This is a genomic window from Pseudoalteromonas sp. ASV78, assembly GCF_047806705.1.
In the GTDB taxonomy this organism is placed as follows: Bacteria; Pseudomonadota; Gammaproteobacteria; order Enterobacterales; family Alteromonadaceae; genus Pseudoalteromonas; species Pseudoalteromonas prydzensis_A.
In genome coordinates this window covers 1,676,913-1,792,255 of record NZ_JBLOPA010000001.1, presented here as the reverse complement: position 1 = coordinate 1,792,255, position 115,343 = coordinate 1,676,913, and the positions used below count along the sequence as shown (strand labels likewise).

Annotated in this window: 82 protein-coding genes, 5 tRNA genes and 1 other RNA gene (2 of these 88 cut by a window edge); 62 read left to right on the top strand and 26 right to left on the bottom strand. The window is 42.1% G+C overall.

Translation table 11 applies throughout. The features are described from left to right. The 12 genes from ileS to ACMVDV_RS08165 form a co-directional block, all read left to right on the top strand. Nucleotides 1-2,357 carry the 3' portion of an isoleucine--tRNA ligase gene (gene ileS, locus ACMVDV_RS08220; protein ID WP_416157784.1) on the top strand. The gene continues 472 nt to the left of window position 1, outside the view, so 2,357 of the gene's 2,829 nt are visible here — the last part of the coding sequence; its start codon lies beyond the left edge, outside the window; it ends in the stop codon at nt 2,355-2,357. Nucleotides 2,358-2,366: 9 nt separating this feature from the next. Further along, a complete protein-coding gene (gene lspA, locus ACMVDV_RS08215; RefSeq protein ID WP_304185692.1) occupies nt 2,367-2,867 on the top strand; it encodes a signal peptidase II in 501 nt (166 codons plus the stop codon). After that, complete coding sequence (gene fkpB, locus ACMVDV_RS08210; RefSeq protein WP_304185691.1) at nt 2,864-3,304, top strand: FKBP-type peptidyl-prolyl cis-trans isomerase; 441 nt, start codon at nt 2,864-2,866, stop codon at nt 3,302-3,304. The genes lspA and fkpB overlap by 4 nt, the downstream gene beginning before the upstream one ends. Further along, nucleotides 3,304-4,233, top strand: a complete 930-nt coding sequence (gene ispH, locus ACMVDV_RS08205; RefSeq protein WP_304185689.1) for a 4-hydroxy-3-methylbut-2-enyl diphosphate reductase — start codon at nt 3,304-3,306, stop codon at nt 4,231-4,233. The genes fkpB and ispH overlap by 1 nt, the downstream gene beginning before the upstream one ends. A 37-nt stretch (nt 4,234-4,270) precedes the next feature. Beyond that, on the top strand, nt 4,271-5,311 hold the full coding sequence (locus ACMVDV_RS08200; protein WP_416157783.1) for a sensor histidine kinase: 1,041 nt from the start codon (nt 4,271-4,273) through the stop codon (nt 5,309-5,311). Further along, complete coding sequence (locus tag ACMVDV_RS08195) at nt 5,308-6,009, top strand: LytR/AlgR family response regulator transcription factor (protein ID WP_304185685.1); 702 nt, start codon at nt 5,308-5,310, stop codon at nt 6,007-6,009. Before ACMVDV_RS08200 ends, ACMVDV_RS08195 begins: the two co-directional genes overlap by 4 nt. 108 nt (nt 6,010-6,117) lie before the next feature. Continuing rightward, nucleotides 6,118-6,678 (top strand): type IV pilus modification protein PilV, encoded by a 561-nt coding sequence (gene pilV, locus ACMVDV_RS08190; protein ID WP_304185683.1) that lies wholly within the window; start codon nt 6,118-6,120, stop codon nt 6,676-6,678. Nucleotide 6,679: 1 nt separating this feature from the next. Then, entirely contained in the window at nt 6,680-7,666 is a 987-nt protein-coding gene (locus ACMVDV_RS08185; RefSeq protein ID WP_416157782.1) for a PilW family protein, read from the top strand. Then, nucleotides 7,654-8,136 carry a pilus assembly PilX family protein gene (locus ACMVDV_RS08180; RefSeq protein ID WP_304185680.1) on the top strand — a complete coding sequence of 161 codons (483 nt, stop codon included), beginning with the start codon at nt 7,654-7,656 and terminating at the stop codon, nt 8,134-8,136. The genes ACMVDV_RS08185 and ACMVDV_RS08180 overlap by 13 nt, the downstream gene beginning before the upstream one ends. 13 nt (nt 8,137-8,149) lie before the next feature. Beyond that, nucleotides 8,150-11,335 (top strand): PilC/PilY family type IV pilus protein, encoded by a 3,186-nt coding sequence (locus ACMVDV_RS08175; protein WP_416157781.1) that lies wholly within the window; start codon nt 8,150-8,152, stop codon nt 11,333-11,335. Nucleotides 11,336-11,854: 519 nt separating this feature from the next. After that, a complete protein-coding gene (locus tag ACMVDV_RS08170; protein WP_416157780.1) occupies nt 11,855-15,004 on the top strand; it encodes a pilus assembly protein in 3,150 nt (1,049 codons plus the stop codon). A gap of 89 nt (nt 15,005-15,093) precedes the next feature. Then, on the top strand, nt 15,094-15,519 hold the full coding sequence (locus ACMVDV_RS08165; protein WP_304185672.1) for a type IV pilin protein: 426 nt from the start codon (nt 15,094-15,096) through the stop codon (nt 15,517-15,519). 16 nt (nt 15,520-15,535) lie between these two features. Here the strand turns inward: ACMVDV_RS08165 and ACMVDV_RS08160 are convergent, their stop codons facing one another. Both ACMVDV_RS08160 and ACMVDV_RS08155 read right to left on the bottom strand, forming a co-directional pair. Then, on the bottom strand, nt 15,536-16,072 hold the full coding sequence (locus tag ACMVDV_RS08160) for a GspH/FimT family pseudopilin (RefSeq protein ID WP_416157779.1): 537 nt from the start codon (nt 16,070-16,072) through the stop codon (nt 15,536-15,538). A 74-nt stretch (nt 16,073-16,146) separates the two neighbouring features. Then, on the bottom strand, nt 16,147-16,692 hold the full coding sequence (locus ACMVDV_RS08155; protein WP_416157778.1) for a GspH/FimT family pseudopilin: 546 nt from the start codon (nt 16,690-16,692) through the stop codon (nt 16,147-16,149). 194 nt (nt 16,693-16,886) lie between these two features. Between ACMVDV_RS08155 and ACMVDV_RS08150 the strand changes: the two genes are divergently transcribed. Next, a complete protein-coding gene (locus ACMVDV_RS08150) occupies nt 16,887-17,225 on the top strand; it encodes a P-II family nitrogen regulator (protein ID WP_192540404.1) in 339 nt (112 codons plus the stop codon). A gap of 69 nt (nt 17,226-17,294) precedes the next feature. On the opposite strand, the gene ACMVDV_RS08145 is transcribed toward ACMVDV_RS08150, so the two are convergent. After that, nucleotides 17,295-18,056, bottom strand: a complete 762-nt coding sequence (locus tag ACMVDV_RS08145; RefSeq protein WP_192540402.1) for an outer membrane protein assembly factor BamD — start codon at nt 18,054-18,056, stop codon at nt 17,295-17,297. Nucleotides 18,057-18,197: 141 nt separating this feature from the next. Here ACMVDV_RS08145 and rluD point away from each other — a divergent pair, with 141 nt between their 5' ends. The 3 genes from rluD (at nt 18,198) to clpB (ending at nt 22,587) form a co-directional block, all read left to right on the top strand. Further along, complete coding sequence (gene rluD, locus ACMVDV_RS08140) at nt 18,198-19,175, top strand: 23S rRNA pseudouridine(1911/1915/1917) synthase RluD (protein WP_416157777.1); 978 nt, start codon at nt 18,198-18,200, stop codon at nt 19,173-19,175. A gap of 12 nt (nt 19,176-19,187) precedes the next feature. Next, nucleotides 19,188-19,913: a peptidoglycan editing factor PgeF gene (gene pgeF / locus ACMVDV_RS08135; protein WP_416157776.1), complete on the top strand. Its 726-nt coding sequence runs from the start codon at nt 19,188-19,190 to the stop codon at nt 19,911-19,913. 97 nt (nt 19,914-20,010) lie between these two features. Beyond that, on the top strand, nt 20,011-22,587 hold the full coding sequence (clpB, locus tag ACMVDV_RS08130) for an ATP-dependent chaperone ClpB (RefSeq protein WP_304185662.1): 2,577 nt from the start codon (nt 20,011-20,013) through the stop codon (nt 22,585-22,587). Between the two features lie 69 nt (nt 22,588-22,656). On the opposite strand, the gene ACMVDV_RS08125 is transcribed toward clpB, so the two are convergent. Continuing rightward, nucleotides 22,657-24,204 (bottom strand): methyl-accepting chemotaxis protein, encoded by a 1,548-nt coding sequence (locus ACMVDV_RS08125; RefSeq protein WP_416157775.1) that lies wholly within the window; start codon nt 24,202-24,204, stop codon nt 22,657-22,659. Between the two features lie 467 nt (nt 24,205-24,671). Between ACMVDV_RS08125 and gshA the strand changes: the two genes are divergently transcribed. After that, a complete protein-coding gene (gshA, locus tag ACMVDV_RS08120; RefSeq protein WP_416157774.1) occupies nt 24,672-26,249 on the top strand; it encodes a glutamate--cysteine ligase in 1,578 nt (525 codons plus the stop codon). Nucleotides 26,250-26,378: 129 nt separating this feature from the next. Next, the gene (locus tag ACMVDV_RS08115; protein WP_416157773.1) at nt 26,379-26,987 is read left to right on the top strand and encodes a hypothetical protein; all 609 of its coding nucleotides are present in this window, start codon (nt 26,379-26,381) and stop codon (nt 26,985-26,987) included. Between the two features lie 161 nt (nt 26,988-27,148). On the opposite strand, the gene ACMVDV_RS08110 is transcribed toward ACMVDV_RS08115, so the two are convergent. Next, nucleotides 27,149-28,417: an HlyC/CorC family transporter gene (locus ACMVDV_RS08110; RefSeq protein WP_416157772.1), complete on the bottom strand. Its 1,269-nt coding sequence runs from the start codon at nt 28,415-28,417 to the stop codon at nt 27,149-27,151. Nucleotides 28,418-28,478: 61 nt separating this feature from the next. After that, nucleotides 28,479-29,285 (bottom strand): cytochrome C assembly family protein, encoded by an 807-nt coding sequence (locus ACMVDV_RS08105; protein ID WP_416157771.1) that lies wholly within the window; start codon nt 29,283-29,285, stop codon nt 28,479-28,481. Nucleotides 29,286-29,558: 273 nt separating this feature from the next. Here ACMVDV_RS08105 and ffh point away from each other — a divergent pair, with 273 nt between their 5' ends. The 6 genes from ffh to tyrA all read left to right on the top strand — a co-directional run bounded on the left by ffh (nt 29,559) and on the right by tyrA (nt 34,665). Then, nucleotides 29,559-30,938 carry a signal recognition particle protein gene (gene ffh / locus ACMVDV_RS08100; protein ID WP_416157770.1) on the top strand — a complete coding sequence of 460 codons (1,380 nt, stop codon included), beginning with the start codon at nt 29,559-29,561 and terminating at the stop codon, nt 30,936-30,938. Nucleotides 30,939-31,197: 259 nt separating this feature from the next. Further along, on the top strand, nt 31,198-31,446 hold the full coding sequence (gene rpsP / locus ACMVDV_RS08095) for a 30S ribosomal protein S16 (protein WP_016708927.1): 249 nt from the start codon (nt 31,198-31,200) through the stop codon (nt 31,444-31,446). A 17-nt stretch (nt 31,447-31,463) separates the two neighbouring features. Then, a complete protein-coding gene (gene rimM, locus ACMVDV_RS08090) occupies nt 31,464-32,000 on the top strand; it encodes a ribosome maturation factor RimM (RefSeq protein ID WP_416157769.1) in 537 nt (178 codons plus the stop codon). Then, a complete protein-coding gene (gene trmD / locus ACMVDV_RS08085) occupies nt 32,000-32,767 on the top strand; it encodes a tRNA (guanosine(37)-N1)-methyltransferase TrmD (protein WP_335678613.1) in 768 nt (255 codons plus the stop codon). The genes rimM and trmD overlap by 1 nt, the downstream gene beginning before the upstream one ends. Before the next feature lie 33 nt (nt 32,768-32,800). Next, nucleotides 32,801-33,160: a 50S ribosomal protein L19 gene (gene rplS, locus ACMVDV_RS08080; RefSeq protein WP_002962189.1), complete on the top strand. Its 360-nt coding sequence runs from the start codon at nt 32,801-32,803 to the stop codon at nt 33,158-33,160. A 371-nt stretch (nt 33,161-33,531) separates the two neighbouring features. Beyond that, nucleotides 33,532-34,665 carry a bifunctional chorismate mutase/prephenate dehydrogenase gene (tyrA, locus tag ACMVDV_RS08075; RefSeq protein WP_304180385.1) on the top strand — a complete coding sequence of 378 codons (1,134 nt, stop codon included), beginning with the start codon at nt 33,532-33,534 and terminating at the stop codon, nt 34,663-34,665. 60 nt (nt 34,666-34,725) lie between these two features. On the opposite strand, the gene ACMVDV_RS08070 is transcribed toward tyrA, so the two are convergent. Then, entirely contained in the window at nt 34,726-35,883 is a 1,158-nt protein-coding gene (locus ACMVDV_RS08070) for a chorismate mutase (protein ID WP_304180383.1), read from the bottom strand. Nucleotides 35,884-36,243: 360 nt separating this feature from the next. On the opposite strand from ACMVDV_RS08070, the gene ACMVDV_RS08065 reads away from it, so the two are divergent. Further along, nucleotides 36,244-39,252, top strand: coding sequence for an EAL domain-containing protein (locus tag ACMVDV_RS08065; protein ID WP_416157768.1), 3,009 nt, complete (start codon nt 36,244-36,246; stop codon nt 39,250-39,252). A 63-nt stretch (nt 39,253-39,315) separates the two neighbouring features. On the opposite strand, the gene ACMVDV_RS08060 is transcribed toward ACMVDV_RS08065, so the two are convergent. Beyond that, on the bottom strand, nt 39,316-40,518 hold the full coding sequence (locus tag ACMVDV_RS08060) for an aromatic amino acid transport family protein (RefSeq protein WP_416157767.1): 1,203 nt from the start codon (nt 40,516-40,518) through the stop codon (nt 39,316-39,318). A gap of 385 nt (nt 40,519-40,903) precedes the next feature. Between ACMVDV_RS08060 and ACMVDV_RS08055 the strand changes: the two genes are divergently transcribed. After that, on the top strand, nt 40,904-41,806 hold the full coding sequence (locus tag ACMVDV_RS08055; RefSeq protein ID WP_416157766.1) for a DMT family transporter: 903 nt from the start codon (nt 40,904-40,906) through the stop codon (nt 41,804-41,806). 30 nt (nt 41,807-41,836) lie between these two features. Here the strand turns inward: ACMVDV_RS08055 and ACMVDV_RS08050 are convergent, their stop codons facing one another. Beyond that, on the bottom strand, nt 41,837-42,712 hold the full coding sequence (locus tag ACMVDV_RS08050; protein WP_416159067.1) for a flagellar protein MotY: 876 nt from the start codon (nt 42,710-42,712) through the stop codon (nt 41,837-41,839). A gap of 223 nt (nt 42,713-42,935) precedes the next feature. Between ACMVDV_RS08050 and rnt the strand changes: the two genes are divergently transcribed. The 4 genes from rnt (at nt 42,936) to ACMVDV_RS08030 (ending at nt 45,305) form a co-directional block, all read left to right on the top strand. Then, a complete protein-coding gene (gene rnt / locus ACMVDV_RS08045) occupies nt 42,936-43,604 on the top strand; it encodes a ribonuclease T (protein ID WP_304180378.1) in 669 nt (222 codons plus the stop codon). Nucleotides 43,605-43,744: 140 nt separating this feature from the next. Beyond that, nucleotides 43,745-44,101, top strand: a transfer-messenger RNA (tmRNA) gene (ssrA, locus tag ACMVDV_RS08040). A 186-nt stretch (nt 44,102-44,287) separates the two neighbouring features. Then, nucleotides 44,288-44,686: a hypothetical protein gene (locus tag ACMVDV_RS08035; protein ID WP_416157765.1), complete on the top strand. Its 399-nt coding sequence runs from the start codon at nt 44,288-44,290 to the stop codon at nt 44,684-44,686. Then, nucleotides 44,649-45,305 carry a Fic family protein gene (locus ACMVDV_RS08030; protein ID WP_416157764.1) on the top strand — a complete coding sequence of 219 codons (657 nt, stop codon included), beginning with the start codon at nt 44,649-44,651 and terminating at the stop codon, nt 45,303-45,305. The genes ACMVDV_RS08035 and ACMVDV_RS08030 overlap by 38 nt, the downstream gene beginning before the upstream one ends. A gap of 267 nt (nt 45,306-45,572) precedes the next feature. Here ACMVDV_RS08030 and ACMVDV_RS08025 read toward each other — a convergent pair whose 3' ends face one another. The 3 genes from ACMVDV_RS08025 to ACMVDV_RS08015 are packed head-to-tail and all read right to left on the bottom strand — an operon-like array spanning nt 45,573 to nt 47,729. Then, nucleotides 45,573-46,352 carry a hypothetical protein gene (locus ACMVDV_RS08025; RefSeq protein WP_416157763.1) on the bottom strand — a complete coding sequence of 260 codons (780 nt, stop codon included), beginning with the start codon at nt 46,350-46,352 and terminating at the stop codon, nt 45,573-45,575. Then, on the bottom strand, nt 46,352-46,756 hold the full coding sequence (locus ACMVDV_RS08020) for a hypothetical protein (RefSeq protein ID WP_416157762.1): 405 nt from the start codon (nt 46,754-46,756) through the stop codon (nt 46,352-46,354). Before ACMVDV_RS08020 ends, ACMVDV_RS08025 begins: the two co-directional genes overlap by 1 nt. Next, on the bottom strand, nt 46,734-47,729 hold the full coding sequence (locus ACMVDV_RS08015; RefSeq protein ID WP_416157761.1) for a hypothetical protein: 996 nt from the start codon (nt 47,727-47,729) through the stop codon (nt 46,734-46,736). Before ACMVDV_RS08015 ends, ACMVDV_RS08020 begins: the two co-directional genes overlap by 23 nt. A gap of 432 nt (nt 47,730-48,161) precedes the next feature. On the opposite strand from ACMVDV_RS08015, the gene ACMVDV_RS08010 reads away from it, so the two are divergent. Further along, complete coding sequence (locus ACMVDV_RS08010; RefSeq protein WP_416157760.1) at nt 48,162-48,914, top strand: sulfite exporter TauE/SafE family protein; 753 nt, start codon at nt 48,162-48,164, stop codon at nt 48,912-48,914. Nucleotides 48,915-48,975: 61 nt separating this feature from the next. Here ACMVDV_RS08010 and ACMVDV_RS08005 read toward each other — a convergent pair whose 3' ends face one another. Beyond that, nucleotides 48,976-49,320 (bottom strand): mannan-binding lectin, encoded by a 345-nt coding sequence (locus ACMVDV_RS08005; RefSeq protein WP_304180341.1) that lies wholly within the window; start codon nt 49,318-49,320, stop codon nt 48,976-48,978. A gap of 131 nt (nt 49,321-49,451) precedes the next feature. Beyond that, nucleotides 49,452-50,249 carry a hypothetical protein gene (locus ACMVDV_RS08000; RefSeq protein WP_416157759.1) on the bottom strand — a complete coding sequence of 266 codons (798 nt, stop codon included), beginning with the start codon at nt 50,247-50,249 and terminating at the stop codon, nt 49,452-49,454. A 166-nt stretch (nt 50,250-50,415) separates the two neighbouring features. Between ACMVDV_RS08000 and ACMVDV_RS07995 the strand changes: the two genes are divergently transcribed. The 6 genes from ACMVDV_RS07995 to ACMVDV_RS07970 all read left to right on the top strand — a co-directional run bounded on the left by ACMVDV_RS07995 (nt 50,416) and on the right by ACMVDV_RS07970 (nt 74,092). Next, the gene (locus ACMVDV_RS07995; protein WP_416157758.1) at nt 50,416-51,021 is read left to right on the top strand and encodes an aspartyl/asparaginyl beta-hydroxylase domain-containing protein; all 606 of its coding nucleotides are present in this window, start codon (nt 50,416-50,418) and stop codon (nt 51,019-51,021) included. Nucleotides 51,022-51,035: 14 nt separating this feature from the next. Beyond that, nucleotides 51,036-52,289, top strand: a complete 1,254-nt coding sequence (locus ACMVDV_RS07990) for a hypothetical protein (protein ID WP_416157757.1) — start codon at nt 51,036-51,038, stop codon at nt 52,287-52,289. After that, complete coding sequence (locus tag ACMVDV_RS07985; RefSeq protein ID WP_416157756.1) at nt 52,276-53,199, top strand: hypothetical protein; 924 nt, start codon at nt 52,276-52,278, stop codon at nt 53,197-53,199. Before ACMVDV_RS07990 ends, ACMVDV_RS07985 begins: the two co-directional genes overlap by 14 nt. A gap of 28 nt (nt 53,200-53,227) precedes the next feature. After that, complete coding sequence (locus ACMVDV_RS07980; protein ID WP_416157755.1) at nt 53,228-53,926, top strand: phage tail protein; 699 nt, start codon at nt 53,228-53,230, stop codon at nt 53,924-53,926. Between the two features lie 6 nt (nt 53,927-53,932). Beyond that, nucleotides 53,933-54,757 (top strand): sulfotransferase, encoded by an 825-nt coding sequence (locus ACMVDV_RS07975; protein ID WP_416157754.1) that lies wholly within the window; start codon nt 53,933-53,935, stop codon nt 54,755-54,757. Nucleotides 54,758-54,820: 63 nt separating this feature from the next. Beyond that, nucleotides 54,821-74,092, top strand: coding sequence for a tandem-95 repeat protein (locus ACMVDV_RS07970; protein WP_416157753.1), 19,272 nt, complete (start codon nt 54,821-54,823; stop codon nt 74,090-74,092). Between the two features lie 105 nt (nt 74,093-74,197). Here ACMVDV_RS07970 and ACMVDV_RS07965 read toward each other — a convergent pair whose 3' ends face one another. The 3 genes from ACMVDV_RS07965 to mnmC form a co-directional block, all read right to left on the bottom strand. Further along, nucleotides 74,198-75,682: a methyl-accepting chemotaxis protein gene (locus tag ACMVDV_RS07965; RefSeq protein WP_416157752.1), complete on the bottom strand. Its 1,485-nt coding sequence runs from the start codon at nt 75,680-75,682 to the stop codon at nt 74,198-74,200. Further along, nucleotides 75,679-76,533 carry a hypothetical protein gene (locus ACMVDV_RS07960; RefSeq protein ID WP_416157751.1) on the bottom strand — a complete coding sequence of 285 codons (855 nt, stop codon included), beginning with the start codon at nt 76,531-76,533 and terminating at the stop codon, nt 75,679-75,681. The genes ACMVDV_RS07965 and ACMVDV_RS07960 overlap by 4 nt, the downstream gene beginning before the upstream one ends. A 146-nt stretch (nt 76,534-76,679) precedes the next feature. Beyond that, complete coding sequence (gene mnmC, locus ACMVDV_RS07955) at nt 76,680-78,704, bottom strand: bifunctional tRNA (5-methylaminomethyl-2-thiouridine)(34)-methyltransferase MnmD/FAD-dependent 5-carboxymethylaminomethyl-2-thiouridine(34) oxidoreductase MnmC (protein WP_416159066.1); 2,025 nt, start codon at nt 78,702-78,704, stop codon at nt 76,680-76,682. 177 nt (nt 78,705-78,881) lie between these two features. Here mnmC and fabB point away from each other — a divergent pair, with 177 nt between their 5' ends. From fabB to purF, 10 genes are all read left to right on the top strand, one after another. Beyond that, nucleotides 78,882-80,093: a beta-ketoacyl-ACP synthase I gene (gene fabB / locus ACMVDV_RS07950; RefSeq protein ID WP_304183500.1), complete on the top strand. Its 1,212-nt coding sequence runs from the start codon at nt 78,882-78,884 to the stop codon at nt 80,091-80,093. 110 nt (nt 80,094-80,203) lie between these two features. Continuing rightward, the gene (locus tag ACMVDV_RS07945; RefSeq protein WP_416157750.1) at nt 80,204-81,322 is read left to right on the top strand and encodes a 4-phosphoerythronate dehydrogenase; all 1,119 of its coding nucleotides are present in this window, start codon (nt 80,204-80,206) and stop codon (nt 81,320-81,322) included. Nucleotides 81,323-81,372: 50 nt separating this feature from the next. Continuing rightward, nucleotides 81,373-82,389 (top strand): aspartate-semialdehyde dehydrogenase, encoded by a 1,017-nt coding sequence (locus ACMVDV_RS07940; protein ID WP_304183496.1) that lies wholly within the window; start codon nt 81,373-81,375, stop codon nt 82,387-82,389. A gap of 319 nt (nt 82,390-82,708) precedes the next feature. Beyond that, entirely contained in the window at nt 82,709-87,022 is a 4,314-nt protein-coding gene (locus tag ACMVDV_RS07935) for a FimV/HubP family polar landmark protein (protein ID WP_416157749.1), read from the top strand. Between the two features lie 166 nt (nt 87,023-87,188). Beyond that, nucleotides 87,189-87,983, top strand: coding sequence for a tRNA pseudouridine(38-40) synthase TruA (gene truA, locus ACMVDV_RS07930; protein WP_416157748.1), 795 nt, complete (start codon nt 87,189-87,191; stop codon nt 87,981-87,983). A 160-nt stretch (nt 87,984-88,143) separates the two neighbouring features. Next, nucleotides 88,144-89,019, top strand: coding sequence for an acetyl-CoA carboxylase, carboxyltransferase subunit beta (accD, locus tag ACMVDV_RS07925; protein ID WP_145241496.1), 876 nt, complete (start codon nt 88,144-88,146; stop codon nt 89,017-89,019). 25 nt (nt 89,020-89,044) lie between these two features. After that, a complete protein-coding gene (gene folC / locus ACMVDV_RS07920) occupies nt 89,045-90,310 on the top strand; it encodes a bifunctional tetrahydrofolate synthase/dihydrofolate synthase (protein ID WP_304184076.1) in 1,266 nt (421 codons plus the stop codon). A gap of 11 nt (nt 90,311-90,321) precedes the next feature. Next, a complete protein-coding gene (locus tag ACMVDV_RS07915; RefSeq protein WP_304184077.1) occupies nt 90,322-90,957 on the top strand; it encodes an SPOR domain-containing protein in 636 nt (211 codons plus the stop codon). 61 nt (nt 90,958-91,018) lie between these two features. After that, nucleotides 91,019-91,513, top strand: a complete 495-nt coding sequence (locus tag ACMVDV_RS07910; RefSeq protein ID WP_016710222.1) for a CvpA family protein — start codon at nt 91,019-91,021, stop codon at nt 91,511-91,513. An 18-nt stretch (nt 91,514-91,531) separates the two neighbouring features. Next, the gene (purF, locus tag ACMVDV_RS07905) at nt 91,532-93,058 is read left to right on the top strand and encodes an amidophosphoribosyltransferase (protein WP_304184079.1); all 1,527 of its coding nucleotides are present in this window, start codon (nt 91,532-91,534) and stop codon (nt 93,056-93,058) included. Nucleotides 93,059-93,181: 123 nt separating this feature from the next. Here the strand turns inward: purF and ACMVDV_RS07900 are convergent, their stop codons facing one another. Continuing rightward, the gene (locus tag ACMVDV_RS07900) at nt 93,182-93,781 is read right to left on the bottom strand and encodes a Yip1 family protein (RefSeq protein ID WP_416157747.1); all 600 of its coding nucleotides are present in this window, start codon (nt 93,779-93,781) and stop codon (nt 93,182-93,184) included. Nucleotides 93,782-93,993: 212 nt separating this feature from the next. On the opposite strand from ACMVDV_RS07900, the gene miaE reads away from it, so the two are divergent. Both miaE and ACMVDV_RS07890 read left to right on the top strand, forming a co-directional pair. Continuing rightward, nucleotides 93,994-94,764: a tRNA isopentenyl-2-thiomethyl-A-37 hydroxylase MiaE gene (miaE, locus tag ACMVDV_RS07895; protein ID WP_416157746.1), complete on the top strand. Its 771-nt coding sequence runs from the start codon at nt 93,994-93,996 to the stop codon at nt 94,762-94,764. Between the two features lie 280 nt (nt 94,765-95,044). Then, nucleotides 95,045-97,270, top strand: a complete 2,226-nt coding sequence (locus ACMVDV_RS07890; protein WP_416157745.1) for an EAL domain-containing protein — start codon at nt 95,045-95,047, stop codon at nt 97,268-97,270. 53 nt (nt 97,271-97,323) lie between these two features. Here ACMVDV_RS07890 and ACMVDV_RS07885 read toward each other — a convergent pair whose 3' ends face one another. The 3 genes from ACMVDV_RS07885 to ACMVDV_RS07875 form a co-directional block, all read right to left on the bottom strand. Then, a complete protein-coding gene (locus tag ACMVDV_RS07885; protein WP_416157744.1) occupies nt 97,324-98,103 on the bottom strand; it encodes a substrate-binding periplasmic protein in 780 nt (259 codons plus the stop codon). A gap of 48 nt (nt 98,104-98,151) precedes the next feature. Then, nucleotides 98,152-98,895 carry a UDP-2,3-diacylglucosamine diphosphatase gene (locus tag ACMVDV_RS07880; RefSeq protein ID WP_416157743.1) on the bottom strand — a complete coding sequence of 248 codons (744 nt, stop codon included), beginning with the start codon at nt 98,893-98,895 and terminating at the stop codon, nt 98,152-98,154. 89 nt (nt 98,896-98,984) lie between these two features. Then, the gene (locus ACMVDV_RS07875; protein ID WP_304184093.1) at nt 98,985-99,476 is read right to left on the bottom strand and encodes a peptidylprolyl isomerase; all 492 of its coding nucleotides are present in this window, start codon (nt 99,474-99,476) and stop codon (nt 98,985-98,987) included. Between the two features lie 150 nt (nt 99,477-99,626). Here ACMVDV_RS07875 and cysS point away from each other — a divergent pair, with 150 nt between their 5' ends. Next, a complete protein-coding gene (gene cysS / locus ACMVDV_RS07870; RefSeq protein WP_416157742.1) occupies nt 99,627-101,006 on the top strand; it encodes a cysteine--tRNA ligase in 1,380 nt (459 codons plus the stop codon). A 134-nt stretch (nt 101,007-101,140) separates the two neighbouring features. Further along, a complete protein-coding gene (locus ACMVDV_RS07865) occupies nt 101,141-102,031 on the top strand; it encodes a DMT family transporter (RefSeq protein ID WP_416157741.1) in 891 nt (296 codons plus the stop codon). A 71-nt stretch (nt 102,032-102,102) separates the two neighbouring features. Here ACMVDV_RS07865 and folD read toward each other — a convergent pair whose 3' ends face one another. After that, nucleotides 102,103-102,957, bottom strand: a complete 855-nt coding sequence (gene folD / locus ACMVDV_RS07860) for a bifunctional methylenetetrahydrofolate dehydrogenase/methenyltetrahydrofolate cyclohydrolase FolD (RefSeq protein ID WP_416157740.1) — start codon at nt 102,955-102,957, stop codon at nt 102,103-102,105. 347 nt (nt 102,958-103,304) lie between these two features. On the opposite strand from folD, the gene ACMVDV_RS07855 reads away from it, so the two are divergent. The 5 genes from ACMVDV_RS07855 (at nt 103,305) to ACMVDV_RS07835 (ending at nt 103,921) form a co-directional block, all read left to right on the top strand. Further along, nucleotides 103,305-103,381, top strand: a tRNA-Pro gene (locus tag ACMVDV_RS07855). A 121-nt stretch (nt 103,382-103,502) separates the two neighbouring features. Next, nucleotides 103,503-103,579 (top strand) — tRNA-Arg (locus tag ACMVDV_RS07850). Nucleotides 103,580-103,603: 24 nt separating this feature from the next. Then, nucleotides 103,604-103,679: transfer RNA gene (locus ACMVDV_RS07845), tRNA-His, on the top strand. 18 nt (nt 103,680-103,697) lie between these two features. Next, nucleotides 103,698-103,774 (top strand) — tRNA-Pro (locus ACMVDV_RS07840). 70 nt (nt 103,775-103,844) lie between these two features. Continuing rightward, a tRNA-Pro gene (locus tag ACMVDV_RS07835) sits at nt 103,845-103,921 on the top strand. A gap of 184 nt (nt 103,922-104,105) precedes the next feature. On the opposite strand, the gene ACMVDV_RS07830 is transcribed toward ACMVDV_RS07835, so the two are convergent. Next, nucleotides 104,106-104,318: a hypothetical protein gene (locus ACMVDV_RS07830; RefSeq protein ID WP_416157739.1), complete on the bottom strand. Its 213-nt coding sequence runs from the start codon at nt 104,316-104,318 to the stop codon at nt 104,106-104,108. 217 nt (nt 104,319-104,535) lie between these two features. Between ACMVDV_RS07830 and tig the strand changes: the two genes are divergently transcribed. The 6 genes from tig (at nt 104,536) to ppiD (ending at nt 113,115) form a co-directional block, all read left to right on the top strand. Further along, nucleotides 104,536-105,840 carry a trigger factor gene (tig, locus tag ACMVDV_RS07825; protein ID WP_416157738.1) on the top strand — a complete coding sequence of 435 codons (1,305 nt, stop codon included), beginning with the start codon at nt 104,536-104,538 and terminating at the stop codon, nt 105,838-105,840. 165 nt (nt 105,841-106,005) lie between these two features. Further along, entirely contained in the window at nt 106,006-106,623 is a 618-nt protein-coding gene (clpP, locus tag ACMVDV_RS07820; RefSeq protein ID WP_416157737.1) for an ATP-dependent Clp endopeptidase proteolytic subunit ClpP, read from the top strand. A gap of 134 nt (nt 106,624-106,757) precedes the next feature. Then, nucleotides 106,758-108,041, top strand: coding sequence for an ATP-dependent protease ATP-binding subunit ClpX (gene clpX, locus ACMVDV_RS07815; RefSeq protein ID WP_416157736.1), 1,284 nt, complete (start codon nt 106,758-106,760; stop codon nt 108,039-108,041). Between the two features lie 150 nt (nt 108,042-108,191). Continuing rightward, the gene (gene lon / locus ACMVDV_RS07810) at nt 108,192-110,552 is read left to right on the top strand and encodes an endopeptidase La (protein ID WP_416157735.1); all 2,361 of its coding nucleotides are present in this window, start codon (nt 108,192-108,194) and stop codon (nt 110,550-110,552) included. 211 nt (nt 110,553-110,763) lie between these two features. Further along, nucleotides 110,764-111,039 carry an HU family DNA-binding protein gene (locus ACMVDV_RS07805; protein ID WP_029216268.1) on the top strand — a complete coding sequence of 92 codons (276 nt, stop codon included), beginning with the start codon at nt 110,764-110,766 and terminating at the stop codon, nt 111,037-111,039. 171 nt (nt 111,040-111,210) lie between these two features. Further along, entirely contained in the window at nt 111,211-113,115 is a 1,905-nt protein-coding gene (gene ppiD, locus ACMVDV_RS07800; protein WP_416157734.1) for a peptidylprolyl isomerase, read from the top strand. 157 nt (nt 113,116-113,272) lie between these two features. On the opposite strand, the gene ACMVDV_RS07795 is transcribed toward ppiD, so the two are convergent. From ACMVDV_RS07795 to ACMVDV_RS07785, 3 genes are all read right to left on the bottom strand, one after another. Beyond that, entirely contained in the window at nt 113,273-113,533 is a 261-nt protein-coding gene (locus tag ACMVDV_RS07795) for a Txe/YoeB family addiction module toxin (RefSeq protein ID WP_304184901.1), read from the bottom strand. Then, nucleotides 113,530-113,781: a type II toxin-antitoxin system Phd/YefM family antitoxin gene (locus tag ACMVDV_RS07790; RefSeq protein ID WP_304184898.1), complete on the bottom strand. Its 252-nt coding sequence runs from the start codon at nt 113,779-113,781 to the stop codon at nt 113,530-113,532. The genes ACMVDV_RS07795 and ACMVDV_RS07790 overlap by 4 nt, the downstream gene beginning before the upstream one ends. Nucleotides 113,782-114,270: 489 nt before the next feature. Further along, a protein-coding gene (locus tag ACMVDV_RS07785) for a restriction endonuclease (RefSeq protein WP_416157733.1) crosses the window boundary here: on the bottom strand, nt 114,271-115,343 show its 3' portion. 886 nt of this gene lie beyond the right edge of the window; 1,073 of the gene's 1,959 nt are visible here — the last part of the coding sequence; its start codon lies beyond the right edge, outside the window — the gene reads right to left on this strand; the stop codon is at nt 114,271-114,273.

The window sequence follows — 115,343 nt, the reverse complement described above, 5'->3', positions numbered from 1 at the left end:
ACTTTGATTTTGAAGCCAATGCAATTCGTGTACTTGGTCGCATCATCGAAAAAGGTCATTTACACAAAGGCGCAAAACCTGTGCATTGGTGTACAGATTGTGGCTCAGCATTGGCAGAAGCCGAAGTTGAATACCAAGATAAACAATCGCCAGCGATTGATGTACGTTTTCAGTTTGTTGATCAAGCGGCTGTTGTAAGCGCGTTTGATTTAAAAGCGGATCATGAAGGTAAAGGCACAGTAAGCACTGTGATCTGGACCACTACGCCGTGGACACTGCCAGCTAACCGCGCAGTTGCCGTGCATGCTGATTTAGAATATGCCTTAGTACAAGTTGATGATGAAGGCGCGCAACAGCGTTTGATTTTAGGTTCAGAGCTGGTTAAAGATGCGATGGATCGTTATGGTTTTAATCATTATCACGTATTAGGTTATGTAACAGGTTCAGCACTTGAGAATTTACAAGTCGCGCACCCGTTTTATGACTTTAACGTACCAGTGATTGTGGCTGAGCATGTAACGACTGACTCAGGTACCGGCATCGTGCATACGGCACCAGGACACGGCCAAGAAGATTTCGTGGCTGGTTTACAATATGGTTTAGAAGTGGCTAACCCAGTTGGCGCAAATGGTGTTTATTTACCTGACACTGAGCTTTTTGCAGGTCAGCATGTATTTAAAGCTAATGCCAGTGTAGTTGATGTGCTGACTGAGCGTAATGCGCTTATGCATCACCATGCCTTAACGCACAGTTACCCGCATTGCTGGCGTCATAAAACGCCAATTATTTTCCGTGCAACGCCGCAGTGGTTCATCAGTATGGATCAAGCTAATTTGCGTCAAGATTCATTACAAGAGATTAAAAACACGCAGTGGTTACCAGAATGGGGTGAAAGCCGCATTGCTAACATGGTTGAAGGTCGCCCGGATTGGTGTATTTCGCGCCAACGTACTTGGGGTGTGCCAATTGCTTTATTTGTTGATAAAGACACCGGTGCTCTTCATCCAAATACCCAAGCATTGATTGAGCAAGCAGCACAATTAGTTGAGAAATCAGGTATTCAAGCATGGTATGACCTAGAACCTGCGACTTTACTTGGTGAAGCTGACGCACAGCAATACATGAAAGTACAAGATACCCTTGATGTATGGTTTGATTCGGGTGTAACACACGCCTGTGTGGTTGATGCTCGCGAAGATTTAGTTGGTCCGGCTGATTTATACCTTGAAGGCTCAGATCAACACCGCGGTTGGTTTATGTCATCAATGATGACTTCTGTGGCGATTAATGGTCATGCACCTTATCGTCAAGTGTTGACCCATGGTTTCACTGTGGATGAAAACGGCCGTAAGATGTCAAAATCGTTAGGTAACGTTATTTCGCCACAAAATGTGATGAATAAACTCGGTGCAGATATCTTACGTTTGTGGGTTGCTTCAACTGATTACACCGCAGAAATGACCGTGTCAGATGAAATCTTCAACCGTTCAGCGGATCGCTACCGTCGTATTCGTAACACCAGCCGTTACTTGCTAGCTAACTTAAGTGGTTTTGAGCCGAAAACTGACCAAGTAGCTATTGATGACATGGTTGAATTGGATCGTTGGATTGTTGGCCGTGCTGCGCAATTACAAGATGAAATTTTAGCGGCTTATGACAGCTATCAAATGCTGCAAGTAACGCAAAAGCTAATGAATTTCTGTACTGGTGAGTTAGGTTCATTCTACTTAGACGTTATTAAAGATCGCCAATACACAGCGAAAAGTGATAGTCATGCCCGTCGTTCATGTCAAACAGCGCTATATCATATTGCCGAAGCGATGACGCGTTGGATGGCACCAATCATGAGCTTTACAGCACAAGAAATTTGGCAAGCACTACCTGGTGAGCGTGACCAATATGTATTTACCTCGGTTTGGTATGACGGCTTAAAAGCAGTTGGCGAAGGCCAATTTAGCAATGATGATTGGTTAACGATTCTTACTGTGCGTGATGAAGTAAACCGTGTCCTTGAAGGCGCACGTAAAGAAGATGTGATTGGTGCAACATTGCAAGCCAATGTAGACCTGTACGCAAATGCAGAGCTTGCTGCAAAATTAGCTGCATTGGGGGATGAATTACGCTTTGTATTGTTAACTTCTAAAGTCACTGTTACAGCGGTTGATACACAGCCAGAAGGCACAAAAACAACTGAGGTTGATGGCTTGTATATCGCAGTATCAGCAACCGACGCAGAAAAATGTGAACGTTGTTGGCATTACTGTGATGATGTAGGTGCAAATCCTGCGCATCCAGAAATTTGTGGCCGCTGTGTAAGCAATGTTGATGGCGAAGGCGAGACACGTCAGTTCGCATAGGAGTATTAAGTGAGTAAACTAGCCCAAAAAAGTGGTTTAGTGTGGCTATGGTTAAGTCTACTACTTTTAGTAGTAGACTTTGCTACAAAAACACTGGTTGTTAAGACCATGAATTTACGTGATTCAATTGATATTTTGCCGTTTTTTAATCTTACTTACGTACACAACTACGGAGCCGCTTTTAGTTTTTTAAGTGAAGCGGGTGGTTGGCAGCGTTGGTTTTTAAGTATTATCGCAATATCAATCAGCGTATTGTTGATCTGGTGGTTAAAACGCTTACCAGCTACCAACAAAGTGCTTTGTGGCGCATATTCGTTAGTACTTGCTGGTGCGTTAGGTAACTTATATGACCGTATGGCATATGGTTATGTGGTTGACTTTTTGCATTTTTACTATCAAAACTGGAATTTCCCTGCATTTAATATTGCCGACAGTGCAATTTGTATTGGTGCCGCGTTATTATTATTTGATGCCTTTACAGGCGAAAGTCCTAAGGAACAAAAAGCATGAGCCAACTCGTTATTGGTGAAAAGTCAGAAGTTATTTTTCATTTCTCAATTAAGCTATCGGATGGCTCTGCGGCAGATTCAACCAAAGTGCATAATAAGCCAGCCAAATTAACTATGGGTGATGGCAGTTTAACGGCAAACTTTGAAAAATGCTTATTTGGCTTAGCAGCAGGTGACAGCAAGTCATTTGAACTTGAGCCTGAAGATGCGTTTGGGCAACCAAATCCGGATAATATTTATTATGTTGAGCGTAGTAAGTTTGGCCCAGAAACGCCGGCAAAAATTGGTTCTATTATTGCGTTTACGCAACCAGATGGCACCGAATTACCGGGTGTTGTGCGTGAAGTACAAGGGGAATCTGTGACAATTGATTTTAATCACCCGCTGGCAGGGCAACGCTTAACCTTTGAAGTTGATATTTTAGAGGTGAATGGCTAATGGATATTTTACTAGCAAATCCACGTGGATTTTGTGCGGGCGTCGACCGTGCGATCAGCATTGTTGAACGTGCATTAGATATCTTCGAAAAGCCGATTTATGTGCGCCATGAAGTCGTACATAACCGCTACGTGGTTGATGGTTTAAAAAATCGTGGTGCGGTGTTTGTTGAAGAGCTAGACCAAGTGCCAGATGACAGCATTGTGATCTTCAGTGCCCATGGCGTGTCACAAGCGGTACGCAGCGAAGCTAAGCGTCGAGATTTAAAAGTCTTTGATGCAACCTGCCCGTTAGTGACTAAAGTGCATATGGAAGTGACTCGCGCGAGTCGTAAAGGTATCGAGTGTATTTTAATTGGTCATCATGGTCACCCTGAAGTTGAAGGCACCATGGGGCAATACGATAACGCTAAGGGTGGTATCTATTTAGTAGAAACCCCTGAAGATGTTGCCAAACTAAACGTGAAAAACCCTAATAACTTATTTTATTGCAGTCAAACTACCTTGTCGGTTGATGATACCGCTGATGTAATTGATGCGCTTAGAGTGAAGTTTCCATCAATAGATGGTCCGCGCAAAGATGATATTTGCTACGCGACCCAAAATCGTCAAGATGCAGTACGTGATTTAGCTGATAAAGTAGATGTGTTATTGGTAGTTGGTGCTAAAAATAGCTCTAACTCTAATCGTTTACGTGAACTGGCAGATAAAATGGGCACTGTGGCTTATTTAATTGATGATGCCAGCAATGTAGAAGATAACTGGTTTACTAATGCCAAAGCGGTTGGTGTTACGGCGGGTGCATCGGCACCAGAAGTGTTAGTACAACAAGTGATCAATCGTCTTAAGGAACTAGGCGGTAAGCAGGTAATTGAAAACCCTGGCGAAGAAGAAAATATCGTATTTGCCGTACCTGTTGAGCTACGCTAACCTTAGCGTACTTACTGGGTAATTGAAGGAGAGCGCAATGAGCAAGTCGGTGCAAACCAATACTTTGCTTTTTGCTGCTCTGTTTAAAGAGCGCGGTGTACTTGCTACTTTAGTGGTTGCGCAAGTTATTGCTACCGTACTTGCATTTGCACCTACCACTGCAGGCGATATCTGGCTCCGCCTTGGCACGATCAGCCTGTTTTTACACCTCACTTTTTTATCTAGCCTAACATGGCTTTATTTACTGCGAAAGCAACTCGAACAGATAAGCCAAGCTCTGCAATTGAGCGCTTTAATGCTCTCATTACTCCTTACTACGGCTATTTTTAGTGGTTTGTTAGTTGAGTTTGCAAGTGATTTTATTGCCCAACAAAACAGCTATGCGTTTATTTTAAGAAACCTATTAGTGGTGTTTTTAGTCACTGCATTATTTATTCAATTTTTAACGATTCATTTTGAAAAAGAACAACAAACTAACGCCTTAGCTCGCGCAGAGCTGGATGCCTTACAAGCGCGTATTCGGCCACATTTTTTATACAATAGCCTTAATACCGCCGCCGAGCTTACCCATTATGATCCGCAAGCGGCAGAGCAAGCGATTTTAGCGCTTGCGGCATTATCGCAAGCAGCCATGCGGGTTGGTAAAGAAACCGCATTAGCAGATGAAATCACACTCACTCAGCAATATATAAAGTTAGAAAGCTGGCGCTTTGCTGAGCGTTTACAGGTTAATTGGCAACTACCTGAGCAGTTGCCAGCTATCACTATCCCATGTTTAACATTACAACCATTGCTAGAGAATGCCGTTTGTCACGGTGTTGAGCCTGCATTGACTGGCGCTATAATTTATGTCGAGTTACATATTAGTAAACGCTCGTTAGTTATTTTAGTAGAGAACCCAATCTCTTCGCAGCAGCAAAAACGCCCAGGTAATGGCATGGCACTGGATAATATTCGCCAGCGGTTAGATCTTTATTATCAAGGTCGTGCAAAGCTAACAGTAACAACCCGTGGAAATGTGTTTCGGGTCAAGTTAGTACTGCCTTTGGCTCTTAATAATGCCAAGGAGCAAGCATGAAAGTTCTCATAGTTGATGATGAACCATTAGCGCGCGCTCGCCTACAGCGATTACTCGCTGATTACCCAGACTATAACCATGCGGCACAAGCAAGTAATGGCAATGAGGCTTTACAACAAGTGAAGTTGCAGGCCCCAGATATTGTATTTTTAGATGTTGATATGCCAGCGATGAGCGGTTTAGAAGTTGCAACACAATTGAATAAGTTGCCTGTACCACCCGCTATTATATTCGTCACCGCTCACCCGGAGCATGCCTTAGATGCATTGCAACTCAGTGCAGCGGGTTATTTAGTAAAACCGGTGACAGAGCAAAATTTGGCAAACACCATAGAGCAACTAGGGCGTTTAACGAGAGCGCATGTGCACAAGCAACGACCTGCGATGATCAGTTATCAACTTGCAGGCGTGACCAGAAGTGTGGCGTTAGCAGAGGTGTGTTATGTCATGGCGGAAGATAAATACACGCGTTTGATATTTACTAACGGCGAAGCACTGCTTGATCAAAGCTTAAAGCAACTTGAGCAAGACTATCCCACCCAGTTATTACGCATCCATCGTAAAATATTAATTAATAAATCGCGATTAGTTGCGTTAAAAAAAGCGGGTGATGGCAGCCATGTGGTTGCACTAAGCGACTGTAGCTGCTTATTACCGGTAAGCCGACGAGCTTATAAAACCGTGAAAGATCATCTCTAAAGCTAGTTAACCATTCATCAACAAATATAACCGTTCATCCTTAGCATTGTTGTATATACACAGTGTTCGCATATGCTTATAGTCAGATAGTTTTATATAGGATGTGCGATGAGAGTTATCAATCCACCATCACAACGAGGCTTTACCTTAGTTGAGGTATTAATCGCGTTTGTGATCCTAAGCTTTGGCTTACTCGGTGCAGTAGCATTACAAGCAAAAGCAAAACAGGCCAGCTTTGATTCTATGCAGCGCGCTGCTGCTGTGGCGCTGGGTAACGATATGATCCAGCGAATGCGTGCGAATGACAGAGTAGGAGTGATCACTCAATACAATGGCACATTTAACAGTGACACGGCACTTGAACAGTCACGTACCTGTTATACCGGTTCATGTAGTTCAGCGCAAATTGCCGCACTTGATCGCCAGCAATGGATCAGAGCTATTCAAGCTCGTGAAAATACCGGCGCGCTCGATGATGCAACTGTGTGTATTGAAAATACCGTTGCTCCAGGCGGTGATGGTAAAGCGTTTAATATTCAAGTGGTGGTTAGTTGGCAAGGGCGTCAGGAGATAACCGCTAATGCTGAGACAAAAACAATAACCTGTGGTGAAGAAAGTAACACTCGGCGTGTAATGGTATTGAAAAGTTATATTTACTTAAGGAGCTAATATGAAGCAGCAAGGTTTCACTTTAGTTGAAATGATGGTGGCATTGTTTATCGGTGGTTTAGTGCTTGGCGGGGTAATGTTCACTTATATCAGTATGAAAGTCACGACCAGAGATACCATGACGATTGGCGAGTTACAAGAAACGGGCCGTTTAGCACTGAATATAATGCAGCGTGATATTGAGCAAATAGGTTTTTGGGGCACGTTTTACGAAGACTCATTTTCACAACAAAACACGGATACTTTAGCAAATCCTGCAGCAGATTGTTCTGCGGGTCTTAATAATGGCAGCTTTCCAGTTTTTAACGCAAACAGTAATTTTCGTTCCGTCTTTGCCGTTGAATCTACAGGGGGCGCCCAGCTTAATTGCATTCCCAATGCACAAGAAAATACCGATATTCTACAGGTAAAATTTCTAGAGGGGTTGCAAATTGACCCTGATGATAGTAATTCAAATAATTACTATTTTATAGCTGAACAAGAACAAGCTGAATTTCGTAAAGGTCCATTTACAGCCGCTTCAATCAGCGGCAATGCTACAGTGTGGCGTTATCGCCATCATGTTTATTATATTGACGAGAGAACTTATCAATTTAACGAGCGAAACATTAGCGTGCCGGTACTGATGCGCCGTCGACTAACAGCAAATGGTAACATGATCGCTGAAACGATTATGGAAGGGGTCGAAAATATGCGGTTTTTATTTGGCCTAGATACTAATAATGACAGCCGAGTGGATACCTATCGAAGTGTTAGCAATATGACAGCAACAGATTGGGAAAACCGTCGGGGAATATTAACCGTACAAGTGTTCATTTTAGTGCGGGCATTGCAAGAAGATGCTGATTTAAATCAGCTAAACCAAACATATACGCTAGGCGAAGATGCTGAGCAACGGATCCTTAAGTTTGATGACCGGTTCCGTCGGGCTTTATTTACCACCACTATCCGCTTAAATAATGTAGGGGCAAACTTATGGCGCATTTAAAACGGGTCTCAAAACAGCAAGGCATTGTATTGGTCGTTGCGCTGATCATGGTTGTTGCCGTGACAGGAATAGCGGTGACACTCATGAGTAGCAGTAGTGTGGATATGAAAATTACCAATGCAGCATTTGAGCGAGAAGAAGCTGAAAACTTATTAATGGGCAATGTGCAACAAGTGATTGCAGATGAAGCTACTAAAGGTGGCACAAGCCATTTTTTGTACACTCAAGCTCAAATACCAAATGGCACCATAGCGTTAAATAAAATTGGCGAAACAACGAGTACGATGAGTAACTTAAATAGTGGCGCGTTAGATCTGCCTTGTCCTCGAAAATTTAATTTTACGGCGGGTATTTCATGCAACATGGTGCAAGTGAACAGTACTATAACGTACGGCTCAAAAAGCAAACATACCATTACCGTAACGTCAGGCATAGCCCAAGAAATGGCAAGCCTGAATACGGGCGGGTAAGCGAGTAAAGACGATGAAATTTAAAAATTTAGTTATAAGTATCTTACTCGGTAGTACCGCGTTTTTGAGTATGCGCAGTGATGCTGAAGATATCGAACTTTATGTAAATCATAATGTAGAGATAGATGAAAGGCCGCGGGTGTTAATTATTTTTGATACTTCCGGGAGTATGGCTTTTTCAACGAGTAATGGACGTGATTGCGGATTTAGAAATGGCCTCTATGAGCTATGTAGTGATAGTCGTCTAGGGGTGGCGAAAGATGCAATGGGTCAGCTAATTGATGAAAATGATGATATTGACTTTGGTCTAATGCGTTATAACAGCACTGATGGCGGTTATATATTAAATGGGATCGGTAGCTCTCATGCCGCTATAAAAACATCTATAAATAATCTTCCTGCTGACGGTGGAACCCCTTTAGCTGAAACACTTTGGGAAGCTTATTTATATATAACAGGACAAAGCTTGCACTATGCGCTAAATGTCAGCGAGAGTAGTCGAGATACAAATGTTGAAAATAAAATTTTTATTCGTGAAGAGTGCCGACGGTGGCGATGGGGCCGTTGTCGGGAATGGGAAAATGTATATAGTTACACTTATATTTCCCCTTTTGCTGATAGTGTCGCCGAAGCTAAGCGGTGTGATAACTCAGTTAATATAATTTATATGACTGATGGTGATCCATCTCCAGGCAATGATAACGACAGTGATAATGATATAAGTGCTGCATACAAAAAATATTTTGGTCGTTCACTTTCAAGTGGCGATTATCTATATAGTAATTATCTTCATAAACTCGCTAAAGTAATTCATGGTGTAGAAGCCAACAAGAAAGCAGATATCGAAGAAGTTGTTGTGGATTTATACCCGCAAACTCCTGATATCCATGAAACCGGTCGTGTTTATACAATCGGCTTTGGTTCAGGGATGAGTAGTGCTGGTAAAGGGCTGCTAGAAGAAGCGGCTAAACTTGGTGGTGGTCAATATCAACATGCTGATACCGCAGAGCAGTTATCCGCTGCATTTAAAAAGTTCATCACAAATATTCGGGAAGTGAATGATACGTTTACCTCACCTTCTATAGCGAGCAATAATGTCGATCAAACACGTAGTCGTGAATCAATTTACTATGCCATGTTCTATCCTGAAACGGGTGCTCGTTGGCGAGGAAATTTAAAAAAATTAAAAGTGTCTGGTACAGAGATTGTTGACGCAAAAAGTAATCCTGCACTCAACGATGATGGGTTGATTAAATCAACAGCACATACCTTTTGGTTACCCGCCAACACAGCTGCAGATGGTAACTCGGTGGAAAATGGGGGGGTTAATTTACACCTTACCCATTTAGCTGAACGAACAGTTTACACGGATTCCCCTAAAGGGGGATTGATTGAATTTAAAAGCTCAATTTTGCAGACTGCATTAGGGAGTCTTACTAATCTAGCTACTAGCTTCGGCACTGATAAAGACAGTGTCGGTTCAACAATTGACTGGGCCAGAGGGGTTGATGTAGATGATGAAAACGGCAATGGTTCTCGTCGTGATCAACGTACAGACATATTCGGTGACCCATTACACTCAAAACCAGTCACTGTTGATTATGGGAATGATGACGTACGCATCTTAATTGGCACTAATGCTGGATTTTTGCATATGTTTCGAGATAAAGGTGATGCTGTCAGTGAAACTTGGTCATTTATTCCAAGCAGCTTATATAAAATTTTAACACCTTTGCGTGAAAACCAGGCTGATAGCAAAGTGTATGGTGTTGATGGCCCAATAACGGTGTTTTTTGATGATGCAGACCGAGATGGGATTGTTGAAGCGGGTGATCGAGTATGGGCATTCTTTGGTATGCGCCGTGGTGGTAATCAGTATTACGCTTTAGATATTACTAACCCTGATGCGCCGAAATTAATGTGGACAATACAAGGTGGTAGCGGAGTTTATAAAGAGTTAGCGCAAACTTGGTCTGCTCCTACAGTGTCATACATTAAGGGAAGAGAAGATCCTGTGCTGATTTTTGGTGCTGGCTTTGACACCAATAAAGACAATGTTTCGCTTAGTAATGATAGTAAAGGACGCGGTTTATACATTGTAAATGCGTCAAATGCTGAATTGGTGTGGGAATTAACACCTAACACAGGTTTTAAAGGAAAACACAGTATTGCGGCAACTGTTTCGATACTTGATTCAGATTATGATGGTTATATAGACCGCTTATACGCGACAGATACTGCAGGCAGTGTGTGGCGAATAGACATGCCTGGTTCAAGCCCTACAGATGGTAAAAATCCCTGGACTCACTTTGAATTAGCAAAGTTGGGTGGCACTTTAGCTAGCCAAGATAGACGCTTTTTTTATAAGCCTATAGTAGCACGTACAATGTTTAGTAAAGTAACCAGTACTACAGCCAATAACCAAACAACGATAACTCGTCAAGACACTCCTTTTGATGCGGTATTAATAGGAAGTGGTAACAGGCCAAAACCAACATTGACGGGCGTACAAGATCAACTTTATATGATCCGTGATATCAATACTGTGACTAAGTCATTTCAAGGCACTGACATACCAGCGGCAATTACATCAAGTGATTTAATGAATGTTAATAATGATCCTTTTGCAAATGCACTTGATGATATAGATGAGTTTACCAAAGCTGAGGTGACGCTGAGTAAAGCCAATGGTTGGTATTATGATCTACCCGGTAGTGGAGAGAAGTCACTCGCAGCTGCAACTGTAGTGGGTGGGGTTGCTTACTATACTAGTTTTACACCTGCTTCAGAAGATGCCACGATTAATCAATGCTCTTTAAGTGGCGGAAGTGGTGGGTTATATGCGTTTCATCTACATTACGGCAGCAAAGTGTATAATCAATTACGCTATGTGACGAGCAATGATGTGCCGGATACACCACAACTTTATTTTGGCAGTACCGAAGCCTGTGATGGGGATGAATGTGATGAGCAAAGCCAGTTTTTATTACTCGGGCCCGGTATTAAGAAAACTAAAGAGACGGAAAAAGAGTTGAGCGCGAAAAACCCATTTGTACCAAAAGAGATCCTTGGGCCAGGTATTGCGTTTGACAAGGATGGCAAAATTAAACTTGTTAGTGATGCCGTACCAATTGGCTTTGGTTTTAAAACCCAACAAACGTTTATTTATAAGCGTGAAGTGAATGATAATCGAAAATGATGGTTAGCTGATCCGTCTAGAAACGTTTGACTCTTACCTGCATGGATGTAGGTAAGGAGCGAAAGCATGCTGCGGTGGTTTTACTCGGTCTTTTAACTTAGTCCACTAGGTTACAAACCTCAAACTGCGATTAAATCACCCCTAGATGGCCAAGTTTTAACCCTGAAAGGCCAACATACCCTCGTTATAGAGCGCAGCTTCTCTATAAAAAGCTGTGCCCTTCGTGTTACTTTTGCTCAATGGATGGCATGGCACAGATCATATCTATTACTACTTTATTAGTAAAAATTTTAATATAAAAACATTGCTTCAGGTGCCGCCCTAATACTTTAATCCAATCAATTAGATGTAGTTAAAAAGCATGGTTTTGATTGTTTTTTATACAGTATGGTCACTATTTTATCTTGTTAAAGCTAGAATTTATGCTGTACTAAAGTAGTACTCATTAAGAATATTAGGCCGTCTTCTGTATGGGTTTTTATATCTAACAGATTCTCACATGGATAGGGGGTGGTCGCTATGTCTCAGTTCACTCATGGAGTTACAAGGCTTCTATTAGGCACTTTACTGTTTTTTATCAGTCAATTTTGTATTGCCGATGATATCGAACTTTATCAGTTAGAGAGTAATGATAAACCACGGGTGTTATTAGTGTTTGATAACTCACTCAGTATGGCTTTATCTATTAATAGTAACAAGCAATGTAAAGGGCTCTTAGGTTTAATTAAGTTATGCCCTGAGACACGACTCTCCGCGGCAAAAAAAGCGATGAAGAAGCTGATCAGTGAAAATCCAGATGTTGATTTTGCACTTATAAAATCCAACGGACCGCTAAATTTAGATTTAAGTAACATACTTAATTTAGGGGAGCTATTAGGCTCTACAGGCGGTTATGTCGCTCATGGGTTTGGCTCGGATCATAATGACATTATCGCTACTATCGATGATTGGGGATTACTGTCCTTAGTTAACCTAAGTCCGGCTACAGAAATGCTACATGAAGCCTTGCTTTACTTGCGTGGCCAACAAGTAGGGTATGATCATCTAAATTTGTTAAATCTAATCGATATTCGAATTCAAAAGCAAGGGCAATATATTTCGCCTTTTAAATTACTGAGCGATTCAGCAATACGCTGCGAAAGTCGGGTTAATGTTGTCTTGATCACTGATGGAATGTCACTGACAGAAAGCCTTCCGTTATTAGAAAATAGCCGTGAAAATGATATCAAACAGCTGCACCAAACCATGTATGGTTATTCTGCTGTAAAATTTAACAATACCTACTTACCTACAGTGGCTAAACTTCTACATGGTCAAGGAATTGATAATTACGATGCGTATCCAGAAACAACCGCGATAGATACAGTCAATGTACATATTGTAGGGTTTGGGTTTGGTATGCCAGTTTATGCGCAGCAAGTATTAATTGAAACTGCAAGACAAGGAGGTGGGCAATATTTTTTAGCGGAATCTATTGATGATCTAAACGGTGCTTTAGTAGCGACTATGAAAACAGTTCGCAACGTGGATGCTAGTTTTACTTCTCCTGCGCTTGTCGCAAATAGCGCGGATAGAACTCGCCATCTAGATAGTATTTATTTAACCATGTTTAAACCCGATCTTGGGCCTCGTTGGCAAGGTAATCTTAAAAAGTTGCAAGTGTCTGGCGCACAAATTATCGATGCCACAGGGAAGAGTGCTTTGAATGCCGAGGGGAAAATAAGCCAAGCTAGCCGCACTTTTTGGCTGCCAACGTCACAACCCAATGATGGTGCCCAGCTACAAGCTGGCGGAGTCAACTATTGGTTGTCACAATTTACACAAAGAGCTATTTATACAGATTCTCCTGCAGGTTTACTGCCTTTTACATATTCAACATTACAAGGTCAATTAGATGATCTTGATGAGCTATTTAGTGAATCACCAGCGCAAGTTGAGGCGACAATTAACTGGGCGAGGGGAATTGACGTGGATGATGAAAATAATAACGATAATCGAGAGGAGCCCCGGGCTAATATTTTTGGTGATCCTCTCCATTCAAAACCAGTCGCTGTTGATTATGGCAATGGTGATGTAAGGATCCTGATTGGTACAAATGCCGGCTTTTTGCATATGTTTCAAGATAAAGACGGTACTCTATCAGAAAGTTGGGCATTCATTCCTCGTAGCCTCTATCACATTCTTAAGCCTCTGAAGGAGAATCAAGCGAACAGCAAAATTTATGGCGTTGATGGCCCTATTAGCTTATTTATTGATGACAAAAACAGCAATGGCATTATTAATGAGGGAGACAGAGTTTGGGCATTCTTTGGACTGCGTCGAGGTGGGCGAAATTATTATGGGCTTGATATCTCCAAACCTAATTCACCAAAACTACTTTGGAGTAACCCGGTCCAAGGCGGTAGTGCTACTTTTAAAGAATTAGGCCAAACATGGTCAAAGCCGATTGTAACTTATATTAAGTTAGCCGGATTTGAAAATAAACCAGTACTGATTTTTGCAGCCGGTTACGACACAAATAAAGATAAAGAATATTCAAACTCAGATAGCCAAGGGCGAGGGGTCTATATTGTTGATGCGAGCACGGGTGAAAAAGTGTGGTCATTAACACCTGAGAATGGCTTTAAAGGTGTTGATAGCATTGCCGGCGATGTGGCTATTTTTGATGCAAACTACGATGGTTATATTGACCGCCTTTATGTTGCCGATACCGGAGGGAATGTGTGGCGTGTAGATATGCCTGAAGCGGCTTCTTGGACACATTTTAAACTAGCAGAGCTAGGTGGCAATGGGGTGAACCAAGATCGACGCTTTTTAACTCAAGCTATGATTGCCAGAACCTCATTTAGCCGACTTAGCAGTGTGTTTTATAATGGAAAAATGCTTAACGTACGTGAAAGTACGCCCTTCGATGCAATATTAATAGGCAGTGGTGACCGTGCTGCAGCAACAGCTACAAGCACCCAAGACCAACTTTATATGATCCGAGATATAAATACTGTAACGGGTAAATTTATCAATGGTTTACCTGATCCTATCAAAGTTGATGATTTAATGGATATCAGCTCTGATCCTTTTTCGACTAAACTCAATGATGTTGATGCGTTTAATCAACTTGAGATGGAACTGGGCAGTTTTAAAGGCTGGTATTATAACTTACCTGGTTTAGGCGAGAAGTCTTTAGCTGCGGCAACGGTGGTAGGCGGGATTGCGTATTTCACCAGCTATACACCCGCTGCTAGCACTGCTCAACAATGTGTAAATAGCAGCGGCCAAGGGGCTATGTACGCGTTTCATTTACATTACGGTACTAAAGTTTATGAGCAGTTGGCTTACTTAACTCACCAGGAAATACCTGATACACCGCAGCTCTACTTTGGTTCGATTGAGCAATGTGTAGATGAAAATAATGATCAACTCTGTGACGACACCATGGAACCAACAGTCAAGAAAAGTCAGTTCTTGCTCCTCGGGCCATGGCTAAATACCAGCCAAGGGCAAAGTGAATCACAGCCGAGCAAAGCGTTTATACCTCAAGAGCTATTAGGGCCTGAACTTAGTGTTGATGAGAATGGGCAAATAAAATTAGTAAATAACGCAGCAGGACAAGTTTTTGGCCTTAAAGTGCAGCAAACTTATGTTTATAGGCAAGATATAATTTCTCAATAATTGCATTCAATAGCGTACGGACCTATGATAGTGAATAAACGTGATAGCGGCCATTGCTATGACCAACCTAGATATAAAGTGAGATGTAGATGGCGCGTATGATAAAAGCAGATAAAAATGGTTTCACCCTGATAGAGTTAATGATCACGGTAGCAATATTAGGCATCATTGCTTCAATCGCTTTGCCAAGCTATTTTGAGCATGTGAAACGGACAGCTCGTACAGAAGCCATTACAGCTTTACTTGATGCGGCTAATAGACAAGAACAGTTTTTTGTTGATAATCGTGTTTATACAAGTGATTTAGCGAACCTAAATGTAGTATCACCAACCGAGCATGGTTTTTACACGCTTGCAGTCATTGTTGATAATGATGCGGGTACATTTGAAATAACAGCCACGCCGGTCGCAGGTCCTGTTTTACAAGACGATGACTGTACTTCATTTACTATTGATGATGCTGGACTTAAAACCGCTAAAGGTAATGCTGATGCAAGTAAATGTTGGGGTAAATAGTTAATCAGAACTCAAACTAGTTAGTTTGACACTCATCTGTGTCTTTTAAAGTTGTTTTTCCTGTCGTACTGACTGAAATTGCAATACCAGCTAGTTCAGCTGATTTATATTCAGCGCAATACACAAACGTGCCATTATCAAATCCCCTTGGCGTACCGTCAGGTCGATATGTCACTGCGTCACGTGGGTAAGTAAGCATATCAGATTCATTGATTGCTTCTGTAACTAAAATGACAGTGTCATTATCACCAAATACACCTACTTCATCCTTATCAACAAAGACAGTAAGGCCTTGATGCCAATGACTGCTATCACAAACCGATGACGCTAAAGCACATACTGTAATCTGGCTATTTAAAGAAATGGCGTTATTACGAGCTAAGCTCAGTGTTCTTTTTATTAGGTGACTATAATTTTCTAGCCGAGTTTGGGCAAAAAATGGCTGCACATGAAAAAGAGCAAGGTTAGCTAAGATAGCGAGGATGCTCAATACCACCATTATTTCGATAAGTGTCGTACCAGAGTGCGGGTTAGATAGGGTTGTTTTTCTCATCCGTGAGAGCTCGTTGGTGGTATTTCTTTTAATGGTAGTTGAGCTAGGTGTAGTTGCAAGTTGTTAACTGGGATTTAGTCACAGGTATTTGTGGTATCTCCGTAGTATAAAGCCGTGCCAGAGACACTTACTTCCATTGCTTTATTGTTTTCATTATCTTTATTAGGGCAATAGGTAAATGTGCCCGGGTTTGTGGTGACACGGCCGCTGGCATCAAATATTAATGAATTATCACCGGTAAACGTAAATTGACTATTGTCGGGTATTTCTGACATTACCCTGAGTATTTTGTCATCATTATCTGGGTTGTAATCACCATTACCGTTACTATCATAAAATACGAAAACAATGCCGTCATTCCAATCATTTAGGCAAGCTGTTTCTTGCTTATTTTCAATTTTAGACGTTTCGCCACTGCACACCACGATGAGTGAATCGGTACTGGTTGCTTTGGCGCGCGCAAAGTTGATGTTTCGTTTTAATTCCAGTAAATAATTTTCAGCGCGATTATTTTCGAGCATGTCGCTGCTATTCCAAAAAGCAATAGCGGCTATAATCCCAACGATGGCAATGGTGACCATCAACTCAAGTAGTGTAAAGCCATGTTGCTGTTTTTTCATGTTCACCTCTAATACTGGATGGCACTGAGTAAACAGTGCACTTTGAGCAACTTACCCTGAGTGTAGTTGCTCCTATTGGAGCAATCATACCATTGCTGGCGATTAAATCACCGTAATTCAATTGCTTTGTTTGCTATGAAGTGCAGGATTGTCTAAAATCGACCCAATTGGCAATATAAGAGTAGCGACTAATAATGAAAAAAATTGAAGCAATAATTAAACCATTTAAACTTGATGATGTCCGTGAAGCATTGTCTGATGTAGGTATCACCGGGATGACCGTTAGTGAAGTGAAAGGTTTTGGCCGTCAAAAAGGCCATACCGAGCTTTATCGTGGTGCTGAATACATGGTTGATTTCTTACCGAAAGTGAAACTTGATATCGTGCTTGGTGATGATGATGTTGAACGTGCTATTGAAGTGATTGTTAAAACAGCACAAACCGGTAAAATTGGTGATGGTAAGATTTTTGTCACTGACGTTGAGCGTGTTGTACGTATTCGTACTGCAGAAGAGGACGAAGACGCGATTTAATTTAAAAGTCAGACATTAAAAAAGCGCTACTTATAAATCATAAGTAGCGCTTTTTTTTGTATTTGGAATTTACTTGCGTTTATTCTGCTCGCGGGTCAGCTTAGCGTGTTCACTTAATTCAGGTAAACCAAGCTTGTTGTAGCTTTTTTCCATCATTTCGAGTGCTTGATCTAAATAACTACTTTGCGAATAATGTTCAACAACGTATTTACCGCGATTTGCAGCTGCTAAATAAGCTTCACGCTCATAGTAATAATCAGCAACTTTTAATTCGTAACGGGCCATTTTATTGAGCAACCAAACTAACCGTCTTTTTGCTTCAGGGGCATAGCCACTGTCAGGGAAGCGATTAACTAAGGTTGATAAATCAGTAAAGGCAACACGGGTACGATTAGCATCGCGATCGGCGCGGTCAACGCCAAAGTATTCCTGAAAGGCGTTTTTATCGGCTTTAATATTTACCAAACCACGCATGTAGTACATATAGTCTAAATCTTTGTGATTTGGGTTTAAACGGATAAAGCGATCAATGGTTGCCAGTGCTTGCTCAGTATTACCTGCTTGGTAATGGGCATAAACTAAGTCCATTTGCACTTGTTTTGACATAGGGCCAAATGGATAGCGCGAATCAATCGCACTCAACAGCTCTATTGCTCGCGCATATAAGCCTGAATCAAGCGTTTGTTTAGCATCTTCATACAATGCCTGCGCTGACTTATTAGGAACGCGTTGGATATCTTCTTCATCAGGTGCTGACGAACATGCACCTAAACCAAGTAATGAAACTGTAAAAACAATGGCAAATGCACGTTTCCCTATTCTATTTATCATTTTATTTGTTACCTTCGATGTCTTCGGCTAGGCCAAGTGGGTAAAACCGAGTAAACTATGCTTATTATATAATGCTTTTATTAAAAGCGATTCTAACCCAGTCGAGCACAGCTTGCACTGGTAAATTGGGTAAAGTTACTAATGACAGAGCAAATTTCTCTTCAAGCCGATGTGCCAACTGAGTTAGGCGGTAAACGTCTAGACCAAGTATTAGCACAATTGTTCCCGGATTATTCGCGTTCACGTATAAAAACGTGGATTTTAGATGATAAAATCACCGTAGATGGTGAAATTTTCAACACCCCAAGAGAAAAACTCTTTGGTGGTGAGGTTGTAAATGTTGAAACAAGTATTGAAGCACCACGTGAATACTTAGCGCAAGATATCAAATTAAACATTGTTTATGAAGATGATGATATTTTAGTGATCAACAAACCAATGGGATTAGTTGTACACCCTGGTGCCGGTAATCCAGATGGCACAGTGCTCAATGCATTGTTGCATCACTATCCTGACATCATTAACGTGCCGCGCGCAGGTATTGTTCACCGTTTAGATAAAGATACTACTGGTTTAATGGTGGTAGCTAAAACGATTCAGGCACAAACACATTTAGTTAAAGCCTTGCAAAAACGCGAAAACTTCACCCGTGAATACGAAGCAATTTGTAATGGCACCATGACTGCCGGTGGTATGGTTGAAAAGCCGATTGGTCGTCATCCTACACAGCGTACGCATATGGCAGTGCATGAGCAGGGTAAACCCGCGATTACGCATTACCGTGTTGCTGAAAAATTTCGCTCACATACGCGATTACGCCTGCGTTTAGAAACAGGTCGTACGCACCAAATTCGTGTGCATATGGCATTTATCAATCATCCATTGATTGGTGATAAAGCATATGGCGGTCGTCCACGTCCACCAAAAGGTGCAACACCTGAATTATTCCAGATGTTACGTGAATTTAATCGTCAAGCATTACACGCTGTTAAGTTAAGTATTGCGCATCCTATCACCGGTGAAATGATGACCTGGCAAGCGCCTATTCCAGATGATATGGTCGCCATGACTCACGTACTGCGTGAAGATACTAAAGCTAACCCAAATATCGATTTTTAAGCTGCCTTAATAATGCTTTATCCTAATTGGACAGCGCCACCCAATGTAGGGGCTCTCAGTACAACTCGTCAGGGCGGTGTATCTGATGCGCCTTTTGCGAGTTTAAACTTAGGCCTACATGTGGGCGATGATCAGCACGCGGTATTAACGAATCGCGCGCTTTTAGCTGCTCAGCTTCCTCAAGCACCGGTGTGGCTTAACCAAGTCCATAGCAGTGAAGTTGTTGTTGTGGATGAGTATTTTGACCCACATGCTAATTATGATGCAGATTCACTCTATACCCGATTAAAAAATCAACCGCTGGCAATTATGACAGCAGATTGCTTGCCGATTTTGCTTACCAGTGAAAGTGGTGAAGAGGTGGCTGCTATTCATGGTGGCTGGCGCGGTTTGCATGCGGGTATTATCGCCAATACTTTGCGTCACTTTAGCTGCCCTCCAGCACAGATCAGAGCGTGGTTAGGTCCTGCCATAGGTGCTGCAAAGTTTGAGGTCGGCAGTGAAGTAAAAGCACTTTTCTGTGAGCAATCAGCAACTCATCACACTGCATTTGTGGCACAAGCGAATGGTAAATATTTAGCCGATATTTATCTGCTTGCAACCACAGAGCTTATTAACCTAGGCATAAGAAATATTAGTGGTGGTGAGTACTGTACAGTTAGCAATAGTGAACAATTCTTTTCATATCGTCGCGATGGTCAAACAGGACGGATGGCTTCTTTGATCTGGCGCAAATAAGTGTCTATTCAGTGAGTATATTTTCTCCTAAGCCTTGATCAAAGTGCCGAGCATACCCATTAATTAAGTAATTAGTTTTTTTAATAGGTAACCCCTTATGCGTTTAGATCGATTTACCAGTAAATTTCAATCTGCGCTCTCTGACGCTCAGTCATTAGCGCTTGGTCGTGATCATCAATTTATTGAACCGGTACATTTAATGTATTCACTCTTGCAGCAAAGTGGATCAAGTGTGCGTGCGTTATTGGCCCAAGCCAGTGTGAGTGCCGATGAACTTAATACCAAGTTATCGCAAGAGATAGAAAAGCTATTTAAAGTGGAAGGTGTTGGTGGCGACGTACAGTTGTCAAACAATATGGTTTCACTGATTAATTTATGTGATAAATACGCACAAAAACGTAAAGATAAATATATCTCCAGCGAACTGTTTGTATTAGCTGCCTGTGAAGATAAAGGCCCGCTAGGTGATATTTTCCGTGCGCTAAATATGACCAGCACAAAGATAGAAGCCGCTATCAAAGCCATTCGTGGTGGTCAAAAGGTGGATGACCCAAATGCGGAGGATACTCGTCAAGCGCTTAAAAAATTCACCATCGATTTAACGGAACGTGCAGAGCAAGGCAAACTTGATCCAGTTATCGGTCGGGATGACGAAATTCGCCGTACAATTCAAGTTCTGCAGCGACGCACCAAAAATAACCCAGTATTAATTGGCGAACCTGGTGTGGGTAAAACCGCGATTGCGGAAGGGCTCGCGCAGCGTATTATTAATGGTGAAGTGCCAGAAGGCTTGAAAAACAAACGTGTGTTATCGCTTGATTTAGGTGCCTTGGTAGCCGGTGCTAAATACCGTGGTGAGTTTGAAGAGCGGTTAAAATCGGTGCTTAATGAGCTGGCCAAAGAAGAAGGCCAAGTGATTTTATTTATTGATGAAATTCATACTATGGTTGGCGCTGGTAAGAGCGATGGTGCGATGGATGCGGGCAATATGCTCAAACCCGCATTAGCACGTGGTGAGCTGCATTGTGTCGGCGCAACCACCTTAGATGAGTACCGTAAATACATTGAAAAAGATGCCGCTTTAGAGCGTCGTTTCCAAAAAGTGCTGGTGGAAGAGCCGTCGGTTGAAGACACCATTGCTATTTTACGTGGCTTAAAAGAGCGTTATGAGCTACATCACAGTGTTGAAATTACCGATCCGGCAATTGTAGCAGCTGCGCACTTGTCACATCGTTATATTAGCGACCGGCAGCTGCCAGACAAAGCCATTGATCTAATTGATGAAGCGGGGTCGTCTATTCGCCTGCAAATTGATTCAAAGCCAGAGTCTTTAGATAAATTAGAGCGCCGTATTATTCAGCTAAAACTTGAAGATAATGCGCTAGCTAAAGAAAAAGACGACGCCAGTCAAAAGCGCCGCAGCGAAATGCAAGAGCTGATCACTGAACTTGAAGCACAATATCGTGAGCTTGATGAAGTATGGACTGCTGAAAAAGCATCTTTACAAGGCACGCAAGTGATCAAAGCGGAGCTTGAGCAAGCGCGCTTAGATTTAGATGTTGCCCGTCGCGCCACTGACTTACAGCGTATGTCAGAATTGCAATATGGTCGTATTCCTGATTTGGAGCGTAAACTTGATTTGGCCTCACAAGCCGAAATGCAAGAAATGAGTTTATTGAAAAACCAAGTCGGTGAAGACGAAATCGCCGAGATACTTTCTCGTTGGACCGGTATTCCGGTATCGCGGATGCTCCAAGGTGAGCGAGAAAAACTGCTGCAAATGGAAGAACAACTACATCATAAAGTCATTGGTCAAGACGAAGCTGTAGTGGCAGTGGCCAATGCGATCCGTCGCTCGCGCGCAGGACTTGCAGATCCTAACCGTCCAATTGGCTCGTTTTTATTTTTAGGCCCAACTGGGGTGGGTAAAACTGAGCTGACGAAAGCGCTCGCGGGCTATATGTTTGACACTGAAAGCGCGATGGTGCGCATTGATATGTCTGAGTTTATGGAGAAACACTCAGTTGCGCGCTTAGTCGGCGCACCGCCTGGCTATGTTGGCTACGAAGAAGGTGGCTATTTAACCGAAGCCGTACGTCGTCGTCCTTATTCAGTCATTTTACTTGATGAAATTGAAAAAGCGCACCCTGATGTGTTTAATATTCTACTGCAAGTATTGGATGATGGCCGCTTAACCGATGGCCAAGGTCGCACCGTTGATTTTAAAAATACGGTGATCATTATGACCTCAAATTTAGGCTCGGATATTATTCAAGAGCAAACAGGTAATAACGATTACGCAGCGTTAAAAGAAAAAGTGATGGGCGTTTTGGTTAATGAGTTTAGACCTGAATTTATTAACCGGATTGATGAAACCGTGGTATTTCATCCGCTTGCTAACGAACACATTAAAGAAATTGCTGATATTCAACTCAGCAAGCTACGTGAGCGTTTAACGGCAATGGGATACTTACTGCAAATAAGTGATGCAGCACTTGAGCGTATTGCTGCCAGCGGTTTTGATCCCGTTTATGGTGCGCGGCCACTCAAGCGTGCAATTCAGCACACGATTGAAAATCCGCTATCTCAGAAATTACTTGCTGGTGAATATCAAAGTGGTGACATGATAGTCATCGATGCTGATGAAAGTGGCTTAATATTTAGCTGTCGCTAATCAATTTATGCCTATAAAAAAACCGCTAGAGTGATAACTTAGCGGTTTTTTTTATGGAAAATAAAGTCGTTATACTTTAAAAGTAAACAGGATATCGTTTACTTTTCGCGAGCCTTCAACAAGCTGTGCTGCGCCACTAGCTACATTAAAACTCAATGTTAAGTTCTCGTCACTGTAACCTTTTATTTGCGTAATGTTGTCGCTAATATCAAGGCTGACCGTTTGTTGCTGCTCGGCAGCAGCAGATATTTGTGTGGCGAGTTGTGATATTTCACTGATCTGCGCGAAAATACTATCCAGTTCAATTTGCGTATGCCCGGTGGTATTAACGCACTCATCGGCTTGCGCTTTGGTGTTTTTCATCACTGTAGACCAGCTAAACAGGGTATCTTGAATTTCTTTTATTGAACTGTGAATTTGTGCCGTAGCACGTTGTGTACGAGATGATAACGCACGCACTTCATCGGCCACTACCGCAAAGCCTCTGCCATGTTCACCAGCACGCGCGGCTTCAATCGCCGCATTTAAAGCTAGCAAATTGGTTTGTTCAGCAATGCCTTCGATTTCAGTCATTACTTGGCCAATCTTATCCGCCTCGGTTGCAAGTGAGTTAGCGGTACTTGCAGCTTGCTCAACTTGCAGAGCAAGATCAGATACCATCGCGCTATTATCAGCAATATGCAGTTTTATGTCGGAACAACTTTGGTAAGTAAGATTTACTTTCTCAGCGGTATGATGAGTATTGCCAGATATTTCACCTATGGTTGCGCTCATCTGCGACATAGCAGTGGCTATTTGACTAAGGCGTTGTCCCTGTGCGGCAATGCCTTTTTCAGTGAGCGCTGATTGTTCATCTAAATTAGCGGCAATACCCGTAAAAGTACCTGTGGTGTCTTTTACTCGTCCTAATACGGTACGTAATTTAGCATTGAGCATCTGTATACTATATTCACTTGTGCTAAATGGATGATGGCCTACATAAATATAACGAGACACCGAGTCATGTCGTAACTTTTGTTGTTTTAATGCGCTTGGCGTTACAACCAATTCATCGTAATTTAATGCGATAACAACTAAGCAAAACAACGTTGCTATCAGTGCAACAGCAATAGATACAAATATGGCCAATAGTCCTAAACCAAGTAGAGCTATCAGTAGTGCCGCAGTTTGGCGTAGAGCCACCCATTCGCGCCAAGACGACAAGGATTTTCCTGTATTGATTTTAGCGTATAGCTGTTGTGCTTGGCGTTTTTGTTGTTCGCTGGGCTTTGTACGTACAGATTGATAACCAACCAGTTGGCCGTGTTCAAAAATAGGGGTGACAAATGCATCAACCCAATAATAACGGCCATCTTTACAACGGTTCTTCACCATGCCGCGCCAAGAGTGACCTTGCTTGAGTTTCTCCCACAATTCTTTAAATGCGGCTTTAGGCATGTCAGGGTGGCGAACAATATTATGATTTTTGCCAAGCAGCTCTTCTAAATTGTAACCTGCTATGGCGCAAAAATCCTTATTTGCATAGGTGATCACCCCACGCAAATCAGTTGTGGAGACAAGTTCCTGCTGCTGTGAAAAAGTAACTTCTTCATTTACTAATTGCTGACCCCGACGCATAGGTAGTCCTTAAACATACTTTATTATTAGCAGCAATTATAAAGTTCATACCAATGTAAAGATAGCTGCTTCAGTACTATTGGATACAAAACTATTGTTAATTAGCTTTTTTATGATCTAAAACAAATAAATGTGAAAATGTCTGTAGGCATTCTTGTAATAACTGAGTATATAAATAGATATCATCACTGTAGTGCCATGCATTGATAATTGCTAACTGCTGTCGTATACAATTAAATCGCATCACTGTTGTGCAATTAAAGCAATTGTATCTTAGCCCTTACAATGGCAAGATTAGTAAACATTGGGGTGTGGGCTAAGCTGCCCGCAGCTAGTGTGCTTTATAAATACACGGTGACCTTCATGGCAAATAGTGGTAATTACAGTTATGCCATTATTAAACCTTGAGTATTATCAATTTGCCCCCATTGACTTAGGATTAGGCCACGTGGCTCGAGGAAGCATTTTTGACAACACATGATTTAACTAAAGCGCTAACAGCGCTCGCCCCGGAACAGCATAAATACGCAATTAAAGGCATTCAACGTGGTATTGAAAGAGAAGCGTTGAGGATCCAACCCAATGGTACGATTTCGCAACAGGCTCATCCAAAAGGGGTGGGTTGTGCATTAACCAATGGGCATATCACCACGGATTTTTCAGAGTCATTATTAGAGTTTATTACGCCTGTTAGCGGATCTGCTGAAGAAACGTTAAATCAGCTACACGATTTGCAAAAGTTTACCTTATCGCAAATGGGTGATGAACTATTATGGCCTATCAGTATGCCGTGTTTTATTGAGCATCAAGATGACATCGCATTAGCCCAATTTGGCGATTCTAATATTGGCCGAATGAAAACCCTGTACCGTGAAGGCCTTAAAAATCGTTACGGTAGTATGATGCAAGCTATTGCGGGCGTACATTTTAATATTTCGTTTCCAACCTCATTTTGGCAAAGTCTGCAAACGATTAAAGGCGATACGGGTTCATTACAAGATTTTATTTCATCAGGCTATTTAGGCTTGATCCGTAACTTTAAGCGTGAACTGTGGCTGATCAGCTATTTATTTGGTGCCTCACCGGCATTATGTAATTCCTTTTTGCAAGGTCGCAGTACCGATCTTCCTTTTAAAAAGCTTGGTAAAGGCACACTTTATCTAGAAACTGGCACCGCATTACGCTTAGGTAATTTAGGCTACACCAATAGTGCGCAATCTTCATTAAAAGTAATGTACAACTCATTAGAAGAATACGTAGCTGGGTTAAAAGCGGCGATCAACTCACCGTCTGATATTTATGATCAGCTTGCCGATTATAAAGATGCTCAACCAAAGCAACTGAATAAGAATGTGCTGCAGATTGAAAATGAATTTTACTCGCCAATTCGCCCGAAACGTAATGCTAACAGTGGCGAAACGCCAACCGATGCATTACTACGTGGTGGTATTGAATACATAGAAATTCGGGCTCTTGATGTAAATCCATTTGCAGCCACAGGAATTGATATTGAGCAAATTCACTTTTTAGATGTGTTTTTGACTTATTGCTTATTAAAAGATTCACCAACAATGGATTGGGATTCGCAACAACGTAGTACTGCAAATTTAGATACCGTAGTCAGTGAAGGTCGAGCTGCCCAGGTAATGTTAAATCGTTCAGGCGAAGCATGTAGTTTAGCCACTTGGGGCACGGAAATTTTTACTCAGCTCCAGCATGTTGCTGCGTATATGGATGAAGCGTATGGGGTCAGTTACTACAGTGCAACCATCACGCGATTAAGCCAATGGGTCGCTGATCCTGAGTTAACGTACTCTGGACGTTACGTAAAGCAACTGAAAGAGTCGGGTGTTGATAATGGCCATTTTGCATTAGCACTTGCAAGAAATTACCAGCAAAGTCATGAAAATACACCGTATTATGTGTACTCAGATAGTTACTTAAAACAGCAGGCGGAGCAATCAATCGTTGCTGAGAAAGCGTTGAAAGCAGCTAATAACGTGACATTTAATGCTTTTTTAGATGCTTATTTTAACGCTAACTAAAAAGTAGCAAAAAAAAACGCAGCCCAAGTTGGCTGCGTAAAGATTCTTCAGGGATAAACAATGCTAAACTGCGCATTCATAAAATAGGACTTACGCTTTTATAAAAAGTTCAGCGAGAATCAAAAAAAAATGAAAAAAAGTTTAATTATTTTATCGCTGGGAGCTGCGTTAACAGGTTGCGCAACAGCCCCTCCAAAGCAACCTAATGATATATGTAAAATTTTTGAAGAGAAAAGCGATTGGTATTATGACGCAAAAGATGCCCAAGAAAAGTGGGGATCACCGAAACATGTACTAATGAGCATGATGTACCAAGAAAGTTCCTTTAGACATGATGCTGCACCGCCAATGGAATATTTTTTATGGATCATTCCCACTGGCAGAGCAAGTTCAGCCTATGGCTACTCACAAGCTAAAACTCCCACTTGGGCTGATTACATTCGTGAGACGGGCAATAGTGGGGCCAATCGAGATGATTTTGATGATGCAATCGACTTTATGGCTTGGTTTGTCTATAAAACCCATAAAGTAAATGGTGTGTCGAAGTGGGATGCTTATGCGCAATACCTTAATTATCATGAGGGTTGGGGCGGCTACAAACGTGGCACCTATAAAAAGAAACAATGGCTAATGGCGGTGGCAAATAAAGTTAAAAACCGCGCCAGTCGCTATGGTGCACAACTTAAAAAATGCGAAGCAGATCTCGATAAAAGTTGGCTAGAACGGTTGTTTAGTTAACTTTATCGTCAATACCTACATAAGAGCGCATAGCGGGCTTTTTAGTGTCGCTTTATTTAGCGCGCTAGAATGGTTAAGTATTTAAGTCGATTTATAATATGCACAAAAAAGCGGGGCTAGTTGGGGAAGTAGAGTAGCTTGTTGCTACTCTACTTAAAGACTTATACTTTGCGTTTATTTGCTTGGATACGTACCAGCTTGATCATGTTTTCTTTCACTTCAACCACTTCTATAGGGTAGCCTGCAATACGTAAACTTAAATTAGCATCTGGAATATCTTCTAAGTATTCGACAATCAAACCACTTAAAGTTTTTGGACCATCAAGGGGAAATTCCCAATCCATTTCTTTATTGAGATCACGCACGTTAGCACCGCCATCCACTAAGAATGAACCATCATCCTGTGACACGACTTCTTCGCTTGGTGTACGAGTTTGTGTGGTAGTAAAATCACCAACCACTTCTTCTAGGATATCTTCTAAGGTTACTAGGCCTTGTATGTCACCGTATTCATCAACCACCAAACCGATACGTTCTTTCGATTGTTGGAATTTGAACAGTTGTGTATTTAACGATGTGCCTTCAGGAATAAAATAAATCTCACGTACAGCACGTAGCAATGACGGCTTATCAAATTGTTCTTTCGTTAATAGGCGCAGCGCATCACGCGAATGAATAAAGCCAACCGCATCATCAATTTGGTCACGGTATAGCAGTACACGTGTATGTTGTGCGTGGGTAAGTTGTTTACTGATCAGCTTCCAGTCATCATTAATATCAATCGCCACGATTTCGTTACGCGGGATCATAATATCCTCAACAGTGACTTGCTCTAAATCTAAAATAGAGGTCAACATACTTTGGTGACGCGCGGGGAGCAGCGCACCAGATTCATTCAGCACCGTTTTTAATTCTTCTTTACTCATGCTGTGTTCCTCTATTTGTGCGGCACTAATACCAAATAACCGTAATATACCGTTGGTCATCCAGTTAACAATGACTACAAATGGAAAGAGAATTTTTAGTAACCCTTTGAGTATCACTGAACTTGGAAAGGCGACTCGCTCAGGGTAAAGGGCGGCTAAGGTTTTTGGCGTTACTTCAGCAAAAATTAATACCACTAGGGTTAATACACCCGTAGCAATGGCGATACCTAAATCACCATATAGGCGAATACCTATAATGGTCGCAACCTGCGCTGCGGCAATGTTTACTAAGTTATTACCGATTAGGATAAGGCCTATCAGTCTATCAGGACGGCTCAACAGTTTGTTGACACGCTTTGCTGCGCGATGGTTTTCTTTAGCAAGGTGACGTAAGCGGATTCTGTTAATTGACATAATGCCTGTTTCAGAACCAGAAAAATATGCAGAACAAAGTATGAGTATTCCAAGTATTATAAACAAAACACTTGTAGAGATGTCGTTCAAAGAAGGATCCTTTTTTATTTAACCAATGCGTATTAAGCGGGAGTGAGCTGTCTGAGTCAAGTTAAAACTTATTCAGGATCACTTCTTGCACAAAGCGGCTGCCAAAATAAGCCAACGTTAAAACAAAAGCCGCGGCCATAATGGCTAATACCACTGGTTTACCACGCCATCCTTGTTTTAAGTGACCTACAGTCACCGTTGTAAACATAGCCCACGCAATTAATGATAAAACGGTTTTATGAATAAATTCTGTTGCAAACATGCCGTCAAGGAAAACAAACCCAGATAACAGCGCCATCGTTAATAAAACGGTGCCTAACGTTAATAAATGATAAAGCTGACGCTCAACCACCATTAAAGGGGGGAGGTGGCTGTGCACTATAGCTAAGTCTTTGCGTTTTAAGCGTTTGTCGATAAAGTAAAATTGCACGCCGTACAAGGTCGCAATAATCAATACGCAGTAGGCAAGTAATGACAGTGAAATATGGGTCACTAACCCGATCTCAACATCAATACTTTGCAATAAAATATGATGTGGAATGAATAAACTGGCAATAGTAAGTAATGCCGCAAAGCCATACACCACCGGCAGGAGTAATGTAGCAGGAAACTTTAATGACACTGTGGTGACAGAGACCACAATCACCCAGCAGGTTAACAGTGATACATTAACAATACTTAAATCTTGGCCATCGACGCGAAACACCGAATTCACTAGTAACAACATGTGCGCTAAAATCGCCACGGTGCTGAGAATAATCGTCAACTTTTGGCTCGGACCTTGTTGATGAAATAACCGAGACAGCACGTGAGACGTCGCTAAGATATAAAATAAACTGGCAATAATAGTTAAACTAATAATCAGCATAGTGCTTGGGCCACTCAATTTGAGTCAAATATTCCTTGTTAGAGTAAGGGCATTGTATTTTATAGCAAGGCAAATGCATAGAGTTTGTAAAAAGAAACTCAAACAGCGCACTTGAACACTGTATTGTGCGCCACCATTTACGGTATACTGTTTTTAATTAAAATTTTAATAATACTGATTATATGAAATCAGCGCTATTAATAGTAAGTGCTAAACTTGCGGTAATAACGTTGTTTGGGAAATTGGTATATCACGTTTGATCGGAACCTTTACATGTTTGAGAACCTCCAAGAACGATTAGGTAAAACCTTAAAAAATATTAGCGGCCGTGGGCGCCTCACTGAAGACAATATAAAAGACACGCTGCGCGAAGTGCGTATGGCTTTTTTAGAAGCCGATGTTGCTTTACCCGTTGTTCGTGAGTTTGTTAAACAAGTTAAAGAGCGCGCAGTAGGTATTGAAGTAACTAAAAGCCTAAGCCCAGGCCAAGTGTTCATAAAAATCGTTCGCGAAGAACTAGAAAAAGCGATGGGTGAAGCAAACGAAGAGCTGAGCCTAAACGCGCAACCGCCAGCCGTGGTGATGATGGCGGGTCTACAAGGTGCGGGTAAAACCACCAGCGTGGCTAAACTTGCTAAATTCTTAAAAGAACGCAAAAAGAAATCAGTGTTAGTGGTCAGTGCCGACGTTTATCGCCCAGCGGCGATTAAACAGTTAGAAACGTTGGCCAATGAAGTAGGGGTTGAGTTTTTCCCAAGTGATATTTCGCAAAAACCTGTCGATATAGCAACAGCCGCAATTTCGCATGCGAAAAAGAAATTTATCGACGTTGTATTAGTTGATACCGCGGGTCGTTTACATGTTGATAATGACATGATGGACGAAATTAAGAACTTGCATCATGCAATCAACCCAATCGAAACCTTATTTGTAGTAGATGCAATGACAGGTCAAGATGCCGCTAATACCGCCAAAGCATTCGATGAAGCATTACCACTGACAGGTGTGATTTTAACCAAAACTGACGGTGATGCGCGCGGTGGTGCTGCACTGTCGATCCGTCATATCACTGGCAAACCAATTAAATTTATGGGTGTTGGCGAGCGTACTGATGCGCTAGAGCCTTTCCATCCAGATCGTATCGCGTCGCGCATACTTGGCATGGGTGATGTACTTTCATTGATCGAAGAAGTCGAAATGAAAGTCGATAAAGAGCAAGCTGCCAAAGTTGCTGAAAAAGTATTTAAAGGTGATGGCTTTACCCTAGATGATTTTGCTGATCAGCTAAAGCAAATGAAAAGCATGGGCGGCATGATGTCGATGCTTGATAAATTGCCGGGTATGGCAAACTTACCTGATGCAGTAAAAGGGCAAATGGGCGATAAAACTTTTATCCAAATGGAAGCGATCATCAGTTCAATGACCAAAAAAGAACGTGCGCGTCCAGAGATCATTAAAGGCTCGCGTAAAAAACGTATTGCAGCAGGTTCTGGTACGCAAGTACAAGAGATCAATAAATTGCTAAAACAGTTTACGCAAATGCAAAAGATGATGAAAAAAATGAAAGGCAAAGGCGGCATGATGAAAATGATGCGCGGTATGAAAGGTATGTTACCCCCTGGAATGATGGGTGGTGGCGGTCCTAAATTCTAAGCTTTTGATTAAAACTCGATGAAATCGTGATTTAGTTAACTAAAAAAGAGGCAAATAGCCTCTTTTTTTGTGGATAAATTATGCATTGAAAGCACTATATAGTCTGAATTAACGCGTAGATCAGTGTTTAATCAACTTAACACTGATTTCGAGTCACTTCTTACTTGCATTGTTGCTAAAAACTCGTACAATTCCCCAGCTCCCCATACTGGGGAGTAAATCTTATTAATGAAAACAGTCAATCTATTTAGAGGACGGTATGGTAACTATTCGTTTGCAACGTGGTGGCGCTAAAAAACGCCCTTTCTATCAAATTGTGGTTGCGGATAGCCGTTTCTCGCGTGACGGTCGCTTCATCGAGAAAGTAGGCTTTTTTAACCCAATTGCTAGTGGTCAAGAAGAAAAAGTACGTTTAGATTTATCTCGTGTAGAACACTGGGTAGGTCAGGGCGCATCTCTTTCAGATCGCGTAAGTAAGTTAGTAAAAGACGCTCGTAAAGCGGCTTAATAGGCGTAAGTGTAACCATGAGTCAAGAGAACACCTCATCAATAATTGTCGTAGGAAAGCTCGGTGCCCCATATGGTATAAAGGGCTGGCTTAAGGTACATTCATTTACTGATGATCCCCAAGGGATCTTCGATTTCAGCCCGTGGTTGATAGGGCAGCAAGGTAAATGGCAGACCTTAGAAGTGGTCGACTGGCGTCGCCACAACAAAGGCTTTATCGCTAAATTTGCGCAAGTAAACGACCGAGACGAAGCAATGGCTTATACCCATGCAGAAATCTCAATGGATGCAGCGCAATTACCAGAACTGCCGCAAGGCGAGTTCTATTGGCGAGATCTCATTGGCATGTCGGTTATAACTGATAAAGGTTATGACTTAGGCATCGTTGATGACCTGATGGAGACAGGCTCAAATGACGTATTAGTTGTGAAAGCAAATAATAAAGATGCATTTGGCCAAGCAGAGCGTTTAATTCCATTTTTAACTGATTCAGTTATCAAAGAAGTTAAACACGATGCGAGAGAAATTACCGTAGACTGGGATCCTGGCTTTTAATGAGTCAAACGAGTTCGTTGTGGGTAGGGGTTATCAGCCTTTTCCCGGACATGTTTGATGCCATTACAACGCAAGGTGTAACTGGTCGCGCAGTAAAAAATGGTTTAATCGATTTTAACTGCTGGAACCCACGTGATTATGCTACTGATAAGCATAGAACGGTGGATGATCGTCCTTACGGGGGCGGTCCAGGTATGTTAATGATGGTTGAGCCATTGAAACAAGCCATTCTTGACGCCAAACAGGCGGCAGGTGATGGTGCAAAAGTAATTTATATGTCCCCGCAAGGGCGCAAATTAGATCAGCAAGGGGCAAGCGAACTCGCCAGCTCTAAAAAACTGATTTTGATTGCCGGTCGCTATGAAGGTATAGACGAGAGAATAATAGAATCATACGTTGACGAAGAATGGTCAATTGGTGATTTTATTTTGAGTGGGGGTGAACTACCTGCCATGACATTAATTGACGCAGTAGCGCGATTAGTGCCAGGCGTGTTAGGACACAACCAATCAGCGGAGCAAGACTCATTTTCGGATGGCTTGCTAGATTGTCCTCACTATACACGGCCAGAAACATTGGACGACAAACAGGTGCCTGCTGTATTACTCAGTGGCAACCACCAAGAGATAGCAAAATGGCGGCAAATGCAGTCATTAGGCAGAACTTGGTTACGACGTCCTGACTTGTTGCATAACCTAGCTCTGACTGAGGAGCAAGCGGTATTACTCGCGAAATTTCAGCAAGAGTACCAAAAAGCTTGTGGCTAGAAGACAGTTACACCTAGGAAAGTGAGAAACATAATGGCAAAAGTAAACCAAAATATTATTAAAGCGCTTGAAGATGAGCAGCTTAAAACAGACGTACCTGCATTTGGCCCTGGTGATACAGTGGTTGTACAGGTAAAAGTAAAAGAAGGTGCTAAAGAGCGTCTACAGGCCTTTGAAGGTGTTGTAATCGCTAAGCGTAATCGTGGTCTTCACTCAGCATTCACAGTTCGTAAAATTTCGAACGGTGAAGGTGTTGAGCGTGTATTCCAAACGCACAGCCCTCTTATCGATAGCGTAGCAGTTAAGCGTCGCGGTGCAGTTCGCCGTGCGAAACTTTACTATCTACGTGAGCGTTCTGGTAAATCTGCACGTATTAGAGAAAAGCTTAACTAATACGCGCTGTTTAGCAACGCAAAAAAAACGGGTTGCAGCCTTCGGGTTGCAACCCGTTTTGGTTTTTATGATAAGAGAAGTTAGCGAGGTGAAAGAGTAAAGTTAAAAGATCGAGCTCTAGTGATCACCATAGCTTGATTAGAGCTCAGCGAAGCCCACAAGCAATATTCTAAAAAGTACTACACATATATCGAATTTAACTTCAGTCATCCTTAAAGGATATGGCTCAGTACTTAAAGCTTAAACCCTCATTCTTTTATTTATTTAGCCTTTTAACAACCAAGCGATCCTGTTAGTATTTATCGTATTGATTAGTTTACTTTTATGTAAATTTAAATGTACGAAATTGCAGTTTTTAAGGTGGTAGTCGCGTGGCGGATATAAAACAATTAGATAAGTTAAGAGCGGGGATCGATGAATGCGATGCCCAGTTGGTTGCACTGCTGGCTAGACGTAATAGTATTACCGAGCAGATCGGCGCAATCAAACAACAAACGGGGGCGCCACTGCATGCCCCTGATCGTGAAGCTACTTTATTAGCTGCCCGTCGCCAAGAAGCAATCAACCAAGGTGTTAACCCTGAACTAGTGGAAGATATCCTACGGCGAATGATGCGTGAAGCATATCAAAACCAACAGGCTAAACTTGCTTGTAGTGCACCGCAGCTATCACCTATTGTGATTGTGGGTGGCCAAGGTGCAATGGGCCAGCTGTTTGCTCAGCAGTTTATTCGCTCAGGTTATGAGGTCAGAATACTCGATAAAGAGCAGCAAAGTAACGCGCAAGAAATATTAACTGGCGCAAAACTGGTGATGATCAGTGTGCCTATTAATGCTTTAGAAGCCGTGGTAACAGCCTTACCAAAACTTGATGATGATTGTTTATTAGTTGATATTACTTCGGTTAAGCAAGCGCCATTAAAAGTATTAAAAGCCGTGCATAGCGGACCTGTGGTAGGTCTACATCCAATGTTTGGCCCTGATATCTCTCATTGGGTAAAGCAAACAGTGGTGGTGTGCGAAGGCCGTAATCATGAGATTGCCCAAGGTTTATTGTCGCAACTGCAAGTGTGGGGCTGTCAACTCGTTGAACTTGATGCGCAAAAGCACGACGAAGCGATGCAAATCATTCAGGTTATGCGCCATTTAACCACGTTTGTATATGGCCAATTTTTAGCAAAACAAAGCCATACCTTGGAAGAGCTGCGCAGTTGTTCGTCACCGATTTATCAACTAGAGTTGATGATGGTAGGGCGATTATTCGCACAATCACCAGAACTTTATTCTGACATCATGCTCGCACAATTTGACAATGTAGAGCCGTTGCTAGCGCAGTACCAAGATACCTTTGCCAGCACCTTGGCAAAATTAAAAGCAAGTGATAAGGCTGCTTTGATTGATTCGTTTGCTGATGCGAAAGCTTATTTTTCCGATTCTACGGCACACTTTTTAACCCAAAGCCGTAGTTTATTAAACAAAGCCAATGATGCCAAAGTACTTGATTAAAAATAAATTTTTAATCAAGGAAGGGCTCAATTTGAGCCCTTTTTATATTTTGTGTAATGCTTAACCTTCTACGCTTACAGCTTGTAGTGATTCACTTTGGTAGCAACCGAGTACACGTACATATTGGGTGTGTTCTTTAAGTTCTTCAAGCGCTTGCTTGACTTGGCTATCAACCAAATTAGCTTCTAAATCCACATAAAACACTTCTTCCCATGGGTTGCCAGGAACAGGGCGTGACTCTAATTTAACTAAATTGATATTATGATGTTTAAAAATCATCAGTGCATCAGCAAGCGAACCGGCTTGTTGCTTAGTGGCCATAATTAAACTGGTTTTAGTTGGGATTTGTTTTGATACATGTAACGGCTTACGCGCTACCACAATAAAGCGGCTGTGATTTTCACGCTGATTGGCAAGCCCTGATTTAATGACCTCTAGGCCCACGTTTTTACCCGCTTGTGCTGAGCCAATTGCGGCACTGTTAGCAGTCTCAAGGGCTGATTGTAATGCGCTTGATGTAGAATCACAGGTTTCGTGTTGAATATCGCCTAAGCCCTGTAAAAAGCGGCTACATTGTGCAAATGGTTGTGGGTGAGCAAAAATTTTACTGATCTGACTAAGCTCAGTATCAGGTGTAGCAAGTAAGCAGTGTTCAACACTGTGAGTTACTTCACCGACAATCGATACTTGCGCGTGTTGTAGTAAATCAAATACTTCATTAATACTACCAGAGCTGGTGTTTTCAATTGGTAATAAGCCAAAGTCAGCTTGGCCACTTTCAACTTTACCGGTGATCTGCTCAAAGCTTGAGCAACCCATTTCAACAAGTTTACCTGGGCGACGACTAAAATATTTATGGCAAGCAAGTTGGCTATAAGAACCCTGACCACCTAAATACGCCACGCGATGCGTTTCACTCATTACATCAGGGTTCAAGTTCTTTTGTAACATGGCTTGTTGATTAAGGACTGAATCTTCTAAGATGGTTTGAAAAACGTTATTCACATAATAGGCGTCTAGGCCGAGTGACTTACCGTAACCGATGAGCTTCTCTAATAAGGCCAGTTCACGGGCTTCGTCTCGTATAGGTTTATTATTAGCGATCTTATATTCTACGACACCGTGGCTAATTCGGCGACGCTTAGCCAGTAAAACCAGTAAGTCAGAATCGATTTCATTAATATCGTGTCTGAGTGAATTTAGTACATCATTTGTCATTTTTGGGTTCCTCATTCCAAAAAATTACCTTTTGGGTAATAAAAACAAAAAAGCCTCCCAGTTGGGAGGCTTTGCTATTCGGTTGATTTAATCTCGCAAACAGTTAAGCCTCTCCTATCTAAAGAAGCTAAAAAACGAAAAATGTAATTGCGAAAATTTTATATTCATAAGCTTAATGTATGGAGAGTAGGCTATAAAGTCAACACTCTAGCGGGTTTTATCTCCATGAAAGGATAGTTTATTTTCGATATTGGTTTTTTTCAGTAATATTAACGAAAAATTTATAAATCTAAATAGGGATCTGGTATATTTATTTAGGTGAATTTAAATAAAAATAATTATTAAAAATAAGGTTGTCCTGTGGTGTATAGACGCCCACCATCACGTTTTGGTGTAAATTCGTTAAGTATGAAACTCTCATTGTTAATTTCAGCGATCTGTTTAATTGCTGGGATTTGCGCTGCGGTGTTGATGCTCAAATCAGAAGAAAAGCAGCTGGTATTTGAAGAGCATGAAATGCTCAAGCATTCCAGTGAGCGTTTGATCCGCCAATTTAATAATTTAGTGAAAACAAAAATTAATATTGCTGAGCAGGCCAATAATGTCGTCTCTAGTCAGCTATTTTATAACTCATCGCAATTGATGAGTAATCAGAGTGCGCAGCTGAGTTTTGATCCTGACGGCAGTATTCGCAGTGCCTCTGAAGACGGTTTATCAGCGGCTTTTATGCCACAAGATAAATATTCACCTTTTTATAAAAAACTCATTAATGATTCTGAATCGCTATGGAAAATAGTCGCACCTACTTTGATCCAAGATTTCTTTAACTTTTATTTAATTACCAAAGATAATTTTATTCGCATTGCGCCTCCTAATTGGGCTTTGAATGTTGCGGGTTCCCATCAGTTTTTTGATAACCAAAGTTTTAATTATGCGCAAGAAGCACTCAATCCTTCCCGTTCAGCAGTGTGGTCTAAAGTTTATTACGATAAAATTTGGCATAAATGGTTGGTCAGTGTGCTTGTGCCGATTTATCTTGAAAATGAATTTTTAGGGGTTACAGGTAGTGATTTAGCGCTGGATTCACTGATTTCGCAATTGCCAATAGGCGATAATGAACAGCATTTATTCGTTTTTGATAGCCAAGGACAATTACTTGCTCATCCAAATTTGAGTAAAAATTTGTACGAAGTATACGGCCAAGCAAATAAACCACTGCGCAGCCATGATTTTATCAATGACGATCTACAACAGCTGATCAATCAAACTATCAAAATGCATTTACCAGAATACGCTGACTCCTTTGTGCAAGATGGTGAAACCCACATTATAAATATTCGCAAAGTTGCACATTTAGATTGGTATATTGGTATTTATAAAAAACGCTCATCGGCACTTTCTGCGCTTGAAGAGCTAAAAGTGAAGTTTTTTGGGCTGTTTATTTTATACGCTATTTTGGTGGCGCTGTTGTTACATCAAGCATTGTACCAACTGGTGCTACGTCGAATTCATTCGCTAGTACATGCCGTAACTAGCTTTGGCAAAGGGCACTTACAAATTGAGTTCCCAAAAGAAAATAAAGACGAAATTGGCACTTTAAATGGCTCTTTTCGCGATATGGCGATTGAAATTCGCAAGCTTATCGATGGTTTAAATCAGCGTATTACTGAAAAAGAAATTGCTGAAAAAGCCGCAAATCGATTATCAAAAGCGGTGGCTTTCTCTGGTACAGGGGTGGTGATAACCGATCAACATTTTGTGATTGAATACGTCAATCCAAAAATGTTAGAAATGACTGGGTTTGATGAAAACCATTTTATGCAGTCGCCATTATTAAGCATTATCGCCATCGAAATGGCGATATTAGTTGATGACATCGATATTGATTTACGTAGCCGAAATTATTGGCGCGGCGATACCTTGATCCAAGGTTTAGATAAAAAACCAATCTGGGTGTCGCTGAGTATCTCACCAATTCGCGAAGACGGTGGCAGCATTACCAGTTATGTTGCTTCCGCCCAAGATATTTCGTTTGTTAAAGAAAGCCAACGCAAGATGGAGCAATTAGCCTATTTTGATACCTTAACAGGGCTGGCTAATCGTACCTTCTTTAGAATGCAATTACGCAAATCCATGGCGCTTGCGGAGCGTGGTCATTATGCGTTTGCCTTATTTTATTTTGACTTGGACGAGTTTAAACGTATTAACGATACACTCGGTCATGACGCCGGCGATCAGTTATTGGTTGAAGTGGCGAATCGATTGAAAAAACGACTTCGCGCAGAAGATACCATTGCTCGTTTAGGTGGTGATGAATTTGCCGTGTTGCTCAGTGGGATTGAACGCCAAGAGCACGCAATGGAGGTGGCGAATACCATTCAACAAACTTTGAATGCGCCAATAATGCTTGGTAATAACGAGGTAATTATCAGTGCCAGTATTGGTATTACGATGGCACCATACGATAGCAAAGAAGAAGATCAGCTGCTAAAACATGCTGATTTAGCAATGTATGAGGCAAAAGCAAAAGGACGCAATACCTATCACTTTTATAGCCAAGAACTTAATGCCGCTGCGAATGAACGGTTGTTTATTGAAAATGAACTACGTGTCGCAATTAAAGCAAAGCAATTTGTTATTTACTATCAACCGCAAGTAGATAGCCGCACTCAGCATGTAGTGGGCTATGAAGCCTTGATCCGCTGGTTCCACCCAACCGAAGGGATGATCCCCCCTACCAAGTTTATTCCAATAGCTGAAGCGACCGGTTTAATTGTTGAATTAGGTGCTTGGGTACTGCAAGAGGCTTGTGAGTTTGCCGCTCGATTAGCCGTGCAAGGGCGAGAGAATAATATTTCTATTAACCTTTCAGCACGACAGTTCAAAGATGCCAAGTTAGTGCCGTTATTAGCATCGATCATTAAGAAAACCAAGGTGCCAGCCAAGCGCTTGCACCTTGAATTAACCGAAAGCATGCTAATGGGCAATGTAGAAGCGGCTATTTCGCAGTTGCATCAGCTCAAAGCACTTGGCGTATCAATCTCTATCGATGACTTTGGTACCGGTTATTCGTCATTAAGTTACTTAAAACGTTTCCCTGTTGATATTTTAAAAGTTGATCGCTCGTTTGTTAAAGACATACCTGATGATCAAAATGACATGGAGATCACTGCTGCAATTATAGCGATGGCACAAAAGCTAAAATTAAATGTGGTAGCGGAAGGCGTTGAGACTATAGAGCAAGTGGAGTTTTTACAAAACAATAACTGCTTTATCGTACAAGGCTATTATTATAGTGCGCCGATCGCAGAGAGCGAATTATCAAACTTGTTTGAAAAGCTCAATGATCGGGTTAAATCCTATTCATAATCTAGCTTTAGTGCGTATCTTATAGCAACAACAAAGGCACCCTTAGGTGCCTTTGTTGTGTCACTAACCAATCGCGGGGATCAAACCGGCCATTTGTAGCCCCTGAGCGCCGATAATAAGCACGCCACAAAGTGCGGCAACCGCTAAGCCAATATTGCCTCCGCGCACAGCATAGCCGTTTTTATCACTGCTGCCACGTTGCTTATAAACCATCGCGACGGGTAAAAATACAGCCAGTATCACTAAAGCGATAGCCGCATAACCTAAAGCCATAATAAAGCCTTGTGGGTAAAATAGCGCAAACCCTAATGGTGGAATAAAAGTGATCAGCGCAGTTTTGATCCTATCTTTATTGCCATCGCCTTTTTTAAACGCATCAGCAAAAAAATCAAACAAGCCTAAGCTGACACCTAGAAATGATGTCGCTAGCGCTAAATCTGCAAATAGGTTAACCGCCGTGGCGACCGCTGAGTTGTTTGCAATATTGGCAATGCTTGCTACAAAACCGGGTAAGCCGGTACTTGTCAGTAGCTCTGCTTGGCTCATCATACCTTGGCTAATTAATTGCCAAAAAATATAAATCACTAAGGGCAGGGCGGCACCGCTGATCATCACACGGCGTAAGGTTTTAATATCAAGGCCCACATACTTAACGATGGACGGAATTGAGCCATGAAAACCAAACGAGGTAAATACCACTGGAATAGCTGATAAAATAAGCCCTTGTTCAATCGGCATTTCGAGTAAATGTTGGCCGTGAACATACGGGGTTAGCATATAAAATAAACTCGCTAATACCACAATCTTGACGCTAAATAGCACCCGGTTTAGCTTATCGACCTTACTGGTGCCTAAAGTAACAACGGTGCCAATTACGATAGCTAAAATGAGCGAGCCGACTTGCGGAGCAATAGCGAGGTTAAAGCCAGTGTTTATTTTTTCTTGTAGCTGCGCACCACCGCCTGCAATATATGCCGCACAAAGCGCATAGAATAAAAACATCACTGAAAAGTTAGCCAGATATTGGCCACGCTTACCGAGCCATGATTTTGCTAATGTATTTAGCGTGGCATCGCGATCAGCATGTTGATGTAGTTCAAGCATTAATAACGCGGTATAAGTCATTAACGCCCATGTTGAAATAATTAACGCTAATGCGGTTGTAAAACCCAGCCCAGCAGATGCGATTGGTAGTGCTAGCATCCCTGCGCCGATAGTAGTACCTGCAACAATTAACATGCTGCCGATTGTTTTATTTTTAAGCACTTTTTGCCCCTAAAACTTCGTGAGAGGCAGGCAAGATATAACTAGTTGGCACAAACTTAAATAGTTTTGTTATAAATCAAAGAAAATAAATGTAACTTATGATTTACAAGCTAAGCTAGTGAAGGCTGTTTTTACTATAAAAATCATTCAATGTGTTGACTTATTGTGCAGGTCTGCTATTTCTATAACTTCACTTTATTATTAAAAATTCTATTTATATGCAACACATAAACCGAGCCCTAACAATGCGCCCATGGCTGAATCTATCAGTTGTGCGTCCATTGCTGCGCTGCGGTTAAGTTGTTTTTACTAACCGCGATTTCAAAGCGGTTAGTGTTGTACTCCTTCCTCTTTGTTATCGCCGCCTTGCTAAAGGAATAAGCGTGTGAGCGTTAAAGCATCGTATTTTTTAATGGTTTTAATTTGGTCAACCACCCCATTGGGCATTGTCTGGAGTAGTGAGTCGGTCTCGCCAACGCTCGCAGTGTTATTACGTATGTCGATAGGTTTAGTGCTGGCTGCCTTGGTTGTAGCAATTGCTAATATTCGCGTTCCTTGGCATCGTCGCGCGTGCTTTTTGTATGGCTACTCGAGCATCGGCATTTATGGTGGCATGTTATTGAGTTACATGGCTGCTAAAACGGTCCCTTCAGGGCTTATTTCTTTGATGTTTGGCTTAGCGCCTATTTTATCTGGTCTATTAGCACAGCGACTACTCAACGAGCCAAAATTCAGCGTCGTTAAACTAATTGCGTTAGCGTTTGCATTATTGGGGCTATTCTTGGTAAGTGAAAAACACATGCAAGGCTCATTAATGCAGATACAAGGCTTAGCCTACGTATTTATGGCCGTGTGCTTTTTTAGTTTAAGTGGCGTAATGATCAAGCGAGTAAAAATTGCTATTCATCCAATGGCAACCACATTCGGTGCATTAGTATTTGTGACTCCGTTGTTTTTTATTACTTGGTGGCTGGTCGATGGTGAGCTTAACAGCAGTGCGTGGAGTGCAAAATCGTTATGGTCAATTGGCTATTTAGGGGTATTTGGTTCACTCGTGGGTGCATTGGCTTATTTTCATGTGCTACAAAAATTACCAGCAAGTACGGTCGCTTTGACAACCTTGATCACCCCAAGTTTTGCGCTAGGTTTAGGCGCATGGCTAAATAATGAAGCCGTAGATCAGCAACTGTTTATAGGGGCTGGTATTATCTTACTGAGTTTAGCGGTATTTCAGTTTGGTGATGGTTGGTTAAATAAAAAGGCTAAGTTTACCAAACTTAACCCTTAATATTGGTAAAATGTAGCTAGCAAGTACTGGCTACATTTTTTCTATCTGGATCACTAAGCGGCGGTTTTTATCGCGGCCTAATATATTGTCGTTAGTTGCTATATGGCGTTTTTCGCCAAACCCTTCGGTTTCCACTTTACTTTCATCAATGCCTAAGCTCACCATATATTCTTTAATTGCTAATGCACGTTTTTTAGAGAGCTCTAAGTTATTCCAACGTCCGCCGTAGCTGTCTGTATACGATGCAATGGAAATCGCGGCAATACTGGTATCGTATTTTAAATATTCGGCAATTTTATCTAAGCGTTGTTGCGATGACTTGGTTAGCTTACTGGTGTTCGGCTGGTAGTTCATCACTGTGAACGAGATATCTTCAAAACTGTATGGTAATAATGCATCGCGGCACTGTAAAAATGCCCAATAGGCTTGTTTAAAGTTAATGCTAGATAATCCGACGGCAATTTTATCGGCACTATTTTGCCAGTCTTGATAATAAAAGGTCGGTTGATAGCCTTTTTCAAGCTCGGTCAACATTTCCCAAGCGGTATTATTACCAAGTTCACCGTCAAATTTGCGAAGTAATTTCATATTAGCAATATCGCGTGCAGGTAAGCCTGCTCGCCATGGTGGTGGCACGGCTTTTAAACCTGCAATACTGTAATTATCGGGGCGCACAACCATATCTAAATTAAATAGCACGTTTTTGTTTTTACTGGCTGTGGCACTAAAAATAGCTTCGCCATAATATGGAACTTCATGATTTAACTGACATTGTAAGCGAGTTGTTGTTACCACTTGCCACTGTGAGGTATCTGCAGTTGCTGTGTATTGGCGCATTGCGGCAGTGGCGCTATAGGGTAATAGACCAATTGCTATGAGGCTTATAGATAACAATGACAACTTCACCACGGAACTCTCCAACAGGGTTTACTTTAATCAAACTAAGCAGAGCCAATTAATTGGCGAGCTAAGCATTAAAAACGCTCAGTAACTGCAATTGTGACGCTAATTTAGATTAAAGCAATTTATATGCCTACAATTTATAAAATAATTAATCCTGAAAGCCCCTAGCCGAGAGGGCATCAATTTTGTCATAATAACCAGCTGATACTGACAAACCTAGAATACTATGGCAAATACTGAACAAACTCTTTTCGCAAAACGCTTTCGTGGCTTTTTTCCGGTGGTTATTGACGTTGAAACGGCGGGCTTTAATAAAGCAACCGACGCGCTGTTAGAAATTGCGGTGTCAGTATTAAAAATGGATGATGAAGGCCTACTCAGTATTGATCATACTGTGCACTTTCATGTTGAGCCATTTGAGGGCGCAAACATTGAGCAAGCAGCCATTGATTTTAATGGCATAGATCCTTTCTCGCCATTACGTGGTGCGGTGTCTGAAGATGAAGCGATCAAAGAAATTTGCAAAGTAGTGCGTAAGGCGCAAAAAGCGGCGGGTTGTCAGCGTTCAGTGGTTGTTGCTCATAATGCGGCATTCGATCATGGTTTTTTAAATGCCGCCATCGAGCGTAATAATATCAAGCGCACCCCATTTCATCCTTTTGTGAGTTTTGATACCACTTCTTTGGCGGGGTTGGCACTTGGCCAAACCGTGCTGGCGAAAGCATGTCGTGCAGCGGGGATTGAATTTGACAACAAACAAGCGCATTCAGCATTGTATGATACCGAACGCACGGCAGAATTATATTGTTTAATCGTGAATCGTTGGCAGCAACTGGGTGGCTGGCCATTAGCAGAAGAAACACAAACCCCTACAACAGACGAAGAAACAGAGTAATAGTAAGGTTACAAAAAATACGATTGTTTGATAAGTAGCCAGTTAACCGACTATTATAAAATAAAGGGCAGAAGGAGCTTGAGTATCAGCGCTTTACTCAGTTATACTGGCTATACGCTCTGAATGAGTTTACTAATTCAGGGGCTGATTAGGATTCGACGGAATTCAAGAAGCCCAAGGTGCATGTCGAGGTGCGGTTTGCCTCGTTAAAAAGCCGCAACTTAAAGTAATCGCAAACGACGATAACTACTCTCTAGCAGCTTAGGCTAGCTAGCGCTCCTTCCATGTATTCTTGTGGACTGGATTTTGGAGTGTCACCCTAACACCTGATCGCGACGGAAACCCTGGCTGGGGTTGAAGCGCTAAAACCAAGCAGCCTCGCCTTTATCTATCGTGTTCGTCCGAGATTTAAAGGTTAATTAAATGACGATACTAAACATGTAGTACCGACGGTCGAGGCTTTTCGGACGGGGGTTCAAATCCCCCCAGCTCCACCAATAACGGTTTTTAAATTCGTTGATTTAAAAACCCTAAAAAACCCACCAATTTGAGCAATCAAGTTGGTGGGTTTTTTTATGGGTTTTATTTATATAAAACAGTGGGTTTTCTGTACAAATAAAGTTGTAAAGTGCTATTTTAATAACCGCAGGTCAATTTAACTACCTAAGTAATGAATATAAATAATGCCTAAATACACACCGCCTTTTACCCTCAGTAACAAAATACTGATCCTAGTTGCGCAAATTAGCGAGCAACTAGGAAGGTTAACCATACAACAAGAGCAAGAGAAACTGCTGCGGTTGCGTAAAGTTAATCGAATGCGCACAGTACAGGGCTCACTGGCCATTGAAGGTAGCACCCTAACGCAACAGCAAATTACCGCGATACTCGATGGCAAACGAGTAATTGCACCACCTAAAGAAGTACAAGAAGCACATAATGCAATCAGCACTTACGATACACTTGCTCAATGGCAACCTGAAAATAGTAAACACCTACTAGCAGCGCATAGGCTGATGATGAAAGGTTTAGTTAAAGATGCGCATGTATCGTCAAGAAGGTGTTGGGGTGATGTCTGGTGAGCAGGTCGTCCACATGGCACCGCAAGCTGAACGTGTAGCAAAGTTAATGGCAGATTTACTGCAATGGCTAGAACAAAGTGATGTGCACCCACTCATTGCTAGTTGTGTATTTCATTATGAATTTGAGTTTATTCATCCCTTTTCTGATGGTAACGGACGAATGGGGCGTTTATGGCAAACATTGATCTTGTCTAAGTGGCATGCGGTGTTTGTGAATATTCCTGTAGAAAGCATGGTGTACCAACATCAAGATACCTACTATTTAGCGATTCGCCAAAGTACTCACCAAACCAATAGCGCTCCTTTTATAGAGTTTATGCTGCAGATGATTTATGACGCAATCTTAGAAGCGAATAACGCGACATTAAATGACGGTTTAAATGACGGTTTAAATGACGGTTTAAATGACGGTTTAAATGACGGTTTAAAACTCACAGCTCTAGACAAGGAAATTATTAAGCTAATAACTAACAATACGCATATTACACATATGCAATTGTCAGATGAGCTTAGTAAATCAGTAAGAACAATTGAAAGGCGCATTAAAATTCTAAAAGAAGCAGGGTTGATTAAACGAATTGGCGCTAAAAAAACGGGGTATTGGCAGGTTAACCGCTAACATCCAGAACAAATAAACTGCTGTAAATAAAACGGATATTAATTTACTAAAAGGGCAGTGTAGCTATGCTTTACGGCATACTTCGTCAGTCATTTTATGATGAACGGAGGTAATATTTTGGTACTACAGCAGATACTTGGTCATGCAAAGGTTGAGCAAACCATGGTTTACGCGCACTTTTCACCAAGTTATTTAGAAGATGCTATTAGATTTGGACCTCATATAAATTAATTTAAAATATAATTTCGACTCAAATTAAAAGTTTAATCATTCATCAAACTTAAAGTATTTTTGTAATAACGGTATGAACTGTTGCGTTCCTAGTTCGGGGTCTTTTTGGTACTCAAAAAAAGCTGTCATTAAAGCAAGCCTAGCGTTTTTAATTTGTATAGATTCCGATTGTCTTCCACTTTTATCTAGAGGAATAAATGAAAAATCAGCCCAAAAAATATTTATTATAAGTGGAGAACCACACAACTTCTTAACCTTTATGGTATATGGTGTTTTATCATAAGTTACATCATCCGGTATTTCTACTTGATCAAAACAAGCCTCAATGTCGTCTATATGATCTTCAAAACCCTTACGACTTACCCACTCTTTTGAAGTTAAAAAGTTATGAAAAGACTTTATCGATGGCAAAAGAGATTTTTTTTGATGATATATAAAGAATGCAACTCGGTCTTGATTCTTAGCATAGCGGGTTGTCAGCTGTAAGAGTCCTTCAAACAAGTTAAGATTTCCATAATTTCGCTTGGCTTCACATATCCATTTAAAGCCATTAAATTCTATGTGAATATCAACCGACCCGACTTCTTTTGTCTGCTCTTGAACATTGGTCCACCCGGCTTCATAAAGTCTACCAACGATTTCAGTAGTAATATCATCTTCTTTTTCAACAAAGTACTTATCAGATGAAGATTCCATTCTTCTTATTATCCTGCATAAATCCTCATGTAAAAACTTCTCAAAATCGTCGAAATTAGATATTTGTTCTTTTTCAGTAATCTTTTCTAATTTATGAAGTTGCTCAGCGGTAAATTTCATTAGCTAAAATCCAAATTACAATAAAATGAGAAATTAGATGAATCAAAGTCTTCAACTTCTAAACCACTTTCGCGATACACGGGTAAGCCAGTACCTTTCTGATAATCCAATACTGACTCTTTATCTAAATCTCTTTCTTCGCAACCGTCATCATAAATGTATTCAACGGATAGGATTTCAGAAAAGAAACATACAAGAGAGATGATGGAATCAAGATCATCGTAGCCACTCGCCTCTCTTAATTTATATATTGGGAAGTATAATTGTTCAGGTGAGCTCTCTATGTAATCGATAAATTTAATTACATTCTCTATATCAAGTTCTTGGAAAGAATGGCCATATTTGGACACTTTTTCTCTATAAGCTTGAATACAGTTAGCTTTATATTGATCTTGCAATGACATTATCTAAAAGCCTGCTAACATGAGTAACAGAAAGAGGGTGCTTTAATGATATTGAATTGCATGAATTTTGCTCCCAATGTAATTTTTTAGGTGCAATAGTTAGCGTAGTTTTGTAATCATTATCATCCTTACTTTTCCAATCAATAACGATTGCCCGACAAATATATTTTTCTACATTTCCATCTAAGTTAGAAACTTCCATGCTTCTTGCACACATACTCTTATTGCGACTAGTATTAAGAGTAGCATCTTTTCCCGTGTGCTCCCCAACTTTTATTACAGAATCTGCTCTGCCAGAACTTTGGTCATCATAGAAGTTTAAAATTGATTTAAAAAAGCACATATTCTTACTACGTGTTAATATTATGCTGAAACGCATACCAACTTCATCAGTGAAGCAATTCATTACTTCTTTCTTGACGTAATCATGGTCTTTTTTAGGGATGTTTGCAGAAACCCTTATTTCAAACCTATCTTTTTTAAATGGTTTGAATACGCTGCAATAGTTTACTTTCTTTTCAATAGCTGATGGAGTGGTAGCGGTAGATATGTATGCAATACTAAAAACTAACCCTTCTTTGATTCGTGAAAAGCCGATAAAACGTACACCATTTTTTAATTGATTAATAGTGTCGGTATTTTGGATATAAAGAGCGGGTTCAACATCATCATTAGTAATTTTATCTAACTCTTGGGACAAGTTAGAGTCTAGCTCAACGACTGAGATTGTTGAATTCTGACAAACTAAAATTGATGAATAAATAGTTAATAAATTTAAACCTGTTGCTTCTGGAGCTAATTGTGATGGTTTTTCTAATTGTTCAATTATATTTGAGGCTGTCTTTTTTAAAGAATAAGACGTATTAAACTTAAACGGCTTAGCTAGCATTTTAAATAATTTTAAATCATCGAAACACTCTAGTGCTGAGAAATATGCCTCTGTGTCAAACTTTACTGCCTTGCTCGTTTTCAATAGTTGCTCCTTAACTTAAGTTAGTGGGCTAAATTATAATTTCTTGTCCTTATTTTGCCCATATTGCTAAGATAAGGCAAGACTTCAAGAGATACCACAAGAAACTAAGTCTCTGATTAAAAATAAGTTGTTGTTTTTACTGGTTACCTGTAACAATCGAGGCTTTTCGGACGGGGGTTCAAATCCCCCCAGCTCCATCAATAACGGTTTTTAAATTCGTTGATTTAAAAACCCTAAAAAACCCATCAATTTGAGTAATCAGGTTGGTGGGTTTTTTTATGCTTATAGCGAGGTGTTTTATTGTTTGAATAGCTGGTGGCATGTTGCTCTTTGTTGTAATAAGCGTTTCATTTTACTGCTGCTTTGGCTACTCGCTTGTTGTTTTTAATCATGCTAACGTCATTATTCTGTTTTACTGCCAAGTGGTCTTAGATGGAATTTTTAGCTGGTGATTTATTAACGCCGCTCAGCGTGATCGGGCTTATTATTTTGTCGGCTTTTACGTCAATGATCTCTGCGGCTTTTGGCGCGGGTGGTGGCTTGATGCTGTTGGTGGTAATGGCGTCGTTATTGCCTATGAGTATTGTAATTCCGGTGCATGGATTGGTGCAGCTGGGTTCAAATGCTAATCGCTTTATGCTGACCTTTAAACACCTTGATAAAAGCATGTTTGTGTTTTTTTCGTTGGGTGGAATTATTGGTGCGTTTGCTGCGTCGGCTATTGTGACACGTATTCCACTTGAATTGATGAAAATTGTCGTGGCGGGGTTTGTACTTTATTTATTGTGGGGCATGACGCCGAAGTTACGTGAAACTTCTGCTTTATGGCGCAGTGTTGCTGGTGCTGTGACAACCTTTTTATCGATGTTTGTGGGGGCGAGTGGCCCGTTAGTGGGCAGTTGTTTGTATGTTAATAATTACGAGAAGTTAAAATATACTGCTACTTTCTCTGCTTGTATGAGTGTGCAACATACCTTTAAAGCTATTTTGTATGGCTTTGTGGGCTTTTCGTTTTGGCAGTGGTTGCCTTTAGTTACGGCAATGATCATCAGTGGTGCGCTTGGCACTTGGCTTGGTTTGCAGTTATTACAGCGTATTTCTGCCGATAAGTTTAAACGTATTTTTCGGGCTATTTTAACCTTACTTGCGCTGCAATTGGCATGGCAGGGCTTGCAAGCGTTCTAGCTAATAATTTGTTAAAGCGCTATAAACCTAGGTGTCATAGCGCTTTATAAATTCTAATTACTTAGAATTTATACTCTATTTCAATAACACTCATCACGCCATTGACGATGGTTTTCCATTCACCGGTAAACTCTGCACCATATGAAGCGGCGATGGTTTCACCTATTTTTTGAGCTTCGTCATTGCTCCAAAGAGGGCCGGCTAATACAGTAGTTTTGAATGAGTTACTGCCTGAGTTTGTCACTTGAAGTTCTACTTCAACAACACTCATTTGACTTTCTACTACGGTATTCCATTCGCCTGTCCATTTGCCTTGGTGCGCTGCGGCAACGGCTGGTGCTTTTTCTTCAGCATCTTTTTGATCCCAGATAGGACCTGCTGGGATATTCACTTTAAATGTAGCCATAAATTTCTCCTTAAATTGTTTGAATAGGTTGGCGAGCAAAAGCTAATTGCTTTACTCATTAAGGAGTATAGGGACAAGAGCAGGCTTTTCTATTACACGTCATTACAATGAGTGTTGCAATGATATTATAATTACACTGACTTTGGTAACGATGAATAGGCAATCACAGCGGCATCCCTGTGTGCTAGATCGGGGTGTTGTAACTTTTTTCTGTATTCATCACAAAAGGTGATTGCATCTCCTTTTGTTGTTAATAAGGGGTCGTGAGTGAAGTTTAATAACAGTGATTGCCAGCGTTGTATTATCTCTACTGGTGGGCTTGGCAGATCTTTTAATATTGTTTTTGATTGGGTAAATTGGCTGTGTATTGCGATGTTTAGCATGTCGTCGTTTGCGGCTCCGAGCCAGCTAGTACCGTTATCGCCTACACATAAAAGTGGCATATAAGGCGCAAGTGCTGGGCATACATCATTTCTATACACTGCAACTTTCCAATAGCTACGGGCTATTGTTACAAACTGAGTAAAATCTTTAATTGGGGTAAAGTTTGATGTCGCTAAAGGCAAAATCTCTACTCTGGGTTTATTGGCATTTACGGTGTCGTTAGCAACATCAATATACCAAGAACCAATAATAAATGCGTTTTGAAAATACTCATCCCGCAGTGAGCCCCATGCTTTTTGTAAAGGATTGCCTTGGGCAATAAGATCTTTTAATAAGCTGAGCCCAGGTTTGTTTGTGTGCGGCAGTTGTGCTTGTAATAATGTAAATACCTCGTCCCTTATCTCTCTACAGCGGCCAATAGGGTAAGGTTTTTCAGCAAAGTAAGGCATAGTAGGCGCAAGTGTTAAATCGGCTATTAATCTTAATTGCGCTAAGTCGATACTGATAAGTGTTAATTGCTGCTGTGTTAAATCATTAATACGCAAAGAAAACCTCCAAAGTGGATGTGCTTTAATTGGTAAGCTTAATGCACAAATGGGCTATTTACTATACACAAAAAGTCACCGTGTAATGCGCTGTAATGTTTTATTTATAGGTTATTGGTCTATGCTGTATCAGTATTGGATGTTTACCTAAAACAGGGAGTGTAAAATGATTACCCAGTCTGTTGCATATGCTCAATTATCAATTCCGTTTGGGGAGTTTAAACTCGCTGAGGATTTGTTAGTTGCTGAGCAATGTTGTTGGGTCGATCATGTCAACGAAAATGACTATCAAGGGAAATGGGATGTATTGCCGCTGAATGTACCTAAAGAGTATGTTGATGGCCACCCTATACTCCAATCCTTTATGTTAGAGCCTGAATGTGCTTGGGTTAATGGTCCAAACTTAACTTATCTCCCTGCTTTCAAAAGCCTGCTTGGCAGTTTGAAATGTGACATTTTATCTGCACGTTTGATGCGTTTGCATCCACATTCATCTATTAAACCACATCGTGACATCGGTTTGAGTATTGAAAAATCGGCTCAGGTACGAATTCACTTTTGCTTAGCATGCTCTGCCCATGTTGAGTTTTGTGTTGATGGTCAACAAGTGCCAATGGTGGCAAATACGTGTTGGTATATTAATGCTGATGCGGTTCATAGCGTTAAAAACAAAGGTCAATTGCCAAGAATAAACTTGGTTGTTGATTGTGTTGCTAATCAGTGGATTTATAACTTGCTCGGTGCATCAGTCAATGCAGCTGAAGTCAGTTAGTAAAGGAGCGTTTTGTGTTAAATAATCAATATCAAGCATCCACAACGTATATAACTGAGCAGCCAGTAGTTACAGGATTGCTTAATCAAGCACTGCGAAATCAAATTAGTGCGCTCAATCAACCTACGGTGACGGGGCAAACATTACAGCAATCATTTTTAGCGATTGCAAAGCAGGCTGTTACCGCGAGTAGTTGTAGCTCCGTTAGGGAGAAATTGTTTGTTGATGCTTATAACCAAGCTATAAAAACTCTCGCTAAAGCGCAATTAACTGAAGCTCAAATGACAGATCAATTTATTAATGAGCATGGTTTAGTGATGTCGGTTTTAAACTGCACAACAACGATAAAAGATGTACATAGAAATAGTATTTTTTATAAAGCAGTGTTTGAACTAATCGGGGATTTATTACAACGCAGTCCGCAAATAAATATAGCCTATCCAGCGTGTGGTCCTTTTGCGCCAATGCTGCTACCAATTTTACTCTATATGGATCAGCAACACATTATCTCACCTAAAACAGTACGAGTTTCTTTAATTGATATTCAACCTGGGGCTATTCAATCACTTAAAGTGTTAATTAATGAGCTACAACTGAGTGCATATTTTGAAGGTGTATATCACGCCGACGCGGTGTTGTTTAAAGGGAGTCAGCCATTTGATATTTTTATTGCCGAAGCATTCCAACATGGTTTCTCAAAAGAAGCACATTTGAATATTTGTAAAAACTTTGCTAGGCAGTTAAGTAACCATGGTGTAATGTTGCCGTGTAAAACCAAGGTTAACGCGGCGTTAGTAAAGTGTCAGCGAGAGTTTGTTGAGCAGTGGCAGCAGCAGCCACATAATGAAAAAATAAAGAGTGCACCTAACAGCGACATCCTAAGCGAAAGAATTGAGCTTGGTAATGTGTTAACACTTGACCGACATACCTTACTGACGCTTGATATTATTAAGCTTGGTGAGCAACAGGTCGCACGTTGTAATACCTTGGCTATCCCTGCAAGCACAGAAGATGCAAGTAAGCGAGTCCTTGTGCTCTACGCTGAGGTGATGACTTATAACGAACATTGGTTAACTCAGTACCAATCAGGTATTACTCATCCATTGCCCTTTCTTAATGTATGTATTGATTTTGAACCGCAAAGCGCCACAGCTGATGATTTATTACTTAGTTCAACAGACAAGATTACTTTTTATTACAAACTTACTGGTTTGACAGGGTTTTTACCAACAAAAGCCGAGCAGCAGGTGAGTTATGGAGCAAACTAACAAGGTAGTGCTATTTACTTCTAGTTGCTTATCTATGCCCACAGTAGATTTTTTATTGCAAAGTAAGTTGTTGGTAGCCGTGGTTTTTGTGGCACATGAAAATGTCCAAGTGCAAAGTGAATCGGAACAATTACGGGTGCAGTGTGAAGCGTTCAACATAGCATTTGTTGCTTGGAACAGTGATGTTCAGTTGCTTGCTCAACTTGATCAATGGCAAGCAACGATGGCAATAAGCTGTGTTACAGCAGCGCCATTGAGCGACACTATAATTAATTTTTTTCATGGTCATGCATACGGTGTTTTTTTGCAAACAGATGCAAATTACCAATGGGTAGAAACGTTATATTGGCAAGTTAGAACACAGCAAGACGATTTATCTATCACAGTGCAGAGGCTTACTGGCAATGGCGAAAACCAAGCACAAACGCTACAACAAAATATTGCGATTCATCCATTTGATACTTACCAAAGTCTTGCGATGCGGGTTGCATCTACGTTGGCGCAAACACTAGCACTGTTCTTTGCAGAATTTAAGCAATTAAATTGGCAGTCACATAGCGCTAGAGAGTGTGTCCTGCCAGCACTGACCTATAACGATTTAACATTATCTTGTGTGGCGCATAGCGCCAGCGATTTTGTGGCTGCTGCTAGGGCTGGTAATCCGCTGTATGGTGGCTTTATTCTCACAACTAAGTTGGGAGAAATTAATGTGTTGCAAGCGTCATTTGTTGAAGAAAAACTATTTTTTGAGCCCGCTGGTACGATTTTAACTATTAGCAAATCTGCAGGCTTGGTTGTACAAACAAAACAAGGTGCTGTGGCATTGGATATTGTTTCTTGTCAGTTTGGTTGTGTGACGGGTTATCGGTTTGCATCTTTAGCTAATATTTCGGCTGGAATGCAATTGTAATTATATAAATTTTGAGAGGAAATAGATTATGAGTGCGGAACCGTTTATTGGCGATGTTGAGATATTTGCAGGGAATTTTGCCCCTAGAAGCTGGGCTATGTGTGAAGGGCAGTTATTGGCTATTAGCACTAACACGGCACTTTTTTCCATTATTGGCACAATCTATGGTGGTGATGGCCGTACCACGATGGCGTTACCTGATATTAGAGGGCGAGCACCGATTGGTTTTGGCCGAGGACCTGGTTTGAGTGAGTATAGGCTTGGTCAAAAAGGCGGCAGTGAATCAGTACATATTTTGCCGACTAATTTGCCAGCTATGCAAGGTATGGTGTCATTGCCAAGTTCAGCACAGTCAGTCTCTGTCAGTATTCCAGGACAAACCATAACTGGTGTGACAGGTGCTGCAAACATTGCGACAGCGCAAAATGCAGATACGGGTGAGCCTACAGCTGGAGCCGCGTTGGCAACGGTTGTCGCTGGTGGTGGCCCTGATAAGCAAGAGCTAATATACCAAACAGCGCCATCGTCCTTACTGAGTCTGGGCAATGTTACGGTCAATTCATTTGATATCCCAGCACAAGCAAATGTTGCGTTAACCCTGCCAGCTAATAGCTTGCAAGGCACAACATCTTTACCTGGTGGCAATCAATCAATGGATATTCGTACGCCATATATCGCAATGAATTATGTGATTGCCTTGTTTGGGATATTCCCGAGTCGGAATTAATTATTTATGCAGCATCACTATCATTTTATCGCGGGTTTACCAAGAGCGGGCTCAACATTACTGGCTAGTATATTACGGCAAAACCCCGATTTTCACGCTGATATGTCAACGCCAGTGGCAGGCTTTATTACTAACCTGCTGGAGCAAATGGGCTCTGGGAGTGAATTTGCTACGAGTATTAATGCAGTACAGCGGCTGAATATATGCCGTGCCATTTGGTTTGGCTATTATCAGGATGTTGAAAAGCCAATTGTTTTTGATACTAACAGGCAATGGACCGCAAAGCTTAATTTATTAAACACTTTATTTGGCAATGACTTTAAGGTGATTTGCTTGGTGAGAAACCCTGCGTGGGGAATGGACAGTTTTGAGCGCATCTACAGAAAAAACAGTCTTGAATTTAGCCGTATATATTCCCCAGCATCGCGGCAAAACGTGTATACCCGCTGTGAGCATATTGCTTCTAACCTTGGGCCATTTGGCAGTGCATGGGCTGCGTTAAAAGAAGGTTTTTATGGTGAGTTTTCAAAGCAGTTGTTGTTGCTAGATTATGACTTGCTGGTGAGTAAACCAGAAAATAGCTTAGCGCTGATCTATCAGTTTTTAGGTTTGCCTAGTTATCAACATGATTTTGAAAATGTCACCTATAACGCCAGTGAGTTTGATAAACATTTGGGGGCAGAAGGCCTGCATGCAGTGAAGCAAAAAGTGGAATTCACTGGCCGAAAAACGGTGCTGCCCCCTGAGTTATTTAAAAAATACAGTGATATGGCTTTTTGGTTAGATCCTCAAGGCAGTAGCGCAAGCTTGATCACTCAAAAAGCACCGTAACGTTTTAAACAACAAGTAGTACTAAAACGTCGCTTTATACAATATGGTTAGAGGACTAAACCAATGCTGCACTTCTCTTTGTCACCAATTTCTATCTTTGTAGGTTCTGCTTTAGGGCTTATTCAACCGGCTAATGTTGCTGCAAGTGAATATGTGCAATTACCAGCGCAACCTCAACACAGCGTAAGCATGCCCAAGCCTAGCCAGATCACAACTGCTAAGGTGATAAGTGAGCAATCGCAAGCGTCATCTGAAAATGACTTGGTAATCGAAAGTGCCAATGCAATTAAGCATTTGATCATTATTGATGCTGCAGTTCCTGATAAAAACTTACTTTATAAACAACGGTATAGTGCCACTGAGATTGTAGAGCTACGGGCAGATGAGTCGGGTATTAAGCAACTAGAAGCGTTACTTGGGGGTTATCGCGATTTACAAAGTGTGAGTATCTTCTCACATGGTCGCAGTGGTGAGGTGCAACTAGGTAACAGTACAATCAATACCGCGGTGGTTGAAACAAATGCACAATTTATGCGTGTATTTAAAGGTGCTATAAGATCCGGTGGTGATGTATTTTTTTACGGCTGTGATGTTGGCAAAGATACGCAGGGTGAGCAGTTTTTAACGCTATTTAATCAAGCAACGGATTTAGATGTTGCCGCTTCTAATGATTTAACCGGTAATAGTAGTAAAGGTGGTGATTGGGACTTAGAAGTCGTCAAAGGAGATATCGATTTTGCTAACCGGCCATTTTCAGAACTCGCTCTGATTGATTTTTCAGATGTATTGGCGTTTGAGGATACGTTGAGATTTGGTAGTTTACCTACTGGGTACGCGAATAGTAAGAGTTACCAAATACCGGACACCAGTTACAGCATAAAAATTAAGTCTGGAGCTAGCGGGGGGCAAGATTTATATAGTTTTTCAGCGGGTTATGTTTACGTCGGTACAAGTTCGTCATCGTCAGATCAAACATATAGCAAAATATATTTCACAAATAACGAAACGTTTAATTTATCTAGTTTAGATGTTTATAACTCAAGTGGCGTAAATAAAGTCATACGGCTAACAACGGATAAAGGAGGTGAAGCAAACACTGGCAATTTACCGAACCGTAGTGGCGAGACAGTAAATGCCTCTGGTGCGTTGTTTACGGGAATAAAGTGGATAAAAGTTTCTTATAATGATAATTCAACTCTTGACTGGCTGAAAATTGACAATCTTGCCATAAACAACCTATCTGCAGTTCCGGCAAATTCAGCCCCTGAAGTTGATTTAAATGGTGTGCTGGCAGGTACAGATAGTTCAGTGTCGTTTTCTGAAGGCAGCGGTGCTGTGAATATCGCGCCCAGCGCTAGTGCAACTGATAGTGATGCGGATACAATAACAACAATCACGGTTACATTAACCAACGATCAAGATGGCGCGTCAGAAGGGCTTAGTGTATCGGCTGCTGCGCAAAATGCACTTGGCGGTATATCAGGTGCTTCAGACATTACTCTGCAAGATACAATTTCGATAACGGCGGCTTCGGCAACCGTTGCACAAGTGACGACCTTTTTACAAGCAATAACGTATAACAATACCAGTGCAACACCGAATACCACAGCGCGTACAGTGTCAGTTGTTATTAATGATGGCACTGTAAATAGTGCCAGTCGTACAGCGACCATTTCGGTTGCAAATATTACTTCAGCGAGTTCTGTCGCTGCTGGATTTAGCACCTTAAACGGCATAAATTTAAGCCCTGCTATTACGTTTAGTGACGATAATGAAACATTAAATATTAGCAATGCAGCGCATATTGCAGGGTCAACGGCTGATGGCGGCAGCGGCACGGATGAGCTTGTTGTTGTTAATGACGCCGACTTAACTGGCTTTGCCAGTTTGAGCGGTTTTGAAACCTTAACGCCATATAACAATGGCTCATTGACATTAAGTGAAACGCAACATGACAGTTTCACGACCATAAATGGTGTTGGTACAAATCAGTTTACTATTGCTAGTGCTGATGGCGATCAAGCGCTCACCGGCGATGCTGATATTGAAAGCTATGTGCTTGGCACAGCGATGACCTTTACGCTTGGTAGTGCAGCGCAAAATGTAACCGGCAGTAGCGCAGATGATACCGTTAATATTAATGCCTTCACGGTAATAGGTACATTGAATGGCGCTGCAGGTACCGACATATTACAGGCCGACTCTGGTGCTGATCTCAGCGGTGCAACAATTTCTGCCTTTGAATCATTAACGCTTGCCAGCGGTGCGAGTGTATTGATGACTGAGGCGCAGCACGATAGTTTTACAACGTTTACAGCACCAGGTACAGAAACGATAACCATCAGCTCAGCAACGGATGGACTAACAGGCAACAGTGCGATTGAAACGTATGTTTTATCTGTGGCAAATACATTCACCCTTGGTGCTGCGGGGCAAAATCTTACGGGTAGCAGCGGGGACGATACCCTCAATGTTGGCTCACTTACCGCAACCGGTATTTTAGCGGGCAACACCGGCACTGATACGTTATCTATTGGTAGTGGTGGCAATATTTCTGGCGCCACAATTAGCGGCTTTGAAAATTTTACTGTAGCAAGTGGCGGTTCAGCAAGTATTGCTGCATCTCAGCTCGCATTGTTCTCAGGCACTGTATCAGGCAGTGGTAATGAGACGCTCGCTATTTTGGGTGACGGTGATTTCGCTACTGTATCAGCAATTGAAAACTACACATTAAATGACGATAGTACTAACGCGCGTACTGTCTCTATTAGCGCCGCGGAGCACTCAGTAACCGCTAGCTCCGTAACCGATGCCATTACTTTTGATATTGGCACACTAGCTTATACGGGAACAATTACCGGCGAAAATAGTGTTGCTGATACATTGTCTATGAGTAGCGGCGCAAACATTAGTAATGCCACGATTAGTAATGTGACTAACTTAACACTCGCATCGGGCGCGTCAGTGTCGATGACGGCCAGCCAGCATGGCAGCTTTACGGGCATCATAACAGCGCCAGGTTCAGAAACTATTACTATCACCGGTGATGGTGATTTTACAACCTTAACTGGCATTGAAAGCTACGCTGTAGCTGATGACAGCACAAATACCAGAACGATCACCGTATCAACAGGTACCACTAATGTAACCGCTGGTTCGTCAACCGACGCGATTACTTTTGCAATTGGCGGCAGTGCATATACGGGTATGTTAATTGGTGAAAATAGTGTTGCCGACCAAGTACAAGTGACTGATGGTGCAGACATTAGTGGCGGTGGATTTTTAAATATAGGCACTCTTTCGTTAGCTAGTGGTGCAACAGTGGCTATTGATGCGGATAATATTGGTAACTTTAGCACTGCTATAACGGGTAGTGCGGGGACTGAAGCACTGAAACTTATGGATGGTGGGTCGTTTGATTTTACCAATACCTCAGTGTCTGCTGTTGAAGGAGTAGCAATAGGAACTAACAATAATGCCACGATAACCTTGACTGACAACTTTAATGCCAATGGTCAAGCAGTATCAGTGTCAAATGCGAGTGGCGGTGAAATTACTGCGGCCCTATCAATAAATGCTTCAGCCTTTGCCAGTGACATATTGACGATTACGGCCAGCGATTTTAATGGTGATGATACTTTCGTTGGCGGTAGCGGCGCAGATACCATCCGCCCTGGCGGTGGTACTGATTCGATGACGGGCAATGCAGGTAACGATAATTTTGTTGGCAGTGCTGCACAATTATCAGGGGATACCATCACTGATCTAGCCGTAGGCGATACCTTAACTATTACTGGTGTGACAGGGCTTTCAAGTGCAAATGTGCGATTTAATGGCGCTAGCACATTAGAAGTAGATACAGATGCCACCGATTTTAATATTTCTGAACTTACGCTCTCGTTAAGTAATTCACCAGGCTCAAGTTTAGCTTTTAGCGTTGCTGACAGTGGTAGCGATACCATAATCACTTTTGTTGAGCCAAATAGCGCCCCCGTATTTAGTAGTTTGAATGGCGGTGCAACCTTCATTGAAAATGGCTCTGCAATTGTTATCGACTCTGATGTGACTATCGCTGATACTGAGCTCGATGCCCTTAATGGCGCAATTGGTAATTATAATAATGCCAGTTTAACTATTAGTCGAAACGGTGGGGCAAGTACTGAAGATGTTTTTGCGAACAATAACTTATTGGGCGCGCTAATTGAGGGTAATACGTTTACTTATAATTCGACCACAGTCGGAACGGTAACGACTAACTCCTCAGGTACCTTGGTACTGACCTTTAATGCTAATGCTACATCTGCAATTGTTGACTCAGTTTTACAAAGCATTACCTATCAAAATAGTTCCGAATCTCCATCATCATCAGTGACTTTGGATTATGTATTTAATGATGGGATAGCAAACAGCGCGGGTACAAATCAAGCGATAGTGAATATTACTGGGCAAAATGATGCCCCAACGGATATTTCACTTTCATCGGCAAGTATAAATCAATCATCAACTGGGCCTGGTGCTAATATAGGTTCACTTACTACCTCAGATGTAGATACTAGCGACAGCCATAGTTATACGTTTGTAAGCTCCGGCGCAAGTGTAAGCGGTACATGTAGTGCTGACACAAACAATAGTAGTTTTCAGATCACTGGCACCTTAGTGCAAACACAAGCTGCACTTAGTGCAGGAAATTATATTGTGTGTGTACAAAGTAACGATGCAACTACCACTTTTCAAAAATCTTTTACTATAACGGTAAATGATAATGTTGCGCCAAGTGCACCATCGACCCCTGATTTAAATGCGGCTGCTGATTCAGGGTTATCTACTACGGATAATATTACCAACGATACCACGCCAACATTTAGTGGCACTGCTGAGAGCGGTTCAACAGTTAGTCTTTACAGCGACCAAGTTGGTGCTGGAGCAACTGTAATCGGGTCTGGCATAGCGACCGATGGCAATTGGCAAATTACCACTAGCACTTTAACTGCCGGTTTAGACCATGCTATTTCAGCAAAAGCAACAGACTCAGCAAGTAATGTAAGTAGTAGCTCAAGCGCACTTACAGTGACAATTGACACAACCGCGCCGAGCGCACCAAGTGCAGCCGATCTAACTGCAGCCAGTGATAGTGGCTCTTCGAGTACAGATAATATAACCAATAATACAACACCTACTTTTACAGGTACAGGCACCACAGGCGACACTATTACTCTTATTTCAAGTGTTGATGGCTCAATAGGCAGTACTGTTGTTAGTGGTGGGGTGTGGAGTATCACCGTAGGCTCAGCAATGACGAGTGGCTCGCATACTATTGTGGCACGCGCGACGGACTCTGCTGGTAATATTACCAATGGTACCAGTACTACAATAACCATTGACACTAACGTGAGTGCACCGAGCATTACCACCCCGATTGAAGTTGATGGTCGGATCAATGCTGTGGAAGATGCGCATGTGCTTATACAAGGTAGCGGCGCTGACTCTGGCGCTACGGTTAATGTGACCATCAGCGATGGCGCGAATAACCAATCGCGCAGTGTAACGGCTGATGGCGCTGGGGCGTGGACTATCAGTGGTAGCGAGTTTGATGTCAGCAGCTTTAATAACGGCACGCTCACCGTCAGCGCCACACAAACTGATACGGCAGGTAACACTTCCAGTGCTGTCAGCACCGCAGTGATTTTAGATAACGCCGCACCGAGTACCTTGGCGATCGCCACCCCAATTGAAGTTGATGGCCTAATCAATGCCCTCGAAGATGACAGTGTATTGATCACCGGCTCCGGTGCGGAAGCCAATGTCAGCGTTAGTGTGACCATCAGCGATGGCGCGAATAACTTATCACGTACTGTGACGGCTGATGGCGCAGGTACATGGACTATCAGTGGTAGCGAGTTTGATGTCAGCAGCTTTAATAACGGCACGCTCACCGTCAGCGCCACACAAACTGACACGGCGGGTAACACTTCCAGTGTTGCCAGCACCGCAGTGATTTTAGATAACGCCGCGCCGAGTACTTTGGCGATCGCCACCCCGATTGAAGTTGATGGCCTAATCAATGCCGTAGAAGATGGCAGTGTATTGATCACCGGCTCCGGGGCGGAAGCCAATGCCAGCGTTAGTGTGACCATCAGCGATGGCGCGAATAATTTATCACGTACTGTGACGGCTGATGGCGCTGGGGCATGGACTATCAGTGGCAGCGAATTTGATGTCAGTAGCTTTAATAACGGCACGCTCACCGTCAGCGCCACACAAACTGACACGGCGGGTAACACCTCCAGCGCTGCCAGCACCGCAGTGATTTTAGATAACGCCGCACCGGGTGCCTTGACGATCGTCACTCCGATTGAGGTTGATGGCCTAATCAATGCGCTCGAAGATGACAGTGTATTGATCACCGGCTCTGGGGCAGAAGCCAATGCCAGCGTCAGTGTGACCATCAGCGATGGCGCGAATAACCAATCGCGCAGTGTGACGGCAGATGGCTCTGGGGCATGGACTATCAGTGGTAGTGAGTTTGATGTCAGCAGCTTTAATAATGGCACGCTTAGCGTCAGCGCCACCCAAAGTGATACGGCAGGTAACATCTCAACTGCGGCGACCACAACAATTACGTTGGATAATCAAGCGCCAAATGCATTGACTATCACAACGCCGATTGCCGTTGATGGCATTGTCAATGCTGCTGAAGATAATGCGGTATTAATTGTAGGCTCAGGGGCAGAATCAGGCGCCGCAGTTAAGGTTGATATTGGTGGTGTAAATGTCACCGTGACAGCTGATAGCAGCGGTAATTGGAGTCTCAGTGGCAATGAGTTGGATATCAGTGCATTAAATAATGGCACGTTAACGGTATCAGCAACGCAAACTGACAGCGCGGGTAATATTTCTGCTGCGGCAACGACTACCATAACCTTGGATAACACGGCACCGTCAGTTGTTACTATTAATACCCCAATCGAAGCCGATGGCATAGTTAACGCTAGTGAAGATGATAGTGTATTGATCACCGGCTCCGGTGCAGAAGTGAACGCAACAGTTAATGTTGATATTGGTGGTGTAAATGCCACGGTTACAGCTGGTAGTGGTGGTAATTGGACGCTTAACGGCAATGAATTAGATATAAGTGCACTTAATAATGGCACCTTAACTGTATCGGTAACGCAAACTGACAGCGCAGGGAATACATCGCCAGCGGCGACCAGCTCAATTACTTTAGATAATACCACCCCAACCGGGCATGCAGTTAGCGTTGATCAAAGCTTAATTAACGCAGATAACGAATCTACAATGAGTGTTAGTTTTACTGGGCTTGAAGGAAGTGGCTCGCTTAGTTACCAGGTAAGTGATGGCAGTAATGCTGTTACTGGTAACGCAACGATCAGTGCTGTGACGCAGCAAATTACTAGTATCGATGTTACAACATTGGCTGAGGGAGTGTTAACGTTCTCAGCAATAGTGACAGACACCGCAGGTAATGCCAGTGCAGCAGTAACTGCCACAGTAACTAAAAAATACAATGTCGCACCGGTATTAAGTGGCTCACCAAGTACAACAACAGCTGAAGATGCAGCGTATAGTTTTATACCCACACTAACAGACAGCGATACAGGTGATACCCATACCTTCAGCATCATTAACAAACCAAGCTGGGCGAGCTTTGACACCAGCACGGGTGAATTGTCGGGCACGCCAGAAAACGAGGATGTAGGCAGTTACGCGACTATTACTATCAGTGTTAACGATGGTACGGATAGCGCCAGTTTAACGCCGTTTACATTAGAAGTAACCAACACCAACGATGCGCCGGTAGGGCAAGATTTCAGCTTTAATCTTGATGAAGCGGCTAATTTAGTTGTCACCGCGGGTGATGGCTTGCTCAGTACGGCCAGTGATGAGGATGCGGATGATACATTGACGGCCGTCGCGGTAAGCCAGCCCCAATTTGGTAGTGTCAGCTTAAACAGTGACGGCAGCTTTAGCTATCAACATGATGGCAGTGAAAACCACGGCGACAGCTTCACCTTCCAAGTGCGTGATAGCGCCGGTGCGTTATCGGCGATACAGACCGTGACACTGACGATAACGCCGGTTGCTGATGCACCGATTGCCATGGATGACAGTGCTACCACCGCAGAAGACACCCCAGTGAACTTTAGCTTGGTTGCAAATGACAGTGATGCTGAAGATGACTTAGTGGCCGCCTCAGCAGCCATTGTATTACCCGCGAGTAAAGGCACGGTAAGTATCAGCAACGGCATAGCCACGTATACCCCGAATGCCAATGCAACAGGCGTGGATACGTTTACCTACACGGTTAAAGATGCGGCGTTAAATACCTCAGCCCCCGCCACGGTGACAGTGACCATTACCCCTGTTAATGATATACCGGTGGTGCAAAATGTTACCCTCAGTATTGATGAAGACACCCCTTCAGCGGCAACGGCTATACGCAGTTTAGCCACGGACGTGGAAGACAGCATCCCAACGGGCACGATTAACTTAGTCAGAGCGCCAAGCTCAGGGCAAGTGGTGTTTGATCAAGTTGCGGGCACCTTTGTGTATACCCCCGATGCGAATGTGACAGGGCAAGACAGTTTCACCTACACCATTACCGACAGCGAAGGCGGGGTGTCACTGCCCGCAACAGTGACGATAAATATTGGCGCAGTGAATGACCGTCCAGTTGTCGTTAATGATGCAGTGGCAACCGATGAAGATACAGCAGCTACATTGGATATTTTGGCAAATGATTCGGATGTTGAAGACAGTGGCTTTAATGCGGCCAACGTAAGCCTTGAAAACAAAGGCACGGGGGCGGGCATGTACGACTTTGCGACAGTCAGTGTTAACCTCGATGGTAGTTTAGCTATCATGCCAAGCCAAGATGTGAATGGGGTATTTAGTTTTACCTACACCTTAACAGACGGCGAAGGCTTAAGCTCCACCCCAGCGACCGTGACGCTGACCATTAATGCCGTGAATGACGCCCCCGTGGCGCTGGACAACAGTGCGCAACTGCAAGAAGAAGGCTCGTTCGAAGTCAACGTATTGGGTAACGACAGTGATGTCGATATCGGCGACAGTTTAGATGTCAGCAGTGTCACGGTTGTCAGTGCCCCAAGCAACGGGCAAACCCAAGTAACCGCAACGGGGGCAATTATTTACACCGCCAATGCCGATTACTTCGGTGACGACAGCTTTACTTACACAGTTAAAGACAGCAATGGCGCGGTGTCCAATGTTGCTACAGTCACCATGACCGTGAACCCAGTCAATGATGCACCGGTGGCACAAGCGCAAACCCTTAGCCTTGATGAAGATGCAAGCTTATTGATCACATTGCTTGCGACAGACATTGAAAATGACAGCTTAACTTATCGTATCGATACCGATGTCGCACACGGAACGCTAGTTCAACAAAGCAGTGATAGTTGGTTGTATACACCTGCGGCAGATTATAACGGCAGTGATAGTTTCACGTTTGTAGCCAATGATGGTGCGTTAGATTCAGCTCCTGTTAGTGTTAACTTAACCATTAATGCCATCAATGATGCCCCAGTTGCCAGCGCAGAGGCGGTGTCAGTAAACGAAGATACGCCACTGACTATCAACCTTGTTGCCAGCGATATCGAAGGCGATACCTTAACCTATCAAATCAGCAGTCAACCTCAAAATGGCACTGTCACACTCACCGGCTCACAAGCCGTATACCAAGGCGCGAGTGATTTCTTTGGCACCGACAGCTTTAGCTTTGTCGCTAACGATGGCAGCGTGGATTCAGCCCCTGTGGTGATCACAGTGACCGTGAGTAGTGTCAATGATGTGCCAGTGATAAGTGGTAGCCCCGCCAGCTCAGTTGCTCAAGATACAGTGTACAGTTTTACACCGACGGCAACAGATGTTGAAGGCGATAGCTTAACCTTTAGTATCAGCAATAAACCAAGCTGGTTGAGTTTTGATAGCAGTACTGGGTTGCTCAGCGGCACCGCCGGCAACAGCGATGTGGGCGTGCACAGCAATATTGTGATCAGTGTCAGCGATGGCATGGATACGGTGAGCTTACCGGCATTTAATGTGACGGTGATCAACGTTAATGATGGCCCTACAATAACAGGCACGCCAGCGGTAAATGTTGATCAAGATATGCTTTATAGCTTTACACCAACGGCCGGTGACATTGATGGCGACAGCTTAACCTTTAGCATTAGTAACAAGCCAAGCTGGGCTAGTTTTGATAGCAGCACAGGGCAGTTGTCAGGTACACCCAGTAATGATGATGTCGGCGTAAATAACAACATTATTATTTCAGTATCAGACGGCGCGATTACGACAGCACTGAGTAGCTTTAATCTAACCGTAAATAATGTTAACGATGCGCCGACCATCAGCGGTACACCAAGTACCACGATAAGTGAAGACAGTCAGTATCAATTTATCCCCACAGTGAACGATATTGATGGTGATAGCTTGAGTTTCAGCATCATTAACAAACCAAGCTGGGCGAGCTTTGACACCAGCACGGGTGAATTGTCGGGCACGCCAGAAAACGAGGATGTAGGCAGTTACGCGACTATTACTATCAGTGTTAACGATGGTACGGATAGCGCCAGTTTAACGCCGTTTACATTAGAAGTAACCAACACCAACGATGCGCCGGTAGGGCAAGATTTCAGCTTTAATCTTGATGAAGCGGCTAATTTAGTTGTCACCGCGGGTGATGGCTTGCTCAGTACGGCCAGTGATGAGGATGCGGATGATACATTGACGGCCGTCGCGGTAAGCCAGCCCCAATTTGGTAGTGTCAGCTTAAACAGTGACGGCAGCTTTAGCTATCAACATGATGGCAGTGAAAACTTTGTTGATAGTTTTACCTTCCAAGTACGCGATGCTGCGGGTGCGTTATCGGCGATACAGACCGTGACACTGACGATAGCGCCGGTTGCTGATGCACCGATTGCCATGGATGACAGTGTCACCACCGCAGAAGACACCCCAGTGAACTTTAGCTTGGTTGCAAATGACAGTGATGCTGAAGATGACTTAGTGGCCGCCTCAGCAGCCATTGTATTACCCGCGAGTAAAGGCACGGTAAGTATCAGCAACGGCATAGCCACGTATACCCCGAACGCCAATGAAACAGGCGTGGATACGTTTACCTACACGGTGAAAGATGCGGCGTTAAATACCTCAGCGCCCGCTACGGTGACAGTGACCATCACCCCTGTTAATGATATACCAGTGGTGCAAAATGTTACCCTCAGTATTGATGAAGATACCCCCTCAGCAGCAACCGAACTACGCAGTTTAGCGACGGACGTGGAAGACACCAGCCCCACTGGCGATATCAATTTGGTTGATGCCCCGAACTCAGGAGAAGTGGTGTTTGACCAAGTTGCAGGCACGTTTGTGTATACCCCGGATGCGAATGTGACAGGGCAAGATAGCTTTAGCTATACGATTACTGATAGCGAAGGCGGGGTGTCACTGCCCGCAACAGTGACGATAAATATTGGCGCAGTGAATGACCGTCCAGTTGTCGTTAATGATGCAGTGACAACCGATGAAGATACAGCAGCTACATTGGATATTTTGGCAAATGATTCGGATGTTGAAGACAGTGGCTTTAATGCCGCCAACGTCAGCCTTGAAAACCAAGGCAGCGGGGCAGGCATGTACGAGTTTGCGACAGTCAGTGTTAACCTCGATGGTAGTTTAGCTATCATGCCAAGCCAAGATGTGAATGGGGTATTTAGTTTTACCTACACCTTAACAGACGGCGAAGGCTTAAGCTCCACCCCAGCGACCGTGACGCTGACCATTAATGCCGTGAATGACGCCCCCGTGGCGCTGGACAACAGTGCGCAACTGCAAGAAGAAGGCTCGTTTGAAGTCAACGTATTGGGTAACGACAGTGATGTCGATATCGGCGACAGTTTAGATGTCAGCAGTGTCACTGTTGTCAGTGCACCAAGCAACGGGCAAACCCAAGTAACCGCAACGGGGGCAATTATTTACACCGCCAATGCCGATTACTTCGGTGACGACAGCTTTACTTACACAGTCAAAGACAGCAATGGCGAGGTGTCTAACCTTGCTACTGTCACCATGACCGTGAACCCAGTCAATGATGCACCGGTGGCACAAGCGCAAACCCTTAGCCTTGATGAAGATGCAAGCTTATTGGTCACATTGCTTGCGACAGACATTGAAAATGACAGCTTAACTTATCGCATCGATACCGATGTCGCACACGGAACGCTAGTTCAACAAAGCAGTGATAGTTGGTTGTATACACCTGCGGCAGATTATAACGGCAGTGACCGCTTTACGTTTATTGCTAATGACGGTGCGTTAGATTCAGCTCCTGTTAGTGTTAACTTAACCATTAATGCCGTAAATGATGCCCCAGTTGCCAGCGCAGAGGCGGTGTCAGTAAACGAAGATACGCCACTGACTATCAACCTTGCTGCCAGCGATATCGAAGGCGATACCTTAACCTATCAAATCAGCAGTCAACCTCAAAATGGCACAGTCACACTCACCGGCTCACAAGCCGTATACCAAGGCGCGAGTGACTTCTTTGGCACCGACAGCTTTAGCTTTGTCGCTAACGATGGCAGCGTGGATTCAGCCCCCGCGGTGATCACAGTGACCGTGAACAGTGTTAATGATCTACCAGTGATCAGCGGTACACCAACTGTGTCAGTGAGTGAAAAAATCGCTTACAGCTTTGCGCCAACCGCAACTGACAGCGAAGGCGATAGCTTAACCTTTAGTATCAGCAATAAACCAAGTTGGTTGAGTTTTGATAGCAGTACTGGGTTGCTCAGTGGCACCGCCGGCAACAGCGATGTGGGCGTGCACAGCAATATTGTGATCAGTGTCAGCGATGGCATGGATACGGTGAGCTTACCGGCCTTTAACTTAACGGTGATCAACGTCAATGACGCGCCAACGATTGGGGGGATACCGGCACTCAACGTTGATCAAGATGCACTGTATAGCTTTACCCCAACAGCAAATGATATTGACGGCGACAGCTTAACCTTTAGCATTAGCAACAAGCCAAGCTGGGCTAGTTTTGATAACAGCACAGGGCAGTTGTCAGGTACGCCAAGTAATGATGATGTAGGCATGACGAGCAATATTGTTATTGCAGTATCAGACGGCGCGATTACTGCAGCACTGAGTAGCTTTAACCTCACTGTTAATAATGTCAATGATGCCCCGACCATCAGTGGTACACCGAACACCACGGTAAGCGAAGACAGCATGTATCAGTTTATTCCCTCAGCGCGTGACATTGATGGTGACAGCTTGAGCTTTAGCATCATTAACAAGCCTAGCTGGGCGAGCTTTGACACTAGCACGGGCGAATTAGCGGGCACGCCAGAAAACGAGGATGTAGGCAGCTACGCGGCTATTACTATCAGTGTTAACGATGGTACGGATAGCGCCAGTTTAACGCCGTTTACTTTAGAAGTAACCAACACCAACGATGCGCCGGTGGCACAAAACTTCAGCTTTAATCTTGATGAAGCCGCGACCTTAACCGTGGTGCTTGCTAACGGGTTATTAAGTAACGCCAGCGATGATGATGTCGGCGATACACTCAGCGCCGAGCTGGTCAGTCAGCCACAATTTGGTAGTGTCAGCTTAAACAGTGATGGCAGCTTTAGCTATCAACATGACGGCAGTGAAAACCACGGCGACAGCTTCACCTTCCAAGTGCGTGATAGCGCCGGTGCGTTATCGGCGATACAGACAGTGACACTGACGATAACGCCGGTTGCTGATGCACCGATTGCCATGGATGACAGTGCTACCACCGCAGAAGACACCCCAGTGAACTTTAGCTTGGTAGCGAATGACAGTGATGCTGAAGATGACTTAGTGGCCGCCTCAGCAGCCATTGTATTACCCGCGAGTAAAGGCACGGTAAGTATCAGCAACGGCATAGCCACGTATACCCCGAACGCCAATGAAACAGGCGTGGATACGTTTACCTACACGGTTAAAGATGCGGCGTTAAATACCTCAGCCCCCGCCACGGTGACAGTGACCATTACCCCTGTTAATGATATACCGGTGGTGCAAAATGTTACCCTCAGTATTGATGAAGACACCCCTTCAGCGACAACGGCTATACGCAGTTTAGCCACGGACGTGGAAGACAGCATCCCAACGGGCACGATCAACTTAGTCAGAGCGCCAAGCTCAGGGCAAGTGGTGTTTGACCAAGTTGCAGGCACCTTCGTGTATACCCCTGATGCGAACGTTACAGGGCAAGACAGTTTCACCTACACCATTACCGACAGCGAAGGCGGCGTGTCACTGCCCGCAACCGTTACGGTCAATATTGGTGCGGTGAATGACCGCCCTGTGGTGGCCGATGACAGTATCAGTACCGATGAAGATACCGCAACGACGTTAGCTATTTTAGCGAACGACTCAGACGTAGAAGACAGTGGCTTTAATGCCGCCAACGTCAGCCTTGAAAACCAAGGCAGCGGGGCAGGCATGTACGAGTTTGCGACAGTCAGTGTTAACCTCGATGGTAGTTTAGCTATCATGCCAAGCCAAGATGTGAATGGGGTATTTAGTTTCACCTACACCTTAACAGACGGCGAAGGCTTAAGCTCCACCCCAGCGACCGTCACGCTGACCATTAATGCCGTGAACGACGCCCCTGTGGCGCTGGACAACAGTGCGCAACTGCAAGAAGAAGGCTCGTTTGAAGTCAACGTATTGGGTAACGACAGTGATGTCGATATCGGCGACAGTTTAGATGTCAGCAGTGTCACGGTTGTTAGTGCCCCAAGCAACGGGCAAACCCAAGTAACCGCAACGGGGGCAATCATTTACACCGCCAATGCCGATTACTTCGGTGACGACAGCTTTACTTACACAGTCAAAGACAGCAATGGCGCGGTGTCCAATGTTGCTACAGTCACCATGACCGTGAACCCAGTCAATGATGCACCTTTAGGTATTCCGCAAAGCTTAATACTTGCAGAAGATAATAGCGTCTTGATCACCTTGGTTGGTTCAGATATTGAGAACGATGAGCTAAGTTATCGTCTTGATGAAGGCGTGCTACATGGCTCGCTTGTACAGCAAAGTAATGATAGTTGGTTATATACGCCAAACGCTAATTACAACGGCAGTGATGGCTTTAGTTTTGTTGTTAACGATGGATTATTAGATTCAACAACAACACCGGTATCGTTAGTGATCACCGCAGTGAATGACGCGCCAATTGTAAGTGCACAAACTGGCGTTACTGATGAAGACACCGCAGTCGTTATTAACTTACTCGGTAGTGATGTTGATGGTGATCGATTAACCTACACAATTGTGAGTCAACCAACTCATGGCACGGCGATTATCTCAGGTGAACAAGTTACTTATCAAGGCAGTGCAAATTATTTTGGTGAAGATCAGTTTAGCTATATAGCGAATGATGGATTACTTGATTCAGCACCAAGCACAGTGTCAGTCACTATCAATAGTATTAACGATTTGCCAGTGATTAGTGGAGTACCAAGCTTAGCGGTTAATGAAAATGACTTATATAGCTTTGTACCAACAGCGACAGATAATGATGGCGATAACCTTAGCTTCAGTATCGAAAATAAACCAAGTTGGCTGAATTTTGATACCACCACAGGGCAGCTATCAGGCAGACCAAGCAATGCTGATGTAGGACGTTATACAGGCATTACAGTGAGTGTAACGGATGGGGTTGCAAGCCAAAGTTTAACCCCATTTACACTGACAGTACTGAATGTAAACGATGCACCAACAATCAGCGGTTCACCTGCAACATCAATCGCGCAAGATACAGGTTACTCATTTACGCCAGTTGTGTCAGATATTGATAATACCAGTTTATCATTGACGATTGCGAACAAGCCGAGTTGGGCAACGTTTGATAGCACAAGTGGTACATTAAGTGGTATACCGACACGAGATGACGTTGGTCTATATAGTAATATTTTGATCAGCGTAAGCGATGGCCAGTTAAGCAGTACGCTTAACCCATTTAGTATTGATGTAACGTATGTAAATGCAGCACCTGTTGCGAATGATATGTTACTAAGTATTGATGAAGACACTAACATCAGTATTAGCGCAGATGTTAATGATAGTGACAATGACAGCTTAGTTATTGAAGTGGTCACTCAACCACAGTTTGGTAGCTTAACGGTGCAAGGAACGGTGTTTAGTTATCAGCCACAAGCTGATTACCATGGCAATGATAGTTTTAGCTATTTAGTAACAGATGGTGAAGCAAATTCAGCCATTGCTACTGCATCAATTACTGTTGAGTCAGTAAACGATGAACCGGTCGCTGTGGATGATACGTTTAACTTAGCGAGCACAGATAATGGCCGTTATATACTTGATGTGTTAGCGAATGACACTGATGTTGATGGCGATGCAATAACAATTATTGGTGCTAGGGCATCAGTGGGTACAGTGAGTATTGTTGACCAGCAGCTTGTCTATCAACTTAACGCAAGTACCCAAGGCACTATTAAAGTTGAGTATATTATTGCCGACCCAGCGCAAGCACAAAGCACAGGGTTTGCTTATATTAACTTTACTGATGGTCAAGCTGATGCACCAACTATTACACCTCCTGCTGATGTGAGTATTGATGCAACAGGGTTGTTCACTCGAGTGAAATTAGGCACAGCCCTTGCGTTTGATAGCGAGCAAAACCGATTACCAGTCGCAACTTTCAAGCAAAGTATGTTATTTACGCCAGGTGTACACCAAGTGTATTGGCAAGCGACAGACAGTAGTGGTAAAACCACAATGGCAAGCCAGCAAGTAATGGTTCACCCACAAATATCACTAGGTAAAAATAAAGTTGTTGCTGAGGATCAAAGTTATACCACTCGGGTTTACTTGAATGGACCCGCGGCAAGTTATCCTGTCACTGTCCCTTACAGTGTATCTGGAACCGCAACATCAGATGATCATGATTTAATCAGTGGCGAAGTGGTTATTGAACAAGGCTTAATGGGTGAGATCAACTTTAGAGTCTTTGCTGATAGTGAGATTGAAGCGGATGAAACAATTGTTATAACGCTTGACGACAGCCTTAATACTGGCGCGCAAGCCACTAATATTACGACTATTTCAGAGAGTAATATAGCACCAAGCTTAGTAACGAGAATTGAACAAAACAATCAGCCGCGGCCATTTGTTTTAGCCAGTGATGATCTCGTAACAATTACAGCGTTGGCAACGGATAATAATCCTGAAGATAGTATTTCATTTAGTTGGCAAGCAGCAGATGAACGGATTGTTGAGCTAGGTAATGCGGCTGATACATTTGTGTTCTCTACAGCTGAACTCGATATTGGTATTTATGAAATAGCAGTAACCGCAATAGATGATGCTGTGGATAGCCTATCAACGACAGTGACCAGTTATGTGGAAGTGATAGCTCAGTTACCTGAGCTAACAACTGCTGATACTGATAATGACTTAATACCAGACAATATCGAAGGTCTACAAGATAGCGACCGTGATGGTATCCCTGATTACTTGGATAATATTAATGAATGTAATGTATTACCTGAGCAAGTAAATGAGTTAGCGCAGTTCCTTATTGAAGGAGATGCGGGAGCATGTTTAAGAAAAGCATTCTTAAGCACACAAAATAGCAGTGGCGCAGCACAATTGTTTGAAAGTGAGCTACCTGTAGATGTTGGTATGGAAAACTCTGGTGGCTACTTTAGTTTTATAGTAACCGCCATGGAGCAAAAAGGTGAAAACTACCATATAGTGCTGCCGCAAAGAATGCCAATACCTGCAGGTGCGATTTATAGAAAGCTTATCAATAATGAATGGGTTGACTTTAACACCAACAATGGCGATAAGCTCTATTCAACGCAAGGTGAGCAAGGTTATTGTCCTTCACCCAATAGTCTGCTGTGGCAAGAAGGCCTTAAAGAAGGTGACTGGTGTGTGCAATTACGCATAACGGATGGCGGTATCAATGATGCCGATGGCGTAGCGAATGGTCAAATTGTTGACCCCGGCGGCGTAAGCGTTATGAGCAGCAATAACAGCGCACCTGTTACACAATCAGATCAAGTGATTATTGCAGTTGGTAATAGTATTGTTATTGATGTGCTTAGTAATGATAGCGATGCAGATAATGATGTACTCACGCTCAACAGTGCAAGTGTTGATTTTGGTGAGGTAGCCATTGTTAATAATCAACTTAGTTATCAACCATTACTTGAGTTCATTGGTACTGCAACAATCAACTACAGTGTGTCTGATGGTCAAGGTGGCACAGCCTTTGATACAGCGACTGTGAGTGTGGTAGTGAACAGTGCCCCAACAACGATTGCTGATATAGCAAGCACTAATGACCGCACGCAAATAGTTATTGATGTGCTTGCCAATGATAGCGATGCGGATGGCGACGCACTGAGCTTAATAAGCGCGCAAGCTACGCAAGGAACAGTCACTATAAATGGCGATGACACATTGAATTACCAACCCAAAGCAGGTTTTGAAGGTGTCGATTTTATTGAGTATACAGTAGCTGACAGTAAAGGTGCTGAAGCTAAAGGAGAAGTAAAAGTGACTGTAAAAGCTTATACAACCACCACTGTTAAAAATAGCTCATCAGGTAGTTTAGGCAGCACTATGGTGTTATTAATGATTGGTTTGGTCTTTATACGTCGCCAATCAAAACTGACTCCATGGGCCTTACTTGCTACGGCTGCGGTAGTCAGTCAGCCAGTATTAGCTGGTGAATGGTCTATGGATGGCACGATTGGTTATGCGGCCGTTGCAGGCTCGACCACAGCTAATCAATCAGTCGAATTAGCGAATACTGAATACGATGATACCGATATTAGTTGGTCAATAGGCGGAATTTATTCTTTTGCGACTAATTGGCAATTTGGCGTACGCTATATCAACTTAGGTGAAGGTAGTATGACCTTTGTTGGAGATACACTTGATCCAAGTAACGCGCAACTGAATGTGTCACAAACCGTGCCGGTATTATCACAAGGACCTGCGATACAAACTGCTTATCTATTCCCGCTGTTGGGCCAAGTTAAGAGTAAGGTTTTTGTTGGAGCTTTTCATTATCATTATTCGATTGATAGCCACTCATCTACGGGGCAAAAAATTGCATATAATGACACTAATACACGTCCTTATTTTGGCGGGCAATTAGCTTATCCAGTGTTTGAAAATATAGATGTTTCAATTAACTATAGTCATTATAAGTTAAGAGAAAATGATGTGAATGAATGGGCGCTAGGATTCCAATATCAATTTTAGGAGTAATTAAAGCGTAAATGATCTGAACTCTGGATAGTAAATCTCTTAACCAGAGTTCAGGTTAAATAAAAACGGCTCGCTTTATTAGGCTAGCCGTTTTTGTATTTAATACCTAAATAACCCAAGTTTTGCGACAATCCCTTGTTCAAGATCATTGAGTTGCTTTATCGTATCGTCGAGGTGCTCAGCTTCTTGGGCAAGCGATTTTGCGCCGTGGTTGATTTTTTCCATAGTGACTAATATTCCTTGTGTAACAAACGTTTGCTCTTCTGAGCTTGCCGCAATGCGTTCATTCATTAGATTAATTTCATCAACTTGCTGCGCAATGTTATGAAAAATGCGCTGACTTTGTTGGTTTGCAGTCGTCACTTGATTACTTACATGTTTACTTTTTTGTGTGGCAGCAACACATTCACTGGCGTTGGTTTGCAGTGCAGTAATAATGTTTTCGATTTCAGATGTGGAATGATAGGTTTTGCTTGCAAGTGCGCGAACTTCATCAGCCACCACAGCAAAGCCACGACCAGACTCTCCAGCCCGAGCGGCTTCAATGGCAGCGTTAAGCGCCAGTAAGTTAGTTTGTTCGGCTATACTTTTAATTACATCAAGTACTTGGCTTATCTCGCTGCTGCGACTATCAAGTTGTTCTACCACTGTTGAAGTATGATCTAATTGATTTTCAAGATCGCTTATCAAGCTGCTGTTATTACCCATCGATAGCTCACCGTCTTGGCAGAGTCCTTGTACTTGTACTGTTTGCTCTGCTGTTTGCGTTGCGCCAAGTGCAATCTCCTTGGTGGCAGATGTTAATTGGCTGAGTGACAAGGTCGCGGCATCGGTTAATTGGTATTCTTGCTCGGCTTCATGTTTAGAGCGCACTGTTGCTTCGTTGACTGCTGCGGCAATCACTTCAAGCTCAGTGGCTGTTTGGCCAAGACTGGCGATGATCTGTTGAACCTCATTAATAAAGCGATTAAACCCTGCGACTAAATGTCCTATTTCGTCACTTGATTGATAGTTGATTCGTTGAGTTAAATCGCCAGAGCCACGGGCAAGCTCATCCACCAATTGATTAACGCTGACAATCGGTTTAATGATCAGCATTTTGCATACGCTAAGAATAATAATACCCAACATAGCAAAGGAAATGGCAAGGGTGATAACCATGGTACTTAATGCTTTGTTGATGCTGTTATTTAATTGATCTTGGCTAAAGCTAATATGAATCGTGCCAATTTGTTGCTCTGAAAATGTCAGTGCTATGTGTTGTTTGAGCAATTGCTTCGTTGCATCACTGGGTTTATCGAGTCGTCCGAGTTCAATACCTCGATGATCAATAACAGTGAGCTGTTGAATATCTGAGTTTTTGGCAAAAGCGTGCAATATTTGCGCTATCAGTGGTTTATCATAGGAAAATACCGGCTCAGCTAAAATAACCGTTAATTGCTGTTTTATCGCATCAATATTGTTATGCCATTGTTGTGTTTCATCATTCTTTAGCAACATGTAATTAGCCCCAATCACAAAACTAAAAGTAACAAGTAAACATATACTCAGCGCGGTGATTATTTTTCTTTGTAATGATTTCATGGTGTGTTGCTGCTTTCGTTAAGTGGATCAAACCACAGAGAAGGGTGTGATAGCGGCGTGTCTGATGACAAGCTAGGATTTTCTAATGGGATCACTGTGCGCGCTGCTAAGTTTGCTTTAGCTAGCACCATTTGCACTTGGCTGTCGTCAAAAAACATACTGGAAAAAGTACCATCGGCAATCATCGCTTGTAATGCGTTACTAAGTTGGTTAGCGAGAGTGTGGTTATCTTTAGCAACAAAAAAATATAGCGGTGCGGTGTACTTTAATAAAATATAGGGGTCAACGGTCAGATTTAATTCTTGATGAGTGGCTATTTCATCCCATGGTTCGTTGACACCACGAGGAAAGTAGTCAAAACGATTACCTTCAAGCATAGGGAAAAGGTTAGGGTATTTAAGCGTGGTAAGTACCTCTAAACCATTGGCTTTTAAAATTTGTGTATCGGGCCAAGTTTTCCCTTGTCCGGCAGAAAATTCTTTAAGTTCAGAAAGTTGGGTTACATGTTTAAATATATCGCGATTTTGCTGGGTGACAATGGCGACCCGCATGCCAAGCAAGCCTCTAAATAGCGGAATATAAATAGCTTGATAGTCTTGCTCAAGTTGTTGGGAGGTCATACTCCACATCACATCTAACTGACCATTTTTTACATCATTTAAAATACGCGCATTTGAAATGTCTTTATCACTTTCATAAGGATGGATATAGGTAAGGTTTTGCCTTGCTAATGCGGTTAGTAATAGCTTGTGCGGTAACGAAGTATCACCTGAATAACTTTGTAATTTGATTGCGGCGGCGTTGCAATAGTGACTGCCGAAGAATACCAATATATAGAGTAAATAGCGCATAAAGACCATGTTGTTATTATTGTGTTAATAATAAACTACGGCGCTTTTGTTATAAGCTCAACAGTTTGTTTTATGCATACGTATTCAAGCCACTTCGTCGTCAAGCTGTTATTTTTTTTGAGTTCCGACACGCTATGTTTGTTAAGTTAAATTTTATTACGGATTAAATCGCGAACAATAAAACGAGCAGGGTGGATTGCTTGGCTTACTCGCTCACTTAATGGCAGTGGTTCATCGTTAAGTGCAGCAATTAAATGTTCCGCACACAAAGGCGCGCTGCACAAGCCGCGAGCACCAAACCCGGTTAATAGGTGCAAACCTTGTTGCGGTTTTTGCAAAGCGTGATATTGATAACGTTTGCCCAAGCGTAAATTGGCAAACGCTTGAATATAATCACTTTGCTGCGGCCATTCTCCAGCCATCGGAAGGTGATCAATAAAGCTACAGCGTACCGCGGCTTTGGCCGCAGTGATTTTACCTAAATTACTGGCAAAGTCGGTTTGCCCATAAAAGCTCAGTAGTTGCTCGCGATTAGTTTGATTGTCTTGCTCGGTGACTGCACGGCTTTTTGAGTTTTTCTCAAACGTTGCGCCCATGCAATGATGATCTAAGTATGCGGGAGTAAAATAGCCTTTATGGCATAACACCGTTTTTAGTTTACGTGATGCAGGACTTGCTTGTAGATGGGATACTTGACCACGCACGCCAACAATTGGCAAAGATTGAGTTTGTGTAAAGCGGTCACTGTGCTCGCCCGCGCAAATAATGACATCACTAAATGGGCCAAATTGTTGCCCTTGGCTTTTTAGCAACCAGCCTTGCGAGGTTTTCTCAAGCGCTTCGATATCACAATTAAAGTGGCTCTGGATGGGGGTAAGTGCATGGGCTTGTTGAAATAGCGCATTCACTAATTGAGGAGGATTTAGCCAACCGCCAAGTGGAAAATATACGCCTGAGTAGCCTGTACTTACACCAGCAATTTCATCACCTTGCTCAGGCGTTACGCTGTGCATGAGTTCAGTTGGCCACAGCTGTTTGTTTTCAATATTTTGATGACGATCGGTTAATGGTTGTTTTACCGCATGTTGTAAAACGCCACACCATTGATGATCATAGTTAAAACCATTGTCAGTTAATTGTTGATATAAGCGTTTTGCGTATAAAAAACTATGTGCAAATAGCTCACTGTGTGGTGAATTTTTGGCTTGTAAATGCGGATAAACCGCGCCTTGCACATTATGCGATGCCCCCATTGCCAGCTGCGGATCTTGACAAAACAACTGACTGTTGAGCCCTCGTTTGGCTAAGCTATATAAAATCGCGCTGCTAGCAATTCCCCCACCAATAACGGCTACATTGCTCAATGCACTTTGCTGATGAGCGAAATAAGCTGGGGTAGAGTGTGCATCATTGGCATCGGCTAAATAACCAATCAGCATTTCATTTTTTTTGCCATGACCTTTCACTTTTTGTACCGCAAACCCTGCATCAGCAAGACCTCTGCGTACAACACCTGCAACCGTAAAGGTTGCGAACGTGGCATTACTACGAGAAATATCCACCATTGAGTTGAATAAGGCTGGTTGCCACATTTCGGGGTTTTTACTCGGTGCAAAACCGTCAAGATACCACGCATCGATAATACCTGTTTGCGGGTAGCTTATAGCTGCAAGTGATTCTTGCACATCGCCAAAATATAAATCGAGAATAATCTGGCCATTATCAAATTCAAGACGATGACAGCCTGCTAGGTTTATTGGATACTTTTTAAGTAACTGGTCACTTAAGGAGGCTAAAGTTGGCCATACTTGTAAGGCTTTTTTTAGTTCAGTCACTTTAATCGGATACTTTTCAAAGGAAATAAAATGTAAGCGTTGCACGTTTTGTTGTACTAAATTGTGAACTTCTCGATTAGGATGCTGCCTATTGGTTAAATGATTTTTAAATTGCTGCCACGTATTTAAAAAATTAAGCCCAGTACCAAAACCTGTTTCTGCAATAACAAAATGTGTTCGGTCATGATTTTGTAACCGATGCGGCATATTATTTTGTTGATAAAAGACATAATCGGACTCAGCTAGGCCATCATCGTTTGAAAAATAGACATCATTAAAGTTGTCTGCAACGGGTGTACCTAAGTTATTAAAGTGGATTTCAGCGTTTTTGATCATGGCATGCAATGAATGAGTACTTTTTTTCATTATTTTACGTGTTTTCTTTGAAATAGTCTGGCGTTATTTATAAGCTAGAGGTTCAGAGTACAAGTGTACGCTAGAAAGCTGACCACTTTGTCGTAAGTTTCAGCGTAAAATAGAATATAATTTAGTATCAAGCTAAGGTAATTACCCATGAGAAGAGCCGTTATTACGGGCATCGGTGTTGTATCAAGCATCGGTAACAACAAAGAAGAAGTATTAGAATCGTTAAAAACTGGTAAGAGTGGTATCGCTTTTAACCCAGAATTTGCTGAATATAAGTTACGTAGTAACGTATCGGGCAAAATTGATATTGACGTTAAAGAGTTTGTTGATCGTAAAGCAATGCGCTTTATGGGCGATGCCGCTGCCTATTCGTATATCTCAATGGCCGAAGCTATCGCAGATTCAGGTTTATCTGATGAGCAAGTATCAAATGAGCGTACGGGGATCATTGTGGGTTCCGGTGGTGGTTCATCTAAATGGCAAGTAGAAGCGGCTGACATTTTACGTGAAAAAGGCGTAAAACGTGTTGGTCCTTATATGGTGCCACGTACCATGGCCAGCACAACGTCTGCGTGTTTAGCGACACCGTTTAAAATTAAAGGCGTTAACTACTCAATCAGTTCAGCATGTGCCACCTCTGCACACTGTATTGGTAACGCAGTAGAGCAAATCCAATTAGGCAAACAAGACGTTGTTTTTGCCGGTGGCGGTGAAGAGCTGCACTGGACATTGGCAATGGAATTTGACGCAATGGGCGCACTTTCTACTAAGTACAATGAAACACCAGAAAAAGCCTCTCGTACCTATGATGCTAACCGTGATGGTTTTGTTATCTCTGGCGGCGGCGGTATTGTTGTTGTTGAAGAACTTGAACATGCGCTTGCACGTGGTGCACATATTTATGCTGAAGTGGTTGGTTACGGCGCGACATCAGATGGTTATGACATGGTTGCTCCTTCTGGCGAAGGTGCTGCACGTTGTATGCGCCAAGCAATGCAAGGCGTAGACAGCATTGATTACTTAAATACCCATGGTACATCTACACCGGTTGGTGATGTTAAAGAGCTTGGCGCAATTCAAGAAGTATTTGGTGGTAAATCACCAATGATCAGCGCAACTAAAGCAATGACAGGCCATGCCCTTGGTGCGGCTGGTGTTCATGAAGCTATTTTCTCACTACTTATGTTAGAGCACGGCTTTGTTGCGCCTTCAATTAATATTGATGAGTTAGATGAACAAGCCGCAGGCTTAAACATCATCACTGAGCGTAAAGACGTTGAGCTAAATACTGTTATGTCTAACAGCTTTGGTTTTGGTGGCACTAACGCCACATTAGTAATGAGTAAATATAAAGGCTAATTAAAAAGCCACATTACAACTAGAAGCCGAGCAACTTGCTCGGCTTTTTCGTTTTCAAAATGGGTTATGTTCGTTACAATAGCGGCTCTTCGTGCCAACTGGACTTGTTAATGAAAATTCTTGCGGACCAAAACATGCCACTTGTTGAGCAGTACTTTGCTGATTTTGGTGAAGTAACGCGTTTTGATGGTCGTACATTGCAAAGTGAACAGCTAATAGATATTGATGTATTATTAACTCGTTCAGTCACACTCGTGGACGAAGCACTTTTAAGCCATGCGAATAAATTGCAGTTTGTAGGTACCGCTACCATTGGTATCGATCATATTGACACGGATTTACTCAATCAACGCGGCATCACTTTTACCAGTGCCCCTGGTTGTAATGCTGTTGCGGTCGCAGAGTATGTGATCAGCAGTTTGTTTGCGCTGAGCCAAGAAAATGCGACCCCCTTACAGGGCAAAACCATTGGTATTGTTGGTGTTGGTAGCATAGGGAGTTGTTTGCGAGACAAACTAGCCGCGCTTGATGTGACTGTGTTGCTATGTGATCCGCCCAAGCATCAAGCAGGGCAATTAGCAGAGCATTTAGATATTGATGAGTTACTCACTAAAGCAGATATAGTTACCTTTCATGTGCCGCTGGTAACAACAGGTAAGCACAAAACCTTGCATTTAATGGATAAAGCTCGCTTAGCAGCACTTAGGCCAGGCACTATCCTAATCAATGCCAGTCGTGGTGATGTGATTGATAATCAAGCTTTGCTAAACGTGATGCAAAGCGGTGCTAAATTGGATTTAGTTTTAGATGTATGGGAAAACGAGCCGAGCATACTGACTGAGCTGCTTGACTATGTGCGTTATGCCAGTGTGCATATTGCCGGGCATACCCTTGAGGGCAAAGCTCGCGGCACGCAAATGCTCTATCAAAAATTGTGTGGGCTTAAAGACGTACCAGCAAATAAAACGTTAGCTGATTTTTTACCAGTACCTGCCATTACCCACGTCACTTTACAAGAAACTTTCAGCTTTGCTGAGTTGGGTCAATTGATCCATCTTGTTTACGACGTGCGTCGTGATGACGGTATTTTACGCAGTAATTTGGCAACTGATGGTTTTGATAGTTTACGCAAAAATTACCCGATCCGTCGTGAATTTAGCACTGTAAATATCACTGGCGCGAAACATAATAAAGCGCTGTTATCAGGGCTTGGTTTCGTAACCGAATAATATAATTTTAAACAGCGGCCATAAGGGCGGTTGTTAAACGAGGAATACACATGTCACAAAAATATAATGTTGCCGTACTTGGCGCCACAGGTCTTGTTGGCCGCCAAATTATTGAAACGTTAGAAGATCGTAAATTTCCAGTTGATCAATTATTTTTATTGGCAAGTAGCCGCAGTGCGGGCGAAGATATTAAATTTCGCGGTGAAACTATCGAAGTGCAAGACGTTGCAGGGTTTGATTTTAGTCAAGCACATATCGGCTTGTTTTCAGCCGGTGGCAGTGTTTCAGAGAAATACGCACCTATAGCGGCTGATGCGGGTTGTATCGTAATTGATAACACCTCACATTTTAGAAATGACTTTGAAATTCCATTAGTCGTGCCAGAAGTCAACGCAGCAAGCCTTGCAGACTTTAGAAACCGTAATATCATTGCCAACCCAAATTGCTCAACTATTCAAATGATGGTGGCGTTAAAACCAATTTATGATGCATACGGTATTGATCGTATCAATGTATCAACGTATCAAGCAGTATCTGGTGCGGGTAAACAAGCGGTTGATGAGCTCGCTAAACAAACAGCTAATTTAATGAATGCTCGCCCGATAGAAAGTGAATTGTTTCCAAAGCAAATGGCGTTTAATGTCATTCCGCAAATTGATGTTTTTGAAGATAACGGCTACACCCGCGAAGAAATGAAAATGGTCAACGAAACCCATAAAATTTTAGGCGATACTACCATTGCGGTTAATCCGACGTGTGTACGCGTGCCGGTATTTTTTGGTCATTCTGAAGCGATTAATATTGAAACACGGATGCCGTATGATTTTGAACACGTTAAGCAATTACTTAACGATGCCCCTGGCCTTGAATTAATCGATGATGAAGGGGATTACCCAACGGCTGTTTCTGATGCCAGTGGTAACGATACCGTTTATGTTGGCCGATTACGCCAAGATATTTCTCATCCTCATGGTTTAAATATGTGGGTTGTTAGTGATAATACTCGCAAAGGGGCTGCGACCAATAGTGTGCAAATAGCCGAAGAGTTAATAGCTAACTACCTTTAATTAAAGGTGAGAAAAGCGGCCATTTGCCGCTTTTTTATTTTTTAACAGCCAAATAATTGCCGCATAGCAGCTAAAAGCGTATAAACTTAATCTTAACTATAAAAAACTCTTCCAGCTGATAAAGTTTAAGCTATTACGTATCAAAGTGTTGCGATGGATATTAAGCCGCAACTGGTTTATAGTTTGCAACTGGAATAGAGCTTGCAAGAAAGACTTAATTAACTATTTATTTATGTACGTTATTTCTGCAAGAAATAATCAATGTTTAAGCGCCTAATCGTAAGGCGCTGCGTTAACATTTAAACATTAAAGGATCAGCATGCGCGGTTTAGCTTCACTCCTCTTATTAGCGTCTGCATTGGTGGTAACACCGATATACTCCCAAGACGGAGCTCAATTAAAAGGGCCTAAGGGTGTCGATTATGGCGTTCAAGGGCGTTCAATTGGGCCAATCAAGCCAACTGATACGCTATGGCGTATTGCAGCAAAAGTGCGGCCAGATAACTCGGTCAGTATTTATCAGGTTATGCAGGCTTTGTATGAAAAAAACCCGCAATCGTTTTTAGATCAAAACCTTAATCATATGCGTGATGGCGCGTATTTAAAAATCCCGACCTTAACTGAAATTCAAGGTGTAAACCCCGAACTTGCTAAGCAACGCTCTGAGCAAGACGATGAGTTGTGGGAAAAAAAGAAAAACGGTACACTGACAAACAGTGAGATCACCGCATCACAAAAGAAAGTCACCCAAGCGCGTAAAGTGGATGTTGATGAAGCAAAACAAGAATTAAAGCAAGAAATCAACAACATTAAAACGCAGCAAGGTACACAACTGGTTGAACTACAAAAACAGTTCAAATCTTCAGTGGCTAATGTCGAAGAAATTTTAGTTGAGAATAATAAATTAAAGCAACAGCTTACCGGCGTTTCTAAAGAGCTTGAAAACATTCGCGAACAGCTCGGTCAAGACAGCGAAATTCAGCGACAATTGAAAGAATTAATTGCAAAACAAAACGAAATTATAGAGCAACAAAGTGCAAAAAAGCTCGAAGAGACTAGTGAGTTTAATTTTGCTGGACTATTAGCCAATCCGCTAGTTCTCATTCTATTAATGACTATACCTGCATTGTTGATCATCTTTGCAATTGTGATGTTCTTGCGTAAACGCAATAACAAACAAGAGGAAGATATTGATGATGAGTTTTTACCACAAAGTCCAAGTTATAGCGCAGATGATGATATTGATCTAGGACCTTCACTAGACCCAATTATTCCTGATCCAGTACCTAATGATCTTGATGACTTAAGTGTGCAGCTGGACGATGATAAGGATATTTTACCTGACGACGATGACATTATTTTTGATGATAATATCGATGATGGATTTGAAGATGGCGATAGTTTATTAAATCAAGACGAATTAGATGGTTTACTGAGCGACGACATCGTGTTCGATGATGAAAGTGATGAAGCTAAAGAAGAAAATGATGAACTCGATATTTTCATGCAGCAAGACTTTGATCAAACAGACGATGATAGCTTAGGCGACGATATCGACTTAGATATGAAAGCTGACACTGATGATGGTGATATCTTGAGTGCCGCTGATTTAGATGATTTATTCGCGAATGACACTGAACAGCCCGTAACGGCTAAAGCCGATGATGCTCTTGATTCAGATGACGACTTAGCAGCGCTTAGTGAGGAATTAGCAGATGATGATTTTGATATTGATGCCTTGATTGATGAGCAAAGCAGTAATCAATCTGCTGAGCCTGTTGAAGATGATGAATTTGATTTAGATGACATTGATAGTCTGATTGATGAAGCAACAGAGGATAACAGCGTAACAGAGCCCGAGCTTGTCGAAGAAGACGACGACTTTGATGTCGCTGATATCGACAGTCTTATTGATGAAGCTGCAGGTGAAAATAGCGTAGCAGAGCCTGAGCTTGTCGAAGAAGACGACGACTTTGATGTAGATGACATCGACAGTCTTATTGATGAAGCCGCAGGTGAAAATAGCGTAGCAGAGCCTGAGCTTGTTGAAGAAGACGACGACTTTGATGTAGATGACATCGACAGCCTTATTGATGAAGCCGCAGGTGAAAATAGCGTAGCAGAGCCTGAGCTTGGCGAAGAAGACGACGACTTGGATGTAGCTGACATCGACAGTCTTATCGATGAAGCTGCAGGTGAAAATAGCGCAGCAGAGCCTGAGCTTGTTGCAGAAGACGATGAATTTGATGTAGCTGACATCGACAGCCTTATTGATGAAGCAGCGAGCGATAATACTGTAGCAGAGCCAGAGCTTGGTGAAGCAGACGACGAACTTGATATAACTGACATCGACAGTCTTATCGATGAAGCCGCAGAGGATAACAGCGTAACAGAGCCTGAGCTTGGTGAAGAAGATGATGAACTTGATGTAGCTGATATCGACAGTCTTATTGATGAAGCCGCGGATGAAAACAGCGTAGCAAAGCCTGAGCTTGTCGAAGAAGACGACGACTTTGATGTAGCTGACATTGATAGTCTTATTGATGAAGCTGCAGGTGAAAATAGCGCAGCAGAGCCTGAGCTTGGTGAAGCAGACGTTGAGGCAGAGCCAGTTGCAGAAGACGATGAATTTGATGTAGATGACATTGATAGTTTGATTGATGAAGCCGCAGGTGAAAATAGCGTAGCAAAGCCTGAGCTTGTCGCAGAAGATGACGAACTTGATGTAGCTGACATCGACAGTCTTATTGATGAAGCCGCAGAGGATAACAGCGCAGCAGAGCCTGAGCTTGGTGGTGCAGACGTTGAGCCAGAGCCAGTTGCAGAAGACGACGAACTTGATGTAGCTGATATCGACAGTCTTATTGATGAAACCGCAGAGGATAACAGCGCAGCAGAGCCTGAGCTTGGTGGTGCAGACGTTGAGGCAGAGCCAGTTGCAGAAGACGACGAACTTGATGTAGCTGATATCGACAGTCTGATTGATGAAGCCGCAGAGGATAACAGCGCAACAGAGCCTGAGCTTGGTGATGCAGACGTTGAGGCAGAGGCAGTTGCAGAAGACGATGAGTTTGATTTTGGTGATATTGATAGTTTATTAGAGCAACCCACCGATGAAAAGTCTGAGCCTGAAGCTGGCATAACGCCTATTGAAGCAGAAGATGAGTTTGATTTAGGTGATATTGAAAGCTTAACGGATGAAGCGCATAGCACGCAGCTCAATGAAGCTCTTTCTGATTCGATGGAAGAGTTATCGAATGTAGAAGATGAACTTGATGTTGAAGATGTTGAATCGATAGCATCTAGTTTAGTTGATGAATTAGAAGCTGGATCAGAGCTTGCAGACACAGATGATGATTTATTTGCACAAACGAGTGAAGAATCAAGCGATGAGCTGCTCGACGAAGACGATTTATTAGAAGAATATGACGATCCTTCACTAAAAAGCGTTGATGATTTACTTAATGAATTACAGCAAGAAGATGATTACGTAGAGCCGCCGAAATGGTCTGAAGTTGATGAACTCGATGATCAAATTGAGGAAGTTGAAATAGACTTGGGAGATGATCCGCTTGCAGATGAATTTGATTTAGCGTTAGAAGATGAGCCGCTAAGTGCAGATCCTGTGACACCGAGTCTGGAACTTGATGACTATCCTGAGCTTGAACTCAATGATGCAGAAAGTGAGGATAACGAGCCACTCGATGATGAATCTAATGCCGACATACCCGAGCTACAACTTAGTCAAGCAGAACAAGATCTGGCTAATGCAATGGCTGCAGGGCAAGATTTAGATAGTTTAGAGCAAGACTTTGACGATGAATTATTAATTGAAGATGAGTTACTTGCAGAAGATGAATCATTAAGCGAAGCGCCGCAGCCTAACGATACTCTTACGACTAATGACGATGTTAAAGAAGCTGCGACGGACACTGCAGATGCAGCACCGTTAGATAATGAAAAGCACAGTGCTGATCAAGTAACAGGCGACGATGAAGATGATTTGGCTGTCGAACTTGACGATCCCTTTGAGCAACCGCCAGCGCTTGATAGTAACTTAGATGCACAGCAAAATGATTTATCAGACGATCAGCTTGATGATGACTTTATGGCTGATCTTACGCAAACAGATTTTGATGCGTTATTAAGTGAGTTGGCAGAACCTGAGCCGTTAGATATTGATGATAGCAGTGATTTCGACGTTGATTTTAATGCCCTGCTTAGTGAAGATCTTGCGGAACTTGAAGCGTTCTCAGCAACCGATGATATAGGCTTGGCGGAGCAAGTAGATGAAGAAATAACTGCGCCTACAAACGAAGACGAGATCACAGAAGAATTTGTAGATATTGATGCATTGATTGAGCAAAGTGATGATGCAAGTTTAGATCATGAACCTTATGATGATGTGAATATGGATGTCGGTTTGAGTGAGTTTGACGCTTTGTTAGCGGGTGATAATCCAACCGATGTTGATTTAGAAAGTGGTGGTTTTTCAGCTAAACTCGATTTGGCCCGTGCTTACATAGAAATTGGTGATATGGACTCTGCGCTGGATGTTATTGAAGAGGTTATTGCCAATGGCCCTGAAGAAGTGCAAGAAGAAGCGCTAAGTTTAAAAGCTAAATTAGTTTAAATACACATTTTAAAAAAGGGCATAAACGCGCGTTTATGCCCTTTTTTATTTTAAACTTGTTAGCCTGAAGAAAGACCGCGGCGCTTATTTGTAATGAGTTACTTTTATTAGATTGGCATATAGCATAAAATGCCCGTCCTTTAGCACAGTAGGTAAAGCAGTAATTATGCGAGTAGCACTTGGAGTTGAATACAACGGCGCCCGTTACAGTGGTTGGCAACGTCAATCGCATGTAAATAGCGTACAACAAGAAGTAGAAACCGCGCTTTCGCGTATTTGTAACCACCCAGTAGAAATCGTTTGTGCGGGTCGCACTGATGCTGGAGTTCATGGTACTGGCCAGGTTGTGCATTTTGATACCCACGCTGAACGCGATATGGTTGCATTTACTATGGGTATGAACACCTTGTTACCGAAAGATATTGCTATACGCTACGCAAAACCTGTGAGTGAAACTTTTCATGCTCGCTTTAGTGCTACTGCAAGGCGTTATCGTTACGTTATTTATAATAACTCCTTTCGAGGGGCGATATTAAGTGAGGGAGTGACACATTTTCATCACCCCCTTGATGAAACTAAAATGCAACAAGCATGTCAGTACTTAATTGGTGAACATGATTTTACGTCGTTTCGCGCATTGCATTGCCAAGCTAATACCGCGACACGCACCATTCATCATTTATCGGTTGCGCGCCAAGGCAGCTATGTGGTCATCGATATAAAAGCAAATGCATTTTTACACCATATGGTACGTAATATCACCGGTTGCTTAATGGATATCGGTTTGCATAAACAGCAACCTGTGTGGCTTAAAGAGTTACTTGATTTAAAAGAGCGCGCTAAAGCCAGTGCCACAGCGAAGGCGGCAGGCTTATACTTAGTAGATGTCGATTATCCTGAGCAGTTTGAAATTCCAGCAACGCCGCTAGGCCCTTTATTTTTAGCTGATACTGGGGTTTAATTGACGATAATTTGACCGTGTTGACGCAGGCATTTCACTACTAAGACCAGTTTTTTATACCGCCTGTGTGTAATTCATGTTTTAATTGAAAAAATTTGTCTGCCAATAATGATTTGGCAGGAACGCAGCAAAGCACAGAATAGTATTAAGAGAGTTGCAAATGAGTTGGTTAGAAAAAATCCTACCTAAAACAACAAAGTCTTCGGCTCGTAAAGAGATACCTGAAGGTGTTTGGGCGAAATGTACAGATTGTGATTCGATTTTATATAAAGCGGAATTAGAAAAGTCACTCAATGTATGCCCTAAATGCAATCACCACATGCGTGTCAGTGGCCGTAAACGTCTTGAACATTTTTTGGATGATGGCGACCGCCAAGAACTTGGCACACAGCACGAACCAAAAGATATTTTAAAGTTTAAAGACTCGAAAAAATATTCAGACCGTATCGCCGCCGCACAAAAGTCAAGTGGCGAAAAAGACGCGTTAGTCGCGATGAAAGGGCGCTTAAAAGGCATTCCTGTTGCAGCCGTCGCATTTGAATTCTCATTTATGGGTGGTTCAATGGCATCGGTTGTTGGTGCGCGTTTTGTTGATGCTGTTGATCAGTGTTTGGAACATAATATGCCGCTAATTTGCTTTTCAGCGTCAGGTGGTGCACGGATGCAAGAAGCGCTTATGTCGCTGATGCAAATGGCTAAAACCAGTGCTGCACTTGCGAAAATGAGCGAACAAGGCTTGCCGTTTATTTCAGTAATGACTGATCCAACGATGGGCGGTGTATCAGCATCATTAGCCATGCTTGGCGATATCAATGTTGCAGAGCCAAAAGCCTTAATCGGTTTTGCGGGTCCTCGTGTTATTGAACAAACTGTGCGCGAGACCTTACCTGAAGGCTTCCAGCGCAGTGAATTCTTGCTAGAGCATGGTGCCATCGATATGATCATCGACCGTCGTGAAATGCGTGACACACTTGCACGTATACTCGCTAAATTTATGAACTTGCCTTCTACGGAACAAGAGCATAGAGTAGCGTAAATTTCAGCTTTACTGATCACACGCTATGACAAAAAACATTCCTAGCCAATCATCTAGCCTTGATGATTGGCTTTGTTATTTAGAAAGTGTTCACCCAGCAAATATTGCCATGGGGTTAGAACGCGTTGCCAAAGTGGCCAATACCATTGGTTTACTCGACACACCAAGTAAAATAATTCTCATTGCTGGCACCAACGGCAAAGGCACCACTGCCCGCTGTTTAGAAGCACTGCTGCTTGCCCAAGGTTATTCGGTTGGTACTTATGCATCTCCTCATTTAATTCAGTATAACGAACGCGTACGCATAAATGGCGCAGAGCTTGATGATCAATTTCATGTTGATGCGTTTGCCTTGCTCGAGCAGGGCCGTGGTGACACGCCGCTGACTTATTTTGAATATGGCACCTTAGGCGCACTGGCTATTTTTAAACGCCATAGCGTTGATTATGTGCTGTTAGAAGTGGGGCTGGGCGGGCGCTACGATGCCACCAATATTGTTACCCCATTTGCCAGTGTGATCACCACTATCGATTTAGATCATAAAGAGTACCTTGGTGATACGCGGGAGCTTGTGGGTTATGATAAAGCAGGAATTTTTCGTACTGGCACCCCCGCCATTGTCGGCGATTTAAACATACCGCACACAGTGACCGACTACGGTCATGAAATTAACGCGGTGATGCATTTATCTGGGCGAGATTTTATATTTAAAGAGCATGCGCAGAGTTTTAGTTGGCAGTATCAAGCTCATCACTTTGAGTTTGCTAAACCATCCATCCCATGCCAAAACGCGGCGACAGCGCTGACTACATTGGCGGTGCTAAACTTATTACCGAGTGAAGCAGTGATCCGCGATTGTTTAACTAATTTAGTGGTTGAAGGGCGCTTTCAGCAACTAAGCAGTGAGCCTATGGTCTATACTGATGTGGCGCATAATCCTGAATCGGCACGTTATTTAGCTAAAAAGTTAGCTCACCTGCAAGATCAAGGCTTTAAAGTTCATGCGTTAGTCGCTATGCTGGCTGACAAAGACAAAGTTGCGGTATTAAATGAAGTGAACTCGGTAGTTGATACATGGCATTTAGCTGGACTAAATTGCTTTCGTGGCGATAAAGTAGAGAACTTAGCTAAATCGATGAATAATGTGCAAACGCATGCGCCGATTGAGCAATATCAAAGTGTTGATGATGCGTTAGATACGGTGTTGCCACAGCTAGATGAGAAATCGATATTGATTGTATTTGGCTCCTTTTTTACCGTAGCAGCTGCCATTAATTATTGGAAAAAATAGAGAGGAATCTGGTGAACTCAGGCTTTATAAATCGTTTAGTCGGCACAACTATTGTGGTGATTGCAGCTATCGTGTTTATTCCTAACATTCTTGATGGCGAAAAAGTACATTACAAAGAAGGCTTTAAAGCCATTCCTGAACGTCCTGAGTTCAAAACTATCGATCTCCAAGACGCGATAGATGATCAAGTGGCCAACGCTCAGCAGCCAAAAGCAGAAGCTGAGGAAGATATATCAGCAGATGACGAACTGCTCACCAGTGCTGCTGAAATAGTTGTAGAAACAACGCCCGCAGAGCAGAAAATTGTTGAAGCATCAACTAATCAAGCCGCTGCCACAGCAAAACCTCAAGCTGCTGAAAAGCAACCAGAACCAGTACGTAAGCCGGAAGAAAATTTATCGAAAATGGCGTATGTTATTCAGCTGGGTAGCTTTTCACACGCCGCTAACGTTAAATCGTTACAAGCGAAACTCAGTGATAAAGGTTTTAAAACCTTTACTCGTCCAGTTAAAACACCCAATGGCACTTTAACTAAAGTTTTTGTGGGTCCGTCGCTTAATAAGGCGGAGCTTGAGAGCAAACTCCCTGAATTAAAAGCGCTTACTAAACTCAATGGTAAAGTTACCCAATTTGAAGTAACAAAATGATCTGGCATTTAGTGTCGACCTCTTATAGAATGCGCCCCAAATTAACGACTAGTTGGTTCATATGATCTGGGTTGATTACGCCATACTTGGCATTATTGCACTGTCTACTATTATCGGTTTAATTCGTGGCTTTATAAAAGAAGCAATGTCTTTGGCCGTGTGGGCTGGCGCATTTATCATCTCTAGTTTATTTTACCAATATTTAGCTTCCTTCCTAACCAGTATTTCTGAACCCCTTTTAAGAAATGCAGCGGCCATTGCCATATTATTCTTTGCGACGCTATTGTTAGGCGGATTGTTAAACTACCTGCTGGGTGAGCTGGTACATCGTACTGGTTTATCTGGCACTGACCGTGTCTTTGGCATTGTCTTTGGTGCACTTCGTGGCGTGTTGGTCGTGAGCGCGTTACTCTTCTTTCTTGATGCTTTTACTGGTGCACCCAATACGCACTGGTGGGGTAACTCTATTTTGATCCCAGAATTTGGCTTTGTTGTTGAGTGGTTTTTTTCATACCTCGAAAACAATTCAAGCTTTTTAAATTCGGTCAACCGTTAATCGGCGAGGAAAAATTTCATGTGTGGTATCGTTGGAATAGTCGGAACATCTCCTGTAAATCAGGCGATTTATGATGGCTTAACTGTTTTGCAACACCGTGGCCAAGATGCTGCGGGCATCATTACCATTGAAAACAACACCTTTAGTTTACGTAAAGCGAATGGCTTAGTGAAAGATGTATTTCACACCCGCCATATGAAGCGCTTACAAGGCACTATTGGTATCGGTCATGTACGCTATCCGACCGCTGGTTCATCTAGCTCGTCAGAAGCACAGCCGTTTTATGTTAACTCACCGTTCGGTATTGCTTTAGCACACAATGGTAACTTAACCAATGCAGAAGCGCTTAAGCAGCAATTATTCTGTGAAGCACGTCGTCATGTTAACACAACCTCTGATTCAGAGATTTTACTTAACGTTTTAGCGCATGAATTCAGCAAACCAAACAAGCTAAAGCTTGACCCTGAAGATATTTTTAACGGCATTACTGAAGTTATAAATAAAGTTCAAGGCGGCTATGCCACCATTGCAATGGTTATTGGCCATGGTATTGTTGCGTTTCGCGATCCTAACGGCATTCGTCCATTAGTATTTGGTAAGCGTGAAACAGCGCATGGTACTGAATATATGTTTGCCTCTGAAAGCGTTGCACTAAAAACCGACGGTTTTGAGTTTGTCCGTGATGTAGCCCCTGGTGAAGCAATTTACGTGACTGAAGCAGGCGAGTTCTTCTCGCAAACATGTGCAGATAAAGCCTCTTACTCACCGTGCATTTTTGAGTTTGTGTATTTTGCGCGTCCTGATTCAAATATTGACCGCATGTCTGTTTACGCCACTCGCGTTAATATGGGTACTAAATTAGGCGAGAAAATTGCCCGTGAATGGGCTGATAAAGACATTGATGTGGTTATTCCAATCCCTGAAACATCCTGTGATGTAGCACTGGAAATTGCCCGTGTACTTGATTTACCGTACCGCCAAGGCTTTGTTAAAAACCGTTATATTGGCCGTACGTTTATCATGCCTGGCCAAGAAATGCGTAAAAAGTCAGTGCGTCAAAAGCTTAATGCGATTGACCGCGAGTTTAAGGGTAAAAACGTATTGTTAGTGGATGATTCAATTGTCCGTGGTACTACCTCTGCTCAAATCGTTGAAATGGCACGTGAGTCAGGCGCTAAAAACGTTTATTTTGCCTCTGCGGCACCAGAAATTCGCTTTCCGAATGTGTATGGTATCGATATGCCATCAGCTGCTGAATTAATTGCTCATGGTCGTGAAGTTGAAGACATTAATACAAGTATTGGTGCAGATGGTTTGATCTTCCAGTCATTGCCTGACTTGATTGCTGCAGTATCACAAGAAAATCCAGAGATCACGCGATTTGAAACGTCAGTATTTGATGGCCAATATATTACTGGCGGAATTGACCAAGATTATTTAAATCGTATTGAACAACTACGTAATGACTCAGCAAAAAGTAGCCGTGAAAGTGCTATGTCTTCTGGTTTAGAGTTACATAACCAAGAAGAGAATGGCTCAGATTAACAGACTAGTTTAATTCTGTAGAGATAAAAAAAGGAGCTAAATTAAGCTCCTTTTTTGTGAAGGAAAGAAAATAATAACACTACTTTTTACTACATTTTACAGCTTCTAACGTGAAACTAGAAATTATGTAAAGCTAGGACTTACGATACCATTGGTCCATAATATGGCGGTGACAGCTAAAATAATCACCAATAAAATCAATCCACAGGTCACTACTGAGCTTGCATAAATAAAGCCGCGCTCCTGTGGTATATGCATTAAAATTGGCACTCCGGTATATAGTAAATAAACTGAATAGGCTAAGGCAACCATACCTGCACAGACTACAAACCATAACTCTGGCCAAAATGCTGCTAATGCAGACATAAACACGGGTGTTGAAGTATAGGCGGCAAGCTCTAAGGTTTGGGTAAATGTAGGCTTTGCACCAAAAGTGACCGCCATCCAATGCGCTAAATAAGCCAGTGCAAATACACCAACAATGAGAGCTGCATACATAGCTGCTGCAATCAATATTGCACTATCGTGAGTTAAAAACACTGGATTACCAGCGCCAATACTCCAGCCTAAATAAACTGAAGAATAGTAGCCCATCACAGAAGGAAATAACGCTATCAGTAAGATATGCGAAAGACTATAGGTTAAACTTTCGTGACGGTTATCTATTGTTTGCCACTCTTCGAGTGGGTGAGCATAAATGCCCCATAAATGGTTTAGTATCATAATGTGTGCCCCATAAAAAGGAAGTAAACGCTGTTTTATTTTTATACAGCTTGCATTAAGTTATGGTTCAGTAATGGGGGCTTGTCAAGCAATCGTAATTTGAAAAATATTACTTACAGCGACACTAAAACATGGCTTGGTTTTATTCTCTCGATGGTTTCGTGGTAAAATAATTACTCGATGAATTTAACTTTAAATGAGCAGTCTAACCCGTGTCATACAGCCAACTTTTACAACCAATCAATGAGTTTCTGACATGTGAAACACCTCAAGCATGGATTGATGAAGCCGTTAAAACAGAAAACCTCGCGGTTATTTTAATTGATCATCTTATTTGTGAGCTTAAAGCCGCGCAGTCGGCAATGTTTTTAATTCGTAAATACGCGATTGATAAAGACAGTAGCGATGCCTTGCTTGAGTGGCTAAAACCGTTTGAAGCACTGATTTACAAACGTGAAGGCAATTGGCGCGATCTTGCGGCGAAAAATAAACTGACTAAAGCAGTGATCCCAAAATCCGACTCAGCTTATGGACAAGATTTGGTTGATAAAATGGTGATGCTGATCAAAGAAGAGCTGCACCACTTTTATCAAGTATTAGAAATTATGGATGAGTACGGTGTTGAGTATCAAAGTATTACGCCATGTCGCTATGCAAAGGGTATGCTCAGACATGTAAAAACCTTTGAGCCTGATGCCTTAGTAGATAAACTCATAGTGGGTGCTTACATCGAAGCACGCTCGTGTGAGCGTTTTGCCGCGCTTGCTCCGCATGTTGATAAGCGCTTAGGGGATTTTTATATTTCTTTATTGCGCTCTGAAGCACGCCACTATCAAGATTACTTAACCTTGGCTCAAGACATTGCCGATTTTGATATTAGTGAACGGGTTAAAGAGTTTGGTGAAATTGAAGCACAGCTAATTACATCTTTTGATGACGATTTTAAGTTCCACAGTGGCATGCCGATAAATAAAAGTGCTTAACCAGTATAGTGATCCGCTACAGCTTTATTAAACGATGCTGTAGCAGCTATATTACTATTAAAAGTGTTTTTAAATTAGACACATCAGAAACTCTCTCCTAATATTTAAAGTAAGTTAAATTTTGCCTTATCAGTTATTTTATTGCTTAGCGATCCATTGTAAATGGACGTTGTTCTACTTGAAAAATTACTAACGCTGTTAGCGCTTTATTTAGCCCGCTAGAATGGTTAAGTATTTAAGTCGATTGGTATTCTAACTATTACTATTTTAGTGAGCATATATGGTTGAAAAAGAAGGAGTAATTGTATTTTCTGCTGAGGAAAAGTTAGCAAATAACGATCTTAAAGTATGGAAAATTTTAACCGTTGAGGATGATCTCGATTATCAACACGCATTAGTTAATAGCTTAAAAGGATTAAAGGCCAATGAGGGCTACAAGTATCAGCTATTTACAGCTAACTCAGTACTTGAAGCTGCCCTTACCTTAAGTATGCACCCAGATATAGCTCTTATTTTTATTGATGTGGTTATGGAAGAGGATGACTCAGGGCTGCGCTTAGTCAATACCATTAGAGAAGTGATTGGTAACGCAGAAATGCGTATAGTACTTTTAACTGGGCAGTCTGGCTTTGCTCCCGGAATCGATGTCATGAAAATGCTTGATATTGATGAGTGCTGGAATAAGTCTGATATTTCAGCGCAACAGCTTGAATCAATCGTTAATAATAATATGCGAACCTGGCAATATATTTCGCAAATAAAAGCCGCTAAACAAGGATTGCAACTTGTGCTTGATGCATCAAGGAGCATTAATAGCAAACATGATATGGGCTCATACTCTGCTGCCGTGTTGCAGGAATTAAGTAATATTTTAAAAATATCGGAAGGAGGCGGGATCCTTTGCTCCAGCAACCTTGATAAAGGCTCTGATGCCGTGATTCTAACGACTAACGGTTGCTTTAATTGTATAAAAGGGCAAAAAGTAGATAGCAACTTACTAGCCGATATGTACGACGACTTCCAGCTAGCCATCAAAGAAAAGCGTCATGTATTTGCAAAGCAGCATAGCATCTTTTTTTTTGAAGCAACCATAGTTGAAGGCATTGACTATATTACTCTTGTAAAATCAGACAACCCTATTAGTGAAGGAAACGAGTATTTATTAAAGGTATTTAGTGAAAATGTGAGTAGCGGGTTTGCTAATATTTCATTATTAAATCGGTTAACGGAGCTTGCCTATACCGATGTTTCATTAAACTTACAGAATAGAAACTGGTTAACTCGTGAAATTAAAAATATGAACGTGTATGAGCAATCAAAGATGCGTTTGATTATTTTTGATATTTATCAGTTTGATGAAAAAGCATTTACCTTTGGTTATGATTTTTGTAAAAAAATTATAAAACTCGTACATAAAAGTATTGTGGATGTTTTTTCGATACATGACCCCAGAGTCGCGATTATTAGTAATCGTAGCTTTGGTATGCTGATCAATATTGACTTTGATATTGCTGATGACATTACCCGTTTTCATAATAAGCAAAAGTACGAAATTGAAAATGTTAAGCAATTTATTGACGTGAGAGTGTTGGAGCTGAAACTTAACTGTGCATTAAATATTACTCCCGAAAAAATAATTAGCCTAGCTGAATCAAGCTTAAATTACATGCAAGTAACTCAAGCGAAGTATATTTTACATACAGATGAGAAAACAATTGCAATAACAAGACGTTATGAGTTAATGGCGCGTTTGAGAACAGCTATTAGTACTAAAGAGCTGCGGATTGCATTGCAGCCTAAAATGTCTTTGAAAACGTTGCGCCCAGTTGGTTTTGAAGCGCTTGCAAGATGGCAGTTAGCTGATGGCAGTTTTGTTGATCCTGAGGAATTTATAGAGCTTGCAGAAACTGCAGGTTTAATTAATGAACTAGATAATGTTATTTTTGAAAAAATACTTCAAACCATTAATCAACTTAAATGCCGCGGCATAAATTTACCTATTGCGTTTAACGCGTCATCTTATGACTTGATCGAGCCATCTTACTTTGAGTCTATCAAGAGCCGGATTGAGGAATATAATGTATCTGCCTCTATGCTGGAACTTGAAGTGACAGAAACCCAAGCGATCAGTAACTATAATTTTATTAAAGAGGCTTTATTACGGTTTATGGACTTGGGTATTAAAGTGAGTATTGATGACTTTGGTACGGGTTATTCGTCGTTAGCGCATATTAATCAAATACCGTCGAATGCGATAAAAATTGATCGCTATTTTGTCAGCAACCTTGAGCATAATTTAAATAATCAGTACATGATCAAAATGATTATTAGCCTGGCAAAGCAATTTGATTTTACAATTGTAGCCGAGGGTGTTGAAAACGAGTTTGAGGTGCAATGGTTAAAACAAGCTGGTTGTGAAATGGCTCAAGGTTATTTTTTTTCAAAACCACTATTTTATGATGATTTACTGATCTGGTTAGCACAGTTTGATAATGTAAATGATTAAAAAATAAATTATTTACAGCGATGGTAAAAGCGTGCATATAAAGTCGCGGTTTCTTAACGTTTTAAAAATTGCAGGTATTGTTCAATGCTAGTCTCTGAGAAGCCATGACGCAGAAGGACTTGTGCGGCTTCACCATTATTAATAATGGTATTTAAACCGTTTTCTAATTGTATTAATTGTTGCTTGCTATGCGCTGCAGATTTGGCAAAAATAATATATAGGTGATGGGACCCTAAATGAGGAGAAATATATACGATTGCCTGTCCTGCTTGCAATTGTGGATGATTGTTTAACCAGTACTCACCAACTTCTTTGGTGCCAGCGACTAAGTCAACGCGGCCAAGCTGTAACACGTATAAGCTACGGATCAAGTCATCAGTAACTGTAATAGCTAAATTGTGCTCACTACTAAACCCATCGCTAACTATATAATTACTGCCTTTACTTATGCTGTATGGCTGCAATGAAGTTAAATTACCATCGTAATTTATTTGGCTACTTTTTCGTTTAAATAATCCCGTAAATGAATTGGCTAGCGGTCGTGAGTAGTGGAATATTTTTTCACGCTCGGCGCTAAAATAAGCCCCTAAAAGAGCTGTTCGCTTATTTTTTTCAAGTAACCTTATTGCGCGAGCCCAAGTTGTAAACTCAATAGTGGCTTCAATATCTTGGCTTGCTAATGCGGTAACAACAATGTCAGCTAACCAACCTTGTTGTGGCAGCTGATCAGAAAAATAGGGAGGGAAGGGCTCAGTTACAAAAAGCCATTTATCTTGGCTGTATGTCTGGCTTACGTAAAGTAAAAAAATAACAATAAGAGATAATTTAAGCATTGCGATCAGTACTAAAAAATGATCAATATTATAAGCGTAGACAACATTTTATATTTGTGCGAATGGCTCACTCACTAGTTCTTGTGTCTGCGCGGTAACCACTAAATAAGAACCTTGCGTATACCAATCACCCAACACTGTGCGAGTAAGTGTTTGCTTACCTACTTGATATTGATGCACGTTAGGGCGATGTGTATGACCATGGATCATATTTTGCACTTGGTGTTTGGCAAAAACATCAAGTACCGCCTGCTCGGTGACATCTAAAATTTCTAATGCTTTACCAGTTTGATTTTGTTTTGATTTCTCACGGGCGTTTTGCGCCACTTTGCGACGATACCACAGCGGCATCGTAAGCATTAATCTTGGCCACCACCAACTGCGGCCTTTTTTGCGAAACTTTTGGTATTCAATATCTTGTGTGCACATTTCATCGCCATGCAAAATGACGGTAGGAGTGCCATATAAGTCAATTACTAGCTGTTCAGGTAATAAAATCATTCCTGCTTGTTTGGCGTATTTATCGCGCATAATGAAATCACGATTGCCATGCACAAAATATACTGGAGTGCCATTATCACTAACTACTTTTAAATGCTTTGCAACTTCAGTTGAAAGTGCAGTTACATAATCATCACCTACCCATACTTCAAAAAAATCACCGAGTATATATAGCGCGTCTACATCCTTATTAATAATATGGGTGTCTAAAAACTGATAAAAAGCTGCACTGATATCCGGGCGATTTTCACTTAAATGGAGGTCGGCAATAAAGTAGGTTTGGCGAGTCATAGGAGGTCTTTTAAAAAATAAATAAGGCGGGTATATACGCATAGCATAAATACCCGCTCAAACGCCACGTTACGTGGGTAAGCGTGCTATTAGTTTACAGTTACGCTTGTGATGATAACGTCATCAAGTGGTACGTCTTGATGAAAGCCGGTGCTACCTGTAGCAACGGCTTTAATTTTTTCTACTACGTCCATGCCTTCAACAACTTCAGCAAATACACAGTAACCCCAGCCTTGAGATGTTTCGCTGCTGAAGTTTAAGAAGTCATTGTTATTCACGTTAATGAAAAACTGCGCGGTTGCTGAATGTGGATCAGGAGTACGTGCCATAGCAAGTGTACCAATCTTATTAGAAAGGCCATTGTTTGCTTCATTTTGAATAGGATCATGCACTTCTTTTTGAATCATACCAGGCTCAAAACCACCGCCTTGTACCATGAAACCATCAATCACACGGTGAAAAATAGTGCCGTCGTAAAAGCCTGCGTTTGCATACTGTAAAAAGTTTTTAACTGTGTTTGGCGCATCTTCTTTGTGCATGTTAATGGTGATATCACCAAAATTTGTGTGTAGAACAACCATGTGGTTTCCTATTAGCTGATTTATTTGCCGCTATTTTATCTTAGTTAGCTAAGATTAACAAAGTGCTTATTCAATTGATAAAGCGCTAGAGCAGGGGCTTTTCAAGTGTTAACATAGCGATTCAAGTAAATAGTCAAGGACTTAAAATAAATGGTAAATATATACAACACACTCACGCGTCAAAAAGAGCAATTTAAACCTATGGTCGACGGCAAGATCGACATGTATGTGTGTGGTATCACCATTTATGATTATTGTCACATTGGTCATGCCCGTACATTTGTAAGCTTTGACGTGATTGTCCGTTACCTGCGTCACATCGGTTATGATGTAAAGTATGTGCGCAATATCACCGATGTAGACGACAAAATCATCAAACGTGCCAATGAAAACGCTGAAGCAATCAACGATTTAACCGTACGTATGACCAAAGCAATGCATGAAGATTTTGATAGCCTAAACATGCTGCGCCCTGATATTGAACCGACCGTTACTGGTCATATGGACGAAATTATCGAAATGGTTGAGCGCCTCGTTACTAAAGGTCATGCTTACGTTGCTGCTGACGGTGATGTACTGTTTGATGTATCGACCTTTGAGCAGTACGGTGCATTGTCACAGCAAGATTTAACTATGCTGCAAGCGGGCTCGCGTGTTGAAGTGGCACAGGACAAAGATGATCCACTTGATTTTGTATTGTGGAAAAAAGCCAAAGCGGGTGAGCCATCGTGGTCATCACCGTGGGGCGAAGGCCGTCCAGGTTGGCATATCGAATGTTCGGCAATGAGTTCAAAGCACCTTGGTGAGCACTTTGATATTCATGGCGGTGGTTCAGATTTACAGTTTCCACATCATGAAAATGAAATCGCGCAATCATGCTGTGCCAATAACGGTAAGTACGTCAATACCTGGATCCATACGGGTATGGTGCAAGTGAATAAAGAAAAAATGTCTAAATCATTAGATAACTTTTTTACCGTGCGCGATGTACTCAAAGAGTATGACGCTGAATCAGTACGCTACTTTTTGATTTCTGGCCATTATCGTAGCCAACTAAATTACTCGCAAGAGAACTTAGATCAAGCACGTTCGTCGCTTGAGCGTATTTATACGGCACTTCGTGGTGTTGAGCCTATCAGTTGTGATTTAGCAACAAATGAGCATGTGGCTAAATTTAGAAAAGCCATGAATGATGACTTTAATACACCAGAAGCCTTACCTGTGTTGTTTGAATTAGCCAAAGAGCTGAACCGTGTAAAAGACGCTGATGCTGAGCAAGCCGGTAAGTTAGCATTTGTACTGCGCAGCCTTGGTGAAGTATTAGGGGTTGCACAACAAGCACCAGAGGCCTTCTTACAAGGTGGTCAAGCTGATGACGAAGTTGCCCACATTGAAGCATTAATCGTTAAGCGTAATGAAGCGCGAGCAAGTAAAGATTGGCCTGCCGCCGATGAAGCACGTGATGCACTGAATGCATTGGGGGTGATACTGGAAGATTCAGCCGGTAAAACAACCTGGCGTAAAGCGTAATATTAGCAATTTGTATTTAAAACAGGTGGTTATTTAAAAGGTTGCCAAATTGGCAACCTTTTTATTTTTTATCTATTGACCTCAGCTTAACTTGAGGTTTTATGTTTGCATTTCTTAATTTTTAAAGGAATGAGATGAATATTTTACTTGCCATGATCCCCGCTTTTTTATGGGGCACAACTTATGCGGTGACTAAATATGCCACCCCAGATTGGCCGCCGATTTTACTTGGCGCGATCCGCGCATTACCCGCAGGTATATTATTATGGTTTATTAAGCCATCTTGGCCAAAGCGTGAGCAATGGCGAGGTTTGATAGTATTAGCGTCAGTAAATATTACGCTGTTCTTTAGTTTTATTTTTGTGCTGGCAGTTAATTTACCCGCAGCGATAGCGGGGGTGGGTATGGTATCTGTCCCTGTTGTTGCACTTTTATATGCATGGCTTATTAAAGGACAGCGCCCAGCACTGATACAGTCACTCTGTGCTTTGGTATTAGTGCTATTAGCTTGGCGTCTCTTCGATCCTCAGCATGTAGAATTAAACTTACTGGGTATTTTTGCTCTATTTGGCGCTTTATTGACAATCGTGCTGGGCAGTACTTTAGTGCAAAAAATCACTGTACATATCCATTGGTGGACTGTTCTTACTTGGCAATTACTCATTGGCGGTGTGTTGTTGGCTGCGGCCGCAGCGGTACAAGGCTATGTTATTGCCCCAGATGCATATCATGCACTAAGCCGAACATTCACAGCAAGCCAATGGGTGGTGCTCTTTTGGTTGGTGGTGCCCAATACCGCGATTGCCTATACGCTCTATGTTTGGCTGCTTGGGCGAATGACAGTGGTTGAATTTACATTCGGTACAATCGCCAACCCAATTGCAGGGATCATGTGCGCAGTGGTGTTATTGGGCGAGCAATATCAACCGTGGCAATACACGCTCATGACATTAATGATTTTCTTCTCTGTGCTGCCGCAATTATTAAAGCTAACACAGCGATGGCGCTCAGTTAAAGTGACGTAACTAAGTTAACAAAAAAGGGTTGCTAAACAGCAACCCTTTTCACATAAATAGCAGCAAAAATTGATAGCCTATTAGCTGTGATATTTTTCACAGGCTTCAAGGGTATTTTCAATCAAGCTTGCCACTGTCATTGGGCCCACGCCACCTGGCACAGGTGTAATAAAGTGTGCTTTTTGTTCAGCAACATCGTATTGCACATCACCAACAAGTTTGCCGCTATCTAAGCGATTGATGCCCACATCAATGACTATCGCGCCTTCCTTAACCCAATCACCTGGAATAAATTCAGGTTTGCCAACCGCGACTACCAGTAAGTCAGCACGACGTACATGAGTTTCTAAATCTTGGGTAAATTTATGGCATACCGTGGTAGTGCAACCGGCAAGTAATAGTTCAAGTGCCATTGGGCGACCAACAATATTAGAAGCACCTACCACAACGGCATGCATACCTTTGTATTTTACGCCGGTTGAATCGAGTAGCGTTATGATCCCCTTTGGTGTGCAAGGGCGAAGGGCTGGCATGCGCTGCGCAAGGCGACCAATATTATAGGGGTGAAAACCGTCTACGTCTTTAAGTGGGGTAATACGCTCAAGAATTTTCTCAGCATCAAGGCCTGCAGGTAATGGTAGTTGCACTAAAATCCCATCAACTTGTTGGTCAACGTTTAGCTCATCGATTAAATCTAATAATGTCTGTTCATTTGTATCTATAGGTAAATCAAATGATTTTGATACAAAACCAACTTCTTCACAGGCTTTACGTTTAGAACCTACGTATACTTGGCTTGCAGGATCTTGCCCTACAAGTACTACTGCAAGTCCTGGTGCGCGTAGACCATTTGCAACACGTTCCGTTACTCGTTGTGCTACTGCACTGCGTACTTGTTTAGCTATTGCCTTACCATCGATGATGTTTGCCGTCATGGGTGACCTTTAATTGGGGTTAGTTAACTTAATACCGATACTCTAAAAAACGAATGCATACAAAAATAGGGGTAATCATGCTAGTAAAGAATATGTTCTTTATTGCTCGTTTTTAAACTGCCCACTATTTTCGCAGAAAAGCGTTAAAGCGCCAAGTTGCTTTTCTGATATAGCCGCTAATTCTATAAAAGAGTTGAAATTTTAGCTTGTTTTCACATTATTTAGCCATTATGAACTAAAAATGACCGATTGATTTATTTTCTTAAAAAAAGGTTTGACCTGACTCGGTCAAATCACTATTATGCACCCCGTTGTCAACGAGGTCACTCGCAGACAATAGTAAGCATCGGCGATTAGCGCAGTTTGGTAGCGCACTTGGTTTGGGTCCAAGGGGTCGCAGGTTCAAATCCTGCATCGCCGACCACTTTCTTAATTATAAATAATTGTTTTGGGTATATCCCATGCAGTCACAGGTTAAAGCCTGAAACGCAGATCAATTTCTATTATAATAGATTGGCTTATTGGTAAACTATGAAGTTTTCGATGCGCCCATAGCTCAGCTGGATAGAGCAACGCCCTTCTAAGGCGTCGGTCGAAGGTTCGAATCCTTCTGGGTGCGCCATTTTGAAAACATGTAAATACAGTGGTGGTTGTAGCTCAGTTGGTAGAGCCCCGGATTGTGATTCCGGTTGTCGTGGGTTCGAGCCCCATCAGTCACCCCATTTACAATTAAAGAATATCGGCGATTAGCGCAGTTTGGTAGCGCACTTGGTTTGGGTCCAAGGGGTCGCAGGTTCAAATCCTGCATCGCCGACCACTTTCTCAAAAGTGGTCTTAAAATCAAAATTTAAGTATTCAATAGAAATATGAAGTTTACTCTTCAATATCGGCGATTAGCGCAGTTTGGTAGCGCACTTGGTTTGGGTCCAAGGGGTCGCAGGTTCAAATCCTGCATCGCCGACCAATTTCTTGATTATAAAGTTTAGTGATATTTGGTTTGGGTATATTCAATGCAGTCGCATGTTCAAATCCTGCATCGCCGACCACTTTCTCAATTAATAAACAATAGCGTAATTTGGTTTGGGTATACCCCATGCAGTCGCAGGTGCATATTTTGCATCGCCGACCACTTTTTCAGAAATAAATTCCTAAAAACTATTTCTTAATAGAATACTCGGTTTATTCTCTTCCTGATAGCTGATAGCTGATAGCTGATAGCTGATAGCTGATAGCTGATAGCTGATAGCTGATAGCTGATAGCTGATAGCTGATAGCTGATAGCTGATAGCTGATAGCTGATAGCTGATAGCTGATAGCTTATTTTTTACCCACTCATCTTCTATAATCCGTGATCTATCCAAATAATTGCCCCCTAGACTCGACTATCATAAATATTAGGTTATAATGCCGCGTCTATTGTTTAACATAGTGCCCGAAGGGCAGAGCAGCATTGGTATCTTATAGTGACGATGGAGTTCAAACGTTATTAAATTAGCGTTTAACGTATCTAAGCGCATAGTGATTACCGTGTTTGTAAGGAAGGCGAACAGTCGCCAAAATTGAAGATTGAGGTATATCATGCAAGTTTCTGTTGAGACGACTCAAGGCCTTGAGCGCCGTCTGACCATCACCGTTCCTGCAGAGAACGTTGAGACCGAAGTAAAAAAACGCTTACAACAACTGTCTAAAACCCAGCGTATTGATGGTTTCCGTCCTGGTAAAGTACCAACGTCTGTAATCAACAAGCGTTACGGTGGCGCAGTTCGTCAGGAAGTTGCTGGTGAATTAATGCAACGCAACTTCTACGAAGCAATCGTTTCTGAAAAGATTAACCCAGCTGGCGCACCAACATTTGCTCCTAAAGCACTTGAAGCGGGTAAAGATTTAGAGTTTTCTGCAACATTTGAAGTTTACCCTGAAGTAGAAGTTCAAGGTTTAGAGAAAATTGCGGTAGAAAAACCGGCTGTATCAGTAACTGACGAAGATTTAGCTAACATGCTAGAAACACTTCGTAAGCAACATGCATCATGGGCTGAAGTTGACGCAGCTGCTGGCGAGAAAGACCGTGTAACGGTTGATTTCGTAGGTACTATCGACGGCGAAGTATTCGAAGGCGGAAAAGCTGAAGATTTCCCATTAGAACTTGGCCAAGGTCGTATGATCCCAGGTTTTGAAGATAACATCGTAGGTAAAAAAGCAGGCGAAGAAGTTGTTTCTGACGTAACTTTCCCTGAAGACTACCATGCTGAAAATCTTAAAGGCAAAGCAGCTCAATTCACTATCACAGTGAAAAAAGTTGAAGCACAAGAGCTACCTGAATTAAGCGAAGAATTCGCAACTAAATTCGGCGTAACTGAAGGCGGCGTTGACGCTCTTAAAGAAGAAGTTAAAAAGAACATGACACGTGAACTTGACCAAGCGGTTAAAGCAAACGTGAAAGACCAAGCAATCAAAGGTCTTTTAGCTAACAACGAAATCGAAGTGCCTAAAGCGCTGGTAGATCAAGAAATTGATGCACTACGTCAGCAAGCTGCACAACGTTTTGGTGGCGACGCTAAAAACATGCCTGAGCTTCCAGCTGAATTGTTCCATGAACAAGCTGTAACACGCGTTAAAACTGGCCTATTGCTAGGTGAAGTAATTAAAGCGAACGAGCTAAAAGTTGACGATTCAAAAGTAGAAGCGTTAATTGCAACAGTGGCTTCTGCATACGAAGATCCAACTGAAGTTGTAGAATACTACAAAGCAAATGATCAACTTATGCAACAAATGCGTAATGTAGCAATGGAAGAGCAAGCTGTTGAAGCTATTTTAGCTAAAGCAAATGTCACTGACGTTGAAAAAGCATTTGATGACATCATGAATCCACAGCAGGGCGCTTAATAAGTCATTGACTTAAGCCTTCGCTAACGATTAAATGGCTCGTGTTGCTCTGTATTATGCAGTGTGCTCGAGCCATTTTAGTTTGTGGCCTTCAATTTTGCCAAAAGATAACTATGCTTTTCTTATAATAAGGATAAGTATAAGCGCATAAGGAATGAAATAAGTATGAACACTGGTATTACAGATCCTCTAAACGTATTAATACCTATGGTTGTTGAACAAACAGCGAAAGGTGAGCGCTCGTATGATATTTATTCGAGACTATTAAAAGAGCGAATCATTTTTTTAACAGGCCAAGTTGAAGACAACATGGCTAATCTGATTTTAGCGCAGATGCTATTTTTAGAGTCAGAAAACCCAGAAAAAGATATCTTCTTGTATATCAATTCACCAGGTGGTTCAGTGACCGCGGGTATGGCTATTTATGACACTATGAATTTCATCAAACCAGATGTAAGCACAATTTGTGTTGGCCAAGCGGCGAGCATGGGGGCATTTTTATTATCAGGTGGCGCAAAAGGTAAACGTTATTGTTTACCTAACTCCCGGGTGATGATCCACCAACCATTAGGTGGTTTCCAAGGTCAAGCATCCGATTTTGAAATACATGCCAAAGAAATCCTGTCTATTAAAGACAAGCTAAACCGTTTAATGGCAGAACATACTGGCCAACCACTTGATGTAGTATCACACGATACCGACCGTGATAACTTTATGAGTGCAAGCCAAGCTGTTGATTATGGTTTAGTTGATGCCGTATTTACTAGCCGCGACATGAAGTAGCTAGAAAAGCTAGTAGTTATTCATTACTAGCTTTGTGGTTTACTCTATGAAAACCACTATTTTTTGGTATAGTTAAACGTATTGAAATAGCTGCTAAGTAGTTTGGCAGCCAACGTATAAGATGAGGTAGCTGAATGTCTGACACTCCTACAGACGGCGACAAAAGTAATAAATTGTTATACTGCTCTTTTTGTGGCAAAAGCCAGCATGAAGTTCGTAAACTAATTGCAGGGCCTTCAGTATACATTTGTGATGAATGTGTTGAGCTGTGCAACGACATTATCAGGGAAGAGATCAAAGACATTGCGCCTAAGCACAATACCTCTGATAAACTGCCTGCACCAAAAGAAATCCGTAATCATTTAGATGATTATGTCATTGGTCAAGATCACGCTAAAAAAGTACTGTCAGTAGCGGTTTACAACCATTATAAACGTTTACGTAACCAAACTGGTAAAGCAGATATCGAGTTAGGTAAAAGTAATATCCTACTAATTGGCCCAACCGGCAGTGGTAAAACACTATTAGCAGAGACATTAGCGCGTTTACTGGATGTGCCATTTACTATGGCCGATGCCACCACATTAACTGAAGCCGGTTATGTGGGTGAAGATGTTGAAAACATCATTCAAAAGTTACTGCAAAAATGTGACTACGACGTTGAGAAAGCACAACGTGGTATTGTTTACATTGATGAAATTGATAAAATTTCACGTAAATCTGATAACCCATCGATCACCCGTGACGTATCAGGTGAAGGCGTGCAACAAGCACTACTTAAATTGATTGAAGGGACTGTGGCATCAGTACCACCACAAGGCGGACGTAAACACCCACAGCAAGAGTTTTTACAGGTAGACACCTCTAAAATCTTATTCATCTGTGGCGGTGCATTCTCTGGTCTTGATAAAGTGATCGAGCAGCGTAGTCATAAAAATACCGGTATCGGTTTTGGGGTTAACGTAAAAGAATCTGCGGCGAGCCGTTCTTTAAGTGATACATTTAAAGATGTTGAGCCAGAAGATTTAGTGAAATATGGTTTGATCCCAGAGTTTATTGGTCGTTTACCGGTAGTGGCAACTTTAACTGAACTTGATGAGTCGGCTTTAGTGCAAATCTTAAATGAGCCTAAAAATGCCTTAACAAAACAGTACGGTGCATTATTTGCTATGGAAGACGTTGAACTTGAATTCCGTGATGACGCACTGCGTGCTATCGCTCATAAAGCGATGGAACGTAAAACAGGTGCTCGTGGTCTTCGTTCAATCGTTGAAGCGGTATTACTGGATACTATGTACGAACTTCCTTCAATGGAAAACGTCAGCAAAGTAGTGATTGACGAAACCGTGATCAAAGGTGAATCAGATCCGATTTTGATTTATCAAAGTGCCAGCCAAGATAAAGCGGCATCTGAGTAAAATTTACGCATTTTAATAATAAAAAGGAGCCTAGTGCTCCTTTTTTTATAATTTATTTAATCCAGTTGCGTTAAATTGTTGAACTTTACTTAGGTGATCCCCATATACTTGAGTAATCTTTAAAATAAATGAAGAGCGAAGAGAAAAATAATGACGCTTGAGAGAACAGATCGAGTCGAAATCCCGGTGCTAGCACTGCGCGATGTCGTGGTATATCCGCACATGGTGATCCCGCTTTTTGTAGGCCGTGAAAAATCAATTAAATGCCTTGAAGCGGCAATGGATAAAGACAAACAAATTTTCCTGGTTGCGCAAAAAGACGCGAGCGTGGATGAGCCTGAGCAAGATGATATTTACCGTGTCGGTACCATCGCCACCGTTTTACAACTGCTTAAATTACCTGATGGCACAGTCAAAGTACTGGTTGAAGGCACACAACGCGCGAAACTAGAAAGCTTTATTGAGAATGAAGACTTTTTTGTTGCTAACGCCCAGTTTATTGGTTCAGAAGAAATCGATGAGCAAGAGCAAGATGTGTTTATACGCAGTGCTATTAACCAGTTTGAAGGTTATGTAAAGCTTAACAAAAAAATCCCACCTGAGGTGTTAACCTCAGTCAGTGGCATTGATGAAGCGCCGCGTCTTGCCGATACAATGGCGGCCCATATGCCATTGAAAGTGCCAGAAAAGCAAAAAGTACTCGAAATCACTAATGTCACAGAGCGCCTTGAATATTTAATGGCGTTAATGGAAGGTGAAATCGATTTACTGCAAGTTGAGAAAAAAATCCGTACCCGCGTTAAAAAGCAAATGGAAAAATCGCAGCGCGAGTATTATCTCAATGAGCAAATGAAAGCCATTCAAAAAGAATTAGGCGAGCTTGACGACGTACCTGATGAATTCGAAGCACTGAAAAAGCGCATCGAAGAATCAGGCATGAGCAGCGATGCACAAGAAAAAGCCAATTCAGAGCTAGCAAAGCTTAAAATGATGTCGCCAATGTCGGCAGAAGCCACTGTAGTGCGTTCATACATAGATACATTAATCAATGTGCCATGGAAAAAACGCTCGAAAGTGAAAAAAGACTTAGCGGGCGCGCAAAAGATTTTAGATAGCGACCATCATGGACTTGATAAAGTCAAAGAACGCATCATTGAATACCTCGCCGTACAACAGCGTACCAATAAACTTAAAGGGCCTATTTTGTGCCTTGTGGGTCCGCCAGGGGTAGGTAAAACGTCACTGGGTCAATCGATTGCTCGCTCGACTGGGCGTAAGTACATTCGTATGGCACTGGGTGGTGTACGTGATGAAGCGGAAATTCGTGGTCACCGTCGTACTTACATTGGCTCAATGCCAGGTAAGTTGATTCAAAACATGAGTAAAGTGGGCGTTAAAAATCCATTATTCTTATTAGATGAAATCGACAAAATGTCATCAGATATGCGCGGCGATCCTGCGTCAGCATTACTTGAAGTCCTTGATCCTGAGCAAAATAGTCATTTTGCGGATCATTACTTAGAAGTCGATTATGACTTATCTGACGTAATGTTTGTTGCTACATCAAACAGCTTTAACATTCCAGGCCCGTTATTGGATCGGATGGAAGTGATCCGTTTATCAGGTTACACCGAAGACGAAAAGCTGAATATTGCTAAAGAACATTTAATTGTTAAACAAATTAAACGCAACGGCTTAAAAGATGGTGAATTAATCATCGAAGACAGTGCAATCATCGGCATTATTCGTTATTACACCCGTGAAGCAGGCGTACGTAATTTAGAACGTGAAATATCTAAACTATGCCGTAAAGCGGTGAAAAACATCTTGCTTGAAAAAGGCACTAAAACAGTCACTATTGACGCTGACAACCTTGAAGAGTTTTTAGGCGTACAACGCTTTGATTACGGTAAAGCGGAAGACGGCGATCGCATTGGTCAAGTAACAGGTTTAGCGTGGACTGAAGTGGGTGGTGATTTGCTGACCATTGAATGTGCCGCAATGCCGGGTAAAGGTAAGCTAAGCTACACAGGTTCACTAGGCGATGTAATGCAAGAGTCGATTCAGGCAGCTATGACGGTTGTGCGTAATCGCGCTGATGCATTTCGTATCAACAGTGATTTTTACGAAAAACGTGATATCCACGTACACGTACCTGAAGGGGCTACGCCAAAAGACGGCCCAAGTGCCGGTGCGGCGATGGTAACTGGTTTAGTCTCAAGCTTAACGGGTAATCCTGTCCGTGCTGATGTGGCGATGACGGGTGAAATCACTTTACGTGGTGAAGTTTTACCAATTGGTGGTTTAAAAGAAAAGCTACTAGCCGCTCACCGTGGTGGTATTAAAACGGTCATTATTCCAAAAATTAACGAACGTGACTTAAAAGAGATCCCTGACAATGTATTGGCAGGACTTGATATTCACCCCGTTACGTGGATTGATGAGGTTTTAAAACTGGCTTTAGTACACCCAGTTGAGAGTTTTTCCATCGAAACACCTAAAAACCAGTAAAAAAGCGAAAAAAAGTGCTTTAAAGGGCTTTTCAAATCTAGATGATATGATAAGTTAAGCACTGGTTTTCAAGCCTAGGCCTTATGTGGCCTAGGCTTAAGAAAAATTACAATCGTATGAGCATGAAAAAGTTTGCTCTAAAATTTTCAAAATAGTGATGTTAGTTTAAAAAACAATCGCTCTTGATATAACAATGAAAGAGGATGATATTGTGAATAAATCTCAATTAATCGATCAAATCGCAGCTGATGCTGACATTTCTAAAGCGGCTGCGGGTCGTGCACTTGATTCATTCATCGAGGCTGTTTCTGGCGCTCTTAAAGATGGCGATTCAGTAGCACTTGTTGGTTTCGGTACTTTTTCAGTACGTGAACGTGCTGCGCGCTCTGGCCGTAATCCACAAACTGGCGAAACAATTCAAATCGCTGCAGCGACTATCCCAGCTTTTAAAGCGGGTAAAGCGCTTAAAGACGCATGTAATAGCTAATCACTGCTCTTTAGTGAGTTAGTTTTGGCAGTGTAAGAAGTTAATCGCTTTTACAGCTTAATTAACTATCTTTCTCGCCAACTGCTTCAAGTAAAAAAGCGTATCTGGTAAGATACGCTTTTTTTACATAAGCAAGGCGATTTCTGCCTCGAATAGAATAGAGATAAATAAATGCTTGAGAAAATCAGAGAAGGTTCGCAAGGACCGATAGCTAAAGTTATTTTAGGCGCGGTGATTTTATCTTTTGCCTTAGCAGGGATCGGTGGTTACTTAGGTCAAACCACAGAGCAGCCCGTAGCTGAAGTAAATGGAGTTAAAATTAGCCAAACCGAATTTAGCCGTGCGTTCCAAAACGAACGTGCACGTTTAGAGCAACAATTTGGCGAATACTTTGCGCAGATTGCCGCTGATCCAAATTACATGGCACAAATTCGTCAAGGGGTTGTTGACCGTCTAGTACAACAAGAATTGCAAACACAACTAGCGGCAGAACTCGGTTTACGTGTTAGTGACGACAGTGTTAAAAAAGCGATTTTAGAACTGCCATACTTCCAAATTGGTGGTCAGTTCAACAACGATCGTTACCTACAAGTCATTCGTCAAATGAACTTCCAGCCAGATGCATTTCGTGAATATTTACGCAAAGAAATGACCCGTAGCCAACTGATATCAGCGGTTGCAGGCACTGATTTTGCCTTAAATAGTGAACTGGCGAGTGCGATAGCACTACAACAACAAACCCGTAGTATTGATTATGTTGTGATCAGCAAAGAGTCGTTACAAGAAAATGTAGCCGTTAGCGAACAAGAAATTGCCGACTACTATGACTTGAATACATCACAGTTTTTAGCGCCAGAGCAAGTATCAGTAAGCTACATTGATTTAAATGCAGCTAACCTAACACTTGAAACGCATGTGAGCGAAGCAGACGTTAAAGCGTATTACGAGCAAAACAGTGCACAATACATCGAACCTGAAAAACGTCGTGTCTCGCATATCTTAATTGATAACAGTGAAGACGATGACGCCGCAAAAGCCAAAGCAGAAGATTTACTAACACAACTACAGCAAGGCACTGAATTTGCAACATTAGCTGAGTCATCATCTGATGATATCGTCAGTGCTGAAATGGGCGGTGATTTAGATTGGATCGAACGTGACATGATGGATCCTGCTTTTGAAGATGCGGCTTTTGCATTAGCAAATAAAGGCGATTATTCAGACGTAGTACAATCTGAGTTTGGTTACCACATCATTCAGTTAACCGATATTCAGAGCCAACAAGTTAAAGCCTATGACGTTGTTAAAGCTGATCTACGCGCTGAACTTGAGCGTACTGAAAAAGTAAATGCATTCTATGAAAAGCAAACAGAAATGGGCGCGATTGCATTTGAAATTTCAGATACCTTGGTTGACGCTGCAGAAGTTGCCGGTGTTGAAGTACAAACAACGGAACTTGTCGATCGCAATGCTTTACCTGCACCGCTTAATACACCAGCGGTAATCGCTGCTATCTTCTCTCCTGATGTGCTTGAAGATAAAATGAACTCAGAAGTTATCGAAGTGGGCGATGAGCATGTGGTATTAGTGCGTGTTAAAGAGCACAAACCAGCTGCAACAAAAGCACTTGCTGATGTATCTGAGCAAATTAAAGCACGTTTAGTAAGCCAAAAAGCATCAGAGCTTGCTAAAGAAAAAGCGACGACTTTATATGCAGAGATTGCAGCCGGTAAGAGCTTAACTGACCTAATTGCTGAGCAAAGCTTAGAATTACGTCAAGAAGCGGCATTGACTCGTCAAGCTTACAGCGTATCACCTGCAATCGTGCAACACGCCTTTAAAATGGCTCACCCAACTGACACACCAGTGGTTGAAAAAGTTGAATTAAATAACGGTGACGCAGCAATTGTAGCCTTAAAATCTGTGACTAACGCCACTGTTGAAGGTGAAATTGAAGCGCAACTTAAGCAAAATATTACCATGGCTCAAGTAAACAAAAACTACATGGTATTCATTGAAGCTTTAAAAGCAAACGCCGAATTAAACTTACCTAAAGCGCAAGCCGTTACAGAGTAATAGTTAATTAAGCAAACCTAAAAAAGCGCCGTATGGCGCTTTTTTTGTGGGTGCATTAAAAGGGGCTAGGCGCTAGGTTAAAGGTGCTAGGTATCTAGGGACTAGGGGAGTACGGCTTGTAGGCGCGAGTTTACCTCGCGCAATGATTGTAATTTTTTTAAGTACTGTAGTGGTATCTTAGTTGTGCGATTAAAAGCGTATCGTCTTGGTACTTGTATACTATTCTGTGCTCATCATTTATGCGTCGAGACCAATAACCTGATAAACCATGCTTGAGTGGCTCAGGCTTTCCGAGTCCTTCATGTGGACTGCGTTGAATATCTTTAATCAGTAAATTTATACGTTTTAGTATTTTTTTATCATGGCCTTGCCAATAAAGGTATTCCTGCCACGCATGGGTAGAGAAGGTCAATTTCACTCAAGCAACTCTCTTTGCGTGCCTTCACCTTGCTCAAGTTCGGCAATTGACTCCAAAAGCTTGCGGGCATTGGCCGGGGATCTAAGTAGGTAAGTGGTTTCTTGCATCGCGTTATAGTCTTCTAACGACATCATCACCACCGGACTTTCACTCTTGCGGGTAATAATAATCGGCGCATGATCATCGCACACCTGCGCCATGGTACTCGCTAAATTAGCGCGAGCAGCAGTATAACTAATAGCATCCATAACAACTCCAAAATGTTCATGTACGTTAATTTGTACATTATAGCCCATAGACAAATAATAAGTCACTTTAAATTAAGACACAGGAGCTAGGTACAAGGTTAAAGGTGCTAGGTAATTAGGTGCTAGGGGAGTGGCTTGTAGGCGCGAGTTTATCTCGCGCTGCTTTTATGTAACACGCGTAGGTTGGGTAGAGTGCAACGAAACCCAACGAAAAAACACCCAGTCAGTCTGCACCAATGCACTGCATTATCGAGTGTTTTTATTTTCTGAATTTTGGCAAAGCCAATTAAGTGATTTATTCACAAAGAGGTTAAGAGACGCTGCGCTTATGAGAAATATTAAAAACATCAATAATGGAGATGAAAATTAGACCGCAAAGTGCCAAAAGCAAACGATGGCACTTTGCGTTAAGTGGACTAAAGCGGTGGGCTACAATTTGTAGCAAATAAATCATAAGTTACTATTTTAAATTGCATTTAAATGGTTGCATTATGATGTTAATCGATTCATTGTTTCATGAAAATCCATAAGCTCATTGTCAGTTTTTGTATTAGTAAAACCGTAATGTTTACCGCTATCTTGCCAATCAATACCCAATGAAAGATTATATTTCTTTTTCCAATACTCTCTAGTTATTACCATACATTCTTTAGGCATAATTGTTTTTAGCTTATTTAAAATTTGTTCAGCTAACTGACTAACTTCATTTAGAGCCTCAGTTGAGCTTTTTGTTTGAGTTGATTCAAGCTTTAAGTTAATCCTGACATGGCAATGATCATTCATAATGTCACACTCAACACCTGTAACAGATTCTTGCTCACTAAACAGTTGAATAACATCTGACTCAATAACTTTATCTTCATGATAAGCCAACACTATTTCAAGACAGGGAATACGTGAATTTGGCATAATAGGACTAGGTATAACCTCAGGGTAATTGATAACTTCACCTGTATGGTACAAAACTTTTTCCTCCAACCTCAATGGATCTTCTCCAATGATTGCAACCATATGTCGCGCTATTGCTGGTTCAACTAGCTCTACGTTTTTATAACTCGATAAACAATTCTTTATTGAATCTAGCTTATCTACCCACTCAGCATCATCAGGCAACTTAAAAATTGAGCCTAACCCATCATTATTACGACTACGTATATCACTTGGCCAACCCAAAAGGGAAAAGTGAAACCATGCACATATCATTCTTTTGTTATCTATCCAGAGCCCGGCTTCATCTGGCTCCTGTATATTGGAGTATGGCCATTCATCATATTTTTCTATTAAAGCAAAAATTGATTTATTCCACTTTGTTTTTAAATTCTCAATAGATGCGATTCTTGTTAACTGCTCTTTCCATGCCAACCTGCTGTTAATAGAATAATCTAAACATACATTTAATTGATGGCAATAAAGCCTAATTAGGCCAGCTTCTGTAACTCTAGCATCGTTTACACCTGACCAAAATTCATGATCATTTAAATTATAAAAGTCTAATTCTTTGCCTGTATAATCTTTTGTATTAATAAAGCTTTCAGGCGAGATGCTGAGTTCTATTTTAGAAT

Coding starts and splice junctions, on each gene's coding strand:
- ACMVDV_RS08070 (WP_304180383.1), bottom strand. CDS start 35,883: ATGACAAATGATGTACTAAATTCACTCAGACACGATATTAATGAAATC.
- ACMVDV_RS08030 (WP_416157764.1), top strand. CDS start 44,649: ATGTATCGTCAAGAAGGTGTTGGGGTGATGTCTGGTGAGCAGGTCGTC.
- ACMVDV_RS08150 (WP_192540404.1), top strand. CDS start 16,887: ATGAAAAAAATTGAAGCAATAATTAAACCATTTAAACTTGATGATGTC.
- pgeF (WP_416157776.1), top strand. CDS start 19,188: ATGCTTTATCCTAATTGGACAGCGCCACCCAATGTAGGGGCTCTCAGT.
- rpsP (WP_016708927.1), top strand. CDS start 31,198: ATGGTAACTATTCGTTTGCAACGTGGTGGCGCTAAAAAACGCCCTTTC.
- ACMVDV_RS07865 (WP_416157741.1), top strand. CDS start 101,141: ATGAATATTTTACTTGCCATGATCCCCGCTTTTTTATGGGGCACAACT.
- ACMVDV_RS07880 (WP_416157743.1), bottom strand. CDS start 98,895: ATGACTCGCCAAACCTACTTTATTGCCGACCTCCATTTAAGTGAAAAT.
- ACMVDV_RS07945 (WP_416157750.1), top strand. CDS start 80,204: ATGAAAATTCTTGCGGACCAAAACATGCCACTTGTTGAGCAGTACTTT.
- ACMVDV_RS08010 (WP_416157760.1), top strand. CDS start 48,162: ATGGAATTTTTAGCTGGTGATTTATTAACGCCGCTCAGCGTGATCGGG.
- ACMVDV_RS08180 (WP_304185680.1), top strand. CDS start 7,654: ATGGCGCATTTAAAACGGGTCTCAAAACAGCAAGGCATTGTATTGGTC.
- ACMVDV_RS08200 (WP_416157783.1), top strand. CDS start 4,271: ATGAGCAAGTCGGTGCAAACCAATACTTTGCTTTTTGCTGCTCTGTTT.
- ffh (WP_416157770.1), top strand. CDS start 29,559: ATGTTTGAGAACCTCCAAGAACGATTAGGTAAAACCTTAAAAAATATT.
- ACMVDV_RS08165 (WP_304185672.1), top strand. CDS start 15,094: ATGGCGCGTATGATAAAAGCAGATAAAAATGGTTTCACCCTGATAGAG.
- purF (WP_304184079.1), top strand. CDS start 91,532: ATGTGTGGTATCGTTGGAATAGTCGGAACATCTCCTGTAAATCAGGCG.
- ACMVDV_RS07885 (WP_416157744.1), bottom strand. CDS start 98,103: ATGCTTAAATTATCTCTTATTGTTATTTTTTTACTTTACGTAAGCCAG.
- ACMVDV_RS07970 (WP_416157753.1), top strand. CDS start 54,821: ATGCTGCACTTCTCTTTGTCACCAATTTCTATCTTTGTAGGTTCTGCT.
- ACMVDV_RS07940 (WP_304183496.1), top strand. CDS start 81,373: ATGTCACAAAAATATAATGTTGCCGTACTTGGCGCCACAGGTCTTGTT.
- ACMVDV_RS07965 (WP_416157752.1), bottom strand. CDS start 75,682: ATGAAATCATTACAAAGAAAAATAATCACCGCGCTGAGTATATGTTTA.
- ACMVDV_RS07790 (WP_304184898.1), bottom strand. CDS start 113,781: ATGGATGCTATTAGTTATACTGCTGCTCGCGCTAATTTAGCGAGTACC.
- ACMVDV_RS08020 (WP_416157762.1), bottom strand. CDS start 46,756: ATGTCATTGCAAGATCAATATAAAGCTAACTGTATTCAAGCTTATAGA.
- fkpB (WP_304185691.1), top strand. CDS start 2,864: ATGAGCCAACTCGTTATTGGTGAAAAGTCAGAAGTTATTTTTCATTTC.
- rplS (WP_002962189.1), top strand. CDS start 32,801: ATGGCAAAAGTAAACCAAAATATTATTAAAGCGCTTGAAGATGAGCAG.
- ACMVDV_RS08005 (WP_304180341.1), bottom strand. CDS start 49,320: ATGGCTACATTTAAAGTGAATATCCCAGCAGGTCCTATCTGGGATCAA.
- fabB (WP_304183500.1), top strand. CDS start 78,882: ATGAGAAGAGCCGTTATTACGGGCATCGGTGTTGTATCAAGCATCGGT.
- clpB (WP_304185662.1), top strand. CDS start 20,011: ATGCGTTTAGATCGATTTACCAGTAAATTTCAATCTGCGCTCTCTGAC.
- ACMVDV_RS08160 (WP_416157779.1), bottom strand. CDS start 16,072: ATGAGAAAAACAACCCTATCTAACCCGCACTCTGGTACGACACTTATC.
- ACMVDV_RS08025 (WP_416157763.1), bottom strand. CDS start 46,352: ATGAAATTTACCGCTGAGCAACTTCATAAATTAGAAAAGATTACTGAA.
- trmD (WP_335678613.1), top strand. CDS start 32,000: ATGAGTCAAACGAGTTCGTTGTGGGTAGGGGTTATCAGCCTTTTCCCG.
- ACMVDV_RS08170 (WP_416157780.1), top strand. CDS start 11,855: ATGTCTCAGTTCACTCATGGAGTTACAAGGCTTCTATTAGGCACTTTA.
- ACMVDV_RS08145 (WP_192540402.1), bottom strand. CDS start 18,056: ATGATAAATAGAATAGGGAAACGTGCATTTGCCATTGTTTTTACAGTT.
- ACMVDV_RS08155 (WP_416157778.1), bottom strand. CDS start 16,692: ATGAAAAAACAGCAACATGGCTTTACACTACTTGAGTTGATGGTCACC.
- tig (WP_416157738.1), top strand. CDS start 104,536: ATGCAAGTTTCTGTTGAGACGACTCAAGGCCTTGAGCGCCGTCTGACC.
- truA (WP_416157748.1), top strand. CDS start 87,189: ATGCGAGTAGCACTTGGAGTTGAATACAACGGCGCCCGTTACAGTGGT.
- rimM (WP_416157769.1), top strand. CDS start 31,464: ATGAGTCAAGAGAACACCTCATCAATAATTGTCGTAGGAAAGCTCGGT.
- ACMVDV_RS07985 (WP_416157756.1), top strand. CDS start 52,276: ATGGAGCAAACTAACAAGGTAGTGCTATTTACTTCTAGTTGCTTATCT.
- lon (WP_416157735.1), top strand. CDS start 108,192: ATGACGCTTGAGAGAACAGATCGAGTCGAAATCCCGGTGCTAGCACTG.
- folC (WP_304184076.1), top strand. CDS start 89,045: ATGACAAAAAACATTCCTAGCCAATCATCTAGCCTTGATGATTGGCTT.
- accD (WP_145241496.1), top strand. CDS start 88,144: ATGAGTTGGTTAGAAAAAATCCTACCTAAAACAACAAAGTCTTCGGCT.
- ACMVDV_RS08105 (WP_416157771.1), bottom strand. CDS start 29,285: ATGCTGATTATTAGTTTAACTATTATTGCCAGTTTATTTTATATCTTA.
- ACMVDV_RS07995 (WP_416157758.1), top strand. CDS start 50,416: ATGATTACCCAGTCTGTTGCATATGCTCAATTATCAATTCCGTTTGGG.
- clpX (WP_416157736.1), top strand. CDS start 106,758: ATGTCTGACACTCCTACAGACGGCGACAAAAGTAATAAATTGTTATAC.
- rluD (WP_416157777.1), top strand. CDS start 18,198: ATGACAGAGCAAATTTCTCTTCAAGCCGATGTGCCAACTGAGTTAGGC.
- rnt (WP_304180378.1), top strand. CDS start 42,936: ATGGCAAATACTGAACAAACTCTTTTCGCAAAACGCTTTCGTGGCTTT.
- ACMVDV_RS07910 (WP_016710222.1), top strand. CDS start 91,019: ATGATCTGGGTTGATTACGCCATACTTGGCATTATTGCACTGTCTACT.
- ACMVDV_RS08125 (WP_416157775.1), bottom strand. CDS start 24,204: ATGCGTCGGGGTCAGCAATTAGTAAATGAAGAAGTTACTTTTTCACAG.
- cysS (WP_416157742.1), top strand. CDS start 99,627: ATGGTAAATATATACAACACACTCACGCGTCAAAAAGAGCAATTTAAA.
- ACMVDV_RS07980 (WP_416157755.1), top strand. CDS start 53,228: ATGAGTGCGGAACCGTTTATTGGCGATGTTGAGATATTTGCAGGGAAT.
- folD (WP_416157740.1), bottom strand. CDS start 102,957: ATGACGGCAAACATCATCGATGGTAAGGCAATAGCTAAACAAGTACGC.
- ACMVDV_RS07900 (WP_416157747.1), bottom strand. CDS start 93,781: ATGATACTAAACCATTTATGGGGCATTTATGCTCACCCACTCGAAGAG.
- ppiD (WP_416157734.1), top strand. CDS start 111,211: ATGCTTGAGAAAATCAGAGAAGGTTCGCAAGGACCGATAGCTAAAGTT.
- ACMVDV_RS08115 (WP_416157773.1), top strand. CDS start 26,379: ATGAAAAAAAGTTTAATTATTTTATCGCTGGGAGCTGCGTTAACAGGT.
- clpP (WP_416157737.1), top strand. CDS start 106,006: ATGAACACTGGTATTACAGATCCTCTAAACGTATTAATACCTATGGTT.
- ACMVDV_RS08175 (WP_416157781.1), top strand. CDS start 8,150: ATGAAATTTAAAAATTTAGTTATAAGTATCTTACTCGGTAGTACCGCG.
- ACMVDV_RS07890 (WP_416157745.1), top strand. CDS start 95,045: ATGGTTGAAAAAGAAGGAGTAATTGTATTTTCTGCTGAGGAAAAGTTA.
- ACMVDV_RS08195 (WP_304185685.1), top strand. CDS start 5,308: ATGAAAGTTCTCATAGTTGATGATGAACCATTAGCGCGCGCTCGCCTA.
- pilV (WP_304185683.1), top strand. CDS start 6,118: ATGAGAGTTATCAATCCACCATCACAACGAGGCTTTACCTTAGTTGAG.
- ACMVDV_RS08185 (WP_416157782.1), top strand. CDS start 6,680: ATGAAGCAGCAAGGTTTCACTTTAGTTGAAATGATGGTGGCATTGTTT.
- ACMVDV_RS08035 (WP_416157765.1), top strand. CDS start 44,288: ATGCCTAAATACACACCGCCTTTTACCCTCAGTAACAAAATACTGATC.
- ACMVDV_RS07960 (WP_416157751.1), bottom strand. CDS start 76,533: ATGCGCTATTTACTCTATATATTGGTATTCTTCGGCAGTCACTATTGC.
- mnmC (WP_416159066.1), bottom strand. CDS start 78,704: ATGATCAAAAACGCTGAAATCCACTTTAATAACTTAGGTACACCCGTT.
- ispH (WP_304185689.1), top strand. CDS start 3,304: ATGGATATTTTACTAGCAAATCCACGTGGATTTTGTGCGGGCGTCGAC.
- ACMVDV_RS07875 (WP_304184093.1), bottom strand. CDS start 99,476: ATGGTTGTTCTACACACAAATTTTGGTGATATCACCATTAACATGCAC.
- ACMVDV_RS07935 (WP_416157749.1), top strand. CDS start 82,709: ATGCGCGGTTTAGCTTCACTCCTCTTATTAGCGTCTGCATTGGTGGTA.
- ACMVDV_RS07975 (WP_416157754.1), top strand. CDS start 53,933: ATGCAGCATCACTATCATTTTATCGCGGGTTTACCAAGAGCGGGCTCA.